Source organism: Ferrimonas marina, from assembly GCF_900129905.1.
GTDB lineage: Bacteria > Pseudomonadota > Gammaproteobacteria > Enterobacterales > Shewanellaceae > Ferrimonas > Ferrimonas marina.
The window spans coordinates 302,623-415,166 of the sequence record NZ_FQXG01000006.1; the positions used below are offsets into that span (position 1 = coordinate 302,623).

The 112,544-nt window shown below is 62.4% G+C and carries 106 protein-coding genes (1 of these 106 running past the window's edge); 68 read left to right on the forward strand and 38 right to left on the reverse strand.

All coding sequences use genetic code 11. The annotated features are described in order from the left end of the window. The 5 genes in view from BUC04_RS15945 to BUC04_RS15965 are tightly spaced (at most 10 nt apart) and all read right to left on the reverse strand, a layout consistent with a single transcriptional unit that may run on beyond the window. Positions 1 to 829 carry the 5' portion of a TatD family hydrolase gene (locus BUC04_RS15945; protein WP_067662580.1) on the reverse strand. The gene continues 71 nt to the left of window position 1, outside the view, so only the first 829 of its 900 coding nucleotides appear in the window; its start codon is at positions 827 to 829; its stop codon lies off the left edge, out of view. Next, positions 819 to 1,673, reverse strand: coding sequence for an EboA domain-containing protein (locus BUC04_RS15950; protein ID WP_067662583.1), 855 nt, complete (start codon positions 1,671 to 1,673; stop codon positions 819 to 821). The genes BUC04_RS15945 and BUC04_RS15950 overlap by 11 nt, the downstream gene beginning before the upstream one ends. A gap of 10 nt (positions 1,674 to 1,683) precedes the next feature. Then, positions 1,684 to 2,538, reverse strand: coding sequence for a UbiA family prenyltransferase (locus BUC04_RS15955; RefSeq protein WP_067662586.1), 855 nt, complete (start codon positions 2,536 to 2,538; stop codon positions 1,684 to 1,686). Continuing rightward, positions 2,535 to 3,713 carry a metabolite traffic protein EboE gene (eboE, locus tag BUC04_RS15960; RefSeq protein ID WP_067662589.1) on the reverse strand — a complete coding sequence of 393 codons (1,179 nt, stop codon included), beginning with the start codon at positions 3,711 to 3,713 and terminating at the stop codon, positions 2,535 to 2,537. Before eboE ends, BUC04_RS15955 begins: the two co-directional genes overlap by 4 nt. Before the next feature lie 6 nt (positions 3,714 to 3,719). Beyond that, positions 3,720 to 4,913, reverse strand: coding sequence for a 3-dehydroquinate synthase (locus BUC04_RS15965; protein WP_067662592.1), 1,194 nt, complete (start codon positions 4,911 to 4,913; stop codon positions 3,720 to 3,722). 228 nt (positions 4,914 to 5,141) lie between these two features. Between BUC04_RS15965 and BUC04_RS15970 the strand changes: the two genes are divergently transcribed. After that, a complete protein-coding gene (locus tag BUC04_RS15970; protein WP_067662595.1) occupies positions 5,142 to 5,819 on the forward strand; it encodes an SDR family oxidoreductase in 678 nt (225 codons plus the stop codon). Positions 5,820 to 5,822: 3 nt separating this feature from the next. Here the strand turns inward: BUC04_RS15970 and BUC04_RS15975 are convergent, their stop codons facing one another. The 6 genes from BUC04_RS15975 to BUC04_RS15995 form a co-directional block, all read right to left on the reverse strand. Then, positions 5,823 to 6,110, reverse strand: a complete 288-nt coding sequence (locus BUC04_RS15975) for a hypothetical protein (RefSeq protein WP_067662598.1) — start codon at positions 6,108 to 6,110, stop codon at positions 5,823 to 5,825. A gap of 80 nt (positions 6,111 to 6,190) precedes the next feature. Then, complete coding sequence (locus BUC04_RS15980; RefSeq protein WP_067662601.1) at positions 6,191 to 6,931, reverse strand: TerC family protein; 741 nt, start codon at positions 6,929 to 6,931, stop codon at positions 6,191 to 6,193. Positions 6,932 to 7,020: 89 nt separating this feature from the next. After that, complete coding sequence (locus BUC04_RS15985; RefSeq protein ID WP_067662604.1) at positions 7,021 to 7,416, reverse strand: hypothetical protein; 396 nt, start codon at positions 7,414 to 7,416, stop codon at positions 7,021 to 7,023. A 126-nt stretch (positions 7,417 to 7,542) separates the two neighbouring features. Next, a complete protein-coding gene (locus BUC04_RS24005; protein ID WP_156480027.1) occupies positions 7,543 to 7,701 on the reverse strand; it encodes a hypothetical protein in 159 nt (52 codons plus the stop codon). A 28-nt stretch (positions 7,702 to 7,729) separates the two neighbouring features. Further along, a complete protein-coding gene (locus BUC04_RS15990; protein WP_073325994.1) occupies positions 7,730 to 9,871 on the reverse strand; it encodes a peptidase domain-containing ABC transporter in 2,142 nt (713 codons plus the stop codon). Then, positions 9,871 to 10,908: a beta-barrel domain-containing protein gene (locus BUC04_RS15995; RefSeq protein WP_067662606.1), complete on the reverse strand. Its 1,038-nt coding sequence runs from the start codon at positions 10,906 to 10,908 to the stop codon at positions 9,871 to 9,873. Before BUC04_RS15995 ends, BUC04_RS15990 begins: the two co-directional genes overlap by 1 nt. 620 nt (positions 10,909 to 11,528) lie before the next feature. On the opposite strand from BUC04_RS15995, the gene BUC04_RS16000 reads away from it, so the two are divergent. After that, positions 11,529 to 12,485, forward strand: a complete 957-nt coding sequence (locus BUC04_RS16000) for a hypothetical protein (protein ID WP_067662609.1) — start codon at positions 11,529 to 11,531, stop codon at positions 12,483 to 12,485. Positions 12,486 to 12,538: 53 nt separating this feature from the next. Further along, positions 12,539 to 13,153 carry a 3'-5' exonuclease gene (locus tag BUC04_RS16005; protein ID WP_067662612.1) on the forward strand — a complete coding sequence of 205 codons (615 nt, stop codon included), beginning with the start codon at positions 12,539 to 12,541 and terminating at the stop codon, positions 13,151 to 13,153. Position 13,154: 1 nt separating this feature from the next. Here BUC04_RS16005 and BUC04_RS16010 read toward each other — a convergent pair whose 3' ends face one another. Continuing rightward, positions 13,155 to 13,412 carry a hypothetical protein gene (locus BUC04_RS16010; protein ID WP_200804696.1) on the reverse strand — a complete coding sequence of 86 codons (258 nt, stop codon included), beginning with the start codon at positions 13,410 to 13,412 and terminating at the stop codon, positions 13,155 to 13,157. Between the two features lie 164 nt (positions 13,413 to 13,576). Between BUC04_RS16010 and BUC04_RS16015 the strand changes: the two genes are divergently transcribed. Next, complete coding sequence (locus tag BUC04_RS16015; protein ID WP_067662615.1) at positions 13,577 to 14,383, forward strand: hypothetical protein; 807 nt, start codon at positions 13,577 to 13,579, stop codon at positions 14,381 to 14,383. On the opposite strand, the gene BUC04_RS16020 is transcribed toward BUC04_RS16015, so the two are convergent. Beyond that, on the reverse strand, positions 14,380 to 15,537 hold the full coding sequence (locus BUC04_RS16020) for an RDD family protein (protein WP_067662618.1): 1,158 nt from the start codon (positions 15,535 to 15,537) through the stop codon (positions 14,380 to 14,382). The genes BUC04_RS16015 and BUC04_RS16020 overlap by 4 nt on opposite strands. A 175-nt stretch (positions 15,538 to 15,712) precedes the next feature. Between BUC04_RS16020 and BUC04_RS16025 the strand changes: the two genes are divergently transcribed. The 5 genes from BUC04_RS16025 (at position 15,713) to BUC04_RS16045 (ending at position 21,504) form a co-directional block, all read left to right on the forward strand. Further along, positions 15,713 to 16,915 (forward strand): MFS transporter, encoded by a 1,203-nt coding sequence (locus BUC04_RS16025; protein ID WP_067662621.1) that lies wholly within the window; start codon positions 15,713 to 15,715, stop codon positions 16,913 to 16,915. 121 nt (positions 16,916 to 17,036) lie between these two features. Next, complete coding sequence (locus tag BUC04_RS16030; RefSeq protein WP_067662623.1) at positions 17,037 to 18,215, forward strand: PrnB family protein; 1,179 nt, start codon at positions 17,037 to 17,039, stop codon at positions 18,213 to 18,215. Next, positions 18,212 to 19,330, forward strand: a complete 1,119-nt coding sequence (locus tag BUC04_RS16035) for an aminotransferase class V-fold PLP-dependent enzyme (protein ID WP_067662626.1) — start codon at positions 18,212 to 18,214, stop codon at positions 19,328 to 19,330. The genes BUC04_RS16030 and BUC04_RS16035 overlap by 4 nt, the downstream gene beginning before the upstream one ends. A 122-nt stretch (positions 19,331 to 19,452) precedes the next feature. After that, positions 19,453 to 20,676 (forward strand): NADH:flavin oxidoreductase/NADH oxidase family protein, encoded by a 1,224-nt coding sequence (locus BUC04_RS16040; RefSeq protein ID WP_200804697.1) that lies wholly within the window; start codon positions 19,453 to 19,455, stop codon positions 20,674 to 20,676. Between the two features lie 9 nt (positions 20,677 to 20,685). After that, positions 20,686 to 21,504: a phosphotransferase family protein gene (locus tag BUC04_RS16045; RefSeq protein WP_067662632.1), complete on the forward strand. Its 819-nt coding sequence runs from the start codon at positions 20,686 to 20,688 to the stop codon at positions 21,502 to 21,504. 112 nt (positions 21,505 to 21,616) lie between these two features. On the opposite strand, the gene ompW is transcribed toward BUC04_RS16045, so the two are convergent. Continuing rightward, positions 21,617 to 22,240: an outer membrane protein OmpW gene (gene ompW / locus BUC04_RS16050; RefSeq protein WP_067662635.1), complete on the reverse strand. Its 624-nt coding sequence runs from the start codon at positions 22,238 to 22,240 to the stop codon at positions 21,617 to 21,619. Between the two features lie 232 nt (positions 22,241 to 22,472). Between ompW and BUC04_RS16055 the strand changes: the two genes are divergently transcribed. Further along, positions 22,473 to 23,402 carry an alpha/beta hydrolase gene (locus BUC04_RS16055; protein WP_234977439.1) on the forward strand — a complete coding sequence of 310 codons (930 nt, stop codon included), beginning with the start codon at positions 22,473 to 22,475 and terminating at the stop codon, positions 23,400 to 23,402. An 84-nt stretch (positions 23,403 to 23,486) separates the two neighbouring features. On the opposite strand, the gene BUC04_RS16060 is transcribed toward BUC04_RS16055, so the two are convergent. Beyond that, positions 23,487 to 24,662, reverse strand: coding sequence for a C45 family autoproteolytic acyltransferase/hydrolase (locus tag BUC04_RS16060; RefSeq protein WP_067662641.1), 1,176 nt, complete (start codon positions 24,660 to 24,662; stop codon positions 23,487 to 23,489). Positions 24,663 to 25,030: 368 nt separating this feature from the next. Here BUC04_RS16060 and BUC04_RS16065 point away from each other — a divergent pair, with 368 nt between their 5' ends. Continuing rightward, positions 25,031 to 25,582 carry a GNAT family N-acetyltransferase gene (locus BUC04_RS16065; RefSeq protein ID WP_067662644.1) on the forward strand — a complete coding sequence of 184 codons (552 nt, stop codon included), beginning with the start codon at positions 25,031 to 25,033 and terminating at the stop codon, positions 25,580 to 25,582. A 4-nt stretch (positions 25,583 to 25,586) separates the two neighbouring features. Here BUC04_RS16065 and BUC04_RS16070 read toward each other — a convergent pair whose 3' ends face one another. Both BUC04_RS16070 and BUC04_RS16075 read right to left on the reverse strand, forming a co-directional pair. Further along, positions 25,587 to 26,225 carry a trimeric intracellular cation channel family protein gene (locus BUC04_RS16070; protein WP_200804698.1) on the reverse strand — a complete coding sequence of 213 codons (639 nt, stop codon included), beginning with the start codon at positions 26,223 to 26,225 and terminating at the stop codon, positions 25,587 to 25,589. A 61-nt stretch (positions 26,226 to 26,286) separates the two neighbouring features. Beyond that, a complete protein-coding gene (locus BUC04_RS16075; RefSeq protein WP_200804699.1) occupies positions 26,287 to 27,744 on the reverse strand; it encodes an amidohydrolase in 1,458 nt (485 codons plus the stop codon). 258 nt (positions 27,745 to 28,002) lie between these two features. Between BUC04_RS16075 and BUC04_RS16080 the strand changes: the two genes are divergently transcribed. After that, a complete protein-coding gene (locus tag BUC04_RS16080; protein WP_067662647.1) occupies positions 28,003 to 28,581 on the forward strand; it encodes a hypothetical protein in 579 nt (192 codons plus the stop codon). 75 nt (positions 28,582 to 28,656) lie between these two features. On the opposite strand, the gene BUC04_RS16085 is transcribed toward BUC04_RS16080, so the two are convergent. From BUC04_RS16085 to uvrA, 3 genes are all read right to left on the reverse strand, one after another. Further along, the gene (locus BUC04_RS16085) at positions 28,657 to 29,538 is read right to left on the reverse strand and encodes a DUF481 domain-containing protein (protein WP_143165757.1); all 882 of its coding nucleotides are present in this window, start codon (positions 29,536 to 29,538) and stop codon (positions 28,657 to 28,659) included. 267 nt (positions 29,539 to 29,805) lie between these two features. After that, the gene (locus tag BUC04_RS16090; protein ID WP_067662653.1) at positions 29,806 to 30,783 is read right to left on the reverse strand and encodes a sulfotransferase family 2 domain-containing protein; all 978 of its coding nucleotides are present in this window, start codon (positions 30,781 to 30,783) and stop codon (positions 29,806 to 29,808) included. Between the two features lie 151 nt (positions 30,784 to 30,934). After that, complete coding sequence (gene uvrA / locus BUC04_RS16095) at positions 30,935 to 33,757, reverse strand: excinuclease ABC subunit UvrA (protein ID WP_067662656.1); 2,823 nt, start codon at positions 33,755 to 33,757, stop codon at positions 30,935 to 30,937. A 206-nt stretch (positions 33,758 to 33,963) separates the two neighbouring features. Here uvrA and BUC04_RS16100 point away from each other — a divergent pair, with 206 nt between their 5' ends. From BUC04_RS16100 to BUC04_RS16265, 34 genes are all read left to right on the forward strand, one after another. Continuing rightward, the gene (locus BUC04_RS16100) at positions 33,964 to 35,322 is read left to right on the forward strand and encodes an MFS transporter (RefSeq protein WP_067662659.1); all 1,359 of its coding nucleotides are present in this window, start codon (positions 33,964 to 33,966) and stop codon (positions 35,320 to 35,322) included. A 25-nt stretch (positions 35,323 to 35,347) separates the two neighbouring features. Then, positions 35,348 to 35,992: a LysM peptidoglycan-binding domain-containing protein gene (locus BUC04_RS16105; RefSeq protein WP_067662662.1), complete on the forward strand. Its 645-nt coding sequence runs from the start codon at positions 35,348 to 35,350 to the stop codon at positions 35,990 to 35,992. Between the two features lie 70 nt (positions 35,993 to 36,062). Then, positions 36,063 to 36,740 (forward strand): single-stranded DNA-binding protein, encoded by a 678-nt coding sequence (gene ssb, locus BUC04_RS16110; RefSeq protein ID WP_067662664.1) that lies wholly within the window; start codon positions 36,063 to 36,065, stop codon positions 36,738 to 36,740. Between the two features lie 184 nt (positions 36,741 to 36,924). Continuing rightward, entirely contained in the window at positions 36,925 to 38,820 is a 1,896-nt protein-coding gene (locus tag BUC04_RS16115; protein ID WP_067662668.1) for an EAL domain-containing protein, read from the forward strand. 134 nt (positions 38,821 to 38,954) lie between these two features. After that, a complete protein-coding gene (locus BUC04_RS23715; protein ID WP_143165758.1) occupies positions 38,955 to 39,785 on the forward strand; it encodes a type II secretion system protein GspL in 831 nt (276 codons plus the stop codon). After that, entirely contained in the window at positions 39,769 to 40,371 is a 603-nt protein-coding gene (locus BUC04_RS16125; RefSeq protein ID WP_067662673.1) for a PilN domain-containing protein, read from the forward strand. The genes BUC04_RS23715 and BUC04_RS16125 overlap by 17 nt, the downstream gene beginning before the upstream one ends. Beyond that, positions 40,371 to 41,048 (forward strand): hypothetical protein, encoded by a 678-nt coding sequence (locus tag BUC04_RS16130; protein ID WP_067662676.1) that lies wholly within the window; start codon positions 40,371 to 40,373, stop codon positions 41,046 to 41,048. The genes BUC04_RS16125 and BUC04_RS16130 overlap by 1 nt, the downstream gene beginning before the upstream one ends. Then, complete coding sequence (locus tag BUC04_RS16135) at positions 40,993 to 41,310, forward strand: hypothetical protein (RefSeq protein WP_083597056.1); 318 nt, start codon at positions 40,993 to 40,995, stop codon at positions 41,308 to 41,310. The genes BUC04_RS16130 and BUC04_RS16135 overlap by 56 nt, the downstream gene beginning before the upstream one ends. Then, positions 41,301 to 42,965, forward strand: coding sequence for a pilus (MSHA type) biogenesis protein MshL (gene mshL / locus BUC04_RS16140; protein ID WP_067662682.1), 1,665 nt, complete (start codon positions 41,301 to 41,303; stop codon positions 42,963 to 42,965). Before BUC04_RS16135 ends, mshL begins: the two co-directional genes overlap by 10 nt. Positions 42,966 to 42,968: 3 nt before the next feature. After that, positions 42,969 to 43,895, forward strand: a complete 927-nt coding sequence (locus tag BUC04_RS16145; protein WP_067662685.1) for an ExeA family protein — start codon at positions 42,969 to 42,971, stop codon at positions 43,893 to 43,895. Next, on the forward strand, positions 43,892 to 45,067 hold the full coding sequence (locus BUC04_RS16150; RefSeq protein WP_067662688.1) for a hypothetical protein: 1,176 nt from the start codon (positions 43,892 to 43,894) through the stop codon (positions 45,065 to 45,067). The genes BUC04_RS16145 and BUC04_RS16150 overlap by 4 nt, the downstream gene beginning before the upstream one ends. Next, positions 45,064 to 46,809 (forward strand): GspE/PulE family protein, encoded by a 1,746-nt coding sequence (locus tag BUC04_RS16155; RefSeq protein WP_067662691.1) that lies wholly within the window; start codon positions 45,064 to 45,066, stop codon positions 46,807 to 46,809. Before BUC04_RS16150 ends, BUC04_RS16155 begins: the two co-directional genes overlap by 4 nt. A 24-nt stretch (positions 46,810 to 46,833) precedes the next feature. After that, the gene (locus BUC04_RS16160) at positions 46,834 to 48,054 is read left to right on the forward strand and encodes a type II secretion system F family protein (protein WP_067662694.1); all 1,221 of its coding nucleotides are present in this window, start codon (positions 46,834 to 46,836) and stop codon (positions 48,052 to 48,054) included. Positions 48,055 to 48,056: 2 nt separating this feature from the next. Continuing rightward, entirely contained in the window at positions 48,057 to 48,461 is a 405-nt protein-coding gene (locus tag BUC04_RS16165) for a hypothetical protein (protein WP_067662697.1), read from the forward strand. A 101-nt stretch (positions 48,462 to 48,562) separates the two neighbouring features. Further along, positions 48,563 to 49,153: a prepilin-type N-terminal cleavage/methylation domain-containing protein gene (locus tag BUC04_RS16170; protein WP_280512990.1), complete on the forward strand. Its 591-nt coding sequence runs from the start codon at positions 48,563 to 48,565 to the stop codon at positions 49,151 to 49,153. 47 nt (positions 49,154 to 49,200) lie between these two features. Continuing rightward, entirely contained in the window at positions 49,201 to 49,707 is a 507-nt protein-coding gene (locus BUC04_RS16175; RefSeq protein WP_067662703.1) for a prepilin-type N-terminal cleavage/methylation domain-containing protein, read from the forward strand. 81 nt (positions 49,708 to 49,788) lie between these two features. After that, entirely contained in the window at positions 49,789 to 50,280 is a 492-nt protein-coding gene (locus BUC04_RS24245; RefSeq protein WP_067662706.1) for a prepilin-type N-terminal cleavage/methylation domain-containing protein, read from the forward strand. 47 nt (positions 50,281 to 50,327) lie between these two features. Beyond that, positions 50,328 to 50,741: a type II secretion system protein gene (locus tag BUC04_RS16185; RefSeq protein ID WP_067662709.1), complete on the forward strand. Its 414-nt coding sequence runs from the start codon at positions 50,328 to 50,330 to the stop codon at positions 50,739 to 50,741. Then, positions 50,731 to 51,243: a type IV pilus modification PilV family protein gene (locus BUC04_RS16190; RefSeq protein WP_159437701.1), complete on the forward strand. Its 513-nt coding sequence runs from the start codon at positions 50,731 to 50,733 to the stop codon at positions 51,241 to 51,243. Before BUC04_RS16185 ends, BUC04_RS16190 begins: the two co-directional genes overlap by 11 nt. After that, on the forward strand, positions 51,243 to 52,001 hold the full coding sequence (locus BUC04_RS16195) for a PilW family protein (protein WP_143165760.1): 759 nt from the start codon (positions 51,243 to 51,245) through the stop codon (positions 51,999 to 52,001). The genes BUC04_RS16190 and BUC04_RS16195 overlap by 1 nt, the downstream gene beginning before the upstream one ends. Beyond that, positions 51,985 to 52,455, forward strand: coding sequence for a PilX N-terminal domain-containing pilus assembly protein (locus BUC04_RS16200; protein WP_067662718.1), 471 nt, complete (start codon positions 51,985 to 51,987; stop codon positions 52,453 to 52,455). The genes BUC04_RS16195 and BUC04_RS16200 overlap by 17 nt, the downstream gene beginning before the upstream one ends. After that, positions 52,448 to 55,792 carry a DUF6701 domain-containing protein gene (locus BUC04_RS16205; RefSeq protein WP_143165762.1) on the forward strand — a complete coding sequence of 1,115 codons (3,345 nt, stop codon included), beginning with the start codon at positions 52,448 to 52,450 and terminating at the stop codon, positions 55,790 to 55,792. The genes BUC04_RS16200 and BUC04_RS16205 overlap by 8 nt, the downstream gene beginning before the upstream one ends. 172 nt (positions 55,793 to 55,964) lie before the next feature. After that, positions 55,965 to 57,008 (forward strand): rod shape-determining protein, encoded by a 1,044-nt coding sequence (locus BUC04_RS16210; RefSeq protein WP_067662723.1) that lies wholly within the window; start codon positions 55,965 to 55,967, stop codon positions 57,006 to 57,008. A gap of 8 nt (positions 57,009 to 57,016) precedes the next feature. Continuing rightward, a complete protein-coding gene (mreC, locus tag BUC04_RS16215; protein ID WP_067662725.1) occupies positions 57,017 to 57,835 on the forward strand; it encodes a rod shape-determining protein MreC in 819 nt (272 codons plus the stop codon). A gap of 1 nt (position 57,836) precedes the next feature. Beyond that, positions 57,837 to 58,322, forward strand: a complete 486-nt coding sequence (mreD, locus tag BUC04_RS16220) for a rod shape-determining protein MreD (RefSeq protein ID WP_143165763.1) — start codon at positions 57,837 to 57,839, stop codon at positions 58,320 to 58,322. Positions 58,323 to 58,326: 4 nt separating this feature from the next. Next, a complete protein-coding gene (locus BUC04_RS16225; RefSeq protein ID WP_067662731.1) occupies positions 58,327 to 58,911 on the forward strand; it encodes a Maf family protein in 585 nt (194 codons plus the stop codon). Then, complete coding sequence (rng, locus tag BUC04_RS16230) at positions 58,911 to 60,410, forward strand: ribonuclease G (protein WP_067662734.1); 1,500 nt, start codon at positions 58,911 to 58,913, stop codon at positions 60,408 to 60,410. The genes BUC04_RS16225 and rng overlap by 1 nt, the downstream gene beginning before the upstream one ends. Then, positions 60,407 to 64,411, forward strand: coding sequence for a YhdP family protein (locus BUC04_RS16235; RefSeq protein WP_067662737.1), 4,005 nt, complete (start codon positions 60,407 to 60,409; stop codon positions 64,409 to 64,411). The genes rng and BUC04_RS16235 overlap by 4 nt, the downstream gene beginning before the upstream one ends. Beyond that, positions 64,314 to 65,150, forward strand: a complete 837-nt coding sequence (locus tag BUC04_RS16240) for a carbon-nitrogen hydrolase family protein (RefSeq protein ID WP_067662740.1) — start codon at positions 64,314 to 64,316, stop codon at positions 65,148 to 65,150. Before BUC04_RS16235 ends, BUC04_RS16240 begins: the two co-directional genes overlap by 98 nt. Further along, positions 65,147 to 66,595, forward strand: a complete 1,449-nt coding sequence (gene tldD / locus BUC04_RS16245; RefSeq protein WP_067662743.1) for a metalloprotease TldD — start codon at positions 65,147 to 65,149, stop codon at positions 66,593 to 66,595. Before BUC04_RS16240 ends, tldD begins: the two co-directional genes overlap by 4 nt. 156 nt (positions 66,596 to 66,751) lie before the next feature. Then, entirely contained in the window at positions 66,752 to 68,083 is a 1,332-nt protein-coding gene (locus tag BUC04_RS16250) for a TolC family protein (RefSeq protein WP_073325998.1), read from the forward strand. Beyond that, positions 68,080 to 69,057 carry an HlyD family secretion protein gene (locus BUC04_RS16255; RefSeq protein WP_067662749.1) on the forward strand — a complete coding sequence of 326 codons (978 nt, stop codon included), beginning with the start codon at positions 68,080 to 68,082 and terminating at the stop codon, positions 69,055 to 69,057. Before BUC04_RS16250 ends, BUC04_RS16255 begins: the two co-directional genes overlap by 4 nt. 1 nt (position 69,058) lies before the next feature. After that, a complete protein-coding gene (locus BUC04_RS16260) occupies positions 69,059 to 70,090 on the forward strand; it encodes an ABC transporter permease (RefSeq protein ID WP_067662752.1) in 1,032 nt (343 codons plus the stop codon). Beyond that, positions 70,087 to 71,250: an ABC transporter permease gene (locus BUC04_RS16265; protein WP_067662755.1), complete on the forward strand. Its 1,164-nt coding sequence runs from the start codon at positions 70,087 to 70,089 to the stop codon at positions 71,248 to 71,250. Before BUC04_RS16260 ends, BUC04_RS16265 begins: the two co-directional genes overlap by 4 nt. On the opposite strand, the gene yjgA is transcribed toward BUC04_RS16265, so the two are convergent. Continuing rightward, the gene (gene yjgA, locus BUC04_RS16270) at positions 71,219 to 71,731 is read right to left on the reverse strand and encodes a ribosome biogenesis factor YjgA (RefSeq protein ID WP_067662758.1); all 513 of its coding nucleotides are present in this window, start codon (positions 71,729 to 71,731) and stop codon (positions 71,219 to 71,221) included. The two genes, BUC04_RS16265 and yjgA, sit on opposite strands and share 32 nt — an antisense overlap. A 114-nt stretch (positions 71,732 to 71,845) precedes the next feature. Between yjgA and pmbA the strand changes: the two genes are divergently transcribed. The 5 genes from pmbA to BUC04_RS16295 all read left to right on the forward strand — a co-directional run bounded on the left by pmbA (position 71,846) and on the right by BUC04_RS16295 (position 75,422). Next, positions 71,846 to 73,183: a metalloprotease PmbA gene (gene pmbA / locus BUC04_RS16275; protein WP_067662761.1), complete on the forward strand. Its 1,338-nt coding sequence runs from the start codon at positions 71,846 to 71,848 to the stop codon at positions 73,181 to 73,183. A 153-nt stretch (positions 73,184 to 73,336) separates the two neighbouring features. Beyond that, positions 73,337 to 73,807: a YehS family protein gene (locus BUC04_RS16280; protein WP_067662764.1), complete on the forward strand. Its 471-nt coding sequence runs from the start codon at positions 73,337 to 73,339 to the stop codon at positions 73,805 to 73,807. A gap of 61 nt (positions 73,808 to 73,868) precedes the next feature. After that, positions 73,869 to 74,537 carry a hypothetical protein gene (locus tag BUC04_RS16285; RefSeq protein ID WP_067662767.1) on the forward strand — a complete coding sequence of 223 codons (669 nt, stop codon included), beginning with the start codon at positions 73,869 to 73,871 and terminating at the stop codon, positions 74,535 to 74,537. Then, positions 74,537 to 75,016 (forward strand): DM13 domain-containing protein, encoded by a 480-nt coding sequence (locus tag BUC04_RS16290; RefSeq protein ID WP_067662769.1) that lies wholly within the window; start codon positions 74,537 to 74,539, stop codon positions 75,014 to 75,016. The genes BUC04_RS16285 and BUC04_RS16290 overlap by 1 nt, the downstream gene beginning before the upstream one ends. A gap of 49 nt (positions 75,017 to 75,065) precedes the next feature. Then, positions 75,066 to 75,422 carry a group I truncated hemoglobin gene (locus BUC04_RS16295; protein ID WP_067662772.1) on the forward strand — a complete coding sequence of 119 codons (357 nt, stop codon included), beginning with the start codon at positions 75,066 to 75,068 and terminating at the stop codon, positions 75,420 to 75,422. A 68-nt stretch (positions 75,423 to 75,490) separates the two neighbouring features. Here BUC04_RS16295 and BUC04_RS16300 read toward each other — a convergent pair whose 3' ends face one another. From BUC04_RS16300 to BUC04_RS23725, 11 genes are all read right to left on the reverse strand, one after another. Beyond that, positions 75,491 to 75,769 carry an HPr family phosphocarrier protein gene (locus tag BUC04_RS16300; RefSeq protein ID WP_067662775.1) on the reverse strand — a complete coding sequence of 93 codons (279 nt, stop codon included), beginning with the start codon at positions 75,767 to 75,769 and terminating at the stop codon, positions 75,491 to 75,493. Next, entirely contained in the window at positions 75,766 to 76,611 is an 846-nt protein-coding gene (gene rapZ / locus BUC04_RS16305) for an RNase adapter RapZ (RefSeq protein WP_067662778.1), read from the reverse strand. Before rapZ ends, BUC04_RS16300 begins: the two co-directional genes overlap by 4 nt. Beyond that, positions 76,608 to 77,054, reverse strand: coding sequence for a PTS IIA-like nitrogen regulatory protein PtsN (gene ptsN, locus BUC04_RS16310; protein WP_067662781.1), 447 nt, complete (start codon positions 77,052 to 77,054; stop codon positions 76,608 to 76,610). Before ptsN ends, rapZ begins: the two co-directional genes overlap by 4 nt. Continuing rightward, complete coding sequence (gene hpf / locus BUC04_RS16315; protein ID WP_067662784.1) at positions 77,054 to 77,341, reverse strand: ribosome hibernation promoting factor; 288 nt, start codon at positions 77,339 to 77,341, stop codon at positions 77,054 to 77,056. Before hpf ends, ptsN begins: the two co-directional genes overlap by 1 nt. A 24-nt stretch (positions 77,342 to 77,365) precedes the next feature. After that, complete coding sequence (locus BUC04_RS16320) at positions 77,366 to 78,829, reverse strand: RNA polymerase factor sigma-54 (RefSeq protein WP_067662789.1); 1,464 nt, start codon at positions 78,827 to 78,829, stop codon at positions 77,366 to 77,368. 61 nt (positions 78,830 to 78,890) lie between these two features. Continuing rightward, positions 78,891 to 79,622 (reverse strand): LPS export ABC transporter ATP-binding protein, encoded by a 732-nt coding sequence (gene lptB / locus BUC04_RS16325; protein WP_067662793.1) that lies wholly within the window; start codon positions 79,620 to 79,622, stop codon positions 78,891 to 78,893. After that, positions 79,619 to 80,176, reverse strand: a complete 558-nt coding sequence (gene lptA, locus BUC04_RS16330) for a lipopolysaccharide transport periplasmic protein LptA (protein WP_067662795.1) — start codon at positions 80,174 to 80,176, stop codon at positions 79,619 to 79,621. The genes lptB and lptA overlap by 4 nt, the downstream gene beginning before the upstream one ends. Next, entirely contained in the window at positions 80,163 to 80,714 is a 552-nt protein-coding gene (gene lptC, locus BUC04_RS16335; RefSeq protein ID WP_067662797.1) for an LPS export ABC transporter periplasmic protein LptC, read from the reverse strand. Before lptC ends, lptA begins: the two co-directional genes overlap by 14 nt. Beyond that, positions 80,711 to 81,265: a 3-deoxy-manno-octulosonate-8-phosphatase KdsC gene (gene kdsC / locus BUC04_RS16340; RefSeq protein ID WP_067662799.1), complete on the reverse strand. Its 555-nt coding sequence runs from the start codon at positions 81,263 to 81,265 to the stop codon at positions 80,711 to 80,713. The genes lptC and kdsC overlap by 4 nt, the downstream gene beginning before the upstream one ends. Next, positions 81,265 to 82,239: a KpsF/GutQ family sugar-phosphate isomerase gene (locus BUC04_RS23720; protein ID WP_067662802.1), complete on the reverse strand. Its 975-nt coding sequence runs from the start codon at positions 82,237 to 82,239 to the stop codon at positions 81,265 to 81,267. Before BUC04_RS23720 ends, kdsC begins: the two co-directional genes overlap by 1 nt. 15 nt (positions 82,240 to 82,254) lie before the next feature. Next, a complete protein-coding gene (locus tag BUC04_RS23725; RefSeq protein WP_067662805.1) occupies positions 82,255 to 83,217 on the reverse strand; it encodes a calcium/sodium antiporter in 963 nt (320 codons plus the stop codon). A 156-nt stretch (positions 83,218 to 83,373) separates the two neighbouring features. Between BUC04_RS23725 and BUC04_RS16350 the strand changes: the two genes are divergently transcribed. From BUC04_RS16350 to murA, 7 genes are read left to right on the forward strand one after another with little or no spacing between them, the layout of a single operon-like run. Next, a complete protein-coding gene (locus BUC04_RS16350) occupies positions 83,374 to 84,189 on the forward strand; it encodes an ATP-binding cassette domain-containing protein (protein WP_143165772.1) in 816 nt (271 codons plus the stop codon). Beyond that, entirely contained in the window at positions 84,186 to 84,968 is a 783-nt protein-coding gene (mlaE, locus tag BUC04_RS16355; RefSeq protein ID WP_143165764.1) for a lipid asymmetry maintenance ABC transporter permease subunit MlaE, read from the forward strand. Before BUC04_RS16350 ends, mlaE begins: the two co-directional genes overlap by 4 nt. Before the next feature lie 4 nt (positions 84,969 to 84,972). Next, positions 84,973 to 85,446 carry an outer membrane lipid asymmetry maintenance protein MlaD gene (mlaD, locus tag BUC04_RS16360; protein WP_067662808.1) on the forward strand — a complete coding sequence of 158 codons (474 nt, stop codon included), beginning with the start codon at positions 84,973 to 84,975 and terminating at the stop codon, positions 85,444 to 85,446. 12 nt (positions 85,447 to 85,458) lie between these two features. Further along, a complete protein-coding gene (locus BUC04_RS16365; RefSeq protein WP_073326001.1) occupies positions 85,459 to 86,094 on the forward strand; it encodes an MlaC/ttg2D family ABC transporter substrate-binding protein in 636 nt (211 codons plus the stop codon). Continuing rightward, positions 86,091 to 86,420 (forward strand): STAS domain-containing protein, encoded by a 330-nt coding sequence (locus BUC04_RS16370; RefSeq protein WP_067662814.1) that lies wholly within the window; start codon positions 86,091 to 86,093, stop codon positions 86,418 to 86,420. Before BUC04_RS16365 ends, BUC04_RS16370 begins: the two co-directional genes overlap by 4 nt. Further along, the gene (locus BUC04_RS16375) at positions 86,407 to 86,664 is read left to right on the forward strand and encodes a BolA family protein (RefSeq protein ID WP_067662817.1); all 258 of its coding nucleotides are present in this window, start codon (positions 86,407 to 86,409) and stop codon (positions 86,662 to 86,664) included. Before BUC04_RS16370 ends, BUC04_RS16375 begins: the two co-directional genes overlap by 14 nt. A 16-nt stretch (positions 86,665 to 86,680) precedes the next feature. Continuing rightward, positions 86,681 to 87,943 (forward strand): UDP-N-acetylglucosamine 1-carboxyvinyltransferase, encoded by a 1,263-nt coding sequence (gene murA, locus BUC04_RS16380; RefSeq protein WP_067662820.1) that lies wholly within the window; start codon positions 86,681 to 86,683, stop codon positions 87,941 to 87,943. Between the two features lie 78 nt (positions 87,944 to 88,021). On the opposite strand, the gene BUC04_RS16385 is transcribed toward murA, so the two are convergent. From BUC04_RS16385 to BUC04_RS16400, 4 genes are all read right to left on the reverse strand, one after another. After that, positions 88,022 to 88,702, reverse strand: a complete 681-nt coding sequence (locus tag BUC04_RS16385) for a ParA family protein (RefSeq protein WP_067662824.1) — start codon at positions 88,700 to 88,702, stop codon at positions 88,022 to 88,024. Positions 88,703 to 88,768: 66 nt separating this feature from the next. Next, complete coding sequence (gene degS / locus BUC04_RS16390) at positions 88,769 to 89,854, reverse strand: outer membrane-stress sensor serine endopeptidase DegS (protein ID WP_067662830.1); 1,086 nt, start codon at positions 89,852 to 89,854, stop codon at positions 88,769 to 88,771. 94 nt (positions 89,855 to 89,948) lie between these two features. After that, positions 89,949 to 91,313, reverse strand: a complete 1,365-nt coding sequence (locus tag BUC04_RS16395; protein WP_067662832.1) for a DegQ family serine endoprotease — start codon at positions 91,311 to 91,313, stop codon at positions 89,949 to 89,951. A gap of 90 nt (positions 91,314 to 91,403) precedes the next feature. Beyond that, positions 91,404 to 91,808, reverse strand: a complete 405-nt coding sequence (locus BUC04_RS16400; RefSeq protein ID WP_067662835.1) for a Z-ring associated ZapG family protein — start codon at positions 91,806 to 91,808, stop codon at positions 91,404 to 91,406. A gap of 205 nt (positions 91,809 to 92,013) precedes the next feature. Here BUC04_RS16400 and zapE point away from each other — a divergent pair, with 205 nt between their 5' ends. The 8 genes from zapE (at position 92,014) to BUC04_RS16440 (ending at position 98,110) form a co-directional block, all read left to right on the forward strand. Then, entirely contained in the window at positions 92,014 to 93,123 is a 1,110-nt protein-coding gene (gene zapE, locus BUC04_RS16405; protein WP_067662838.1) for a cell division protein ZapE, read from the forward strand. A 200-nt stretch (positions 93,124 to 93,323) separates the two neighbouring features. After that, the gene (rplM, locus tag BUC04_RS16410; RefSeq protein WP_067662841.1) at positions 93,324 to 93,752 is read left to right on the forward strand and encodes a 50S ribosomal protein L13; all 429 of its coding nucleotides are present in this window, start codon (positions 93,324 to 93,326) and stop codon (positions 93,750 to 93,752) included. Between the two features lie 13 nt (positions 93,753 to 93,765). Beyond that, positions 93,766 to 94,152, forward strand: a complete 387-nt coding sequence (gene rpsI / locus BUC04_RS16415; protein ID WP_067662844.1) for a 30S ribosomal protein S9 — start codon at positions 93,766 to 93,768, stop codon at positions 94,150 to 94,152. A gap of 294 nt (positions 94,153 to 94,446) precedes the next feature. Continuing rightward, complete coding sequence (petA, locus tag BUC04_RS16420) at positions 94,447 to 95,037, forward strand: ubiquinol-cytochrome c reductase iron-sulfur subunit (RefSeq protein WP_067662846.1); 591 nt, start codon at positions 94,447 to 94,449, stop codon at positions 95,035 to 95,037. A 2-nt stretch (positions 95,038 to 95,039) separates the two neighbouring features. After that, on the forward strand, positions 95,040 to 96,251 hold the full coding sequence (locus BUC04_RS16425; RefSeq protein ID WP_373277976.1) for a cytochrome b: 1,212 nt from the start codon (positions 95,040 to 95,042) through the stop codon (positions 96,249 to 96,251). After that, positions 96,251 to 96,946: a cytochrome c1 gene (locus BUC04_RS16430; RefSeq protein WP_067662850.1), complete on the forward strand. Its 696-nt coding sequence runs from the start codon at positions 96,251 to 96,253 to the stop codon at positions 96,944 to 96,946. Before BUC04_RS16425 ends, BUC04_RS16430 begins: the two co-directional genes overlap by 1 nt. A gap of 97 nt (positions 96,947 to 97,043) precedes the next feature. Then, positions 97,044 to 97,673 carry a stringent starvation protein SspA gene (sspA, locus tag BUC04_RS16435; protein WP_067662853.1) on the forward strand — a complete coding sequence of 210 codons (630 nt, stop codon included), beginning with the start codon at positions 97,044 to 97,046 and terminating at the stop codon, positions 97,671 to 97,673. After that, entirely contained in the window at positions 97,670 to 98,110 is a 441-nt protein-coding gene (locus BUC04_RS16440; RefSeq protein ID WP_067662856.1) for a ClpXP protease specificity-enhancing factor, read from the forward strand. The genes sspA and BUC04_RS16440 overlap by 4 nt, the downstream gene beginning before the upstream one ends. A gap of 165 nt (positions 98,111 to 98,275) precedes the next feature. Here the strand turns inward: BUC04_RS16440 and BUC04_RS16445 are convergent, their stop codons facing one another. After that, positions 98,276 to 103,930: a S8 family serine peptidase gene (locus BUC04_RS16445; RefSeq protein WP_082766759.1), complete on the reverse strand. Its 5,655-nt coding sequence runs from the start codon at positions 103,928 to 103,930 to the stop codon at positions 98,276 to 98,278. A 395-nt stretch (positions 103,931 to 104,325) separates the two neighbouring features. After that, the gene (locus BUC04_RS24210; RefSeq protein ID WP_067662863.1) at positions 104,326 to 109,887 is read right to left on the reverse strand and encodes a S8 family serine peptidase; all 5,562 of its coding nucleotides are present in this window, start codon (positions 109,885 to 109,887) and stop codon (positions 104,326 to 104,328) included. A 471-nt stretch (positions 109,888 to 110,358) separates the two neighbouring features. Here BUC04_RS24210 and BUC04_RS16455 point away from each other — a divergent pair, with 471 nt between their 5' ends. Together BUC04_RS16455 and grcA are read left to right on the forward strand one after the other, a co-directional pair. Next, on the forward strand, positions 110,359 to 111,309 hold the full coding sequence (locus BUC04_RS16455; protein ID WP_067662865.1) for a LysR family transcriptional regulator: 951 nt from the start codon (positions 110,359 to 110,361) through the stop codon (positions 111,307 to 111,309). Between the two features lie 127 nt (positions 111,310 to 111,436). Beyond that, complete coding sequence (gene grcA / locus BUC04_RS16460; RefSeq protein WP_067662867.1) at positions 111,437 to 111,862, forward strand: autonomous glycyl radical cofactor GrcA; 426 nt, start codon at positions 111,437 to 111,439, stop codon at positions 111,860 to 111,862. Positions 111,863 to 112,544: the final 682 nt, after the last annotated feature.

A 112,544-nucleotide genomic window follows, 5' to 3' on the forward strand; every position in this document is an offset into this window, starting at 1 on the left:
GGCGGCGCTGGTCGATGGCCGCCGGCTGCAGCCAGTCCGCCTCGTTAAACTCACCACTTTGGCCATAGGCGGCCAGCGCATTGGCGTAGGCGATGCGGTGGATGTCCGCCTCGGGGATGCCGCGCTGGCGCATCAGCTGGGCGGTCTTGGGCACCGCCAGGGGATCGGATACCCCCCAGTCGGCGCTGGAGTCGATGAAGATCCGCTCGCTGCCATAGCGCTGGGCGATGGCCACCATCCGCTCGCTGCCCATCTTGGTCTGGGGATACAGGGTAAAGGCGGTCCAGTAGCCACGCTCCAGCACCGCTTCCACCGTCAGTTCGTTGTTGTGGTCGATCACCACCCGCTGGGGATCCAGGCCATGTTCCTCGCACAGCGCCATGGTGCGCAGGGTGCCCTGCAGCTTGTCCCGATGCGGGGTGTGCACCATCACCAGCATCTGGTACTCCCGGGCCAGCTCCAGCTGGGCCCGCAGGTAGCGCTCCTCCAGCTCGGTGCCCTCGTCAAAGCCGATCTCGCCGATGGCCACCACTCCCTCCTTGGTCAGGAACAGCGGCAGCAGATCCATCACCGCCTCCGCCAGGGCGGGGTTGTTGGCCTCCTTGGAGTTGAGGCCGACGGTACAGCAGTGGTGGATACCAAACTGGGAGGCCCGAAACCGCTCCCAGCCGACCAGGGTGGCGAGGTAGTCCCGGTAGCTGTCCGCCGAGGTGCGTGGCTGACCCAGCCAGAACGCCGGCTCGATCACCGCCACTACCCCCGCTGCAGCCATCGCCTGGTAGTCGTCGGTGGTGCGGGCGTTCATGTGGATATGGGGGTCAATGTACATGGGCACACTCCTTGTGGTGCTGAAACAGGGGCTCCCAGCCACCGAACTGGGGGCGGGTGGTGGTGTTGGCCATCAGCGCGGCGGCGGTGGGGGCTGGGTTCAATGACAGGGCCAGGGCCGCGGCCTGTTGATGGGCCGGCTGGGGGTGGGCCAGGGCCTGGGCCAGCAGCTCGGCCAGGCCGGGCTGGTCCGGGTGGGGGGCGATGCCGCGCCAGATCTCCCAGGGCACCTCCCGTTGCGCCACCCAACGCTCACGCACGTAGCTGCCCAGCATGGCGGCCAGTTTCGGGTTATGGCGTCGGTCCAGCCCCAGGATCGGGTGCAGGGCGCATTGGTTGAATACCGCCTTCAACACCAGCTGGTTCCAGCCGGCCTCGTCAAAGTGATCGGCGGCAAAGGGGTTGTGATGGGCCACCGCCAGAAACACCGGGATCATGTTGCTGCGGGCCCCTTCCCGGGCCTGGGCCAGGTAGCGCTGGGGCTCTGCCAGCAGCGCCAGTGAACGGTACAGCAGCACCAGCTCCTGCTCGGTGCCGGTGGCAAACAGGGTGGCTAGCAGTGGGTCAAAGCGGTCGCTACCCAGTTGCTGCTGGGCGTTCAGCAGCAGCCACAGTTGGGCCTGGTGAACCGGGGTGCAGTCAAGCAGTGACGGGGGCAGTCCTTGTTGCGTTTGCAGCTCCCAGGTCAGCGCCGGTGTGGTCGGAAAGCGACGATGGCAGAGGGAGAACAGCTTATACAGCCCGGCAGGGTGTGCATTGAGCTGAGGCAGCTGCTGCTGCAGCCAACGAGTCGACTCCGGGGCCTGCCGTTGCAGCATCGCCTGCAGTTGGGTCGCCAGTCGCAAGGCATCCTCCTCAGGTGGCGGCGAAGCGCCGCTGCAGTTGTAGGGTGGTGAGAAAGGCCAGCAGGGCCAGTGCGCCGGCCATCACGTGACCGTGGGCCGCCAGCAGGGTGGCGTCCACCAGCGGAATGGCCGCCAGCAGGGCGCCGACACTGCTGGCCACCTGGCGGTGGGGGCCGGGCAACAGGGTGCGCAGCTGGCGGAACAGCCAGAAGCACAGCAGCAGTGCCACCGGGATCGCCATCGGTGCCTGGTCGATGCGGGTTAATACCAGCACCACCGGGGCGGCAAACAGCAGCAGGGGCCAGTAGCGATGCACCTGGTTGAGGTGCTCGGTTTGTGCCACGTAGGTGAGGCTGGCGATGTAACAGAGCATGGCGGTGCCCGCCCACAATACCGCCGGGGTAATACCGCCGACGAACAGGGCCGCCACCAGGTAGACCATCAGTCGGCAGCTGCCCATCAGCCAGGCGCTGTGACGAAACTGTTTGTGGGTCAGGTCGTAGGCCAGGATCACGCCGCTCAAACCGAGGGCGGCGATGGCAGCGGAGGGATCGCCGGGGCGCCCGAGCCAGAGCAGCACCGGCCCCAGGGTCAGCAGCGCCAGCCCGGTACGCCACACCTCCTGGGCACTGACCTGGCCGGAGGGGATCGGGCGCTCGGGCCGATGCAACAGATCCCAGCGGGCATCGCAGGCATCGTTGAGGAACATCCCGCCCAGGTAGAGGGCGGAAAGGGCGGTGGCCAGCAGCACAAACTCCATGGCGGTGGGGTCGCCGCCGGCCAGCATGACTCCCACCAGGGTGTTGGTCCAGACCGACGGCAGATTGGCGACACGTCCCAGTGTCAGTGCGGTGCTCCATCTCATCCTTGCAGCTGCTCCTTAGCCCAGCTCAGCTCCTGAAACAGGTGGGCTACCACCCCCTGGTCGCGGTACTGCTCGGGCAACAGGTCATAGGTATAGGTCTCCACCTCCAGGTGGGGGCACAGCGGGTCGAGCCGGTGATGACTGAGCAGTTGCGCCACGCTTTTCTGGGTGGTGCGAAAGGGGCCCATCTGGCTGAGAAAGATCGGCACATGGTAGTGGCTGCGCCATTGCGCCGGGCTGTCACCCAGTGCCGCCAGCGCCTGGTCCAGGTCAAGGTAGCTGCGGGTCTCGCCCTCGCTGCGGACCGTGGTCTGGTGCAGGTAGATGGGATCCGACAAGGCCGCCAGGGCTGCCTGGGCGCCGTCGGCATGGGGGTCGATGCTCAGGGCGGCGGTCAGCTGTACCTTGGCGATGGGGATCCCCATCCGCTGCAGCGCCAGGGCAGATTCCAGTGGGTCTTCAAACATCACCGCGCAGTGACAGCAGTCCAGGCAGACCCCCAGGTGCCGATGCAGTACCTGCTCCGCTTGGGTCATCGGGATCCCCAGGGTGCGGCACAGCGTCGGTAGCTGGCCACGCAGCTGCTGAAACAGCTTGAGCACATCGGCGGTGGTCTCCAGCACGCAGCTGGGTTCCGGCTCCAGTGCCAGCTGGACCCAGCGACCGGTATCCCGCTCCAGCTGGTACAGGGCGGCCACGGTGTGGATCAGGTTATCCAGCGCCGCACGATGCCGCGCCGCCGGGGCCAGGTCGGCGCGAAAGCCCAGCGGTACGGTGGAGATGCTGCCGTGGCCACCGGCGGGCATCAGTGCCGCCATGATCTCGGCCAGCTGCAGGGTGTAGGCCCGGCGGCGAAGCTCAGACCAATCCGGTCGATACACCCCTTGCTTGACCGGGGTGCCGTGGAAGGGGCCGTAAGGAAAGCCGTTAAGGGTGAACAGGTAGCACTGTTCCGCTTCCAGCCAGTTGCGGAAGCGTTCGAGCTGGCTCGGCTGACTGAGGCTGTCAGCGGCCAGGGCTCCCAGTCTCAATCCGAGCCCCAACGGGGCATCCGGGCTGATCCGCCGCTTCAGGGCGGGCAGGTGCTGACGCAGATGGGCGAAGTGCTGTTGCCACTGCTCGCCGGCGAACAGGTTGGTGCAGAAGGTCAGGTGGGTCTGGTTGGCCAGCTGCATAGTGTCTCAATCCAACCCTTGCAGCTGCTGTAGCGCCTGTCGCAGTGCGTCAAGATCCATCTCGTTGACCTCGACACCCTCGCCCAGGCGGGGCAGCAGGGTGACACAAAGCTGGCCGCCGAGGTGCTGGCGAAACGCCTCCAGCCCCGCCAGCAGGGCGGGTTGCCCCTGCTCGTCACACTGCCCCAGCACCGGGTCATTCAGGGTGAAACCGAGCCGCTGCAGCAGCTGGAGCAGGCGCTGGCAGGCGTCGCTCTCCAGCAGGCCAATGGTATGGGCATAGAGGGCATCCAGGGCCATGCCGATGGCCACTGCCTCGCCGTGGCGCAGTCGATGATTGGATTGCAGCTCCAGCTGGTGGGCACTCCAGTGGCCGTAGTCCAGTGGCCGGGCGCTGCCCAGTTCAAAGGGGTCGCCACCGTCGCGGATCTGGGCCAGGTGCAGTTCGGCGCAGCGCTGGATCAGGGTCTGCATCGCCGGGTGGTTGCGGTCGAGCAGTTCGCTGCTGTGCTGCTCAATCCAGTCGAAGAAATGGCTATCTCGAATGCAGGCCACCTTGACCGCTTCGGCCATGCCGGCGCGCCAATCCCGGGGGCTCAGGGTGCGCAGCAGATCGCAGTCGTTGATCACCGCAAAGGGGGGAGCGAAACAGCCCAGCAGGTTCTTCTGGCCAAAGGCGTTAACGCCGTTCTTAACGCCGATGCCGGCGTCGTTCTGGGCCAGCACGGTGCTGGGCAGGCGGACGATGCGCAGTCCCCGGTGGAAGGTGGCGGCGGCATAGCCGACGGTATCGAGTACCGCGCCGCCGCCGATGGCCAGCACCACGCTATGGCGGTCGGCCCCGGCCTGGTTCAGTTGCTGGTGCAGGTAGCCCACCATCGCCTCGGTTTTGCCGCTTTCGCCACCGGGCAGGGTTTGCGGCGGGGCCAGCCAGCGCAGGTGCTGACGGTGGGTGCCGACGTAATCCTGTAGCTGCGGCATCAGTTGTGGCTGATGCCGGGCCAGCTCTTCGTCGACGAAGGCGAGCACACCGTGTTGGCGCTGGGGTTCACGTCGACGGATGGCGTTGAGCAACACCGGGTTGCACACCGCCAGGGCATGGCGGGTAAAGCTGAGGCGATAGTCGAACTGGACCTGGATGCAATGATCCTGAGTCGCTGCGCTGCCTTGGGCGGCGGAGAGGATTCGGTGCTGTTCCATAGGCGGGTGACCCATCCCTAGCAATCGGTTCTGCGTGGTGGCCCGGGGCCACGTGTCCCTGAAGGATCTGGCCGGGCAACCCCGGCTGCCCTGCTCGTCAGGCAGATTGGCACCTAGCAAAGATAGTTGCTTTCCCGGGGCTTCGCCTGCTCCGGTCGTGGCTTTTCCCCGTGCTGTTGCTGTCGTAGCATGGCCACATCAACGGCAAACTAATGAAGAATGAGATTCATGAAGAACGTATTGATCACCGGGGCGACCCGGGGCCTGGGTCGCGCCCTGACCGTGCAGCTGTGTGAGCAGGGCTACCGGGTGTATGCCAGTGGCCGGGACGCCGAGGCGCTGGCCCAGCTGCAGCAGCAGACCGGTTGTCTGGGCAGTTGTGCTGACCTGGCGGATGCGGAGCAGGTGACGGCACTGTATCAACGGGCCAGCGACGCGCTGGGGGGGATCGAGGTGCTGATCAACAACGCCGGGATGAATACCCGCAAGGCGGCGGTGGTGGACACCGAGCTGGCGGAGTTCGAGTGGCAGTATGCGGTGAACCTGCGGGCACCCTACCTGTTGTGTCGGGCAGCGATGAGCGAGATGCAGCCACGAGGGGCGGGCCAAATCATCAATGTGATCAGCACCGTGGCCAAGCGCAGCAGCCCCACCATGGGGGTCTATACCACCATGAAGCAGGGGCTGGCGGGGCTCAATAACGTGCTGATGAAGGAGGCACAACCGCTGGGGATCAAGGTCACAGCGGTCTACCCGGGGGGGATGGATACCGAGTTTCGCGACCAGGCCCGGCCTCAGTACATCCGACCGGAGCAGGCGGCGCAAAAGATTGTGCAGCTGATACAGGACCCGCCGGAGCTGGTCACCCATGAGCTGCTGTTCCGCCCGCCGGCGGAGCTGGAATAGCCTCTAGCGGCCGACACCGGGGTTGATCACCTTCTCCCGCCGCGGGCCAGGACCGGGCTGGGTGTAACGGTGGGGCCGGCTGCCACGGAACAACAAGCCGATGCTGGCCAGCAGGAACAGGGTCAGTTGCACCACCAAAAGCACCAGAGCGATGGGCAGCAGCAGGACAAACAAACTCAGCAGCACCAGGCTGCCCATCACTGCTCGCAGCGGGCTCAGGGTGGCGCCAGGGGCGGGCTGCAGCGCTTGGCGGATGCGGCCCTGCCAAAGTTGAAAGCGGTAGGTGTTCATAGTCAGCCTCCGGTTCCGATAAGGATCCGTTCACGCTAGCACGGCGAGCTTGAACCCAAGCTGACTAAAATTCATCCAGCCTATTCCAGCGGCTTGCGCAGCTTGATCGGCTTTTGCCGCCGTTTGCGCAGGCGCAGGTTGAGCATCTCAACGCTGACTGAGAACGCCATGGCGAAGTAGATATACCCTTTGGGGATGTGCACGTCGAAGCCCTCGACGATCAGGGTCATGCCCACCAGCACCAGGAAGGAGAGCGCCAGGATCTTCACCGTGGGGTGGTTGTCGACGAACTCGCCGATCGCCTTGGCGGAGACCAGCATCACCAGCACTGCGATGATGATGGCGATCGCCATCACCGCCAGTTGATCCGCAAGGCCCACCGCGGTGATCACCGAGTCCAGCGAGAACACCACGTCCAGCAGCGCGATCTGCAGCAGCACCATACCGAAGCTGGCGGCGCTGCTGGTGCCGTGGCCCTGCTCCTCCCCCTCCAGGCTGTTGTGGATCTCCAGGGTGGCCTTGGCCAGCAGGAACAGGCCGCCGCCGATCAGGATCAGGTCGCGACCGGAGATCCCCATGCCAAACAGGCTGAACAGCGGCTCGGTCAGGCCCATCACCCAGGTGAGCGAGAACAGCAGCGCCAGTCGGGTCACCATCGCTAGCATCAGGCCGATGCGGCGGGCCAGATCCCGCTGATGCTCTGGTAGTCGGCTGACCAGGATGGAGATAAAGATGATGTTGTCGATCCCCAGAACGATCTCCAGGGAGGTCAGGGTCGCCAGCGCGATCCAGGCTTCCGGGCTGCTAATCCAGTCGAACACGGCCGACTCCTTTCCAGTAGGGCGTGCACTTATGCTAGCCGCCCCAGTGGCTTAGGAGCAATGTTCTTGAGCGAACCCGGGCCTTTGGGTCAGCTTAGGGCGGCCCGAGCCAGCAGCGCGCGGTTGATGCGGTGGATGGCGATGGTGTGGCTGGCCCGTTGCGGGTCCAGTTCACCTTCGCTGGGCAGGTAGAGCGCCGCCGGGCTGCGTGCCAGTGCTTGCTGCTCCTTGCACAAGGCCCGGTAGAAGCTGTTTTCACAGACAAAATGAACGGCACCCGGGTGCAGCTGGGCCTCCAGCCGTTCGATGCTGTCCAGTACGGTCTCGGTCAGGTCGTAGCCTTCGGCGCTGATCTCCAGGTAGCGCTGCTGACCCGCCTGGGCGGATTCGATCGACAACCCGGCTAAGGGTGCCAGCTCGGCGGGCAACTCGGTGCCCCGGGTGAGAAGCAGGGAGTAGTGAAAGGTCTGCTTTTGGGTGTTCACGGCGGCTCCGCTTATTTGTTGGTTTTCCTCACTATAACCAAGGTATTGCGGGCAGATCGTGAGCCAGATCCCCGGAACGGAACGCGGCGCCCAGTGGGCGCCGCTTTGGGCATCAGTACTTTGCGATCACTCCTTAATGATCACCTCTGGCGGGATGCCGTTGTAGGTGCCGATGGGGGGCATGGTCGGGCCATCGCCACCGTCGCTGCCGTCGCCATTGCCGCCCACGATCTGCAGCAGTTCCTCTTCACTCAGGGTGTCCAGTTCCGGTTGTTGCTGTTGCATGGTGTTGCTCCTTGGGTTGGGGATAGATTCAGGCAGGTTGCTGCCTGGCGACGCTAACCTCGGTTAGCTGGCCCTGCTCCAGTCGGACGATGCGGTCCGCCTGTTTGAGGGATTCCTGACGGTGGGCGATCAACACCCGGGTCATCGACAGCTGGCGGATCTGTTCGCTGATCCTTGCTTCATTGCCGCTGTCGAGGTGGCTGGTAGCCTCATCCATAAACAGGATGGTGGGCTGGCGATAGAGCGCGCGGGCCAGCAGCAGCCGCTGGCTCTGGCCGCCGGAGAACTGGTTACCCATCTCCCCCACCAGGCTGTGGTAGCCCATGGGTAGCCGGTCGATCTCATCATCTATGGCGGCCCGATGGGCGCACTGTTGCATCCGCACCAGGCTGGGTTCGGCATCAAAGAAGGTGATGTTGTCCGCCACTGAGCCGGCCAGCAGGGTGTCGTTCTGCATCACGGCGGCCACCCGCTGGCGGTAGTGACGCAGGCCCAGGGTGCTGATCTCCTGGCCATCCAGCAGCACCCGTCCCTGGCTGGGCTGAAGCAGGCCCAGCATCAGCTTCATCAGGGTGGTCTTGCCGCAGCCGGAGTCGCCGACGATGGCCAGGGACTGGCCGGCCTCGATGGTGAGGTTGACCCCTTTGAGGATCTCTGGCCCCTCCGGGTGGTAGCGAAAGTGAACCCCTTCCAGGGTCAGCTGGCCGCCGCCCTGGCGGCTCAGGCCAATGCCCTCACGGTGGGGCTCCGGCTTGGCCAGGGCGATGTCGGCGATCCGATCCAGGTGCAGTCGCAGCATGCGAAACTGCACCAGCTGCTCCACCAGACGGGTGAATCTGTGGGTCAACTGGGTCTTGTAGGCGATGAACGCCAGCACCATGCCGATGGTCAGCTGTCCCGCCATCACGGCGCCGGCAGCGAGGAAGATAACCAAGACATTTTCTAAGCTGAACAGCAGGTTATTTACCGATTCAATGCCGATCCTCAGCTTGCCAAAGCGGATATCGGCGTTGATCACCTCGGCGTAGCGGTTCTGCCACAGACCCTGGCGCTGCGGCTCGCTGCCGAACAGCTTGATCGCCTGCATCGCCCGCAGGTTCTCCAGGAACAGCGACTGCTCCTTGGCCTGGGCCTGGATCGACTCCTCGGTGACCCGGTGCAGCGGCGCGTAGAGGGCACAGCGCAGCAGGGCATAGCAGGCCATGGCCAGCAACACCACCGCGGTCAGGGCAGGGCTGTAGAGCATCATCATCGCCACCATGGCGATCGCCATCAGGCCATCCACCAGGGTTTCGATCAGGCCGCTGGTGAGCCGTTCGCGGATCTTGTTGAGGGAGCCGAAGCGGGAGACCAGGTCCCCCAGCTGGCGCCGCTCAAAGAAGCCCATGGGCAGGCGCAGCAGGTGGTGCAGCAGGTTCACCCCCAACTGCAGGTTGGTCATGCTCGCCAGCCGCAGGATCACCCAGCTGCGCAAGCCGTTGGTTAATTCGTTGACCAGCACCAGCAGGGCAAAGCCAATGGCCAATACCGTCAACAGTGGCCGATCGGCACTGACCAGCACCTCGTCCACCACCCACTGCAGGTAGTAGGGGGTGGCCAGGGCAAAGGACTGCAACAACAGCGACAGCCCCAACAGGGTCAACAGGGCGGTCTTGAAACCGGTCAGCCGACTCCACAGTTGATTCAGTGCCAGCCGGGCACCCTGCTTTTGTGGCACAAAGCCCTGGGTCGGGGTCAGCTCCAACGCCACCCCGCTGTAGAGCCGTTCAAACTCCTCCGGACTCAACACCCGCTTGCCCAAGGCCGGGTCGTGGATCACCCGCTGGTTGGCACGGACCTTGGTCAGCACCACGTAGTGGTTGGCCTCCCAGTGCAGGATGCAGGGCAGCTGCAGCTGTCCCACCCGCTCGGCGGGACAGCGCAGTGGCCGGGCCGCCAGGTCAAAGCGATCCCCCAGCTGCACCATCTGCAGCAGGTTGAGACCACCAAGGCCAGCCGCCCCCTGCTGGCGCAGGGCACTCATGGTCAGCCGATGGCCATGGTAGTTGGCCACCATGCCGATGCAGGCCAGGCCGCACTCGGCGATCTCCGCCTGCAGGATCAGGGGAACCCGGCGCAGGCCGGAGAATTCGAGCAGCTCCAAGGGTGAGCGAAGGGTTTCTCTGGTCATCAGCCGATCCTCCGCTGCAGGCCATACAAGGGCGCCAGCAACCAGGCCATCAGGCTGCGTTGCTCCAACTGGATGTCCGCTTCCAGCAGCATGCCTGGCTTGAGCGGGAAGGGCTCTCCGTCGGCGCTGATCTGCTGCTGACTCAACCGGGCCTTGAGCCGATAGACCGGCCCGGACAGGGTGAAGGGCAGGCTACCCTGGCCCGGGCTGAGCAACGCCTTGTCCACCTGCACCACCTCGGCCTCGACAAAGCCGAAGCGCTGGTAGGGGAAGGCATCGAAGCGCAGCAGGGCACGGTCGCCGGGACGGACGAAGCCGGCACTGTGGCTAGGCAGCAGCAGCTCGGCGATCAACTCCGCCCCATCGGGGATCAGCTGCATCACGCTGTGATCCGCATCCAGCTGCTGGCCGGTCAGGTAGGCGATGGCAGTGACCTGGCCGGCGGCGGGGGCACGGAGCACGTAGCGATAGTGGTGTTCCGCCTCCGCTTGCTGGCGTTTGAGCTCGGATAGGCGCTGCAACAGGGCATTACGGGCAAGCGCATGTTCGGTGGGCAGGGCTGAGCGCTGATTGAGATTACGGTGCACCTCCTCGATGGTCTTGGCGATCTCCACCTGGACATGCTCCTGCTCCTGGCGCAGCGCCAGGTGCTTGGCTTGCTCGGCCTGCAGCTCCAGCTGTGACAGGTGGCCACGCTGAAACAACCGCTCGAACTGGGCCAGCTGAGATTGGCTCAGCGCCAGCTTTTCCGTCATCAGCTCAGCCTGGCTATCGAGCGCCTGCTGACGGCGGATCAGGTCCTGCTGCTGGGCCTCGAGTCGTTGCTTGCGGTGATCAAACAGGGCTTGCTGCTGGTTGAGCTCCTGTTGGATCAGCGTCGCCTGGCTGGCCAACTCCGCCATCACCCGTTCACTCAGCTCTTGCCCGCCACTGGTGCCTCGACGCAGCACCACGGTGGCCAGGGGCTGACCCGCTGTCACCTGTTCGCCCTCCTCGACGTGTAACTGCTCCAGGATCCCGGTACGGGGCGGGAACACCCGTAATAAGCCCAGCTCCGGATTTAAATACCCTCGGACTGTGGCTTTTCTGGTGTAATTGGCTTGGGAAAGAAACAGGGCGGCAATAGTGATAATGAGAATGATGCATGCGCAGGAAATATATATTGGCACAGGCTGAGCCAGGCTGACCTCACCCAACAATCGATGTTCTCTTTTATTATTTTCTAGTGATTGTTCCGACATGGGGCTTCCTTTTTGTACGAGGTTAAGTGGAAGTGATTAGCCTAGGTTACCCCTGTAGGCTTCTGCCTGGCTGTTGCTTAAATGCTGGCTTAATGCTCTGATAGCAATTGGTTTGATGGGTCTGTTTGTTCCAACTGTTTTGAACCGGAATACGGTCTTTCTGCGTTTTATTAATCAGACTTTATGGTTTATCCCACTGGCTCGTGGCAGGGATGGAGTGGATAGTTGATATATACAATATACGCTTCTATCTGGTGCAATAAATAACTGCCCAAAGCGACTTGTTAATGCCTTGTAAAAGTTGACCGTTTGGTTTGACTTGAAATTCGGCTTTACTCCATGCTGGTGAATACAACAGATATATGCATGGAGTTGTCGGTGCCGACCTGGCACCGCGCAGTGGCAAGGAGAGGCCGATGAAACGATGGATCCTGAGCGGGTGTTTGCTGGTAGGGCTGTCCGCTTGTGGCGACAGCAGCAGTTCACTGGATAAAGTGCAGTTGCCCTCGGAGGGGCTGCAGGCCTGCTTTGAGCTCAAGCGTGAGCTCTTCAACTGGCAGACCCTGGCGGATGTGGAGGTGCTGGAGTGCAGCGGTAGCGATGTGGACAGCGCTGAAGGCCTGACCCAGTTGCCCCACCTGCGTTACCTCAACCTGAGCAAAACCGGCATCGAGGTGGCGGAGCCGGATCTGGCCACACTCTACTCCCTGGGGCTGACGGAGAACGCCTATTTGGGAAAGGTGGAGCTGGGCAAGGCTAAGGACCTGGGCAAGCTGGTGTTGGATCACAACTGGTTGCTGTCGGAGCTGGATCTCAGCGCCAACCCATCACTGAACGCACTCTATCTAACCGGCCAGGAGGTGATCAGCGAGCTGGATCTGAGCAACAATTTGGAGCTGCAGCTGCTCTCCATCACCGAGCACGGCCTGACAGAGCTGGATCTCAGCCCGTTGTATCGCTTATTTGGCATCACCATATTGAACGATGGCAAGCTGGAGCAGCTCACTCTGGGGACCCACCCTGACCTGGAAAATCTGACCGCCTGGAACAACCAGCTGACTGAGCTGATCTTCACTGCCCCTCAGCACATTCGAGAGCTGAACCTGAGGCAGAACCGGCTGACGACACTGGATACCGAGGCGCTGCCGGTGATCACCCGTCTCAACCTGTCTGATAATCCCCTACAGAGCCTGGATTTGAGCAGCAATACCCAGCTGGAGCAACTGATTGCCCGGGACACCGAGCTGACCGACATCCGCTTCGACAATAACAGCGCGTTGTGGCTGGTGGATCTGCGCGGTTCGCCACTGAGCGAGGAGACCCGGGCCTACCTCAGTAACCTGGATTGGATCGCGGAACTGAGATACGACTGAGGTCGACTCGTCACTGAGCCGGTACACTGGGGCCTTGCTGTAAGGAGTGCCCCATGTCTGCTGATACCCTCGTTGTTCTGGATTTTGAAACCACCGGCCTCTCCCCTAACCGGGGCGACCGCGCCATTGAGATTGGGGCGGTCAAGCTGGTGGAGGGCGAGGTGGTGGACCGATTCCAGCGCCTGATGAACCCGGGCTTTGCCGTCAGTCCCTTTATTGAGTCCTACTGCGGGATCAGCAATGCCATGCTGCGGGAGGCGCCGCCCTGCGAGACGGTGATGGCGGAGTTCGCCGACTTCATCGGCGATCATAACCTGGTGGCCCATAACGCCAGCTTTGATCGTCGCTTTCTCGACGCTGAGCTGGATCGCATCGGCCGCCACTACCCCGGCGAGTTTGCCTGTTCGCTGCTGCTGGCTCGGCGGATCTACCCGGAGGCACCGGATCATAAGCTGGGTACCCTGGTGGCCTACAAGGGGATCGCCAACGATGGGGTGTTTCACCGGGCGTTGGCAGACACCGAGGTGACTGCCGGACTATGGCAGGCGATGATGCATGATCTGCAGCAGCGTTGCGGATTCCAGCCCAGCTTTGCCCAGCTGCAAACCCTCTGCCGCAAGCCCAAGGGGGCGGTGGCGGATTACCTGGCCAAGCTGGCGCGCTGCTGAATCAGGGCTGCGAGGCCAGCGAGTCACCACAGTAGGCGTCGAACGCCCCCTCTTCATTGGTAAACCCTTCCCGCTCCGCCAGTTCCCACGGGCGCTCACACTGCTCGGTTTTTGCACACCATAGGTAGCCGGCAGAGGCGCGACAGCCATGCTCGTCGGCATCCGCTCCCACCGACTGGGGGCCGGTTTCCGTGCAGGCCAGCAGGGTCATCGTCAGGGCAGCGAGCAGGGGGATACGCAGTGGGGTCTTCATCGCCATGGGTGGGCTCCGTTCTCTCCGTGAGCCCAAACTGTAGTCGATGCCGGGCCGGGCGGTGTCAAGCTGGCGTCACGGTGGCATCGGGATGAGATCGCCGCTGGGCTTGGCAGCTCGCTCTGCCCGGGTATGATGCCGGCCATGCACTGATCGTCAGGGAGTGAACGATGCGATCCTACCTTTGGGCCATTGGCCTGCTAATGATGGGCAATGCCCAGGCCCAGACCGACCCCTTCTATGCCAATGCCCCGCTGCAGCGAACGGCCCCCACAGCCTTTGCTTTGCAGCCGGAATCCCGTGACTGGGTGCGCCGGCAGACGGCGATGACCCAGGCCCAGGGGGAAGCCCTGGTAGAAGCGGTGCAGGCGGATGCCGAGCTGTATCACGCTATTGCCCAGTGGACCGAACTGGACCCAGAGGCCCAGCATCGGGCACTGCGCCGGCTGTTTGTGCTGGAGTGCCAGGTGCTGGGGATCACCCCGCCAACCTTGCTGATCGACAACCACAGCTACCCGGGCAAGACCGTTTACTTTGATTTCTCCCAGCCGGGTCCTGGCACCGTCTACCTCAACCCGGACAAGCTGGCGTCGATGCCGTCCCATGCCTCACTGGCCTTTCTGTTGCACGAGACCCGCCACTCCTACCAGTGGCAGCTGGCCCAATCCGGTGAGGGCCAGCAGGCCTCCGGCTACGACGCCGCCTTTGCCGCCCAGCAGGGGCTGGAGGGGTTCTCCTTCAGTGATTTTTTGATGTTGCTTAATGAGTACGAGGCGTTCCAGTTTGGCAACTACGTGCTGGGCCGGTTGACCGACTGGCGCATAAGCCTGGCCAACATGGGCACCTACGCCAGTCAGTACGATGACCAGGGTCAGTTGAAGCTGGATCTGAGTCGCTGGCCCGACGGTGAGGACTGGCTTAGCCGCTATAACCGGCTGGCCCAGCCCCACTGGCAGGCGCGTCAGGCCGGCAACTAGACCTCACGGGGGCGGCGCAGGTTTTCCATCAGTGCCGCCCAGCGCCCCTTCTCCCCCTTGCGCCACTTTCGGGCGCGCAGCCGGGCCTGGGGACGTAGATCCTCCACCACCGTGGTGGAGATCTTGTCCTGGATCGCCTGACGGTTGGGATCCCAGTAGATCTGGGCAAAGCCCAGCAATCCCGTGGCGATACCGGCCCCGTAGCCGCCGTAGCGGCCAAAGGCGTCCCACAGCGACAGTGGCGTGCCATCCAGCTGGCGAACCCGGCAGCGGGTCAGCTTTTTGCCTACCGTCTGGCCGTCGAACCAGGCGACAAACACGGTGAAGTAAAACGCCGCCCAGCCAAAGCCCAGGCCCAGCTCCTTGAGGCTCTCCACCAAAAAGCCAAAGGCGCCCTTGCTGCGCTGCTGCTCCTGTTCCAGCTGTTCGCGCAAGCTCCGGTTTTGTCGCCGCTGTTTATCCAGTTTCTGCTGCAGTTCCTCCATCGCCTGCTCCGGCGTCTCTTCCGTTGCTGCTGCAATGTCCTGCTCCTCCCCGGGGGCGAGTCCCGCATCTGGGACCGCCTCTGACTCGATGGCCTGTTCGGCGACCGGGGCATCCAGTCCAGTGGTGGCTGGCGCGGTCAGGCTGCCCGCACTCAGTCGCAGTGCCTTCTCCAGCGATTGCCGAGCCTCGGCCTGCTCTGCCTCGGGGAAGCGGTCGGTGATTTCCCGGGCCAATTCACCGCGCTCGGCTTGGGTGAGCAGGTCCCCCTCGGCCAAGGTGGCCAGGTCCGGCAGATGCCGCTCCAGACAGTCTACGTCCTGGCACAGGCCGGCTTTGGTCAGGGTCCAGACATCACCGACGTGGCCCTCGGACACCTCCTTGGTCGCCCAGAGCGTCAGAATGGTGGGGATGATGGCCAGCGCCAGCAGCAGGTAGAGCAGGTAGCTGAGCCACTTGCCCGCCTTCCATTGGCGCTTACGCATGCGCCAGGTCAGCAGCACCAGCAGGATGAACAGCACCCCGCCGGAGGCGGCCAGGGTGGAGACCACCAGCAGATCGATGGCCATGGCGACGCCGCGGCGGGTGGGGGAGGCCAGTGGCCGGTTAAGCAGCCGCTGGTCCAGCTCGAAGGCGTCCGGGGTGATGATGTCGCGGGGATCCTGGGGCACGGGTCACTTCCTGTGAGCACTCGCTGATTCGATGAAACTTATCTTAACCCATTGTTTGTATGAGGTTTAACCGTTTATTGGCGGGTTTGTGAGCCAGCGGGTCTGTGAGCAGGCACTTTACCTCACCAAAGAGTTTGACTATAAATAAACAAAACACTTTATTTAATGGTTGCCCATGTCCCCCTACCGCAGCTTGACCGCCATCCTCTGCGTCACCCTGATCAGCGTCAGTGGCATCGCCCTGCCGTACCCCATCCTGGCCCCCCTGTTCATCGAGCTGGGCCACCCGGTCAGTGAGTTCGCCGGCCTGCCACCCAAGCTGTTGCTGGGGCTGGTACTGGCGATCTATCCGCTGGGGATCCTGCTGGGCAGCAACCGCATCGGTGCCTGGTCCGATCGGGTTGGCCGGCGCAAGGTGCTGCAGTGGACCATGGCAGGCTCGGCCCTGGGTTATGTGCTCTCTGCCTGGGCGATCCAACAGGGCAGCTTCCTGGGCTTTGCCCTCAGCCGACTGCTGACCGGGGTGTGTGAGGGCAACCTCAGCGTGGCCCGGGCCATTGCCGCGGATCTGCACCCCCACATTGACCGCACCCGGGCTTTCTCTTATCTCAACGCCACCGGCTATGCCGGCTACCTGGTGGGGCCGCTGCTGGGCGGCTTGATGCTGCCGCTGGGGGCCAGCATGGCGTTCTGGCTGGCGGCCCTGGCCTGCCTCGCCGCGCTGGTGCTGATTACGCTGTTGCTGCCGCAGGATCGCCCTACTGGACAGTTCCGGGGCCAGACCAGCCTGGGACTGCTTAAGGAGGCGCACCTGCGCCCCTTCTTTGTGCTCTATCTGCTGCTGATGCTGGGGCTCAACGGTTTCTACGAGTTCTACCCGGTGTGGTTGGTGGAGTTTCGCGGCTTTGACAGCCTCAACATCGCCTACACCACGGTGCTGCTGACCAGCTCGATGATCCTGATGGCCATCCTGGGGGTGATGTCGGTGAAGCGTTGGCTTGGGGTGGCCGGCACGGCGCTGGTGGGGATGGCAGGTTTTGCCCTGGCGTTGTTGCTGCTGCCTCTGAGCGGTGACCTCTATCTGCTGCCCTTTGTGCTGATGGGCTTTGGTATAGCCCTGTTCAATGCCACCCTGGCCACCTACCTGGCGCAGCACGGTGGCGAGCAGTACGGCCAGGGCCGGCTGATGGGGCTGATGACCACCACCTTCTGCCTGGGCAACGTGCTGATGGCGCTGATCGGCGGGGTGCTGATCCTGTTCGATACCCGCTGGGTATTGGCACTCTCGTCGCTGCTGGTGCTGCTGGCAGCGGGTCAGTTTGGCTACCACCACTTCCACCGGGACACCTGGGGGGCCCAGCGCAGCCTGGCAAGCTAACGCTACAAAGCCGTTGCCCTGCGTTGCCGCTGCGTCCGCTGGTGTGATCCGGGTCACGCCTTTCGGCGCTGAGTGGGCGTGTTAGGCTGCCTGAAGAGTGAAACCAGGCAAGGGGAGCCCGATGAGCCATCATGTCGCCGATTTTGACCACTGGATCCGCAACGATTTTATCCGTCTGAACGCTGAGCTGGAGGCGCTGTATTACGCCCAGCCGGACCGGGCGGAGGTCGAAGGCGTAGGGGGCGAGCTTAAGCGGGAGCTGGAGCAGCGTGGCCGCGGCTTCAGTGAGGCGCTGTTGGCGGAGGGCAATACCGATGAAGGCTTCGACGCCGCCTTCGATCTGCTGGGCAACGTCGGCCTCTACCTGGCCGCCTGCCGCCGTCATGGCCTGTCGGATCCGGACCGGGATCGCTGCTCACCCCAGGCCGAGGCGTCCGCCCTGGCGATGCACATCGCCGCCTCCATCGGTGTGGTACCCCGTTTCGCCACCGCCCATCTCTGTACCCATAACCGCGCCATCGACGGTCGCTACAAGTCCTTTACCGAGCTGCCCGATGAGCTGTGTTTCATCGACTACAACAGCAAGGGGATCCTGGCGTTCAAACGCGCCGCCGAGGCGCTGATGAAGACCCAGTCGCTGGGGATCTCCCATCCCATCACCGCGGATCTGCTGGCGGCGGCGGAGCAGGCGTTGTTGGAGGTGCAGGCCAGCAACCAGGAGCTGTTCCAGCGACTGGATCCGGCCCGCTTCTTCTACAGCGTGCGGCCCTACTACAAGCCCCACCATGTGGGCAGCCAGGTTTACCGCGGTGCCAATGCCGGCGATTTTGCCGGGATCAACGTCATCGATATGCTGTTGGGGTTGTGCCAGGGCAACGACCCGGCCTACGGTCGGATGCTGGTAGAGAAGTTCCTCTACATGATGCCGGACGACCAGCGCATCCTGCGGGACTGCATGCGTCGTCGCAGCCTGATGGACGACTTTCTGGCCGCCCGGGATCAGCACCGCAGCAGCTGGTACCAGACCAACCTGGCGGCGTTTCTGCGGCTGTGCGATCTGCACGGCGCCATCGCCGGCCAGCATCACGACCAGTTGGTGCACCAGTTTATCGTCCGGCCGTCTGAGCAGATGGCGGACAAACACATGGAGCAACTGACCGCCAGCGGACCCCAGCTGGCCCACCTGCTCAAGGCGCTGACCGACCTGCGCGACCGACGCTCGGCGGCGCCGCGGGAGGATATCCTGACCCGTCATCGCGAGGTGGCGCTGCTGCGTCAGCTGCTGGGGGCGTCGGCATGAACCTCCATCGCGACGATTTTCGGCTGGGGGCGGGCCCCTACCTGCTGAGCCACTCCATCGGCCGGCCGCTCAAGGACGCCGAAGCGGCGCTGAGTCAGAGCCTTTTTACCCCCTGGGGCGGACCGGGCAACGACACCTGGCCCCAGTGGCTGGCGCTGATTGATCAGTTTCGCGGCCAGCTGGGCCAGCTGTTCTCTGTGCCCGCCGAGGGCTTCTGTCCCCAGGGTAATGTCTCCAGCGGCCTGACCAAGCTGGCGATGGCGTTGCCGCGGCTACAGCGGGGCCAGAAGGTGCTGCTCAGTGAGCAGGACTTCCCCACCATCGGCTTTGTGCTGCGCCAGGCCCTGCCTGGCGGCGCCGATCAGCTGCGCTTTATCCCGGCCAGCCAGGATGTGACCGACGCCAACGTCTGGGCCGATGCGATGAGCCCGGATATTGGTTTGGTGTTTGTCAGCCACGCCTACTCCAACACCGGCCAGCAGGCGCCGGTGGCGGCGATCTGCGCCGAGGCGCGGCATCGGGGGATCCTGTCGCTGCTGGATCTGGCCCAGTCCGCCGGGGTGCTGCCATTGAGCCTGGCGCAGAGCGCGCCGGACTTTGCCCTGGGCTCCTGCGTCAAATGGCTGTGCGGCGGCGCTGGCGCCGGTTACCTGTGGGTGGCACCACAGCGGCTTAGCGAGTGTGCGCCCAAGGACGTGGGCTGGTTCTCCCACCAGGACCCGTTCGAGATGGACATCCACGATTTTCGCTACCATCCCGGCGCCAATCGTTTCTGGGGGGGCACCCCCTCGGTGGCGCCCTTTGCCATCGCCGCGCATAGCCTCAATTACCTTAATGGCGTCGGCGTCGAGGCGATCCGCGCCCACAACCTGGCGTTGCAGCAGGGGGTGATCGAGGCCCTGGGTGAGCGGATCGTCTCGCCCCACGGCGAGACTCAGCGCAGCGGTACCCTGGTTCTGCAGCTGGGCGAGCGCCAGCCGTTGCTGGTGCAGGCGCTGGCGGAGGCGGGCATCGAGGTGGACCAGCGCCCTACCGGCGTGCGCCTCTCGCCCCACCTCTACAACACTCCGGCGGAGATGGGCCAGTTGGTTAGCCTGGTGCAGTCGGTAAGCTGAGTCGTATGGCCTCGCCTGCTGGCCTATGGGTTTACCTTTGGGCTCGGGCGTCATAGGGTAGCTCTCTACGTCACGGTCGGTGGCCAACCGACCGAATGCACAACATCAGCAAGGAGCGCACCATGGGCCCATTGAGCCGCCCGCTGTCCCTGGCCAATGGCCACGGCATCAAGAACCGTCTGTTCAAATCCGCCATGAGTGAGCAGCTGGGCGATCGCCAGCACAACCCCACCCCAGAGCTGGCGCGGCTTTACCGCACCTGGGCCGAAGGGGGCATTGGCGTGTCGGTCACCGGCAACGTGATGGTGGATCGCACCGCCCTGGGCGAACCCAAGAACGTGGTGCTGGACCGGGACAGCGATCTCGGTGCCTTTCGTCGCTGGGCCCTGGCGGGCAAGGCTGCCGAGGGGCAGATCTGGATGCAGCTCAATCACCCGGGCAAGCAGATCCCGGCAATGTTGTGCAAAACCCCGCTGGCCCCCTCCGCTATTCCCCTGGGCCGAGGGCTGGAGAAATCCTTCAATCCTCCGGCGGCAATGACCGAGGCCCAGATCCAAAGCGCGATCCAGGCCTTTGCCACCGCCGCCGAGCTGGCCAAGCAAACCGGCTTTGATGGGGTGCAGATCCACGGCGCCCACGGCTACCTGGTCAGCCAGTTCCTCTCACCGCGCCACAACCAGCGCGACGACGACTGGGGTGGCAGTGCCGACAAGCGGATGCGCTTCGTACTGGCGGTGTTCCGCGCCATCCGCGAGCGGGTCGGTGCCGATTACCCGGTGGGGATCAAGCTTAACTCGGCGGATTTTATGAAGGACGGCTTCTCTGAGAACGAGTCGATGGCGGTGGTGGAGGCCCTGGCCGAGGCGGGGATCGATCTGATCGAGATCTCCGGCGGCACCTATGAATCCCCGGCGATGATGAGCGCCGGCAAGCGCGCCTCCACCTTGAAGCGTGAGGCTTACTTCCTCGACTACGCGGAGCAGGTGCGCCAGCGGGTCAAGGTGCCACTGGTGGTGACCGGTGGCTTCCGCTCCGCTGCCGGCATGTCCGAGGCACTGGAGAGTGGCGCGGTGGACATGGTGGGATTGGCACGGCCAATGTCACTGCTGCCGGATCTGCCCAAGCGGGTGATGGCGGAGCCGGATTTCGTGCTGACCATGGCCAACCCCAGCACCGGCTTCAAGGCGCTGGATAAGATGGGGATGCTGAGCATCACCTGGTACGAGTTTCAGCTGGAGCGGATGGGCCAGGGCAAGGCGCCTAAGCCAGGCTTGTCGGCCTGGGGGGCGCTGCTGGCCACCTTTGGCCGGTTGGGGGTCTACGCCTTTCGTCAGCGTCGGGCCTGAGCCTCCGTTATGGCGGCTTCGTCCCAAAAAGGGCGTGATGAGCTTGCCAACATGGGGCCGGCCTCGGTGTCGCGGGTTTCGTTTGCTGGTGGCCAGGCGATCCTTAAGCAGGGCGTCAGTGCCACCGAGATGGATTTCTACCGCGTCGTATTGCCGCAGTCGACCGCGCTTCAGGCGTTAGCGCCACGCCTGCTGGATGTACCTGATGAGCAAAGCCTGATCATCGAGTACCTGCCTACCCTGCTCGAGGCGGAGCAATGGCGCTCTCCGGCCCTGCTCGAGGGCTTGGCCGTGTTGCACAACAGCTCGCTGACACTGACAGACTGCCAACGCTACCCTCTGACCTGGTCAGAGCAGGCGACAGAAAGTGCCTTGGCTCGGCTGGACAAGGCTGTTCGGGTGCAAGCCGCCAGAGCGATCCAGCCCTTCTGGCAGCAGCGAGAGCGGATCTTTGCGCCGCTCTACCCGCTCTCCGGCGACAGCAACATCGGCAACTGGGGGCGGCGCGAGTCTGGGGACTGGGTGCTGTTTGACTGGGAGCGGTTCAGCCTGGGATCGCCGGCCATCGACCTAGCCCCGCTGCTACCGGGGATGTCGTCCCCTGAGCAGGCGACCGAGTTCGGCAGGGCCTATCTGGCGAAGAATCCCGCTTGCACAACCGCTCTGGCCCAGCTGACCTCGCAGATACTGGTCGCCAAGGCCTGGATCGCGGTAGAGGTGATTAATCTGCTGCATGAGCGAGACAATCCCCGCACATTGGAGTACATGGCCTGGTTTAACCGCGTGCTGCCCAGCTGGCTCGCAGAGAACAGCCGCAACCTGGACTGAAAGGCTGCTCCGTGAGGAAGAGTTGGTCTCGGGTAGGAACCTGTCACAAGTGCGACCGGTATAGGAGAGAAAAACGCCCCGCAGATGCGGGGCGTTGTGTTTTTAGCGCGGCTTAGAACTTGTAACCGAGGGAGACCATGTATACCCAGGGGTCGACATCGGTGCTGATGCTCACCGCATCCCCTGCCAGTTTGAAGTCCACGTCGGTACCGATGTCGATGTACCACACCGAGGCGTTCACCAGCCAGTTGCTGCCGAACTGGTAGTCCACCCCAACCTGGGCGGCCAAGCCTACCGAGGTGTCGACGGACAGGTCAGTCAGGGCACCATCGAGATCGTTAGTGAATTTCTCATCGAAGAAGATGGTGGTGTTGACCCCAGCGCCGACGTAGGGGCGCAGGTTGCCGTTGCCGAAGTAGTACTGGGCCATCAGGGTCGGCGGCAGGTGTTTGAGCTTGGCGATGTCGCCCAGGCCCGGCAGGCTGACGGTGTGGCTGAAGGGGGTGGCGGCCAGCAGCTCAACACCGAAGTGATCGCTCACCATGTAGGCAAAGTTCAGCCCCAGCTGGGTGTTGCTGTCGATACCAAACTCACCGATGTCGGCGACCACATCGGAGCTCTCATTGGGGGCGACGGTGGCGGCACCGAAACGGAAGATAAAATCACCGGCATCATGGGCCATGGCAGGGGCGGCGAGGGCGGACAGCACGGCGGCGGTCAAAAGGGCGGTTCTCATACTGTAACTCCTTGTTCTGGCCTTGCGGCCTTATTGAGATCCTCTGTGATGGCTTCACCCTAGCCGACACTAAGGCGTTGAAATCTGATCCGGATCAAACTGGATTTAACAAGATGGCAACATTAGGCCTTGTTGTGATCCTGATCACGCTAAGGTGATGGGGTACATACGTATTCAATTGCTGATGGCGGCGGGAGCTGGCTAGCTTAAGGCCTGCAAAAGGAGGGGGGCTATGAATAGAGAGCGGGGCTGGAAACTGGCTATGGCAACGCTGCTGTGGGGGCTGGGTTGCTCGGCGTGGGCCGCTTTACCCGAAGTCAGCAGTGGCAATTTGGTGCGGTTGGAGTCGTTCCCCTCAGCGCGGATCCCGGCCCGCCACGTGGATGTGTGGGTCCCGGCGGGATTTGCTGAGGAGCAGCGCTTCGAGGTGCTCTATATGCACGACGGCCAGATGCTGTTTGACGCCGATACCACCTGGAACGGCCAGGAGTGGCAAGTGGACGAGGTGGCGAGTGCGCTGATGGCCAGCGGTGCCGTGCGCCCCTTTATCGTGGTGGGAGTCCACAACGGCGATCGTCAGCGCCACAACGAGTATTTTCCCCAGGCACCGTTCGAGGCGCTGCCCGAGTCAGTCCAGGCGGAGTTTCTCCAGCTCGAGCGCCAGCCGGGATTGCCGCTGTTTGGCGGACCGGTGAACTCCGACGCCTACCTGGATTTCCTGCTGACTGAGCTGGTGCCGCAGATCGAGGCCCGCTTCCCGGTCAAGCCCGGGCCGGAAAATCGCTACCTAATGGGCTCCAGCATGGGCGGGCTGATCTCCTGGTATGCTCTACTCAGCCATCCAGAGGCCTTTGCCGGTGCCGCCGCGCTGTCGACCCATTGGCCCGGGATCATGACCGCGGACAACCCAGCGCCGGCCGCTTTTAGGGCCTACATCGCCCAGCGACTGCCTTTGCTGGCTGGTCAAAAGCTCTATTTTGATTACGGCGACCAGACCCTGGACGCGCTCTACCCGCCGCTGCAGGCCCAGGTCGACCCGCTATTTGCCGACTACCCCAAGGATTTGTGGATCAGTCGCTTCTTTTCCGGCGCTGCCCATACCGAGTCCGACTGGGCCGAGCGGCTGGATCAGCCACTGCGCTTCCTGTTTGGCACGCAGTAGCAGCAATGGATAAACAAAAACGCCGCACTCAGGCAGAGTGCGGCGTTTTCTTTGGCTAGCGGTGTTGCTTTTGGCTAGCGGCGCTTAGGCCATGTTGAACAGGGCCTTGAGGTCAATGGCTTGCCAGTCCTGGCCCAGGGCGGGCAGCTTGATCCACATATTCATGGCAGTCAGATCGGTCACCACCTGGTAGTTGGTCAGGTCCACGTCCTGATTCGTGGGCTTGGTCACGCCACCGTTCTCCATAAAGCTGCCGTCGGCGTTGTACAGCGGCAGGTCAAAGATCGCCCGCATCGCTTGGGCGTCGATCTCGCCGCTGCGCTCCTCATGGCGGGCGGACAGGTTGTCAAAGCGCTTGAGGGAGAAGCTCATGGTCTCGCGCTTGCCCAAACCCCAGTCCGGGTTGAGGAAGGTGTTGACGGTAATAAAGGAGTCCGCGTCCTTATCCGCCACACGCAGGCGGTTCTCCTGGATGGTGTTTTCGTAGGAGCAGGCCTTGCCCTGCTTGTCCGCCAGCATCCAGATGGCGGCTACGTCGGTGCGGGCCGCTTGGAAGCGGGCGCTCAGGGCCTCAATGTTGTCGCTCTCGGCGATGTAGTCGAATACCGAGTTGAGGAAGGAGGGCTTCTCGGCGGAGACGATGTTACCGCCCATGGAGGTACCGTCGTGCAGATCGGTGTAGACCCCCTTGTGGTTCAGACCAGTCACCAGCCACTGCCATCCCGGCCAGCTGACGTTGGCCACCTTGTTGGAGCCGTCGGTGGGGTTGTAGACGGTCAGGTAGATCGGGAACTCGAGGAAGTGCTCACTCCAGTCCATGTTGCGGCCCACCAGGGTGTGACCGTCGGCGGTGTTCTTGCCCCAGGTGGCGATGGAGGTACAACCGGAGAAGGAGTGCGCCTTGCCCTGGTAGATGGCCATGGCACCGCCCTGGTCCAGCACCAGCACGTTCTCTACCGGCCAGCCTATGGCATCCGCCACCCCCTGGAAGTACTGCTTGCGGCGCAGGGAGAGGGCATCGAAGATCCGACGGCCAAACAGCTGGGCGGACTCAGCCTCGGTGGTGAAGCCGTTATCAAACAGCGGCTTGATGGTCTTGTCCCACATCAGCACCATGTCCTCTTTGGCCAGGGTGCCGTACTGCTGGCCCATCTCGTACCAGCTGCCGGACAGCTGCAGGACGAACAGCATCTCGTCGCCGGTGGTGAATTTCTTGCCTTGCTCAAACTGCTTGTGCAGGGTCAGGTTGGTTGCGGTCATGATGGCCTCTTCTGGTCAGTAGTGAATTGCGATGGCGCTAATCTAACCGCGAAGCCATTTTCGCCTAACTCGTGTCGCGATGGGTTGATCAATCAAATTGAGGATCTTGATGGACTTGGTCGCGCCAAATTGTTGCTGGTGCAGGAATTTTCTCAGCCAGGGAGTTGGGGATGAGCGTTGAGAAAATCATCATATTTTATTTCTGTGCTGGGCCAATTGGGCACTGCAGGGCCGGAGAGCCGAAGGCAGCTATGAGGGAAACGGGAGGCACGGGGAGAGGCTAACGGAAAACGCCGCTCGCATTGACCTGTCTATAGCTTCATGGTTTAGGCTCTGCGCATTATCCAGTAGCGAAAAGAGAATCCAGTATGCAGTACGCAGCGTTGTCATCTGCCAATATCGACGCCATCCAGGCGCTGTTCACCCACACCTTCACCGACTCGGAAGGGGCACAAGAGGGGGCCGCCATCGGTCAGCTGGCGGCGGCTCTGGCCACGACCACGCCGGCCGAGGAGCTGCGGATCTTTGCCGCCCATGATGGTGACCAACTGGCGGCGTGCGTGCTGTTCACCCGGCTGCATTTTGCCGGCGCGGAGGGAGACAAAGGCCGTGAGGCCTGGCTGTTGTCGCCGATGGCGGTGGCCACGGCAATGCAGGGCAAGGGGATAGGGCAGGGCTTGATCCGTTACGGACTGGCGGCGCTGAAGGCGCAGGGGGCTGAGTTAGCAGTGACCTACGGCGATCCTAAGTTCTACGGCAAGCTGGGGTTCGAGGCGGTGACCATCGAGCAGGTCCCGGCGCCCCAACCGCTGAGCTTCCCCCACGGTTGGCTGGCACAAACGCTCGAAGGCGAGGCGATGCCGACACAAAAAGGGCCGGTACGATGCGCAGAGGCATTGAACCGGCCCGAGTTCTGGTAAAGGGCTATTTCATCTTCAGCACTGCCCATTGGGGCACAACCCAATGGCGCATTACGCTGAGGTAACGCAGCACCAGCACCAGGGCGATGGCCAGCAGGGCACCGAGCTGGGCGTGGTCCGGTGCCAGCGCCAGCACGGTGGCGTGCAGGGTGCAGCCCAGCGCCACCGGGACGATGTAGAGCTCCTTGCCCAGCAGCATGGAGGGACGCTGCAGCAGGGTGTCACGGATAACGCCACCGCCGGTGGCGGTGATGACCCCCAGGATCACCGGGCCCAGTGGCAGGCCAAAGCCCAGCTCCCAGGCTTTGGTGGTACCTAGCACGCCAAACAGGGCGATGGCGACGCTGTCTACCGCCTGGTACAGCAGGTTGATGCCGTGGCGATCCAGCAGTGAGTAAAAGCAGAAACCCAGCAGGGCACTGACCGCGGCGATCCACAGGTAGGAGGTATCCTCCGCCCAGAAGATCGGCACATCCAGCAGGGTGTCACGGATGGTGCCGCCACCCACCGCGGTGACGGTGGCCAGCACCAGGATGGTGAACAGATCCACCTGCCGGCCCCGGGCTGCCAATACGGCAGAAAGGGCAAAGGCTACGGTGCCCAGTACGGAAAACAGATCCGACAGGAAAGCCATGGAGATCATGGGGTGCTCCTATTGATTCAGGGTAACAGGCCCTACCGTCGAAGACGGTGGGGCCTGCCGCTTAGTGGTTGCAGCCATCCAGGTGCTCGAGGGCGCTGTGCAGGCAGCACTCGTAGTGAGCCAGCTGAGCATCGGAATCATCGGCGCGCGGGTTGGTGGCGGAGTCGTTCAGGCTGACGTATTCGCGGCCACCCTTCTTCTGCTCAAAGTCCGCTTTCACCTCGGCCAACAGGGCCGGATCGGTCATCAGCTCCAGGCCCTGGGCTGCCAGCACGTTGGCGGCGCGCAGGCCGGCCTTGCGGCCGATGCTCATGCCGTTACAGGCGGTGCAGCCCCACTGGTGCGGCGGGATGTGCTGCGGCCAGGCGGCGAACATCACCCCCATGGTGGGCACGTTCCAGCTGATGTCCCCCACGTCGGTGGAGCCGCCCACCTCGATACCGGTGGAGACCGGCATCACGCTGGTGGCCATACCGGATTCCGGCTTGCCCATCTCCCGCTGGATTGACTTGGCAAAGGCCTGCTCCTCTTCGGTCCAGTCGATGGGGAAGTAGCGCTGCATATGATCGGTGATGCGGGCGGCCAGCACGTCGTTGGGCAGGCAGTCGTAGATCCCACCCAGGTTGGTGACCTCGGTGCGGGTCTGGGTCGACAGCGCCGCGCCCTGGGCCATGTCTTCCAGCCAGGCCTTGTGCTCACGCACGTTGTCGGCGCTCTTACCGCGGTAGCGCACCAGTACCTTGGCGTAGTCCGGCACCACGTTCACCGCAGCGCCACCTTCGAGGATCTGGTAGTGCAGACGGCCGGTGGGCTCCAGCTGCTCGCGCATCATGTTGGCGGAGACCAGGAAGATCTCGGCGGCGTGCAGGGCGTTGCGGCCATCCCAGGGGGCGGTCCCGGCGTGGGCAGTGACGCCGTGCCACTCCACGATCAGATCGATGGAGGCGGTGGAGTGGAAGTTGATGGCGGAGTTCACCATCGCCGGGTGGTTGTGCAGGCACACATCCAGTTGCTCAAACACGCCGGTGGCGGCCATGTAGTTCTTGCCGTTCAGCGCCTCTTCCGCCGGGCAGCCAAACACCTTGATGGTGCCGGGGATGCCGTTTTTCTCCATGTGGTTCTTCAGGGCGATAGCGGCGCCAATGGAGCTGGAGCCGATCAGGTTATGACCGCAGCCGTGACCATTGGGGTTGCCGTTCTTAGCGGGCTGCTTGTGGGGGACGGTGTCGTTGCCCAGATCCGGCAGGGCATCGAACTCCACCAGGTAGCCCAGCACCGGGGCACCGCTGCCCCAGGTGGCGATCCAGGAGGTGGGCAGGCCGGCAACATCGCGCTGCTCGATGGTGAAGCCGTGCTGCTCCAGCACGGCGCTCTCCAGGGCGGAGCTTTTGAACTCGTCGTAGCTCAGTTCGGCAAAGTCCCAAACGTTGGAAGCCATGTCCCAGATGACGTCGGACAGGGCGTTTACTTCTTGGTCGATGGCGTTGAAGTCGGTCATGGTGAATACCTCGGTTGGCATGGTTAAGGTGAACTCGCACCGGTGGCTCAACTCCTCACCAGCGCTTGACGACCGGCATCATAGGGGGTGTTTTTCGACATGCGAACTCATCAAGCGATGGTTTGATCCATCATATGAAGAGGTCTTAAGTCCAGCTGGTGGCTCTATTACCCTGATAAATCGGAAATGTCGTGCCATCACCCGTTTGCTCCGAACGGAGTGTGGTAGCCTCACGACGACCAATCTATGGGCATTAATGAGCAGAGGAAGTGGGCGGGTATGAGCAGTAGACCGCTGATGGTGTTGTTGTGTGGGGCGTTGCTGCTGGGTTGTGGCAGCGAAGATGAACATAAGTTCGAGGCGGGACGGATCGCCCACTACTTTGACCTGGATTTTTATTCGGTGCTGGCGCTGTGCCACGACGCCCCCTGCAAGCTGGAGGTGGAGTACCTCAGCGGTGACGTGGTGGCCCACTTTCGCTACGTCGACGAGTCCGCCATCCAGGGTCATCTGCACCTGAAGGACCACCAGGAAGCGGGGCGCATCGGGCTGTACGAATCGGTGCTGACCGAGCTGGCCTGCGCCCCCGAGGCGGTGGAGCTGCTGGCGATGGCAAGCGGTGAGATCCTGCCTCTGCAACTGGACAAGGACAACGGACTAGCCCTGTCCGAGCCCTATTGGGACGCCATCAGCGCCGAACAACTGGGTCATTACGACGCGGTGCAGATCCACTATCTCAAGGACACAGAAGCCTGTCAGGCCGAATCGCCCCAGTACCGGGACGATCTCAATGGCGGGGTCCGGGCGGATCTGATCACCCTGCTCAGTGGTGGCCTGGCCGAGCCGGAGCCCTATTAACCGGTCGGCTATTCGGTAACAACGGCGTCCCTCGGGACGCCGTTTTTGCTGGGAGTCCAGGTATCGCCTGCCCTATCAAAAGCGATAGGCCAGCTTGGCCATCGGCCCATAGAAACGGTGGGTCACGTTCAGGTCGGTGTGCTCTGGCTGGTAATCGACCCCCACCTGAAAGTAGCTGTACGCCGCGGTGACACTGAGGGCATCGGTGATCTGGTAGCGTGCGGCGATCTCCGCCTCCCCCATCCAACCGGAGATCTCTCCCGCGCTCAGGTAGAAGGCTTGGAGATGGCTTCTGATCTGCCACTTCTTGCCCAGCTGGTACTCCATCTGCAATCCCAGGCTTGGCAGCGGCGCAGTGACGCTGTTGGCCACCTCCAGCTCCAGTTCGCTGTCGGAGCTGGGTTGCCCAGTAGGGGCGGCGGTCATCTCCAGGTCACCACGGAAACCCAGCTTCAGATGGGTGATGTGGAGGCCGGTGAGCAGATCGGCGGCGATCTTGTCCGATTGATAGAAGCGGTAGCCATAGCCGAATCGAACGATGTCGATGTTCAGCTCGGTGGCCAGGTAGGAGCCGGCGTCCACCTGGTAGCGCTGGTTGTCCCAGGTGAACTGGAACGGGTCCATCACGCTGTGGTTTTCGCCAGAGCGGTGCAGGCGGCGCCAGTCCAGGTAGATCATGTGGCGAGGCTGGAATCGATACTCCAGATCCAGGTAGGCCAGGGTCTGGTCGTGGGGCAGGTTCAGCTCGGATTCGAAGTTGAGCAGGCGGTTCTGCTCAAAGATGGGGTCGTACACTGTCAGATCGGTGCTGCTCAGCGCCCAGAAAGCGCCCAGTTCGATCTCGAAGCTCTGTGCCTGGGCCCGCATCGTGCACAGGGACAGGAGGACGGCAAGCCACCAAGGTAAGTGCCAAAGCGTGGTGCTGGGGCGAGAAGCTGGCGGCAAGCGGTTGGTCATGGTGGTCCCCATCTGAGTCTGTCATGTTGGTGGCATGACTCGCCCACGAAGGGCGATGGGGCGGCATCCTAGCGGGGAACACTCGGCGGGCTAACTCGGTTTTGATGGGTGGGATCCGTCACTTATCCATGGTTAACGCAATGACTGCGTGGGGGAGGACAAAAACGGCGCCCCTGGGGGCGCCGTTGTGGTTTCCATTTGCCGCGTTACTTCAGCATCGGCTTAAGGAAACGGGCGGTTTGGGACGCCTTGCACTGAGTCAAGGAACTAATCGAGCCCTCTTAGAACTGAGTTGATACGTTTAGTTTGTAAGAGCTTTTTCTTAATAAACTCGCCGCTGGGCCGAGCTTGATGAGCAAGTTGAAAGTAGTATTCCGCTTGGGCTAGATTTCCTGTCGACTCCATCAATAAACCAACATCTCGATAGATGTCGGCTGACTGGCTCTTATCCTTAGCTACGAACTTAAAGGCTGGCTTTGTTGACTGGTGCCTTTTCAACTCTGCACGCAGTATTGGCCTGCGAAAAAGCTTGAACAAAAGAAACATCAATTGATAAGCCCAAGAGACACGTTGCTTTTGATGGATGGAAGCTGGGATATCATCGATGTTGACTGATTCTGTATAGCCGAACTCAGAGAAATCTTTCTTATATAATTTCTTTAACTTATTCTTTTGTTCGCTGGTTAACTCTTCAACTGACTTATTTGATTGAGTTCTTTGCCCGCCTGCTTCGTAGTTAATCCCATGAGCCGAGAGATATTGGATGACTTCATCCATTTTCTCTAATCTGCCTATAAATGTTGGCTTGATAAATCTTGAGTGTAGATTGAGTACTTGAGGACGAACATGGGGATCCTCTCCTATCCATGTCGACTTACTCAGCAAAATATCCAGGTACTCGTCAAAAGATATCTTTTTGCTTGGGTCGAGCCTATGGCGCTTACAAAAAGCCAACCAGACATTATCGTCTTTGTTAGGCCCTATCTTATTATTAAAGCAGGAAAGCGCACGGGTGTATGGGTGGCGTGTTAAACCAAACAACTCAATATCTGAGTTCGTTGGGTAATCAAAGTAAATTCGTTTGTGCACCTCTTTCCCAGACTTGAATCCAAGCATGGATTCTTTAATCGAGGTGCAGGCGACCTTGGGGTTAGATAAGAAGCCCAGATGGCTACTTATGTCAACGAGGATATTGCGCATCTCTAATTTGTCAATCTCGTCAATGGGTGCAAGGACTGTGCGCATTCTATGTCACTGAGTTCTGGCAGCCAAGTTGAACCGTGGTGGAAGGTTAATATCAAAGCAATATCGTATGTAACTTATTACAAAATATGGTATTTAGAATCCACCCGTCGGTGGATTCTAAATACCAGCCCTACCAGAAGCTCAGCTCGCTTCAGCTCAGCATCGGCTTAAGGAAGCGGGCGGTGTGGGACTCGGCGCACTCGGCCACCTGCTCCGGGGTACCGGTGGTGAGGATGGTGCCGCCACCAGCGCCGCCCTCGGGGCCAAGATCGACGATCCAGTCGGCGGTCTTGATCACGTCCAGGTTGTGCTCGATCACCACCACGGTGTTGCCGTGGTCGCGCAGTCGGTGCAGCACGTCCAGCAGCATCTGGATGTCTTGGAAGTGCAGGCCGGTGGTGGGCTCATCCAGGATATACAGGGTCTTGCCGGTATCACGCTTTGACAGCTCACGGGCCAGTTTGACCCGCTGGGCCTCACCGCCAGACAGGGTGGTGGCAGCCTGACCCAGGCGGATGTAGGAGAGGCCCACGTCCATCAGGGTCTGCAGCTTGCGGGCGATGGCCGGTACCGGATCGAAGAACTCGCGGGCTTCCTCCACGGTCATCTCCAGCACCTCGTGGATGCTCTTGCCCTTGTACTGCACCTCCAGGGTCTCGCGGTTGTAGCGCTTGCCCTTGCACTGGTCACAGGGAACGTAGACGTCCGGCAAGAAGTGCATCTCCACCTTGATCACCCCGTCGCCCTGACAGGCCTCACAGCGGCCGCCCTTAACGTTGAAGGAGAAGCGACCGGGCTTGTAGCCGCGGGCACGGGACTCCTGGGTATTGGAGAACAGCTCACGGATGGGGGTGAAGATCCCGGTGTAGGTGGCCGGGTTGGAGCGCGGGGTGCGGCCGATGGGGGACTGGTCGATGTCCACCACCTTGTCGCAGCGATCCATCCCCTTCACCTTCTTATAGGGAGCCGGCTCATCCACGGTGGCCCCATTGAGCTCGCGGTGGGCGATCTTGTAGAAGGTGTCGTTGATCAGGGTGGATTTTCCGGAGCCGGAGACCCCGGTGACGCAGGTCATCAGCCCCACCGGGATGCTCAGATCGACGTTCTTCAGGTTGTTGCCGCTGGCACCAAACAGGGTGATCTCGTTGCCCTTCTCAAACGGGGTACGCTCGCTGGGCACGGCGATACTCTTCTTGCCTGACAGGTACTGGCCGGTTAAGGAGTGCTCACTTTCCAGGATCTCCTGGTAGCTGCCGTCGGCCACCACTTCGCCACCGTGTACCCCGGCACCGGGGCCGATGTCGATGATGTGATCGGCGGCGCGGATGGCGTCTTCGTCGTGCTCCACCACCAACACGGTGTTGCCCAGGTCACGCAGGTGGATCAGGGTCTGCAGCAGCCGCTCGTTGTCGCGCTGATGCAGGCCGATGGAGGGCTCATCCAGCACGTACATCACCCCCACCAGGCCGGCACCGATCTGGCTGGCCAGGCGGATCCGCTGGGCTTCACCGCCGGACAGGGTGTCGGCGGAGCGGGACAGGTTGAGGTAGTTGAGGCCGACGTTGACCAAAAAGCCCAGCCGGTCGTGGATCTCCTTGAGGATCTTCTCGGCGATCTTGGCCTTCTGACCCTCGAACTGCACCTCGCTGAACCATTTCAAGGCGTCGCCGATGGACCACTCGGTCAGCTGCGGCAGGGTGGTTTCGCCGACGAACACGTTGCGGGCCTCTTCCCGCAGGCGGGAGCCGTTACAGCTGCGGCAACTGGTGGTGGAGATGTACTTGGCCAGCTCCTCCCGTACCGAGTTGGACTCGGTCTCCTTGTAGCGGCGCTGCAGGTTGTTGAGGATCCCCTCGAACGGGTGGCGACGCACCACGGTATCGCCGCGGTCATTAACGTACTTGAAGTTGATGGTCTGGCGGCCGGAGCCGTCCAGCACGATCTTCTTCACCGACTTGGGCAGGTCCTGCCAGGGGGTCTCGATGTCGAAGTCGTAGTGCTCCGCCAGCGACTTGAGCATCTGGTAGTAGTAGAAGTTGCGCCGGTCCCAGCCACGGATGCAGCCCCCCGCCAGGGAGAGCTCCGGGTTGGTCACCACCCGCTCCTCGTCGAAGAACTGCTGGATCCCCAGGCCATCACAGGTGGGGCAGGCCCCCGCCGGGTTGTTGAAGGAGAAGATCCGCGGCTCCAGCTCGCTCATGGAGTAGCCACAGATGGGGCAGGCGAAGTTGGCGGAGAACACCAGCGGCTCAGCATCGCCTTCCATCGGCGCCACGTTGGCGATGCCGCCAGACAGCTCCAGCGCGGTCTCGAATGACTCGGCCAGGCGCTGTTTCATGTCCGGGCGCACCTTGAAGCGGTCAACCACCACCTCGATGGTGTGTTTGACGTGCAGATCCAGGGTCGGCGGATCCGACAGGTCGCACACCTCACCGTCGATACGGGCGCGGATGTAGCCCTGGGCCGCCAGGCTCTCCAGCAGCTTGATGTGCTCACCCTTGCGGCCCTGGATCACCGGCGCCAGCAGCATCTGCTTGGAGCCCTCTTCCAGCTCCAGCACCTTGTCCACCATCTGGCTGACGGTCTGGGCCGCCAGTGGTGCACCGTGGGTGGGGCAGCGGGGCTCGCCCACCCGGGCATAGAGCAGACGCAGGTAGTCGTAGATCTCGGTGATGGTGCCCACGGTGGAGCGTGGGTTGTGGGAGGTGGACTTCTGCTCGATGGAGATCGCTGGCGACAGCCCCTCGATGTGGTCCACGTCCGGTTTCTCCATCAGCGACAGGAACTGGCGGGCGTAGGCGGAGAGGGATTCGACGTAGCGTCGCTGTCCCTCGGCGTAGAGGGTGTCGAACGCCAGCGAGGACTTGCCGGAGCCGGACAAGCCGGTGATCACGATCAGCTTGTCCCGGGGGATGGTGAGGTTGACGTTCTTCAGGTTGTGGGTGCGGGCACCACGAACTTCTATTTTGTCCATCGGTAAGGCAGTTAGGAAGCAAAGTGTTACCAGTATCGCATAACTCCACAACCAGCGGCACTGTCGCCAATCTTTGGTTGTCTATCGAGCCAATCGCTTTTAGCCTCGATCCCCTTGGCATCAGTGACCAATGCATTACATAACCGCAACCTTTGGTACACTGGCGCCCGTTGTGCCGGATTCGATGGATTGTTTAGGAGAGACGAGTGAGTCAAGGGCTTAACCCGATAGAGAAACGCGCGGCCTTCAGCCTGGCAGGCGTGTATGGCCTGCGCATGTTTGGCCTGTTTCTGATCATGCCGGTGCTGGCCACCTACGGTCAGGACCTGGAAGGGTTTTCGCCCCTGTGGGTGGGGATTGCCATCGGTGCCTACGGTTTGACCCAGGCACTGTTGCAGATCCCGGCGGGGATGGCCTCCGACCGCTTTGGTCGCAAGCAGGTGATCACCCTGGGGCTGATCCTGTTCGCCCTGGGCTCGGTGGTGGCCGCGGTGGCCGACTCCATCTACATGGTGGCGGTGGGTCGAGCGCTGCAGGGCGGCGGCGCTGTGGCCTCGGCGGTGCTGGCGCTGGCCTCGGATCTGACCCGGGATGAGCAGCGACCCAAGGTGATGGCGGTGATCGGCTCCTTTATCGGCGTGGCCTTTACCCTGGCCCTGGTGGCTGGCCCCATCCTGGCGCAAAGCCTGGGCCTGTCCGGCCTGTTTGCCCTCACCGCGCTGCTCTCCATTGCCGCGCTGGTGGTGGTGCACACCCTGGTGCCCAACGCAGTGCAGAAGGCTCCCAGCGGCGACCTGGTGGCGGTACCCCAGCGCCTGGCGGCGCTGCTGAAGGACCCGCAACTGCGTCGCCTCGACTTCAGCATCATGCTGCTGCACCTGCTCATTACCGCGCTGTTTGTCGCCCTGCCGCTGGCCCTGCTGGACGCCGGTCTGGCGGCGGATCGCCACTGGACCCTGTACCTGCCGGCGATGCTGCTGGCCTTTGTCAGCATGATCCCCATCATCCTCTACGGGGTGAAGCGCAACACCAGCCGCGGCCCCTTCCTGTTCGCCGTCGCACTGATGGGCCTGGCCTGCCTGGTGCTGGCCCTGGGCATCGGCTCGGTCTGGTGGCTCACCGTCGGCGTGGTGCTGTTCTTTACTGGCCTCAACTACCTGGAGGCGGCCCTGCCCAGCCTGATCTCCCGCTTCAGTCCGCCGGGAGACAAGGGCTCCGCCATGGGGATCTACTCCACCGCCCAGTTCGGTGGTGCCTTCTTAGGTGGTGTCTTGGGGGGCGCGCTGTTCCAGGCCTTCGGTGCCAGCACCGTGTTCTGGCTCGGTTTTGTCGCCATCCTGTTCTGGTTTGGCTACATGTGGCAGATGCAAAACCCACGAAAAACCCGTAGTTTGACCTTAGAGGCGCCGAACGCGGACGCAGCCCAGGCCAATCGCCTGGCCAGCTCGCTCAGCGCCCTACCCGGGGTGGTGGAGGTGATCCTCATCCCTGAACAGAAGGCGGCGTACCTCAAGGTGGAAGACAGTTTCGATCTGGAACAGGCGAGGTCCCTGCTGACAACCTGATCGTTTTTGCCCAGGGAGGGGGACGATGAGAGCGTGGGCGCTGTGCCTGGCGCTGCTGTGCGGCAGTGCCCAGGCAGTATCGATAGAGCAGTTTCAGGTTGACCGGCTGAGCCGGGATGCGCAGGGCCAGACCCAGATCTGGTTAACCACTGAGGTCAGCCAAAACACCGCTCGACGGCTGCGCTATTTCCTGGTGCAGGATGGCCAGCTGGAGTCCCTCAGTGGTGAGGTGACCGGACCCGGTCAGCTGGTGCTGCACAGCGCGGCCCAGGCCAAACCCGGGGCCGAGCTGTGGATCAGCGCTCAGCTGAACCGAGAGCCGGATGCGGTGGGGCGACTGCCGCTGCCAGCGCCACTGGCGTCGATAGCGCCACTGGCACAAACCGACCTGCTGTCTGCACCTACGCCCATTCAGTCTGAGCCAACCCCGGATTGCAACCTGTTGCCGGAGGAGACCCTATGGCGGGCCTCTGAGCGGCTGGCACCGCAGTTCCATCTGGGGCGGTTTGGCATGATTTGGGCCCTGTACGAGGCCAACCCGGCCCGCTTTACCGGCTCGGTGCACCGCCTTAAAGGACGAACCCTGCGTTGTCCCGGACCGGTACTGCAGGCCCGTTGGCAAGATGAGTCACAGGCTCAGCAAGAGTTCGAGGCTGTGGCGACAAGATAAGTGATCCCATCCCGCCGCCTATGGTAGGCTTGGCGGATCAAAATTTGCGTTATTTGCGTTGGAGAAAACGATGGCCGGTGGCATCAACAAAGTGATCCTGGTTGGCAACCTGGGGCAAGACCCGGAAGTGCGTTACATGCCGAACGGCAACGCCGTAGCCAACATTACCGTAGCAACCTCTGAATCCTGGAAAGACCAGCAGGGTCAGCGTCAGGAGCGGACCGAGTGGCACCGCGTGGTGCTGTTCCGTCGCCTGGGTGAGATCGCCGGCGAGTACCTGAAGAAGGGCTCCAAGGTCTACATCGAAGGCAAGCTGCAGACCCGTAAGTGGCAGGATCAGAACGGTCAGGACAAGTACACCACCGAGATCGTTGCCAACGAGATGCAGATGCTGGACTCCCGCGGCAGCGGCCAGGGTGGCGGCAACTTCGGTGGCGGCCAGCAGGGCGGCGGCAACTTCGGTGGCGGCCAGCAGGGCGGCGGCAACTTTGGTGGCGGCCAGCAGGGCGGCGGTAACTTCGGTGGCGGCCAGCAGGGCGGCAACTTCGGTGGCGGCCAGCAGGGCGGCAGCAACTTCGGTGGCGGTCAGCAGCAGGGCGGCAGCTTCGGTGGCGGTCAGCAGCAAAGCGGCCAGCAGGCCTCTCGTCCGGCCCCGGCGGCCAAGCCGGCCCAAGGTCAGCAGAACCAGCAGAACCAGAACTTCACTCCGGACCTGGACGAGGGCTGGGACGACGATATCCCGTTCTGAGCCTTGCCTCAGACCGGATAACAGTCGCTGACCAACCCCACCCTTGCGGTGGGGTTTTTGTGTCTGGGCAGAAAAGCGACTGGATGGCATCATAGCCCCATGCCAGTGAAGGCAGCGTTCAGTCCAGGCGGGCTAAGATCCGCCTTAAGCAAGAGCACCCCCCGCGCGCAGTAGGAAGGCCGCCATGAAACGAAATCGAGAACAGAGCCAAAGGTTGATCCAGTTTTGGATCCTGTCGCTGCTGTTCGTCACCCTGAGCATGCTGCTCAGTGCCTGGACCACCAGCTACTCCCACACCAATCACAACCGAGAGACGACGGTCAATGCCGTAGTGCAGTTGATGGAGGATCAGTACGCCCGGGGGCTTAGCCTGGATGATATGCGCCCCTGGCTGCCCGACCTGCTCAACGGCATCAAGGCCAAGCAGATGATCCTCTACCGGGGTGAGAGCGTCGAGTTCCAGTGGCAGCCCAAGGGGGTCTACGAGGTGGCCACCATGCACTACCGGCGCGACCTCAATAACGGCCTGAAGATGAACCTGGTACTGACCCGCACCCCCTTGGTGCCGGCGTTCAGCTCCCAGGAGTGGTTGCTGGTGGCCATCGGCTTGGTGGCGGCGTTGGGGATGGTCTGGTTTGGCCGCGGCTGGCTCGAGCGGGAGATGTCCGGCATCGAGTTACTGGCGTTGCGGGCCTCCCGCATCAATGGTGGCGACGTCGAGGCGGCGGGGGAGCTGGTTAAGGGCGAACGACCGCTGTCGGTCAGTCGGGCCCTGCGCAAGCTGCATCGCAACTGGCAGCAGGAGCGTGAGGCCAAGCTGGAGCTGGATCGCCAGATCCGTACCCGGGCCTTCATCGATCATGAAACCGAGCTGGGCAACCGGATGTTCTTCGAGCGGCGGCTCGCCGCCCTGGCTCCCAACCACCGCTTCCGCAACCAGGGGGTGCTGTGCCTGCTGCAGTTTGCCGGCCTGGAGGAGGTGGAACCGGCACGCCGCCTGCCGGTACTCAAGGCGTTTATCGAGCATTGCCAACCTATATTGCAGGAGCACCCGGATGCGGTCTTTGCCCGGTTGAACTGGCTGCAGTTGGCGCTGGTGATCCCCATGCTGCCACTGAAAGAGGCCGATCAGCTGGCGGTGAAGCTGCACCGTATCGGCGCCCGCCTGCCGCTGCCGGAGGGGGCGGTCAAATCGGAGCTGCTTAACATCGGCCTGGCCTACTTCTCCCGCGAGGAGCCGCTGGAGCAGGCCCAGGAGGAGGCGGAGCAAGCGCTGCGTGCGGCCCAGCTGCAGGGGGAGAGCAGTTGGTTTATGTACGACAAGGGCGCGGTGGATCGGGAGCTGGCCCAGGGCTCGGTGCGCTGGCGCAGCCTGATTGAGAACGCCCTGACCCAGAAGCGCTTTGTCACCCTGTTCCAGCCGGTGCTGGATGAGAACGGCGCGGTGCTGTGCCGGGAGATGTTCAGTCGTATCCGTGACGGTCAGGGCAAGATCCTGCGGGCCTCGCTCTATCGCCCCATGGCCCGGCGCTGTGGGCTGATCCCCCGGGTAGACCGCGAGCTGCTGGCACTGGCACTGCAACAGATGCAGGCCCATGGCTGGCAGCAACCCCTGGTGGTCAACCTGGCCTGCGAGTCGGTATTGCACCCTCGCTTCGCCAAGTCCTTCATCATGCTGCTGGCCAACTACCACATTCGCCGCACCCAGCTGGTAATCGAGGTGAACGAGCGGGAGCTGGTGCAAAACGCCGAGCGGATGATCCCGGTGCTTAAGGAACTGAAGCGCACCGGTATCCAGCTCTCCATCGACGGCGTGGGCTACACCGTGGAGGGCACCCACTACATCGAGCGGTTACCGGTGGAGTGGATTAAATTGCACCCCAGCCTGGTGCACCAGGTGGAGCATCGACCGGAGAGCCAGCTGGTGATCACCAGCCTGACCCAGGCGTTGTCCAACCGAGGGCTGACCATCCTGGCGGAGGGGGTAGAAAGCGCCGAAGAGGGGCGTTGTTTGCTGCAGTTGGGGGTGGATGGCGTTCAAGGCCGACACTATGGTGAGGCGGCGCCCACAACAGAATAAAATGCTGGTGTTCGGCGTCAAGAATTCGCCATAATGGCGCCTCAATAACAATAGGCAAATTTCCGGTTGTACCCGGAGCGGCCAGGATAGGCCGATGAGGGATTAACGTGTTTGGATTAACAAGGAAAGTTGAGGTGCGCCGGATAATTGGCGCCTGCCTGATGGGTGATCAGCAACTTTGGCTGAGTGATGGCCAGCAGGATGCCCAGATCGACCCCACTAACGCCGAAGCCTGGCAGCAACTGCTGCAGACCTTTGGCCCCTCGCGCGTACACCTGGTCCTCACCGGCAACCAATACCAACTGCTCAGCATCGAGCGCCCCCCGGTGGAGGCCGATGAGCTGACCCAGGCGCTGCCTTTCCTGGTCAAAGACCTGACCAGTATCGCTCCGGAACATCTGCAGCTCGATCATTTCCAGCTGGCGGTCCAACCCGCTGACAGCAACACCCTGCAGGTCGTCGCGGCGGATCGCCGTCGCCTGGTGAGCATGGTTGAGCCCGCCTTCCAGGCCGGTTTCCAGCTGGACTTCATTACCATCGAAGAGCTGGCACTGCTGGATCTGCTGCCCAGCCACAGCCGACCTCACCTGATGCTCTGGCACCTGCCCGGCCAACCCCTCAAGCTCTCCCTCGCCCTCGATGGCCAGCTGCTGCTCAGCCGCAACATCCGCGGCTTCAACCAGCTGGATCTGCTCAGTGAAGAGGAGCTGCGCCAGGGGCTGTTTGATGCCTTGCTGCTGGAGCTGCAACGGTCACTGGATTACCTCGAACGTCAACTGCGTCAGCAGCCTGTCGCCGGCCTGACCCTGGTATTGCCATTGCGTCAGCAGCAGTGCCTGGCGGAGCGGCTGGGTCAAGAGCTGGGGCTGCCGGTCCAGGCGCTGGTGGACGCCGATCGCGGGCCTTACCAGGTACTGGCCCATGCCGCCGCCATGGCGAGGGGGAACGATGAAAACACGGATTAACCTGTTCTCGCCGGAGATGCGGCCGGCTCAGCCCCGGCTGACCCTGGCCCGCGGCCTGTTCGGCTGCGCCGCGGCACTGGCACTGCTAGTGGGGCTGGGACAGTGGCAGAGCCTCAACAACCAACGACTGCAGCAGCAGCTGGATCTGGCCTATGAGCAGCAAAGCGAGCTGGGGGACGAGTTGGCCCGGCTCAGTACCGAGCTGGCCAGTCATCGTCCGGATGAACAGCTGCTCACCGCCGTCGCCCAGGCCAAGGCACGCATTGATGGCCTGGCCCGGTTGTCGCAACTGCTGGACCAGGATGAGCTGCTGATCCAGCCCGGCTTCTCCAACCTGATGCGGGATCTCTCCAACAGCGCCGACCGCCAGGTCTGGCTGCAGCAGTTTGATGTGGCCCAGGCTCAGCTTCGCCTGGCCGGTCAGGCCCAGCGCGCCGCCGCCGTACCGGCCTGGATCGACCGCCTGGGGCAGCAGCCCTCGTTGGCCGGCCGTGCCCTCAGCCGGCTGGCCATTGATGGTGATGGTGACGGCCCGGTGCGGTTCGAGGCCAGTCACGGTCTCAGCGATAACAAGGAGGCCCGTTGATGAAGTGGTGGCAGAAGGTCGATGGCGCCTTTACGGCGCTGAGCCAACGTGAACGGGTGATGCTGATGGGCGCGCTGCTGGTGGCGGTGGTGCTGGCCAGCATGAGCTTCTGGGTGGAGCCGATGCAGGCACAACACCGCAGCCTGACCGCCCGCCTGGCCCAGGCCGAGCAGGACAACCTGGCCCTGAGCCAGGAGATCACCCTGGTGGAACACAAGCTGGAGCAGGACCCGAATGGCCCGCTGCAGCAGGAGCTGAGCCAACTCAATCGTCGCCTGGAGCGACAGCAGCAGGCGCTGGAGCAGGAGCTGGTGGATCTGATCCTGCCGGAGCAGATGGCCGGCTCTTTGGCGATGCTGCTGGGCCGGGCCGAAGGGGTCCAACTGGTGCATCTGAATATCCTGCCCAGCCAGCAACTGGTGCCGGAGGGCGGGCTCTACCGCCACGGCGTCCAGCTGGAGCTGGCAGGCAGTTATTTCGATCTGATGGGGGCGCTGGAGCGGATGGAGCAGCTGGAGCAGCGCTTCTACTGGCGTCAATTGAGTTACCGAGTCACCGACTACCCCGAGGCCCGACTGCAGCTGCAGCTGGACACCCTGGGAACCGAAGAGGAGCCGATCCGTGTTGGCCACGATCATACTACTGCTGCTGCTGGCACTGCCGGCCAGCGCCGCTGACGGCATCGATCCCACTGAGCCGCCAAGCTGGCTGCCCAGTGCGCCGGTGACCAGCAGCGCCAACCAGGTGCTGGAATCGATCCTGATCTCCGGCCAGCAACGACTGGCGGTGATCGGCGGAGAAACCTATCGCGAAGGCGACCGCTGGGGCGAACGGCGGATCCGAACCATCTACCGCGACCGTGTGGTATTGAGTGACGGCCAGACCCTGCGTCTGTTCCCGTCATTGAGTGAATTGAGCCAGGAGGGCAAATGGGAGTAAGGGTTAAGCACTGGGGTTGGTGGCTGGGTTTGTTGCTGCCGCTCTATGGCTGTCAGAATTTGCCCAAGGACCGCGTTGAGCCACAGAGCAGCAAGGCGGCCCTGGCCGAGGCGATCGCCGCCAGTGAGTCACCGGCGCTGCCGCCGCCGCTGCCCAGCTCGGTGCAGCAGCAGATGTTCAACAGTGCGCCGTTGCCCAGCAGCGTCAGCCAGGGGCCGCTCATCGACGTGGCCGCCAACGGCGTCGACGCCAAGCTGTTCTTCGCCAGCCTGGTCAACGACAGCGACTACAACGTGGCGGTGCACCCGGGCGTGCAGGGCAGCATCTCGCTGGACCTGCGCCGGGTTACCCTGGAGCAGGTGCTGGACACGGTACGGGACATCTATGGCTACGACATCCGCCGCCAGGGCCAGGTGTTGCAGATCTATCCGGCGGGCATGCGCAGCCAGACCTTCCCGGTCAACTACCTGCTGATGCAGCGCAACGGCCTGAGCATGACCTCGGTCAACTCCGGCCGTCTCAGTGATGAGCGCGATAACAACAGCAACTCCAGCTACAACGGCTTTGGCGGCGATCAGTCCAACCAGGGCAGCGGCAGCCTGTCGCGCAATAACAATGGCCGCAACAGCAACGGCACCTTTATCGAGACCCGCACCGAGACCGACTTCTGGGCACAGCTGGAAGAGATGCTGTCCGGCATGGTCGGCAGTGGTGAGGGCCGCTCGGTGCTGGCCCTGCCACAAGCCGGCCTGGTGACGGTCAAGGCCTACCCGGATGAATTGCGTGAGGTGGGCGCCTTCCTCGAACGGGCCCAGGCCAACCTGTCCCGTCAGGTGGTGTTGGAGGCGCGGATCCTGGAAGTGAAGCTGGATGACGCCTATCAGCAGGGCATCGAGTGGGACGGGGTGATCGGCACCCTGGGCTCCGGTGGCAGCGTGACCGTTGGTGGCAGTACCAGTGGCGGCAACTTCGGCAATGCCATCACCGAGGCGATCGGCGGCATCACCGGGCTGACCTTCACCGGCACCGATTTCACCACCATGGTGACCCTGCTGGATACCCAGGGCGACGTGGACACCCTGTCCAGCCCCCGGGTGACCGCGGTCAACAACCAGAAGGCGGTGATCAAGGTGGGTACTGACGAGTACTTCGTTACTGACGTCAGCACCACCACGGTGGCCTCCACCACCCCGGTCACCAGCCCGGACGTGGAGCTGACCCCCTTCTTCTCCGGCATTGCGTTGGATGTCACCCCGCAGATCGGCGAGAACGGCGACGTGCTGCTGCACGTGCACCCCTCGGTAACCGACATCACCGAGCAGAACAAGGTGATCACCGCGCTGGATACCGAGCTGTCCCTGCCCTTGGCACAGAGTGAGATCCGCGAGTCTGACACCTTGATCCGCGCCCGCAGCGGCGACGTGGTGGTGATCGGCGGCCTGATGAAGACCCTGACCGAGCAGGTGGAATCCCGCGTGCCGGTACTGGGCCACATCCCCTGGGTGGGCGAGCTGTTCACCAACCGCGCCAGCCGCAACAGCAAGACCGAACTGGTGATCCTGCTGCGCCCGGTGGTGGTCGAGCCGGACACCTGGCAACAGCAGTTGCAGCGCAGCGCCAACACCCTCGACGGCTGGTACCCGGAGGGCCGCTAAGCCATGTACCTGTACCACTTCGGGCTTAACCGGTTGCCCTTTGCCCTGACCCCCAACACGCAGTTCTACTGCGAGTTGCCGCCGCACCAGGAGGCGTTGCAGGTACTGCACACCGCCCTGGCGGCGGGGGAGGGCTTTATCAAGGTGACCGGCGAGGTGGGTACAGGCAAAACCCTGCTATGCCGCAAGCTGATCAATGATCTCAGCGATCGCTTCCAGATCGCCTATCTGCCCAACCCCTACCTGACCCCGGATGAGATGCGCCGTCATGTCGCCTCGGAGCTGGGGCTGGATGCCGAGGGCGACCAGGGCCAGTTGACCGCCCGCATCAGCGAGAAGCTGCTGCAGTGCGCCATGAATAATACCCCGGTGGTGTTGGTGCTGGATGAGGCCCAGGCCCTGCCGGACGACACCCTGGAGGCGCTGCGGTTGTTCACCAACCTGGAGACCGAGACCTTCAAGCTGTTGCAGGTGGTGATGTTTGGTCAGCCTGAGCTGGACCAGCGTCTGGCCCAGTCCCACCTGCGCCAGCTGCGTCAACGCATCACCTTTGCCTACAACCTGCGTGGCCTTAGTGAGGACGAGGTGGATGCCTACCTCAACCACCGTGCCGGTGTCGCCGGTTTCCAGGGCCAGCCGCTGTTCAGCGAGACCGTGGTGCGGCTGCTGTGGCGAGCCAGCGGTGGTATCCCCCGCCTGCTCAATGTGTTGGCTCATAAGAGCTTGATCCTGGCCTACGCCGATGGCTGTCAGCAGCTCGGCACTGGCCAGATCCGCCGCGCGGTGGAGGACACCGAAGCGGCCAACCCACTGCGGTTCTGGGATGGGATCCTGTTTGCCCGGGTCGCCCAGCTGACCCTGGCCGGTGGTGTGCTGGGACTGTTGGTGTTGGGCATGGCACTGCGGCTGAACCTGGGGGCCAGCGCATGAGCGTGATCAACGAGGCGCTGAAGAAGCTGGAACTGTCCGGTCAGCGCGGCGGCATTCCCGCCCGCATCCCGATGTCACCCAAGCAGGCTGAGCCGCCCCGCCGGCGTTGGCGTTGGCCCTTGGCCCTGTTGGTATTGGCGCTGCTGCTGTGGCTATGGTGGCCCTGGCTGAGCGCCTCCCTCGACCAAACTTCGCCGCCGGCCGCACCGATGCCAGCCCAACTGAGCTTGTCGGCAGCTGAGAGTGAGCCGGTTCGCGAGGTGGCCCCCGAGGTGGTGGTGGCGGCGCTGGAGGCGGCGGTCATCGCCCCTGAGCCTGCCGAGCCCATGGCCCCGGCTCAGGGCAGACAGACCACAGAGCCTGCAACAGAAACCGCATTGAGCCTGGCCAACCAGCCTGAGACGCTGGCGGACCCGGTCGAGGCCACTTTGGCGGAGCCCATTTTGGCGAAGCCCAGTTTGGTGGAGCCGATCCCGGAGCCCACTCCAGAGCCGGCATTAGAGCTGGCGCAGCTGAGCGTTTCGCCCTCGCTGCCGGCAGAGAATACCGTCATGACCGAGCCTGAACTGGCCCACACCGAGCCGCAGGTTGCACCAGCGCCGGTGGTGCGCCCCTCGGCCATGAGTGATGCAGAGCGAGCCCAAAGATTGTGGCAGCAGGCCCAGGGCAGTGCGCGGGCAGAGCAGCTGCTGGCCCAGGCACTGGCGTTGGATCCGGCTTTGCACGGTGCCCGCCACCAGTGGTTGGCGCTGCAGCCGCAGCAACGTCTGCTGGCCGAGGTGCAGCAAGCCGCTGAGCACTACCCTGGCCATGGCGGCTACCAGGTGGTCCTGGCCCAGGCGCTGAGCCAGGAGGCCCAGCCTGAGGCCGCTCGGGCGGTACTCAGTGCTATCCCGACCCACACCCTGGATATCCAGTGGCGCAGCCAGCGGGCCCAGCTGGCCCAGCAGCTGGATCTGCACAGCCTGGCCAGCGCCGATTGGCGTGCCCTGCTGACGGAACACCCCAATCAGCCCCACTGGTGGCTGGGACTGGCTTACAGCCTGGAGTTTGAGCGGGCCTACGCCGAAGCGGCGGAGGCCTATGGTCGTGCCCTGGCGCTGCCGGGCCTCAGCCCGGAAGCGCAACAATACGCCCGTCAGCGGCGCCAGCAGATAGGAGAGCGGGGATGAAACGCCAACTGAAGAAACGCTTGGGAGACCTGCTGGTTGAGCAGGGGGTGATCAGCGGCGAACAGCTGGCCCAGGCCCTGGCCTCGCAGAAGCAGGACGGTCGCAAGCTGGGTAAGACCCTGGTGGCCAATGGCGCCCTCAGTGAGGAGCAGCTGCTGACCTTCGTGGCCCAGCAGATGGCGATCCCCTTCCTCGACATCAGTCGTCGCCGCATCGCCCCTGAGCTGGTGCAGTTGCTGCCTGAGGTGCACGCCCGTCGTCACCGTGCTCTGCTGGTGGAGGCGGATCAGGATCGGGTGTTGCTGGCGATGAGCGACCCCGCTGATCTGGCCGCGCTGGACACCCTGGAGACCTTGCTAGCCCCCCGTCGGGTGGAGCTGGCGGTGGCCACCGAGGGCCAGCTGCTCGATGCCTTTGACAACCTCTACCGCAAGACCGAGAAGATCGCCTCCATTGCCGGCGAGCTGGAGCAGGAGTACGGCGATCAGCCGGAGTTCTCCCTGGCCGGTGCCCTGGGGGACGCCGACGAAAGCGACGCCACCGTGGTGCGGCTGCTGCAGTCGATCTTTGAGGAGGCACTGCAGCTGCGGGCCTCCGATATCCACATCGAGCCCGGCGACAAGGTGCTGCGGATCCGCTACCGGGTGGACGGTCAGTTGATGGAGAGCACCCTGAGCGAGTACCGGGTCAGCAACGCGCTGGTGCTGCGGATCAAGCTGATGGCCGGGCTGGATATCTCTGAGAAGCGTTTGCCCCAGGATGGCCGCTTCCAGTTTGGCGTGCAGAGCCACGAGGTGGATGTGCGAGTCTCGACCCTGCCAACCCAGCACGGTGAGTCGGTGGTGATGCGTCTGCTCGACCAATCCCTGGGCCTGTTGGCACTGGAACAGACCGGCATGCCGGATCCGCTGGTGGCCAAGCTGCGCCACCAGGCGTCGCGTCCCCACGGCATGATCCTGGTGACCGGCCCCACAGGCTCCGGTAAAACCACTACCCTGTATGCCCTGCTCAGCGAGCTGAACCAGCCCAACCGCAAGATCATCACGGTGGAAGACCCGGTGGAATACCGGCTGGAGCGGATCAGCCAGGTTCAGGTCAACAGCAAGATTGAGCTGGATTTTGCCCGGGTGCTGCGCACCGCCCTGCGTCAGGATCCGGACGTGATCATGGTGGGGGAGATGCGCGACCAGGAGACGGTGGAGATCGGCCTGCGCGGCGCCTTGACCGGTCACCTGGTGCTGTCGACCCTGCACACCAACGACGCGGTCAGCTCGACCTTGCGTTTGATCGACATGGGGGCGGCACCCTACTTGGTCGCCTCGGCGCTGCGGGCGATCCTGGCCCAGCGCCTGGTGCGGCGGGTGTGCCGCCACTGCGAAACCGAACATCGGCCCGACGTGGCGGAGCAGGCCTGGCTGCACCACGTGGGGGGAGCGGAGCTAGCCAACGCTCGCTTCCGTCGTGGCAGCGGCTGCCAGCGCTGTAACCAGACCGGTTACCGTGGCCGCATCGGCGTGTTTGAACTGCTGGAGCTGGATGAGCCCATGGTGGACGCCCTGCGCAGCGAGGATCCCCAGGCCTTTGCCCAGGCGGTGAAGGCCAGCGGCCAGTTCCGTCCGCTGGCGATGGCGGCGCTGGATTATGCCCGTGAGGGGATCACCACAGTGGCGGAGGCGATGCGCCTGGCCGAGGACATCAGCCTCAATGACGAGGGGTTGTTGCGCGGGAGCGACGCCGGATGAGCCTAGGGATGGGGGAGCGCTGAGATGATCCAGTATCAATACCGCGGTCGCGACAGCCGGGGTCAGCTGGTGACTGGCGAGCTGGAGGCGAACAACGCCACCAGCGCGGCGGACCAGTTGATGCGCCGGGCCATCGTGGTGCTGGAGCTGACCCCCCGTAAGGCGGGACAGCAGCACTCCTGGCTCAATCAACTGAAGCGGCGGGTACCCCTGCCGGTACTGATGCTGTTTACCCGTCAGATGCAGTCGCTGACCCGCTCCGGTGTGCCGCTGCTGCAGGCCCTAAATGGCCTGGCGGAGAGCCAGCACCACCCGATGATGCGCGACACCCTGGTGGAACTGAAAGAGCAGCTGGTGGCCGGTCGCACCCTGTCGGCGGCGATGAATGACCACCCCCGGGTGTTCAGTGACATGTACGTGGCGATGATCCACGTCGGTGAGAACACCGGTAAGCTGGATGAGTCGTTCGAGCGGCTCTACCGTCACCTGGAGCGGGAGCAGGATACCCGCCGTCAGATCGCCTCGGCCACCCGTTACCCCATCCTGGTGGTGGCGGTGATCACCCTGGCCCTGCTGGTGCTGAACCTGCTGGTGATCCCCAAGTTTGCCGACATGTTCAGCAAGTTCAATGCGGATCTGCCCTGGCCGACCCAGGTGCTGATCAGCACCTCCAACTTCTTCGTCAACTACTGGTACCTGATGCTGCTGGCGCTGCTGGCCGCGGTGCTGGGCTGGGTCTGGTACACCCACACCGAGGCGGGCGGGATCCGCTGGGATCGCTGGAAGCTCAAGTTGCCGCTGGTGGGCACCCTGCTGCAGCGCGCCTCCTTAAGCCGCTTTGGCCGCAGCCTGGGGATGATGCTGCGTGGCGGGGTACCGGTTAACCAGGCACTGCAGTTGGTGGCGGCGGCGGTGGACAACCGCTTTATGCACGGTCGCATCGTTGCGATGCGCCGGGCCATTGAGGGCGGCGACAACCTGCACCGCTCCGCCCGCCAATCGGAGCTCTTTACCCCGCTGGTGCTGCAGATGCTGGCGGTGGGGGAGGAGACCGGTCGGACCGACGAGCTGCTGGACGACCTGGCGGAGTTTTACGACCGCGAGGTGGAGTTTGAGCTGAAGTCGCTGACCGCCAAGATCGAACCCATCCTGCTGGTGGTCGTGGCGGGCATGGTGCTGGTGCTGGCCCTGGGGATCTACCTGCCGATGTGGGACATGTTCTCCGCCATCCAGGGCGGGCGTTAACCGTGCGCCGGCCCTGGCTGATGCTGGCGTTGACCCTGCTGCTGGTGGTCGTGTGGTTGGGCCGGGGCTGGTTTTTGCCCCAGTCGCCGCCGGTGCCGCCGGAGCTGGTGCAGCAGCGTTTGCTGGACTCGCTTAACGAGGCTCGGGGCCAGTGGCTGATGCAGGGCCGCAGCGAGCGGATCCAGTGGCAGGGGCCGGATAGCCAGGCGGGGGTGTTGAAGATGAACCGCCAGGGCTGGCCCGAGCCGCAGTCGGATTGTGCCGGGCTGTGGGGCAGGCTGATGGGGCAGCCGGGGCTGGCGCTGATCCAGGCCAGCGAAGGCTCGCCCTCGGTATGTCGATTTGATTTAACCGGCGATGGGGTACTGACCTATTACCCTGCCACTGGCAGCTTGATTTTAGGTTGAAAAATAACCGGTCGCTCTTTCACTGACTAGTTCAATACACCAGTTTGTGCGAGGGTGACCACAGCGGCTCCGCTAGGGGTGCAACGTTTTTTTGCGAGGGAATTATGCGTCATCAAAAGGGCTTTACCTTTGTCGAGCTGGTCATCGTGGTGGTGATCCTCGGCCTGCTGGCCGCGGCGGCCTTGCCGCGATTTATCAATATCACCGATGAGGCCGAGCGTGCCGCGTCGGAAGGGGTTGGCGGCGGCTTTGCCTCTGCCGTCGGGGTGACCCGTGCCCAGTGGGAGGTGGACAACCGCCCGGCGGACGAGGTGCTGCTGTCCGGCGTGCCGGTGGCGGTGAACGCCTTTGGTTACCCCTCCGGTGGCGGTGCCCCGGATGGCATGAGCGAAGCGCAATGCGCCACCGCCTTCAGCGATATCCTGCAAAGTGCACCGCCGACGGCGCTGCAGGGTGAAGACGCCAGCACCGCACGCTACTACGTCACGGTACGCAGTGGCGGCGGCAACGCCACCACCCCGGCCGGGGATGAGATCACCGGCCTGAGCCGCTGTGTCTACCACGCCATCACCTCGCTGGAACTGAACGCCAACACCGGTGTGCCCAGCCCGGCGACCCCGAACCCGGACAGCGTGGGCACCGGCTTTATCTACAACAGCGGCACCGGCCAGGTGATCAGCTTTACCAACTAAGGATTCGGCCCCAGGGCCATTTTGGGATTGTTATAGGAGTCAATACGATGAAACAGCAACGCGGTTTTACCCTGATTGAGCTGGTGGTGGTGATCGTGATCCTCGGGATCCTCGCCGTTTACGCCGCACCGAAATTTATCAACCTGCAGACCGATGCCCGCGCCGCCACCCTGGACGGCATGTCCGGCGCGCTGAAGGGCGCCAACTCCCTGGTCTACTCCAAGGCGGCGATCGCTGGTGTTGAGGGCACGGATTGTTCCGACGCCACCTCCGCTTGTACTATCGCCATCGATAACGCGACGACTCCGACCACCGTGGTGCCGGTGTTTGGTTACGTTCAGGGCGCGGTGGCCGATGTGACCGCCATCCTCGACATCGACACCACCAACGAGTGGGGTGTGGCGGTTCCGGATGCCGCGGTTTCCTCCGCCGATATCATTATTTATCCTCAGCAGATCGCGCCGACCACCTCTGCCAAGTGCTTCCTGGAGTACACTCAGCCCTCCGCGGCGGGTGATCTCCCGGTGTATGACGTGGTATCAACCAACTGCTGATCGGCGTTAACCTTGGGCGCTCTGAGTTTGAGCGCCCCTTTGCTTTACCTATTTAGGGTTGTTCCAGTTCAGGAAGAGACAATGAAAAAACAACAAGGCGGCTTTACCCTGATTGAGCTGGTGGTGGTGATCGTGATCCTGGGGATCCTGTCGGTCTACGCCGCACCGAAGTTCATCAACATCCAGAGCGATGCCCGCATCGCCACCCTGCGCGGTGCGGAAGGGGCGATCAAGGGTGCCAATGCGCTGGTCTACTCCAAGGCTGCCATCGGTGGTGTGGAAGGGGCGGCGGATGACACCGTAACCATCGACGGCGTCGACACCAAGATCGCCTACGGCTATGTGCAGGAGGATTACGCCTCCATCGCCAACATCCTGGATGCCGACATTGAGCAGCTCACCGCCACCACCGATGTGGCCGCTGCCGAGTGGGGGATCTACGTCGATACCACTGCCAGCAACCTCAAGGTGGTGCCCAAGGGCTTCTCTGCGGGCCAGGCGTGCCATCTGATCTACGTCGAGGCCACCAATACCACGCGCCCGGATTACAGCATCCTGGCCACGGACTGCTAAGTAACCCCACGTAACGAGGGGGAGCATCGCCTCCCCCACAAAGCCCTATGCAGTGTTCTCGTGGCTTTACCCTGATCGAGCTGGTGGTGGTGATCATCCTGGTCAGCATCCTATCGGTGTTTGCCCTGCCGCGTTTGCTGGGGGCTTCGTCGTACCAGACCGAAGTGACCCGGGATGCGCTGATCGCGGATCTGCGGGTGATGCAGCAGCATCGCCTGGCGGGGCAAGGCTGCCAGTTAATCGCTGGCAGCGACGCCTATCGGCTCGATGGCGACTGCGAGGGAGGTCGCTCCCTCTCCGGCCTTAGCCTGTTCCTTGGCAGCAGTGAATCCTTCACCCTCACCATGGACGCCATGGGTCGACCCACCGGCGATTGCGATAATGGCTGTGCCCTGCAGTTGGTGGGGCAAAGCAATCTGTCCATCTGTTTGGAGTCGGAGGGCTATGTCCATGGCTGCTAAACCGGGAACTGTGCGCCGACTGGCCGGGTTTACCCTGGTGGAGATGGTGGTGGGCATGGTGGTGCTGGCCATCGCCCTGGTGCTGATCGCTACCTTGTTGTTCCCCCTGGGGGAGCGTGCAGCGCTGAGCGTGCACCGGGCTAAATCGGCCCAGCTCGGTCAGGCGGTGCTGGCGCAGATGGCTGGCCGCCGGGTCGACCGGGACACCCCCGCCGGGGGCGGACGGATCGCCAGCCTCAGTTGCTGCGATCAGGACAGCAGTGTTTGTGCCCAGAGCGGGACAGCGCCCGCTGACTGGACCTGGCTGGATCAATTCCACGGCTACCAGGGAACCCCTCAAGCCCTGTTGGGTAACGACCACTACCAGCAGTTTACCCTGGCGATCCAGGTTCAATGCCTCAGCGACAGTGCCTGGCCCGACGGGGTCAAGGCGGTGGACCTGTCGGTTACCGCACCGGATGGCGAGGTGTTCCTGTTCACCCAGCTGCGGGGTAATTACTGATGCGTCGATATGGCCCCCTTCGTCGGCGCATGCTCGGACTGACCCTGGTGGAGATGGTGGTGACCCTGGTGGTGATGTCGGTGCTGGCCATTGGCGTCACCGGCTTCCTCACCTACGGCACCCGCATCTACGTGGAGGGCCACACCTGGCAGCAGCACCTCAGCAGTATCCGCTTTGCCAGCCAACGGCTGTCCCGGGAGCTGCAGCATGCCCTGCCGGGTACTGTCGAGATCAGCGGTGGCTGTATCGCGTTTCGCCCGGTGGTGGCCGCTAATCGCTATCTGGGACTCAATCAGGACGAGCTGCGCGGCTACCCGCCCCAGTGCTGGGCCGGCAGTGATTGCACCGACTGCGGCGGTTGTACCGATCTGACCCTGGCACTGCTGGAGGGCTACCGGCCTCACCTAGCGCAGCTGGATCAGCTGGATGTCTCCGCCGGGGAAGCCACCCTGGCTTTCTCCCCCAGCTTGCCGCCGCTGAGCCAAACCGAAGGGCAGCGCTACTTCCTGCTGGACGAGGCGGTGACCTGGTGCCAGGTGGGCGAGTCCCTTGAGCGCAACGGCGTGCTGATGGGTGAGGGATTGATCAACGACTTGGCGGTCTGCAATGCCGAGGGCGCCGACTCCAGCCAGTGCCCGTTCGTGATGACCGCGCCGGGACAGACCCAGAATGCTTTGGTTCGCACCCAGTGGTGGGTGACCGATGGCGACGTATCTCAGCGCTTCAGCCAGGAGGTGCAGCTTGTTCACGTACCCTAAGGCCACCGCGCCAGGCCGTTCCCTCAAGCGACAACAGGGCGCGACCCTGATCGTCGCCGTGTTCGTGCTGACGGTGATGACCCTGCTGGCCACCGTGCTGATCTCTGCCTTGACCCAGGAAAGCCGCAGCGTCGGCTTGGAAACCAACGGCACCCGGGCCTGGGCGGCGGCGCAAAGCGGCATCGATTGGGGGCTGGCCCAGGTGCTCAATCGCGGCAGCACCGATGCCGTTCAAGCCTGTGAGGGCAGCGGCGGTGTAGCAGGCAGCACCCTGACCCCTGGCACTGGCCTGGTGGACAGCAATGGCTTCTATAACTGCGAAGTCCAATTGACCTGTCAGCACCAGGACGGCCTGGACGGGGTCGAAAATCAATTCATTATGACCGCTGTAGCCCGTTGTGGTGCCGACGCCATTGCCGCCCAGCGACAGATCGAGGTGCTGGCCTATGACTAGGCTGATGGCCGTACTGCTGGCCGGCGTGTTTCTGGCCTTACCGAGCCAAGCCCAGGCGCAGCCTGCCTGTGCCGATCTTTTTACCGATCCCTACCGGGGCTATCAGGGCAGCCTGGATACGCCGGTGGGTAATGCCAAGCTGCAGATCAAAAATGGCAACAGCCGGACCTTGTATGCCAATCAATCCCCCTATTACTACGACGAAATCCTGATTGATGACGACAGCAAGCTGTTGATCGATGGCCAACCGGGTCAGACCGTGACCATCTTTGCTAACAAGATCACCATGGGTGAGGCAGCCAAGGCCAATGAGGGGGGAGATAGCAGTGCCTTACTATTGGTGATCCACGAAAAGGGTGACATCAAGGAAGACGCCGAGATCTATGGCTTCGTTTGGTTCGATGATGAGGCGGTCCTGAAAGAGGGCGCCAAGATCCACGGTGGTCTAGGTGGGGGTGGCAAGCTCGATGTGGAGGAGGATTTCCAATACCACTTCGAGGAGGATAAATGGAAGGAGGGTGACTTCTCCCTGCTGTGCGACGGCAGTGAAACGGAGCCACCGCCACCGCTGGGCCATCTGGAGCAGTGCGTTGAGCGCTACCCTGGCCCGATCAGTGGCATGACCACCGGGGTGAAGCTCAAGGGCGATGACGAGCCCGCCTTTGTTTACGGCACCCACAATTTCTGGCTCAACATGGGCGGTGATGTCAGCTGGGACAAGGCTGACCACTGGGTATGTGACGGCAAGGAGTGCTCAGCAGAGGGACCGCTGGCATTGGATGCGGAGATGCCGGCCTTTATCGACACCGACAGCAACACCAAGCTGGAGGTAAAAAGTGGCGAGGTTGTTGTGCTCACCGCCGCCGACGGGGTCGAATACAAAGAGATCACCATCAAGAGTGGCGGTAGCCTGACCTTTGCCGCAGATCAGCGCTACCTGATCACCACGCTGGAGATGGAGAAAGCCAGCCACCTGGTGATGCCTGCCGGCAACTATTACGTCAACGACTTTACGACCAAGGCGGGAAAGGACGAAAGCGAGGAGGCGGTGATCGAGGTTACCGGCACCATCACCGTGGTGGTGGAGGATAAGTTCGAGCTGGGGGAGTACGGTCGCTTTAACACACCCACGCGAGGCGAGGCCGGCCCCTCTGAGCTGGTGGAGTTTTGGGGCTTTGACCATTTGCACATCAATGCCGGTAGCGTGTTTTCCGGTTACCTCTACTCCAGTACCGAAGATGGTCACCTGCGGGTGAAGAAGGACGCCACCCTGTACGGTGCCGCCACCATTTACAAGGAACTGGAGCTGGAGGGGAATGCGGTAGTGGATGGCAGTCAGCGTTGCCAGAGCCGGATCCCGGAGCCCACCGTCTACAGAGTGCAACACCGCGGCCAGGCAGTGCAATGTGAAGGGGGGATGGTGACCCTACAGGCCTGTGCCGACCTTGGTTGCACCAAGTTGATGACCACCCCCACAACGGTGGCTTTGAATCCTTCACAGGGTTGGGATGTGGACGATGCCAGCGCCTTTACCTTTACCGGTGAGGCCACAATACGCTTGCGCAGCAACAATCTGTCAGAGCGGATCCAACTGGGTACAGATCTGGCACAGAGTTGCCTGGTCAATGGCCTGCCATCGACTGACTGTGAGATGACCTTTGTTGAGAGTGGCCTGGTACTGGAGTCGCTGGTACCCCAGGGGTGCAGCACCGAAACCCTGCAAGTGCGGGCGATACAAAGCGCGGATGACCCACAGGTATGTGTCGGCGCTCTGACAGGCTCCCAGCCTCTGACCTTCCAGCTGTCAGCCGTGGCACCATCGAGCCCCGTCGGCAGCCCCAGCTTTACCCTGGCTGGGAGCAGCCTGCCCTTTGATCAGAGCATGGACTTGACCCTGGATTTTGATGACCAGGGCGTCGCAACGCCGGAGTTTCGCTACGACGATGTCGGACTGCTGCAACTGACCGCACAACACGTGGCCGAGGATGGCCTAGAGCTGTATGGCAGCGCCAGTTTGGTGATGGCACCCTCCCGTTTTGTCTTGACCAGCGAAGACCCGGCCGGGGTCTGTGCTGCCGGCGACAGCAGCTGCACTGCGTTTCGTCGTGCCGGTGAGGCCTTCTCCTTGCAGGTGCAGGCCCAATGCGGTGGCGATGTCGATGGTGTTGGCTCCTCGCCCGCCAACAACTTTGAGCACAGCGGCATTAAGGTACAGCCGGAGCTGGTCGCCCCCAGTGACGGTCGCAATGGTGTGGCCAGCGTCGATACCGTGCCGATCAGTCTGGGCAGTCAGGGGGTTGGTCGGGTAACGATGTCGATCAGCGAGGTCGGCGTGTTCAAATGGGCGCTGGATGGCGCGGTGGATTACCACGGTCGTGCCATCAGCCAGCAACGCAATGACGCACTGGGGCGCTTTATTCCCAGCTACCTGGAAGCGGTACCCAATAGCCCGAGTCTATCGGCCTTTTGCGCAAGCTGGGATGAAGCCAGCCAGCCCTACGACTTTACCTACCTGGAACAGCCACTGGGCTTTGCCGTTTACCCAGAGCTGGTGTTACGTGGCCGCAACCGGGCTGGAACTCAGACCTACAACTATGTCGGCGAGTTCTGGCGAGTGGCAGACCAGCAGCCGCTGTTTAGCTACCACGAGGCCAGGGTGGGCGCGGCCAATGCGCAAGCGTTCGAGTTTAAGCGCTACGAGAACGAGCGGCGCCTGGATTGGGAGAATGGCGAGGTGCGCTTCAGCTCTGTCGACCTTCACGCTCGCTTTGCTGCTCAGTTGTCATTGTCGCTGAGTGCCGACGACGTTACCGATCTCGATGACGTCTGTGTTCAGGCGAATGCCGACGGCGGCTGCCTGGGTGTCGACTTTACCGGCATTGGTGGCACTGAGCTGGTCAGTGGCCGGATGATGCTCGGCAACGTGTTTGGCAGCGAGAGCCAAACCCTGGACCTGCCAGTCTACGCCCAGGCCTATGATGGTCGCTACTTTGTCACCCACCGGGCCGATCAGTGCACCACCATCGACCCGGATCAGCTGGAGCTGGCCAACGATGAGATCAGCCCCAGTCCGGGACAAGCGATGACCGACGGACGGGCCACCGTGGTGCTGAGTGGAACGGGGCAGGCGTTGGAAACCGAGGTGGAGTACCTGCTGGGCTATCCTCACTGGCTGCAGTGGTTTTGGATGCGGCAACCTGATCAGGACGACGTAAACCGGCAATGTCAGCTACCAAGTGGCGAGGGAATGCGCTGCAACCCCAAATCCTTGGCCACTTTTGGTCGCTTTCGGGGTCATGACAAGGTGATTTATCGCCGGGAGATACCGCCACTCTGATCGGCGCTTATCCGAGCTGAGTTTGAATTCGCTACCGCAACGAGATCCGCGGCGCGTTTTTTGGCCATCGCCCTCAAAGCCTTTGCAGATGCGGCTTGTCGTTACATGGGGGCGTTGGTAAAGTGTGCTCAATTTCCCCTCTCCCTTCAGTTCTACTTTACGGGTCTGGTACATGCTAAAAAAAATACGTGGTCTGTTTTCTAACGACCTCTCTATCGACTTGGGTACTGCTAACACCCTGATTTATGTAAAAGAGCAGGGGATCGTACTGAATGAGCCCTCCGTGGTGGCGATCCGTCAGGAGCGCGCATCCGGACCGAAGAGTGTGGCCGCAGTGGGCCACGAGGCCAAGCAGATGCTGGGCCGTACCCCGGGCAACATCACCGCTATCCGTCCGATGAAGGACGGGGTGATCGCCGATTTTTACGTCACCGAAAAGATGTTGCAGAGCTTCATCAAGCAGGTGCACAACAGCGGCCTGTTCCGCCCCAGCCCCCGTGTGCTGGTGTGCGTGCCCTGCGGTTCTACCCAGGTTGAGCGTCGTGCCATCAAGGAATCCGCCGCCGGTGCAGGTGCCCGCGAGGTTTACCTGATCGATGAGCCGATGGCCGCCGCCATCGGTGCCGGCCTGCCGGTGTCCGAAGCAACCGGTTCCATGGTGGTCGATATCGGTGGTGGTACCACCGAGGTGGCGATCATCTCCCTGAACGGTGTGGTTTACTCCTCCTCCGTTCGCGTCGGTGGTGACAAGTTTGACGATGCCATCGTCAACTACGTCCGTCGTAACTACGGCAGCCTGATTGGCGAGGCCACCGCCGAGCGCATCAAGCACGAGATTGGCTCCGCCTATCCGGGCGACGAGGTGCGTGAGATGGAAGTCCGCGGCCGCAACCTGGCCGAGGGCGTGCCGCGCAGCTTTACCCTCAACTCCAACGAGATCCTGGAGGCCCTGCAGGAGCCGCTGTCCGGTATCGTTTCTGCCGTGATGACCGCCCTGGAGCAATCTCCGCCGGAACTGGCGTCTGACATCTCCGAGCGTGGCATGGTGCTGACCGGTGGCGGTGCGCTGCTGAAGGATCTGGACCGTCTGCTGCAAGAAGAGACCGGCATCCCGGTGGTCGTGGCCGACGATCCGCTGACCTGCGTTGCCCGCGGTGGCGGTAAGGCGCTGGAGATGATCGACATGCACGGCGGTGACATCTTCTCCGACGAGTAAGGCGCTTAATGAAGCCTTTTTTCCTTCGGGGACTCTCGCCTCAGTACCGCCTCGCCATGGCGGTACTCTTTTCCCTCGGGCTGATTGTGTTCAACAATCAGCTCACGCCGGTGCGCTCCGCTCTGGCCACCCTGGTCAGTCCGATCCAGTACCTCGCCGCCATGCCCAGCATGGTGATCGATGCCCTCTCCAATAACCTTGCCACCCGCAGCATGCTGCTGGAGCAGAACCGCCAGATGCAGCAGGAGCAGCTGTTGATCAGTGAGCGCCTGCAGCGGATGGAGCATCTGGAGCAGGAAAATCAGCGCTTGCGTACCCTGCTGGACTCCCCCGCCAGCGCCGATTCCCGGCGCATGGTGGCGGAGGTGCTGGCGGTGGATCAGGACCCGTTCAAGCACCTGGTGCTGATCGACAAGGGCGCCCTGCATGGCGTTTACCCCGGGCAGCCGGTGCTGGACAACAACGGGGTGGTAGGCCAAGTGGTGGAGGTCAGTCAGACCAACGCCCGGGTGCTGCTGATCTCGGACTTGACCCACGCTATCCCGGTGCGGGTGGCGAGCAGCGACGTGCGGGCGGTGGCCCACGGCAGTGGCCACACCGACGAGCTGGAGCTGCCCCACGTGGCGATGAACACCGATCTGCAGGTGGGCGATCTGCTCAACACCTCCGGATTAGGCGGGCGCTTCCCTGAAGGCTATCCGGTGGCCCGGATCACCGACGTCCAGCGCACCGAAGGGCAGACCTTTGCCCTGGTGACGGCGGAACCCACCGCCAACCTGGATCGAATCCGCTACCTGCTGTTGCTGTGGCCCGGGGAGGACGTATAGCGTGGAAAGTCATTCTGGCCGAGGCATTATCTGGTCGTCGCTGCTGATAGCGACCCTGTTGCAGGTGATGCCCCTGCCGCAACTGCTGCAAGGCTGGCGCCCGGACTGGGTGCTGCTGGTGATGGTCTACTGGGTGTTGACCATGCCGCACCGGTTCAACATCCTCTCCGCCTGTGTGGTGGGGGTGCTGCTGGACATCCTGGTGGGCAGCACATTGGGGGTGCGAGGCCTGGCCTTCTCCATCGTCGCCTACCTGGTGGCGCTGCAGTACCAGAAGCTGCGCCATTTCGCCCTTATCCAACAGATGTTGATCGTCGGCTCGCTGTCGGTGCTGCTGCATCTGGTGGTATTCTGGGCCGAATACCTCAGTAACCCCGGCGTCAGCATCGACTGGGCCTACCTGCAACCGGCCTTAATCTCGCCATTGCTCTGGCCCTGGGTGTTCTGGCTGCTGGGCCGCATTCGTCGCGGTTCCAAGATCCGGTAACCCTATGCACGCACTCTGCCTCGCTTCCAGCTCGCCACGCCGCCAGGCCCTGTTGGCGCAGCTGGGCTACCAGTTTGAGCTGGTGATCCCTGATATCGATGAAACCCCTCGAGCCGGTGAAACACCGGCTCAATTGGTGGTGCGGCTGGCCCAGGAGAAGGCCAGCACCGGGTTGGCCATGCGCCAGAAGCAGGGCCACCAGGGCAACCTGGTGCTGGGCTCTGACACCATCGTGGTGCAAGATGGACGGGTACTGGGTAAGCCGGCCAACCGGGATGAGGCATTGGCGACGCTGCGCGCCCTCTCCGGTCGCGAACACCAGGTGATGACCGCGGTGGCACTAGCGGCAGAGGATGGCTGCGAGCATCGCTTGATCACCACCCAGGTGCAGTTTTGTGCTCTCACCGAGGCACAGATGGCCGCTTATTGGGACAGTGGTGAGCCAGCGGACAAGGCGGGCAGCTATGGTATCCAGGGACTGGGCGGCAATTTTGTCCGCGCCATCCAAGGCAGCTACTCCGCCGTGGTGGGCTTGCCCCTGGTGGAGACCCGAGAACTGATTGAACAGATGCAGGCAAAACAGGCATAATGGGCATACAACAACAAGCCAATGGGGTCAGTGCTGAGCTGCTGATCAACTCCTCCCCTACCGAGACCCGCGTGGCCCTGGTGGAGCACGGCATGCTGCAGGAGGTGCAGATCGAGCGCAGCAAGCGGCTGGGGATCGTTGGCAATATCTATCGCGGCAAGATCACCCGGGTACTGCCGGGGATGCAGGCCGCCTTTGTCGACATCGGCCAGGAGCGCGCCGCGTTTCTGCACGCCTCCGACATCGTGCCCCACACCGAGTGTGTGGACGACGCCGAAGCCAAGAATTTTCGCAGTGAGGATATCGCCTCACTGGTACGCCAGGGCCAGGACATCATGGTCCAGGTGGTCAAGGATCCCCTCGGCACCAAGGGGGCCCGGCTGACTACCGACATCACCCTACCTTCCCGCTACCTGGTGTTCATGCCCGGCAGCGCCCATGTTGGGGTTTCCCAACGGGTGGAGGATCCCGCTGAGCGGGATCGCCTCAAGGACATCGTTGGCCAGTTCGTCGACAGCGACGGCGGCTACATCATCCGCACCGCGGCGGAGAACGCCAGCGAGATCGAGCTGGCCCATGACGCCGCCTTCCTGCGTCGAGTCTGGCGCAAGGTCAGTGAGCGTCGCCGCCGTCCCGGCAAGGCAGTGCAGCTTTTGTACGAGGAGCCGTCGCTGCCGCTGCGCATCGTGCGCGACATGGCCACCCGCACCCTGGACCGGGTACAGACCGACTCGCAGATGGTGTTCGACCAGCTGCGGGAGTTCTCCTCTGAGTTCATGCCCGAGGTCTCCACGGCGCTGGAGCTGTACCGCGGCAAGGCCCCCATCTTCGACCTGTTTGACGTAGAGAACGAGATCCAGCGGGCGCTGCAGCGCAAGGTGGAGCTTAAGTCCGGCGGCTACCTGATCATCGACCAGACCGAGGCGATGACCACCATCGACATCAACACCGGCGCCTTTGTCGGCCATCGCAACCTGGAAGAGACCATCTTTAACACCAACCAGGAGGCGACCCAGGCGATCGCCCGCCAGCTGCGGCTGCGCAACCTGGGCGGGATCATCATCATCGACTTCATCGATATGATCTCCGAGGAGCATAAGCAGCGGGTGCTGCAGTCGCTGGAGCAGGCGCTGTCCCACGATCGGGTTAAGACCAGCATCAGCGGCCTGTCTCAGCTGGGACTGGTGGAGATGACCCGCAAGCGCACCCGGGAGAGCCTGGAGCATGTGTTGTGTGGCGAGTGCCCCGCCTGTCGCGGCACCGGCCAGCTGAAGACCCCGGAAACCGTCTGTTACGAGCTCTATCGGGAGATCATCCGGGTCGACCGGGCTTACGATGTGGACGAGTTCGTCGCCTACGTTGCCCCCTCAGTCCAGGCGATGCTGGAGGGCGATGAGGCCCACAGCCTGGCGGAGCTGGAGGTGTTCCTGGGTAAACGGGTCAAGATCAAGCCGGAGCCGCTCTACAGCCAAGATAAGTTCGACGTGGTGATGATGTGACCCTGCTGCGTTTCGGAAAACGGGTCTGCTGGGGCTGTTGGTACAGTCTAGCGGGCCTGTTGGTGCTCTGTGCCCTGCTGATCAGCCTGGCACGCTCACTGCTGCCGCAGCTGGATGGCGCCCGGGATCACCTGGTGGTCTGGCTGCAGGAGCAGACCGGGATCCAGTTCGAGGTGGCCCAATTGGGTGCCGGCTGGCACGGTGGCGGCCCGCGGCTGCAGCTGAAGCAGCTGGCGCTGCCGCCAGAGCAGGACTTGCCGGTGTCCTTCACCATCCAACGGATGGAACTGCACCTGGATTTCTGGAACAGCGTGTTCAGCCTGACTCCCCAGTTCAACGAGGTCTCTTTCTACGGCGTCACCCTGGATCTCAGCCTGGGCCAGGGCAGTGCTGGCGGTACCAACACCGCTGCGTTGGAGCAGCTCAGGGAGGTCCTGCTGCAACAGCTGGGCCGACTCAATATCGAGGACGTGACCGTCCAGGTGGCGGTCAAAGACCACCAGTTTGCCCCCATCCATCTGACCGAACTGAACTGGCGTAACCGCGGCCATCGCCATCTTGGTGAGGGGCTGATCTCCCTGGATCAGGGCAATGAGGCGCTGATGCTGGCGCTGGAGCTGAACAGCCAGGACAACGGTGAGTTGCAGGGCCGGGCCTACCTGCAGGGGCAGCGCCTGCCCCTGGGCCAGTGGCTGTCCCGCCGACTGGAGCACAACCCTTACGACTACAGCGGTGAGCTGGACCTGGAGGCCTGGCTGAGCCTCGACGGCGATGGTATCCACCTGGCGCAGATCCAGCTCGACAACAGTAACTTCAGTTGGCAGCTCGATGGCGAGCAGCGGATGGCGGTCCAGACCGGCCGGTTCCAGTGGCGTCCCATGGCCGAGGGCGGAGAGCTGCGCAGCCACGGTCTGCAGCTCACCAGCAACGGCCAAGCCTGGCCTGAGAGCCAGCTGGCGCTGCGCCATGGCAATGGTGAGTTGGACCTCTACCTCAGTGAACTGCCGCTGTGGGGGCTGCAGCCGCTGTTGGGCCTGGTGCCGGGGATCGGGGCTGAGCCGCTCAAGGCGCTCACCGCCACGGAGGCCCGCGGCACCCTGGGCCCGCTCAAGCTGCAGCACCGGGACGACCAGTGGCGCTGGCAGTTGCCCTTCGACCAGCTGGGCTGGGACGCCGCCGCCGGTATCCCCGGCGTTGATGCCCTCAGTGGCAGCCTGACCGGCCAGGATGACTGGCTCCGCCTAACGCTGCCAACACAAGCACTGAGCCTGGACTGGCCAGGACAGTTTGAGCAGCCGCTGGCGCTCAATGAACTGGGCCTGACCGCCGAGTGGCTGGGCCATGGTGATGGGCGTCAGCTGAGGATCCCCAGCCTGACCCTGGCGACCCCGGAGTTGACCGCACAGCTGCAGTCGGCTTTGGCCTTTAGCGAGGATGCCGCGCCGCAACTGCAGCTGTACGGCAACCTGGCTATCCAGGATGCCGGTCAGGTGGCCAAGCTCTACCCCCGCAAAGCGATGGGGGAGTCCCTGGCGGATTACCTGGATAAGGCGCTGCAGGCCGGTGAGACCAACAACGCCCAGCTGCTTTGGCATGGCCCGCTGGATCAGTACCCCTATGCCCAGCAGCAGGGGCGCTTCCAGGCCGGTTTCGAGATGACCGGGGTGCACTTCGACTTCCTCGATGAGTGGCCGGCGGTGACCGACGGCCGGCTGCTGGCCCTGTTTGAAAACGATCGCATGGATCTTCGAGTGCGCGAGGCCAAGCTGGCCGATGTGCTGATCGAGGATATCTTTATCGGTATTCCCCATCTCAATCACAGCGCCGCGCTGGAGATCCAGGGCAGCCTGATGGCGGATGAGGACAAGGCCCGTAGCGTGCTGACCGGCACCTTCCTCGAATCCTCGGTGCTGGGCACCCTGGACTCGCTCAAGCTGATGGAGCCGGTGCCGCTGGCGCTGGACATGACCTTCTACCTCGGTCGCAAGGTCACCCATCAACCGGACTCGGTCAAGGGCCGTCTGGTGCTGTGGGAGACCCCGCTCTACATCGCGCCGCTGGATCTGGAGCTGGAGCAGGTGCGCGGTGAGCTGCGCTTCCACAACGCCAAGATCGAAGCGCGCAACGTCCAGACCCGGATCTACAACCAGCCTACCGAGCTGAATCTCCACGCCGACAGGGAAGAGACGGGCTACGGCATCAACATTGACCTCAGCAGCCGCTGGCAGACCTATCGCTTGCCGCCGCTGCTGCAAACCCCGCTGGACCCCTTCCTCAGCGGGGGCGCGCCTCTGGACGCCAAGGTGGCACTGAACCTGGGGGACAACGGCTTTCACTACCGCTTGGAGGTCAACAGTGAGTTGACCGGACTGGAGATCGATCTGCCGGCGCCGCTGGGTAAGGCGCTGGAGCAGCCGCGCCCGACTCAGCTGGCGCTCAGTGGCGATACCGAGGGGGCCGAGGTGTTCTTCCACCTGGGGGACAGCCTGCGCTTTGTCGGCGACATGAGCTACGCCAGTGGCGCCGGCTTTGATCGCTATCACCTGGCGCTGGACCGGGCGGAGCCCACCTTGCCTGAGTACAACACCGGCTTGATCTCGCTGCGCAGTGAGCGCATCGAGATGGACGATTACCAGCCGCTGATAAGCGCCTTTGCCGAGGCCCCACCGCGTCCTGCCCGGGACAAGCGCCCGCTGTACCCCGCCATCGACAAGATCCAGGTAGACAGCGAGGATCTGCGGGTGCTGGGCCAGTCTCTCGGCGCCGGCCGCCTGGTGGCCAGCCCTAACCGGGATGGCTGGGGGCTGCGTATCGATGCCGAGCGGGTCGCCGGCCAGGCCCTGGTGGGGCAGGGCATGGACCAGCTTGGGGTCCAGTTCAATGCGGACTACCTGGTGCTGACTCGGTCAGAACAGAGCGAGCAGACGGAATCGCGAAGCATCGCACCGGCGCTTTGGCTCGACCGGGTGCCGGCACTGGATGTGCACATCGCCAAACTGCGGCTGGACCAGCAGCTGCTGGGCGAGGCTCGCTTTATGGGCTTTCGTGAAGGGCCGCTGTACCGGGTGCAGTCGTTTGAGCTGAGCCAGGACGAACACCGCCTGGCGGGCAGCGGGGTGTGGCAACCGGATGGCGAGCTGACCCAGACCCGGTTCGAGGGGCAACTGACCAGCCCGGACATCGGCGATCTGGCTGAGCACCTGACCCTGGGGCCGGGCATTGAGGATGCCGAACTGGCGGTGGATTACCAGCTCAGTTGGGAAGGTGCTCCCTGGGAGCTCAGCGCCGATCGCCTGGACGGGGCCCTGAGCTACCAGCTCAGCAACGGCCAGCTGTCCAGCGTGTCTGATCGCGGCGCCCGCCTGCTTTCCTTGTTCAGCCTGGAGTCGCTGGTGCGCAAGATCTCGCTGGATTTCTCCGACGTGTTCGCCAGCGGCATGCACTTCAGCGACTTTAGCGGCAACGTGCAGTTCGACGACGGCGTGCTCAGCACCGAAGACAGCGTGATGGACGCCACCGCCGGTACCCTGCGGGTGGCGGGTTGGACTGATCTGAACGACCGCAGCCTCGAATACGAGATTGCCTTCTCCCCGGCGCTGGCCTCCAGCGTCCCGGCGGTGGTCTACCTGAGCACCGGTGCCTGGACCGTGGGTCTGGGCGCCTTTGCCGTTACCAAGCTGCTGGAGCCGGTGATCGAGGTGGTGACCCAGTTGCGTTACCATCTTACCGGGACTCTGGATCAGCCCGAACTGGTGGAGGTCAGCCGGACCAGCCGCGAGGTGCGCATCCCCGAAGAGGCGCAAACCGAGCTGGGCCAGGAGGCGGCCGAGGCCCAGGCCGAGCAGCTGCAGGAAGCACTGATCGAGGCGATCGAAGAGCAGAGCATGGACAAGGAGGCGGCCGATGCAGGTGCACCTGCTGCAGATGAACAGCCAACCGGCATCAGCGCAAAACCTGGCGCTGATCCAACAACAACTGGAGAGGCTCCCCCAGGGCCCTAACCCCAGCCTGGTGGTGCTGCCCGAAGCCTGCCTCGGCTTCGGCGGTGACCGCCCCTGGTCTGAGGGGGCGGAGATCGCGGGGCAGGGGCCGTTGCAATCGGCACTGTCAGCCCTGGCCCGGCAACACCATTGCTACCTGGTGGCAGGCACCCTGCCGCTGCTGGCGGCGGATGGCCGTGCCTACGCCAGTACCCTGGTGTGGAACCATCGCGGTGAGCCGGTGGGCCGCTATGACAAGATCCACCTGTTCGATGCCGAGGTGAAGGATGGCAGCCAGTACCGGGAGAGTCGCCATACCCATCCTGGCCGTCAGCCCGTGGTGATCCCCACCCCCTGGGGGCGACTTGGCTTGGCGGTGTGCTACGATGTCCGCTTTCCCAGGCTGTTCGAGGCCCTGTCCGCCGCCGGAGCCGAGCTGATTGCCCTGCCCAGTGCCTTTACCCATAGAACGGGTCAGGCCCATTGGGAGGTGCTGGTTCGCGCCCGAGCCATCGAGAGCCAGTGCTACCTGCTGGCGGCCAACCAGTGGGGCCAACACCAGGACGGTCGTCAGACCTGGGGACAAAGCATGGTGGTTGACCCCTGGGGGCAGATCCTGGACCAACGACCAGAGGGCACAGGCTGGGTTTCCGCCGAACTCTCTCGCCAATACATTACGCAGGTGCGGGCCGAGATCCCCGCGCTGCAACATCGCCGCCCACTGGGGCCGGCCAACGCGATTAAGACAGAGGACGCATGAGCTTCGATACCGTTACCGCATCACTGCTGGCCCCGGCGCAGCTGGATCCCCAGGCCCTGGAGCGGGCCCTGTCCGAGCTGCACCATCACCGCCTGGACTACGCCGACATCTACCTGCAGTCCAGCCGCCATGAGACCTGGGTGCTGGAGGACGGCATTGTCAAAGAGGGCAGCTTTAACATCGAGCAGGGTCTGGGTGTTCGCGCCGTGCATGGCGAGAAGACCGGCTTTGCCTACGCCGACGAGATCAGCGCCCTGGCGTTGAAGCAGTCCGCGGAGGCGGCCCGAGGCATTGCCGCTGTCGGTGGTGATGGCCGGGTAAAGGCGCTGTCCCGCACCCAGGCCCCCAGTCGCTACCAGCCGGTGGATCCCATCAATGCCATGGCGGCGGACGCCAAGATCGGCCTGCTCAAGCAGATGGATGCCTACACCCGTGAGCTGGATCCCCGGGTGACCCAGGTGATTGCCAGCCTCAGCGGCGTCTACGAACAGGTGCTGGTAGCCGCTTCCGACGGCACCCTGGCGGCGGACATTCGCCCACTGGTGCGCCTCAACTGCTCGGTGATCATGACCGAGGGCGAGCGCCGGGAGCGCGGGTCTGCCGGGATGGGCGGGCGCTATGGCTACGACTGCCTGCTGGAGCTGGACAGCGAGGGCAAGCTCAAGGCCTTTGAGTTGTGCCGCGAGGCGGTGCGCCAGGGCCAGGTCAACCTCGAAGCGGAAGAGGCCCCGGCTGGCGAGATGCCGGTGGTGCTGGGCGCGGGTTGGCCCGGCGTGCTGCTGCACGAAGCGGTAGGCCACGGTCTGGAGGGAGACTTCAACCGCAAGGGTTCCAGCCTGTTCTCCGGTCGCATCGGCGAGAAGGTGGCCTCAGAGCACTGCACCATCGTTGACGATGGCACCCTGTCGGATCGACGTGGCAGCCTCAGCGTCGACGATGAGGGCACCCCGGGCCAGTACAATGTGCTGATCGAAAATGGCATCCTCAAGGGCTACATGCAGGACAAGCTGAACGCCCGACTGATGGGCGTGGCCCCCACCGGTAACGGCCGGCGTGAATCCTACGCCCACCTGCCGATGCCGCGGATGACCAACACCTACATGCTGGCCGGCCAGCACAGCCCGGAGGAGATCATCGCCTCGGTGGATAAGGGGATCTACGCTCCCAACTTCGGCGGTGGCCAGGTGGACATCACCTCCGGTAAATTCGTGTTCTCCGCCTCCGAGGCCTACCTGATCGAGAACGGCAAGCTGACCAAACCCATCAAGGGCGCCACCCTGATCGGCAATGGCCCGGAGGCGATGAAGACCGTCTCCATGGTGGGCAACGATCTGGCGTTGGACAAAGGCGTAGGCGTCTGCGGCAAGGAGGGGCAGAGCGTCCCGGTGGGGGTGGGTCAGCCCAGCCTCAAGCTGGACCGCCTGACCGTCGGCGGCACCCAGTAGCGTGCAGCGCAGTAACATCAGCGGACCCAAGGGGTCCGCTTTTTTGTGCCTGCTTTTTAACCGGTTGAGGGCGTATCATTAGGCTAAGGTTCAGAAAAGGAATGATAACCTGATAGAGTTTTTACTCTATTTTGGGGCCATTAAAAGGAAAAGGTTATGAGACGAGCGTGGTTGCTGTTGGCCCTGTTCAGCACCGGGTTGGCGGCAGAGCCGGTGTCACTGGCGCAAGCCTGGCAAACCCTGGACAGCCAGGGCTCATTGCTACTGGCGGAGCGCCAGGCCAGTGAGCGGGCGCTGGCGGCCCGGGAGGCGGCCAATGCCGCGGCCCACCCCAACCTGTCACTGGGCTCCAGTTACATCTACCAGGAGAAGCCCTGGTCACTGGATGCCGCCAGCCTGGCACCGGATCTGATCCCCCCCGGGCTGTTGCCGCCCATCGACATCACCGAGCGGGCGATCTACCGCACCTCGCTGACCGGCAGCTGGCCCATCTACGCCGGCGGTCGGATCCAGGCGGCGCAGCAGGTCAAGCAGGCGGAGTACGAGGCCCAGTTGCAGCAGCTGGAGATCCGCCGCCGTGAGCAGTTCAACCTGCTGGTGGAGCGCTACTACGGCGTGTTGCTGGCACAGCGAAACGCCGATCTGCGGGGTCAGCAGGTGACCGCCCGCGAGACCCACTATCGTCACGCCCAGTTGCTGGCGGAGCAGGGCCAGATCGCCGAGGTGGAGCGATTGAACGCCCAGGTGGCGCTGGATAGGGCCCGGGTGGCGGCACGTGCCGCCGACAACCAGGCCAGCATCGCTGCCAAGGGGCTGGACAGCCTGCTGCAGCAAAACGCGTTGGAGCCGGTGCCCTATCGCGCCGCCGCTTTGGAGGTGCCGCCGCTGTCGCCGTTGCGGGAGCAGATGCTGGCGGGCCATCCGGCACTGGCCTTGTTCGATGCCAAGCAACGTCAGGCGCAGCAAAGTGCCAAGGGTGAGAAGGGCCGCTACCTGCCCACCATGGGACTGTTCGGTAGCTACACCCTGGCGGAGGACGACAGCCTGCTGTCGGAGATCGAGCCGGAGTGGTTTGTCGGGGTGCGGGTCACCGTCCCCATCTTTACCAACGACGGCCGCAGTGGCCGGCTCAAGGCGGCACGTAGCGCTGAGCTGGAGGCCCGTCACCGCCGTAACCAGGCACAGCAGGACCTATTGCTGTTGCTGGAGGCTCAGCACCAGGCACTGGAGCAGGCGGCGTTCGAGTACCAGACCTACGACAGCACCATCGCCCTGGCGGAGGAGAACCGGCGCCTGCGCCAGGTGGCCTTTCAGCAGGGCCTGGCCACCTCGGTGGAGCTGGTGGATGCGGATCAGAGCCTGGTGGCAGCCCAGTTGGGACAGGCCCAGGCGCAGTACCAATACCTGCGGGCCCTGGCCCAGGTGATGACCCTGGGGGGGGAGATGGAGCGGATGTTTGCGTGGTTGAAGCGGGAGTCAGCACAATGAAGAACCTCAAAGGGGTGTTGGCCCTGGTCGCCGTGGTGGTGCTGATAAGCACCAGCTTTTACGCCATGCAGCGGGCCTTTCAGCCACAGCCGCAATGGCTACAGGGACAGATCGAGGCCCGGCAGTACCAGATCTCCTCCAAGGTGGCGGGGCGGCTGGAGCAGCTGCACGTGCGCCGGGGTGATCAGGTCAGCGCCGGTGAGCTGCTTTACCGTATCGACAGTCCGGAGCTGGAGGCCCGCTTCAACCAGGCCCAGGCCGGGGTTAGCGCCGCCGACGCGATGCGGGAGGAGGCAGACGCCGGTGCCCGCAAGCAGCAGATCCAGGCGGCCTATGACGACTGGCAGCGGGCCCAGGCGGCGCAAGACCTGGCCGAAGCCACCTACGAGCGGATCCAGGCGTTGTTTGATGAGGGGGTGATGTCCCGGCAAAAGCGCGACGAGGCCTATGCCCAGTTCCAGGCGGCCCAGCATCAGAGCAGCGCCGCCAATGCCCTCTACGAGATGGCCCAGGAGGGGGCGCGCAGCGAGACCCGACAGGCCGCCCAGGGCCAGGCGGATGCGGCCAAGGCGCAGCTGGCGGAGGTGAAGGCGGTGCTGGAGGATATGCAGATCCGCGCCCCCCGCAGCGGCGAGATCAGCCAGGTGCTGCTGCACCAGGGCGAGCTGGTGCCCCAGGGCTTCCCGGTGATGACCCTGATTGATATGGAGGACGCCTGGGCCCTGTTCCAGGTGCGGGAGGATCGGCTGGCGGGGCTGGAGGAGGGCAAGACCCTGTCGCTCTACCTGCCGGCACTGGATCAGAGCCACGACTTCACCGTTGCCTACCGGGCGGTGCAGGGCGAGTTTGCCACCTGGCGGGCTACTGAGAGCGGCAAGGATTACGATCTGCGCACCTTCGAGGTGGAACTGCGCCCCACTGCACCCATCGCCGGACTGCGGGCCGGCATGACGGTGTTGTTCGAGGCACCCTGAGTTGGCCTGGCTACGACGGGACCCCTGGCAAGCCTTTATCCTGCTGTTGGCAGCCCCGCTGACGGTGGCGCTGCTGTACAGCATCTTCTCGGTGCGGACCCCCACGGCACTGCCGGTGGCCTGGCTGGACGAGGATCATAGCGTGCTGTCCCGTCAGCTCGGTCGCCAGCTGGAGGCCAGCCCCGCCATCCGGCTGCAGGGCGTGGCCGACAACAACGAGGCCAAGGCCGCGCTGGCTCAGGGCCAGGTGTATGCGGTGGTGCGGATCCCACCGGGCTTTACCGCGGCGGTGCAACGGCAGCAACCCACCCAGCTGGATGTGCGCTACAACGGCCAGTACCTGCTGCTGGCCCGCCGGCTGGCCACCCCACTGCAACAGGCGATGGGCAGTGCGCTGCAGCAGCAGGGCGGTCTCGCACTGGCGGCGGCCGGGGTCCCCGCGGTGGCGGTGGCGGCCCAGATTAGCCCGGTGCAGTTGCAGCTGACGGCGCTGAATAACCGGGCGATGGATTACGCGGACTTTTTGATCCCGGCCCTGGCCCTGGCGGTGTGGCAGGTGGTGCTGCTGTTTGCGGTGCTGAACCTGTGTCAGCGCCCGCCCTGGCCGGCTAAACGCGCCTTGGTTGGCGTGCTGGCGTGGCTCTGGTTAATGGGCGGACTGGGCCTCTGGGCCATGCGCGACCTGTTGCTGCTGCCGGAGGGGGCACCGCTGTGGCCGTTGTGGCTGGGACTGCTGCCGCTGATGGTGCCCATCGCCACCCTGGCGCTGCTGCTGGTGCGCAGTGGCCGGGAAGCGGTGCAGCTGGTCAGCACCGGCGCGGCGTTTCTCACCCCGGCGATGACCTACATGGGGGTAACCATGCCCACCGCCGACATGCCGGTGGCCGCCCAGTGGTGGGCGGGGCTGATCCCCAGCAGCCACTACCTGCCGCTGTTGCAAAGCTTTCGCGGGGTAGGGGAGGCGGACTGGCTCAGTCTGTGGCCCTTGCTGCTGCCAATGCCATTGATGCTGTGGCTCTGGAGTAAGTTATGACGGTGTCCTGGCGTGCGCTGTGGCGCGAGCAGGCCCAGGCTCTGCTCAAGGACACCCCGGTACTGCTGACTTTTGTGGCCGGCTTGCTGCTGTACGTGGTGCTCTATCCGCTGCCTTACCTGCACCAGGTGGCCACCGAGCAGCCGGTGATCCTGCTGGATCATGACCAAAGTGACGCCAGTCGGCGCCTGGTGCGGGCACTGCAGGCGACGCCGGGGATCCGCATCGACGCCACCGCCACCGAGCTGCCCCAGGCACTGCGCCAGGTGCGCGCCGGCGAGCGCAAGGGCTTGGTGTTGATCCCCGCCGACTTTGGCTGGGATCTGCGTCGTGGCGGCAGCGCCACCGTGGTGGTGGCCGCCGATGGTAACTACTTCCTGGCCTACGGCGCCATCGCCGAGAGCGTGGTGCGTGCAGGCATGGTACTGGGGGGCGAGGTTCGTCTGGCTCGCCAGGTGCTGCTGGGGGATGGGCAGGCCCTGCTCAAGGCCGAGCGCGGTGGCGTGGGGCTCAACCTGGTGCCCGCCAGTAACCTCAAGATGGGCTACCTGGATTACGTGTTGCCCGGGCTGTTTGTATTGATCCTGCATCAGCTGATGCTGATCTGTGTCGGGATCAGCACGGTGCGGCAACGACGCACGCCCGGGCTGTGGCAGCAGGCCAGGCTGTGGCAGCTGCTGACGGTGCAGGCCAGTTTGATGATCCCCCCCTTTGTGCTGGCGGGATGCTGGTACCTTGGGCCGGCGCTGCGGGGCTATGGCGTAACCTTGTTAGGGAGTGCCGGAGAGACCGCGCTGCTGCTGCTGCCCTTCTTCCTGGCCACCTTTGCCCTAGGGACGGTACTGGGTCACCTGTTTCTGCACCGCGACAGCCTCAGCCAGGCGTTGGTGCTCAGCTCCATGCCGCTGCTGTTCAGTGCCGGCTTTGTCTGGCCGGTGGAGTCACTGCCCCTGGCCTGGACCGCGCTATGGGGCCTGGTGCCCTCGCAGCCGATGATCCAGGGCATGTTGCAGCTTAACCAGATGGGCGCGCCGATGGCGGCGCTGCAGCCGTTGTGGGGAATTTTGTGGGCCCTGGTGTTGGGCTGGGGTGGGTTGGCCGCGCTGCTGTGGCAGCGCAGCCTGAGGCTCAATCGGCCAGTTGGGCGCGAAGCAGCTTGAACAGCTCGCGGCTGGACTTGGGCGGCTTCTGCTGCGACTGCTCCTTCTTGGCAGCGCGGATCAGCTGACGCAGGCGCTGCATCTCGTCCGCCAGGGCGGGGTGCTCGGCCAGTACCGCCTGCAGGGTGTCGTTGTCGCCCTGCACCAGCTGATCACGCAGCTGCTCCAGCTTGTGGAACTTGGCATTGGCGGCACTGTGACTGTTACGCAGCACATTCAGCGCCGCTTCAATCGGCTCAGGATCCCGGCTGCGCATCAGCTTGCCGATAAACTGCACCTGGCGGCGGTAGGCCTCGTTCTTGTTGCGGATCCGATGGGCCAGCGCCAGGGCATCGTGCAGATCCTCGTCCAGCGGGATCTTGGCCAGCTCTGTCGGATTCAGCTTGAGCAGCTCCAGTCCCAGGGTCTGCAACGCTTCGGCTTCCCGCTTCAGCTGCGTTTTACTGATGAAATCGTCATCAAAGTCGTCATGTTCGGCCATCGCGGCTCTCCGGCGTGCAAAAACCCTCATTTTACCAATCTTGCAAGGCGCTGCCACCGGCGGGCGTGCTTTGTTATCCTAACGACTCATGCATTATGGGAGCACAACGGTCAGATGAGTGAGCGATTAGAGCAGCAGCGTGGCGAGCTGGAACAGGCGGTCAGCCGCGCCCTGGAGGAAGCCGCCCGGTTAGGGCTGGACAGCGCCGAGGTGGCGATCCAGAAGCAGCAGGGCCTCTCAGTGGCCACCCGCAATGGTGAGGTGGAGACGGTGGAGTTCAACAAGGACGGTGCCATGGGGATCTCCGTCTACCGCGACGGTGCCAAGGGTAACGCCTCCACCTCGGATCTGTCGCCCCAGGCGATCGCCGCCACGGTGCAGGCGGCCGCCACCATCGCCAGCCAGACCACCGCCGATCCCCACAACGGCCTGGCGGAGCCGGCACTGATGGCCTCCGAGCTGCCGGAGCTGGATCTCTACCATCCTGAGTCGATCGATCCCCAGCAAGGGGTCGAACTGGCGGCCCGGGCCGAACGGGCGGCACTGGCGGTAGACAAACGCATCGTTAACTCCGACGGTGGCAGCTTCAATAGCCACGAGAGCCTCAAGGTCTATGGCAACAGCCATGGCTTTATCGGCAGCTACGCCTCCTCCCGCCATAGCCTGTCGGCGGTGGTAATCGGCCAGGATGAGCACGGCATGGAGCGCGACTACGACTACGGCGTGGCCCGTCGCTTTGCTGATCTGCCCAGCCCGGAAGCGATCGGTGAGAAGGCCGGTCGTGATACCGCCGCTCGCCTGGGCGCGCGCAAGATCGACACCTGCACCGTGCCGGTACTGTTCAACGCCACCCAGTCGGTGGGATTGATCGGCCACCTGATCGGCGCCATCAGTGGTGCCAGCCTGTACCGCAATGCCAGCTTCCTCAAGGATCATCTGGGTCAGGCGATCTTCCCGGAGTGGCTGACCCTGGAGGAGCGCCCGCACCTCAAGGGTGGCTTGGCTTCCGCGCCTTTCGACGGCGAGGGTGTCGCTACCCAGGATCGCACCCTGGTGGAGAACGGGGTGCTGCAAAGCTACCTGCTGACCGCCTACTCCGCCCGCCGCCTGGGCATGGCCAACACCGGCCACGCCGGCGGCATCTACAACTGGCAGCTGGCGCGCAACGGTGGCGATCTTGCTGCCATGCTGAAGCAACTCGACACCGGTTTGTTCGTCACCGAGCTGATGGGCCAGGGGGTCAATGGCGTCACCGGCGATTACTCCCGCGGCGCGGCGGGCTTCTGGGTTGAGAAGGGCGAGATCCAGTTCCCGGTGCATGAGATCACCATCGCCGGCAACCTCAAGTCGATGTACCGCAACATGGTGGCGATGGGCTCCGACGTGGATCCCCGCCACTCGCTGGCAGCGGGCCCTATCCTGCTGGAATCGATGAAGGTGGCAGGTAACTGAGTTACCCCGCTCTCAGCAGCCCGGCATCGGCAGATGCCGGGCTTTTTTGTGCCTTGAGCTGAGGCTTAAGCCCGGTTGTTGGGCAACAATCTGGTGGATATCCACGATGCCAAGTACACTTGCCGCCTCGCTACTGTTCAAAGGCCCTGCTCCATGCTCAACAACGATCTGCTGCGCCAACTGCGCTATGCCCTCAAGATGAACAACCCCGACGTGATCGAGGTGTTCACCCTGATGAACTACCCCATCAGCAAGGAGGAGCTGGATCCTTTGCTGAAGAAGGAGGAGGAAGCGGGTTTTATCCCCTGTCGGGATCGGACCCTGGCGGCCTTTCTTGATGGCCTGATCATCAAGCACCGCGGCGTGCAGGAGGGGCGGGAGCCTCAGCTGCTGCCGGCCAAGTCACGCCTGAGCAACAACGACATCCTGCGCAAGCTGCGCATCGCCCTGACCCTGAAGGACGAGGACATCATTGCCATCCTGGCACTGTCCAACTTCCGCATCTCCAAATCCGAGCTGTCGGCGCTGTTCCGCAAGCCGGACCATCGCAACTACCAGCCCTGTGGCGATCAGCTGCTGCGTAACTTTGTCCGCGGCCTGGGTATCCGCAACCGGGCGGACTGAGTGACCATCGGGTAAAGCTGCGGGGCCATGGCTATGCTTGCTCTAACCGAGGGAGGCTGCCATGGCATCACTGTCGCCCGTTGGACTGGGCTATCTCACCGCGCTGCTGCCGCTGGCGACCACCCATCTCTGCTATGGCCTGAGTCGCTGGCAGGGCCATGTTCCCCCCTGTAACCCCTACTGGCGCGATTGTGTCAGCATCAGTGCCACCGGTCGCGAAGGGGTGGCCTACTTCCTGTTCAAGGGGGGGATCCTCCCCACCTGCGTGCTGCTGGCCCTGTTCTGGGCCCTGAGCCTGGCCTGGGTACGGCAGCTGGGCGAACCCCGTCGTGCTGCCTGGTTGGGTGTTGCCCTGCTGGGCTCGCTGGCATTGGCCGCGTATGCCCTAGCACTGGGCCACAACACCGGTTACCTGCCGGTCATTCGCCGGGTCGGGGTGGCCCTGTTTATCTTTTGCACCTTTTCCTTGCAGGTGATCATTGCCGATGCGCTCTATCGTCTGCCAAGCTGGCACAAGATGGGTCTACGCCTGTTGTGGTTCAGCGTGCTTATCCTGGCGATCGCCCTGTCGACGCTGGCACTGGATCTCTGGCTTGGGCTCGGTTATCAACGATTGGAGAACGCCTTTGAGTGGTGGCTGTTCCTGCTGCTGAACCTGCATCTGCTGACCATGGCGGACTGCTGGCGGCGGGGCGGGCTGCAACTTGGGGTAAGGATCAAGGAGGAGTGATGAATCGATTGGTACTGCTGTTCAGCCACCTGGCCGCGCTGCTGCTGGGGGTGGCTTTGGGGATCTACTTCCTGCCGATCTGGACCGCCGAGGCGCCTCCGCCGGCCACACAACTCAGTGAGCTGGCCCAGCAGGCCCAATATCAAGGTGAATTCAGCCGCGAGCGCCAGGACAGTGATGCCCTGCATTGGGGCGAAGGGGTATTGTCGATCCGCGATGGGGTGGTGGGATTCCAGGGCCAGTTGGCACCGGGACCGGCCTATCGTCTGTACCTGTCGCCCAACTTCATCGAGACCGAATCTGCCTTTCTGGCCCAGCGCGAACAGATGGTGGCCGTTGGAGAGATCCGCTCCTTCGAGGGCTTTATGCTGACCCTGCCCGATGGGGTGGACCCTGCCGCTTACACCACGGCAGTGATCTGGTGCGAGGCCTTCGACCAGTTCATCAGCTCCGCTTCATACCAGTCCGGTCCGGGTTAGTCGATTTGGTCTATGCTCCGGGGTTGCGCAAGCCAACGGAGAGACAACCATGACATCCCTATATGAGCGCCTGGGAGGCAGCGACGGGATCACCCGTATCGCCTCGGACTTGGTGGATATCCATCTGAATAACCCCAGAATCTCATCCCGCTACGTGGATTCTGACGTGGCTGCCCTGAAACACGGTGCCGCCACCTTCTTCATTGCCGGCACCGGTGGACCGGCGGTGTACGGCGGTAAGGACATGCGCACCACCCACCGTGGCATGAACATCGACGCGGAGGAGTTTATGGCGGTGCTGGACGATGCCCTGCAGGCCTTGCAGAAGAACGAGGTCGGCCAGCGCGAGCAGGAGGAGGTGCTGTTCGTGCTCTACAGCATGCGTGGCGAGATCATGCGGTTGTAGGCTTGCTAGGAGCTAGGAGCTAGGAGCTAGGAGCTAGGAGCTAGGAGCTAGGTGCTGGGGGCGTCGGGCTATTCGGCTTCGTCGAAGCGGGCGGCAAACAGGTTGCACACCGCCTCCATGGCGTCGTCGGCATCGGGGCCCTGGCACCGCACCGTCACGGTTTTGCCCTGGCTGCCCTGCAGCAGCAGGATCCCCAGCACGCTGTCGGCTTCGGCCTGTTGCTCACCCTGGCTCAGGCAGATCTGGGCATCAAAGCCGGCGGCCAATTGCACCAATCGGGTTGCAGCCCGGGCGTGCAGCCCGAGCTTGTTGATCACCTCAACGTCCCGCTCGATCCACTCACTCATTCGCTCAGTTCGCGGTGTCTAACCTGAACACTGTCCCGGTGGGCACGGAAGCGTTGCGCCAGGGCATCGGCAACGTAAACGCTGCGGTGCTTGCCACCGGTGCAGCCGATGGCCACCGTCAGGTAGGCGCGGTTGTTGCGCTCCAGCATCGGTAGCCAGTTGAGCAGGAAGCGCTCGGTGTGGTCGATAAAGCGTGCCACGCTGCCGTGCTGCTGGAAGAACTGGGCCACCGGCTTATCCAACCCGGTCAGGGGGCGAAGCTCCGCTTCCCAGTGAGGGTTGGGCAGGAAGCGCACGTCAAACAGGTAATCGGCCTGTTTAGGCATGCCGTGCTTGAAGCCGAAGGACTCAAACACCAGCATCATCTCGCTCTCAACCTGGCCAAGCAGGCGGGTTCGTAACTCGTCCGCCAGTTGGTAGACCGAGAGATTATCGGTGAGGATGTGGTGGTCGCACTCCTGCGCCAGCGGAGCCAGCAATCGGCGCTCCTGGGCGATGGCATCCGCCAGGGACAGTCCATCGCGGGACAGGGGGTGCATCCTTCGGGTCTCGCTGTAGCGCTTGAGCAGGTGCTCATCGCCAGCGTCCAGGAAGAACACCTGCAGATCGATGTCGGGATCCAGCCGCTTCTTCAGCCGGGGGATGTCGAGCTGCTCCAACGGCAGGTTACGGATATCCAGGCTGACGGCGATGTCGCTGCGCTGGCTGACTTTGCTGCGCAGCAGTTGCGGCAGCAGTTCCAGCGGCAGGTTATCGACGCAGTAATAGCCCAGGTCTTCCATGACCCGCAGGGCGACGGTCTTACCCGCCCCGGAGCGACCAGATAGGATGATCAGCTTCACTCGGTTACCAATTCGTAGAGGAGGTGGTTGTCGTCCGCCTTGCGCAGGGCTCGGCAAAGATCCTTCTGACTCAGTTTACGAGCAACCTCGGCCAAGGTCGAGAGATGCTCCTGGCACTCGTTTTCCGGCACAAACAAGCCAAACAGCAGGTCAACCGGTTGATGATCAATGGCATCAAAAGGGATGGGTTCATCGCACTTGAGCATCACCGCCACCGGCTTGGTGATGCGGCTGAGCCGGCCATGGGGCAGGGCGATGCCCTTGCCGATGCCGGTACTGCCCATCTTCTCCCGCGCCATCAGGCTTTCAAACAGCTCGTGACGGGGAAGGTCAGGGCACTGTTCCGATGCCAGCTCGCTGATCATCTCCAGTGCCCGCTTTTTGCTCAGGCCGGGCGCAACACAGCGGGTGCGCTCCGGCGTTAACAGTTGCTCTATCTCCATCAGTGCCTGGATATTTTCTCTTTATGCTTAATCACTTGCCGGTCGAGCTTATCAACCAGCCCATCGATGGCGGCGTACATGTTCTCGTGCTCGTGGGTGGCGAACACCTCCCCCCCATTCAGGTGCAGCTTGGCTTCGGCGATCTGCTGCAGCTTCTGCACGTTCAGGATCACGTGAACGTTGTTGATGTGGTCGAAGTGGCGTTCCAATCGCTCAAACTTTTCATGCACATAGTCTCGCAAGGCTTCGGTAATATCGATGTGGTGCCCGGTAAGATTGATCTGCATAAGATGACCTCCGTTGCGCGCCGATTACAGCATTTTGCGCTGGTTCGAGGGGGGAATGGAGAGCGCCTCCCGGTACTTGGCGATGGTCCGCCGCGCCACCTGGATGCCCTGCTCCGCGAGAAGCTGTGCCATTTTGCTGTCGCTGAGAGGCTTCTTCGGGCTCTCAGCCGCCACCAGTTTCTTAATCAGCGCACGAATGGCGGTGGAGGAACACTCACCACCGGTATCTGTGCTGACGTGACTGGAGAAGAAATACTTTAGCTCGAAAATGCCTCGAGGGGTATGGATGTATTTTTGCGTGGTCACCCGACTGATGGTGGACTCGTGCATCTCCACCGCCTCCGCCACGTCGTTGAGCACCATCGGCTTCATGGCTTCGTCGCCATACTCGAGAAAGCCCTGCTGAAACTGGACGATGCAGTTGGATACCTTCATCAGGGTTTCGTTGCGGCTCTCCAGGCTCTTGATGAACCATTTGGCCTCCTGCAGGTGGCCGCGAATGAACTGGCTGTCACCGCTGTTGCGGTTGCCGCGGGAGAGGGCCGCGTATTGTTCGTTGATGCGGATCTTGGGGACGGCGTCCGGGTTGAGTTCGACCACCCAGCGGCCCTGCTTCTTGCTGACCGAGACATCTGGGATGACGTACTGACTGCTGCTGGCGGCGATGCTGCTACCGGGCCGGGGATTGAGTGATTGGATCAGTTCCATGGCGGTCCTTAACTCATCTTCACTGAGTTTAGTGCGCCGCAGCAGGGTGCGAAAGTCGCGATTTGCCAACAGATCCATATGATCCTGCAACAGGTTGCAGGCCTCCTGGCGGAACGGGGTCTGCGCCGGCAGCTGGGCCAGCTGCAGTTGCAGGCACTCGGCCAGGTCGCGGGCGCCACAGCCGATGGGATCGAACTGCTGTACCCGCTTAAGTACCGCGATCACCTCATCCAGCTCCAGCTCCGCCACCCCCTGAGCCTCCAGCACCTCCTCGGCGCTGATGGTGAGATAGCCGTGCTCGTCGATGGCGTCGATGATGGCGGTGGCGATGGCCCGATCGGTGTCGGTCATCGGCGTCAGCTCCATCTGCCACATCAGGTGGGTGTGCAGGTCATCGTGGGTTTCACCCTGGTAGAGCAGGTCGTCATCGTCACGCATCGGTCCGGCCGGGGTGGCCGGAGCCGCGCTGTAGACGTCGTCCCAGGTACTGTCCAACGGCAGGTCGTCGGACATATCGGTCTGGCTCAGGGCCTCCGGGGTCTCCATGGCGGCCTGTTCCACCACCTCGTCGCCGGCGTTGCCATCCGCCTCGGCACCGTTGCTCTCGCCCTCGGCCTGACCCAACTCTTCGGCACTTTCCAGCAGCGGGTTGGACTCCAGCGCTTCCTGAACCTCCTGTTGCAGGTCCAGCGTCGACAGCTGCAGCAGGCGAATGGCCTGTTGCAACTGCGGCGTCATCGTCAGCTGTTGACCCAACTTGAGCTGGAGTGATGTCTTCATGGTTGGCCCAATCCTTTTATCGTTCTGACTCGAGCACTGTCACAGTGGGCGGAGTGTGGCGCTAGAGCTTGAATTGATCACCCAGGTATACCGAGCGAACCAACTTATTATTGAGCACATCGTCTGGCGCCCCTTGGGCGATCATCTCGCCGTGGCTGACGATGTAGGCGTATTCGCAAACGTCCAGAGTTTCCCTCACATTGTGGTCGGTGATCAAGACGCCCAGCCCCCGCTGTTTCAGGTGCTGAATGATCTTCTTGATGTCGATAACCGAAATCGGGTCAACGCCGGCAAAGGGCTCATCCAGCAAAATAAATTGCGGGTCCGCCGCCAGTGCCCGGGCGATCTCCACCCGGCGGCGCTCCCCCCCGGACAGGCTCATGCCGAGGCTATCGCGGATGTGGGTGATGTTGAACTCCTGCAGCAGTTGCTCCAGCTTCTCCTGGCGCTCACCCTTGCTCAGGTCCTTACGGGTTTGCAGAACCGCCATCAGGTTGTCGTGCACCGACAGCTTGCGGAAGATGGAGGACTCCTGGGGCAGGTAGCCGATCCCCTTACGCGCCCGTGAGTGCATCGGCAGCAGGGTGATGTCCTCCTGATCGATGCTGATCCGGCCCTTATCGTTCTGCACCAGCCCCACCACCATGTAGAAGGTGGTGGTCTTACCGGCCCCGTTGGGGCCCAGCAACCCGACGATCTGGCCGGTCTTCACCTCCAGGCCGACGCTTTTCACCACCTGGCGGCCGTTGTAGCTCTTGGCCAGCTGCTCCGCTTTCAGCAGGGATCCACTCATGGTTGAGGCTGCTCCTCTTGCTCGGAGCCGGATTCCGGCTGCTCATCACCTTCTTTGCCGGCATTGTCCGGCAGATCGGCGGGCATGAAGATGGTGGTGATCTGCTGTTGTTCGCTGCCCTCAGCGGAGAGACGCTGCAGCGCCGCGTTGTAAACGATGCGCTCAGCGCGGACCACACTGTCTTCCTGGCTTAGCTCGGCGTCGCCGGTCATCACCAGCTCCTGGGTGTTGATGTCGTAGCGGATCTCATTGGCCTGGGCCTTGGCCATCAGACCATTCTCCATCATCTGCTGGTAGGTGGCCGGGGACCCGGTGGCCACCATCACCTGCTGACGTTTGTCCTCGGTCGAGACCAACACCAGCTTGTCCGCTTCGATCCGCAGGCTGCCCTGGACGATCAGCACGTTATCGATGTACTCCAGGGTCCGGCTGTTGTAATCCCCCTGGGTGTGATCGGCGGTGACCTTAACCGGCTGCAGGAAGTCTGCCTCGGTGGCCTGGGCCAGCGGCATCAATAGCAGACTGGCGGCGATGAGAAGCTTATTGCACTTCATAGGTTGCATTGACCTTGCGTTGTAATTTCATTTGGTTGCTATTGAGATCTGCCCATAGACCCTCGGCGCTGAGGGTGAAGGTGTTGCCCTCGGCCTCGATGATGGCATCGGAGGTCATCACCATGGTTTGCAGATCGACCGACAGGGCGGTGGTGCTGAGTCGGCTCAACGGCTCATCCGGCTCGATGGCGGTGACCAGCACCTGCTCGGTGAGCTCCAGGTAGCGGTTTTCGGTCAGCACCCCGGCGCTGGCCTCAACCTTCCAGGCGCCGTCGCCATTCTCCGGATGGATCAGGGTGACCGGACGCTCAAACTCGGTCAGCTGCTGCTCCTCGAAGTGCTGCATGCTGTCGGCGGCGATCTCACCGGTCAGCCGGCCCCGTTCGTCGAAGGAGCGGATCTTCAGTGCCCGGGCGACGAAGTCCGGATCTGAGGCACTGTCGTAGGCCGGGGCGTTGTCTTCCAGCTGCACCGAGCGCCAGTAAAGGCCCCCGGCCATGGCCAGCATCAACAGTCCGGCCAGCAACTCACGCTTCATACTGACATGCCCTTGGCGTCCGCCAGCTTGCCTTGCGCCTGCAGCAGCAGGTCACACAACTCCCGCACGGCGCCGAAGCCACCGGGCAGACTGGTGCGGAAATGGGTGTGGGGCAGCAGCGCCGGATGGGCGTCGTGCACCGCTACCGACAGACCCACCTGCTGCATCACCGGCAGGTCAACCAGGTCGTCGCCGATGTAGGCACACTGCTCATCGGTCAGCCCCAGGTCCTGCTTCAGTTGGGTATAGGCGGAGAGTTTGTCCTCACAGCCCTGGATGATGTGACTGACCCCCAGGGCGGTCATGCGGCGCTGGACGATCTGGGACTGGCGCCCGGTGATCACCGCCACCTGGACCCCGGCATGCTGTACCGCCTTGACGCCGAAGCCATCGCGGGTGTGAAACGCCTTCAGCTCCTCGCCGTCGTTACCCAGGTAGATGCGGCCATCGGAGAACACCCCGTCCACATCGCAGACCAGCAGTTTGATCCCCGATGCCCGGTCGATTACATCTTTGGCCACCGGGCCATAGAGGGTGACTATGGGTTCCATCAGATCACTCCCGCTTTGAGCATGTCCATCATATTGAGCGCACCCTCGGGTTTGCCTTCGTCATCCAGGATCAACAAGCCGTTGATCTTGCGTTGCTCCATCAGTTTAAGTGCTTCTGCCGCCAAAAGGTGGCCGGACACCGTCACCGGGTTCTTGGTCATCACCTGACCGATGGGGGTATCGTGGATCGCCACTCGCGCATCCAGAACCCGGCGCAGGTCGCCATCGGTGAACAGCCCGGTCAGCCGGCCATCGGCATCGGTGACTGCGGTCATCCCCAGCCCCTTGGCAGAGATCTCCAGCAGGGCTTCGGATACGGTGACATCTTGATTCACCCGGGGCAAGCGCTCACCGCTGTGCATGAGATCCGCCACCCGTAGCAGCAGCTTGCGCCCCAGGGCACCGCCGGGGTGGGACAGGGCAAAATCGTCGGCGGTAAAGCCCCGGGCCTGCAGCAGTGCCACCGCCAGGGCATCGCCCATTACCAGGGTGGCGGTGGTGGAGGAGGTGGGGGCCAGACCCAGCGGGCAGGCTTCCTCTTCCACCTTGATGGAGAGATGGTGCTGGGCCAGCTTGGCCATGCTGGAGTTGGCGTTGCCGGTCATGGCGATGATCGGCAGGCCGAGTCGCTTGATCACCGGGATCAGGGTCATGATCTCGCTGGCCTCACCGGAGTTGGAGATGGCGATGACCACATCTTTGGCCCCCAGCATGCCCAGGTCACCGTGACTGGCTTCACCGGGATGGACAAAAAAGGCCGGGGTGCCCGTGCTGGCCAGGGTGGCAGCGATCTTGTTGCCGATGTGGCCGCTTTTCCCCATCCCCATCACGATTACCTTACCCTGGCAGGCCAACAGGGTTTCGCAGGCGGCAATAAAGGCGCCGTCGATCTGCTGTTTGAGGTTTTGGATCGCGCCGACCTCAATGTCGATGACCCGTTTTGCCCAGGTTTGCCACTGTGTTGCTGTGGACATCGTTTCTCCCAAGGTTCAGCCGGTCAGATTGAACAGGCTGATTTGATAAGCAATAAAACAGAGCACCAGCAGCGCGCCCTCGGGGCGGCCGAAGCTGCGATTGCGTTTGAGCAAGAGTACCAGCAGGGGAACCAGGCTGGTAGCCAGCATAATGTAGAAATCCCGGCCCGCAGCGGCGGCATCAATGGCACCGGGGGCAATGAGGGTTGGAATTGCCAAAACGGCCAGGATATTGAACAGGTTGGAGCCTACCACATTGCCGATGACCAGGTCGTCCTCGCCCTTGAGCAAGCCGGCGATGCAGGCGGCCAGCTCCGGCAAACTGGTGCCCACCGCAATGATGGTCAGGCCTATCACCAGGTCGGACAGGCCAAAGTGACGAGCGATCACCACCGCGTGCTCCACCATCATGTCGGCGGCGAACGGCAGCACCACCATTCCCACGGTCAGCCACAGCAGGGCTTTGGCCATGGGGATATCGGTGGGCACCTCGTCTTCCACCTCGGCCATCAGCAGGTCCTTTTCCCGGGCACGCAGGGCGGACAACACCAGGTAGCCCATCACCCCGACAAAGGCCGCCCCCAGGATAATCCCGTCCCAGCGGCTCAACTCCAGGTCGTGCATCAGGTAGCCGGCCAGGATGGTGGCGGCCAGCATCAGCGGCATCTCTTTGACCAGGGTGGATGAACTGACCAACAGTGGGCGCAGCAGCGCGCTGGCCCCCAGGATCAGGGTGATGTTGGCGATGTTGGAACCGATGACGTTGCCGACGGCGGTGTCCAGCTTGCCCTCCAGGGCAGCGCTGGCAGCGACCATGGCTTCCGGGGCCGATGAGCCCATGGAGACGATGGTCAAGCCGATGATCAAGGGCGGCAAGCCCAGGTTGCGTGCCACAGCAGCGGCACCGAAGACGAAGCGATCCGCGCTCCAAACCAGCAGGCCCAGGCCCAGGAGCAGCAGTAGCAGGTTCAGGATCATGCCAGGATACGGAGGGGTCGTGGACTGGACGCGCATTGTCGCTTGAACCGAGGTAAAAGAAAAGAGCAGCGGATTGTTAACTGCTTGTGCGGCGCGTAAAATGGACCCCTTGCTTGCCGGTGAAAAGGAGTTTCTGGGCGGCACAGTCCCCCAATGATGGCCATGCAAAATCAATCGCTTGACTCGGCCCTGGTGGAGGTCTCCGGAATGACCTTCCGCCGTGGCAGTCGGACCATTTTTCAGGATCTGACCCTCACCATCCCCCGCGGCCGCGTGACCGCCATCATGGGGCCCAGTGGCATCGGCAAAACCACCTTGCTGAAGCTGATTGGCGCGCAGCTGACCCCGGATGCCGGTTCGGTGCGCTTCGATGGCCATGATCTTCACCGCCTCTCCCGCAGCGATCTCTATCGCCAGCGCCGCCGTATGAGCATGCTGTTTCAATCCGGTGCGCTGTTTACCGACATGTCGGTGTTCGACAACGTGGCCTTTCCCCTGCGCGAGCACACCCAACTGAATGAAGACCTGATCCGCCGCATCGTGCTGATGAAGCTGGAGGCGGTGGGGCTGCGCGGCGCCGCTGAGCTGATGCCGTCGGAGCTGTCCGGCGGGATGCAGCGCCGAGCGGCGCTGGCCCGGGCCATCGCCCTGGAGCCGGAGCTGGTGATGTACGACGAGCCCTTTGCCGGTCAGGACCCGATCTCCATGGGGGTGTTGGTCAAGCTGATCCGCGACCTGGGCGATGCGTTGTCGCTGACCTCGGTGGTGGTCTCCCATGACGTGGACGAGGTGATGAGCATCGCCGACCAGGTCTATGTGATTGCCGGGGGCAAGGTGGTAGGCGCGGGCACACCGGAGCAGATCCGTGCTATCGACACGCCGGAGTTGCGCCAGTTTCTGCAAGGGGCGCCGGACGGCCCGGTGCGCTTCCATCATCCCAGCGAGGCTTACCTTAAGGAGTTGCTGCAGTGAACGGCTTGGAGAGTATTGCCCGCCTGGGACGGGGTGGCCTGGCCTGGGTGACCGGGCTTGGGCGCGCGCTGCTGATGTTAATGGGGGCGTTGTTGGCGCGCCCGCAGCCGGGCAAGATGACCCCGTTGCTGATCAAGCAGCTGTACCAGATCGGGGTGTTGTCGGTGGTGATCATCCTGGTATCCGGCCTCTTTATCGGCATGGTGCTGGGGTTGCAGGGCTACATCATCCTGGTGGATTTTGGCACCGAGGAGAGCCTGGGCCCGATGGTGGCCCTGTCGCTGCTGCGGGAGCTGGGGCCGGTGGTGACCGCGCTGCTGTTCGCCGGGCGAGCGGGGTCGGCGGTCACCGCCGAGATTGGCCTGATGAAAACCACCGAGCAGCTGGCCTCGATGGAGATGATGGCGGTGGATCCGCTGCGTCGGGTGGTGGCGCCGCGTTTCTGGGCCGGGGTGATCGCCATGCCGCTGCTCACCGTGATCTTTGTGGCGGTGGGGATCTGGGGTGGCCACCTGGTGGGGGTGGATTGGAAGGGGATCGACAGTGGCGCCTTCTGGTCGATCCTCAACGCCTCAGTGGAGTGGCGACAGGATATTGTGAACTGTTTGATTAAGAGCCTGGTGTTTGCCTTCGTGGTGATCTGGATTGCGCTGTTCAAGGGCTACGATGCCCTGCCCACCGCGGAAGGGATCAGCCGGGCGACCACCGAGACCGTGGTCCATGCCTCGCTGGCGGTGTTGGCGCTGGATTTTGTTTTGACTGCACTGATGTTTGGGTAAAAGGATGAATTCAAAGAAAACCGAATTGGCGGTTGGCGCCTTTCTGCTGGCTGGCCTGGTGGCGTTTCTGGTGCTGGTGTTCAAGGTGGCCAACATCGATCCCCGCGCCCACAACAACACCTACCAACTGGAAGCCCACTTCGACAACATCGGCAGTCTCAAGGTGCGTTCACCGGTGAAGGTGGGTGGCGTGGTGGTAGGTCGGGTCACCCGGATTGGCTTGGACCCGATGCAGCTGACCCCGGTGGTCACCCTGGCCATCGATGTTCGCTATGACCAGTTCCCGGACACCAGCAGCCTGTCGATCCTGACCTCCGGTCTGTTGGGTGAGCAGTACGTGGGACTGACCCCGGGCTTCTATGACGAGGAGGAGGGCGCCTTCTTGGCGGACGGTGACCGGGTTGAGGATACCCGTAGCGCCATGGTGCTGGAGGAGCTGATAGGTCAGTTCCTCTATAGTGTGGGACAGGGTGAATAAGGAGCAGTACCGATGAGAGCGATGTTGGCAGCGGCGTTGGCCGTGATGATGTGGGCTGCACCCGCTTGGGCTGAACACGACAGCAGCGACCCTTACAAACTGGTGCAGCAGGTTGCAGAAGCCACCTTCCAGCGCTTTGAGCAGGACAAGGAGGCCATCTCGGCAGATCCTGACCACCTCAAGCTGATCGTGGAAGAGGAGATGATGCCCTACGTCGACCACCGCTATGCGGCGCTCAAGGTGGTCGGTCCCCAGGCGCGTCAGATCGACAGGGCTGAGCTGCAAAGGTTCACGGACGTCTTCAGGCAGTATATGATTGCCACCTTTGCTCAGGCATTCACCGAATATACTAACCAAACCGTTGAGTTTCAGCCGGGCCAGGCACCGGCGGATCGACGTATCGTGACCGTTGGCGTCACGATTGTGGATCCCAGCCGCCCGGCGATTTCAGTCCAGTTCAAAGCGCGCCGCAATAACAAGACGGGCCAATGGAAGGCGATCGACCTGATTGCCGAGGGCGTCAGTCTGCTGGCCACCAAGGAAGCAGAGATCGGCGGCCTGATCCGCCGTCAGGGGATCCGCTCAGTCAGCGATATGCTGGCGGAGCAGAGCGCCAAGCCGCTGACCCCGGCCAAGCGCGCCTCATGAGCGGTTTAGAGCATCGCCTTGAGGGCGATAGCCTTTGGCTCAATGGTGTACTTAACGAAGCGGTGGTGATGTCGCTGTGGTCCCAGTTGGACTCATGGCAGCAGGTCACCACCCTGGAACTCGGTGCCTTGAAGCAGATTGACAGTGCTGGGCTTGCGCTGTTGCTGGAGCTGGAGAGCCGGGCCCGTGTCCGGCAGCAACCGCTGCAGTGGCTCAGCGTGCCGGCCGCCATGCAACGATTGATGGGGCTGTATGACCTTCAACTGGCCGAGGGCCGCTTGGGGGCACACACCGAGATCGAGGAACAGAACGATGGAACTGAATGAGATTGAACAGCGCTTGCAGGATGCCATGGCCTTGGCCGAGGTTCATGTGAGCGCCGAGGGCACCCACTACAAGATCGTGGTGGTGGGGGAAGGCTTTGAGGGCCAGTCCAAGGTCAAGCGTCAGCAGGCGGTGTATGCCCCGCTGATGGACAAGATCACCGATGGAACACTGCACGCCTTGACCATCAAGGCATTCACGCCAGCGGAGTGGCAACGCGAAAAAATCTTCAACATGCCAAGCTGATACTGGCGGAGAATAAGTGGATAAATTGCAAGTTCGGGCCGCAGGCCCCCTCGCTGGCGAGGTCACCATCTCCGGTGCCAAGAACGCCGCGTTGCCGATCCTGATGTCGGCGGTATTGGCTCAGGACACCATGACCCTGGGTAACGTTCCGCAACTGCGGGATGTGGCCACCACCATTGCGCTGCTGCGTCAATTGGGCGCCGAGGTCAGTGACCTGGAAAACGGCACCCTGACCATCAACCCAGCCACCATCAGCCACTGTGTGGCGGAGTACGATCTGGTTAAGACCATGCGCGCCTCCATCATGCTGCTGGGGCCGCTGGTGGCCAAATACGGCCACGCCGACGTGTCTCTGCCCGGTGGCTGTGCCATTGGCGCCCGCCCGGTCAACCTGCACATCCAGGGCCTAGAGGCCATGGGCGCCGAGGTGACCGTGGAAGAGGGCTATGTGAAGGCCCGCGTTGATGGCCGCCTCAAGGGCGCCACCATCCTGATGGACGTGGTGTCGGTTACCGGCACTGAGAACCTGATGGCGGCCGCCACCCTGGCGGACGGGGTAACCTTCATCGAGAACGCCGCCCGCGAACCGGAGGTGGTCGATCTGGCCTCCTGCCTGAACGCCATGGGCGCCAAGATCTCTGGTGCCGGCACCGACGTGATCCGCATCGAAGGGGTAGAGAAGCTCAATGGCATCCGCTACCAGGTGATGCCGGACCGCATTGAAACCGGCACCTACCTGGTGGCCGCCGCCGCGACCCGAGGCCAGGTGGTGTGCCGCAATGCCGCCCCGGAAACCCTGGAGCCGGTGCTGCTGAAGCTGGAAGAGGCCGGTGCCAAGGTGGAACGGGGTGACGATTGGATCAGCCTGGACATGGAGGGCCGCCGTGCCAAGCCGGTCTCCATCAAGACCGCGCCTCACCCGGCGTTCCCCACCGACATGCAGGCGCAGTTCTGCACCCTCAATGCGCTGGCGGAAGGCCACTCCAAGGTGACCGAAACCATCTTTGAGAACCGCTTTATGCACGTGCCGGAACTGCAGCGCATGGGCGCAGTGATGGACCTGGATGGTCATACCTGCCTGATCGACGGCCGTGAGACCCTGCAGGGGGCCCAGGTGATGGCGACCGATCTGCGCGCCTCCGCCTGTCTGGTGATCGCCGGCCTAGTGGCCAGCGGCACCACGGTGGTGGATCGCATCTATCACCTGGACCGCGGCTACGAGCAGATTGAGCACAAGCTGGCGGGCCTGGGTGCCGACGTTAGCCGACTCAAGGCCTAAAGCGGTTCCGGTTAGGTCCCAATACCAAAAACGCCCGTCAGTGACGGGCGTTTTTTTGTGGCCTGCTTGAGCCCTGGCTTAGAGCTCCAGCCAGGCCAATAGCCGTTGCCAGGCTTGCGGGTCCAGCTCGTTGTGCCCATTTTGTACCACCGCATCGCGGTACTGCTGCCGCTCTGGCAGGCTGGCCAGCAAGGGGATCTTCAGCGGGGTCAGGAAGCGCTCCAGCAGTTCGGTCTGGTTGTCGCTCTGCAGTCGGTTAGCCAGTACGCCGATGGCCGGCTCGCGCCGGCGGAACTGGGGGTGGAACAGCAGGTCTGGCAGAAAGCGGCCCAGCGCTTTGACGTCCAGCGGGTTGGCCTGGCAGGGCAGCAGGATACGGTCGGCGTAGCCCAGCAGGCGGCTGAGCAGGGCAGGATCCAGGTTGGCGGGGGAGTCCATCAGGATGCAGCCGGCATCTGCGGGGACCCGCAGCCGCATCGACTCCAGCCGGGCCCGGCGTGGGTCATCATCCACCGCGTAGAGATCGGGCTGCTCCTGGGCCCACTGCAGGCTGCTGCCCTGGGGATCGAAGTCCACCAGGGCAGGGCGGTGACCCTGCTGGTTGAGCAGGGTCAGCAACTGGGTGGTGATGGTGGATTTGCCCACGCCGCCCTTGTTGTTGAGGATCAGGATCCGCGGGCCAAGGTAGGCGCTTAAGCTGACCAGGCTGCGAGGGGCAGCCTGGATCGGAGGGGAAGTGAGGGAAGCAGCACTCAACATGGGGATTCCAGCCAGGGGGTTTACCCCTTTAAAGCGACCGTCGACCCAGTGCAATAAAGCCCCGCGTTAGCGCGGCGCCTCGGCCGCCATTGGCGGCTTCTCATCGATGGTGACCGGCACGCTGAAGCGACGGCCCTGACGGATCAGGGTGATGTTGACCTCGTGACCCGGCGGGGTCTCGGCGATGCTGTCCATCAGCATGTCGGTACTGACGATGGCTTCGCCATTGAAGGCCACCAGCACATCGTTGGGGCGCAGTCCGGCCCGGTCCGCCGGCCCACCTGGTTCCACCTCGCCCACGGCCACCCCCATCACCTCGGTCAGCCGAAGCAGGCGGGCAATGGTGGGATTAACCGGGCTGCCAGACAGGCCAAGATGGCCACGGATCACCCGGCCGTCGCGGATCAGCTTGCCCATGATCTTGTAGGCCAGCTCAATGGGGATGGCGAAGTTCAAGCCGACGCCGGCGTCGCCGAGCCATTGGTAGTTGGCGGTATTGATCCCCACCAGTACCCCGTCGGCATCCACCAGGGCACCGCCGGAGTTGCCCTGGTTAATGGCGGCGTCGGTCTGGATAAAATCCTGGTAGGAGGAGCTCAGACCGTTGCGGCCGGTGGCGCTGATGATCCCCTGGGTGATGGTCTGGCCCAGGTTATAGGGGTTGCCGATGGCCAGCACCATGTCACCCACCTTGGGCTGACGCTTCAGATCCAGGGGGATCACCGGCAGATCGGACTCGGCGATCTGCAGCACCGCCAGATCGGTGTAGGGATCGGAGCCGATCATCTCGGCATTGGCCAGGCGGCCGTCCTGCAGGGCGACGAAGATCTGATCGGCGGAGCTCACCACGTGGTAGTTGGTGAGGATGTAGCCGTCACCGTGCATGATGATGCCGCTGCCCAGTCCCTGGGGCAGTAGCTGAGAGAAGTTGCCCCGGGTCTGACGATGCGAGTAGATGTTGACCACTGCCGGTGCGGCACGACGCACCGCGCTGGAGAAGCTGGCGCGCTCGACCTGACTGATGCTGCGATCCAGCCGCGGCAAACGTTCGCGCAGGCTGGGATTGAGCACCACGATAATGATGGCCAGGGCCAGTCCGGCCAGGACCGGTTTCAAGATATAGCGTATTAAAGGTAACGCTTTCACAGTGATAGCCTCTTCATAGTGGCTTGATCCTACCCCTCAGGCTGAATCACGACAACCAAAAAGGCGGCCCGCAGGCCGCCTGTATAGGGATGGAACAGGCTCAGCGCAGGATCACCATCAGGGTGCTGCCATCGCGCATGACCGAAGCGGCGAAGGGGCCTTCGTAATCATCGAGCAGCTCACGCAGCTCACCCAGGTCACTGATCGGGGTGCGGCCCCGGTTCATCAGGCTGACCCCGGTAATGACGTCACCCACCTGCAGGCCGTTGCCCGCTGCGGGTGACCGATCGGCCAGCTCGGATACGGAGACACCGCTGACATCGCCCTCCTTGAAGCTGGACAGCTTGGCGCCTTCCAGCGCCGGGTGGATAACGCTGGCCTGGACGCTCTCGCCCGGGGCTTCGTTGAGGGTCACCTCGACGTTCTCCTCCTCACCGTCGCGGATCAGCCCCAGGCTGACGGTGGCACCGGCCCCCATGGTGGCGACCTTGGCGCGCAGCTCCTGGAAGGTTTTGATCTTCTTACCGTTCAACCGAATGATGATGTCACCCGCTTGCAAGCCCGCAGCCGCCGCAGCGGAGTCCGGCAGGACCTGGCTGACGTAGGCACCGTGCTTGGTGTCCAGGCCGAACAGCTGGGCGGTCTCGTTGTTGAGCTCGCCGCCGAGGATCCCCAACACGCCACGGCGCACCTCGCCAAATTCCAGGATCTGACTGGTCAGGTTCTGCACCATGTTGATGGGAATAGCGAAGCCGATGCCCACGTTGCCGCCACTGGGGGCAATGATGGCGGTGTTGATGCCGATCAGTTCACCGTTGAGATTGACCAGGGCACCGCCGGAGTTGCCGCTGTTGATGGCGGCGTCGGTCTGGATGAAGCTTTGGTAGCCGTCGCCATCCAGGCCTCGGGCCAGGGCGGAGACAATGCCGGAGGTGACGGTCTGGCCCAGGCCGAAGGGGTTGCCGATGGCCACGGTAAAGTCGCCCACCTTGAGCTTGTCCGAGTCGGACATCTTAACGGCGGTCAGCTCGTCGGCTTCCACCTGCAGTACCGCCACGTCGGTATCCGGATCGGAGCCGATCAGCTTGGCCTCAAACTCACGGCCATCACTGAGGTTGATGACGATCTTGTCGGCGTTGTCGATCACATGGTGGTTGGTAATGACGTAGCCCTTGTCAGCGTCGACGATAACACCGGAGCCCAGGCCGCGGAACGGCCGAGACCGCTCCTGACCATGGGGATTGGGGCCAAAGAAGAAGCGAAACGGCTCGGGGATGGATTGGCGGGCAGTCTGGGTGCCCTCGACGGACACGGAGACCACCGCCGGAGAGACCCGTTCAATCATCGGGGCCAGGCTGGGTAGCGCCTGACCCTCCACCGCATTGGGCAGTGCCGCTTGGGCGGGTAGGGCAGTCAAACCCGCTACCAGCAGGGCAGCGGAAAGTAAGGTTGTTGTTTTTTTCATCAGTGATCAATCTCCTGCAACCACATCACGGAAAATACCTAACTTGCGACCATGCTCTCGACGGGAAGTTCCACCCGACTTGTTGAGGGCTTAGCCGTTGGCGGCCTTGGGGCTCTCGCTGATGATGCCATGGGACCCTTTGACGTAGTCCTTCGGCGGCAGGCTTTCGACGCTGTCGCCGTCGCCCTTGTCCTCCAGCTTCGGCTGGTTGGCCGGCAGTGGGGTGAGCTGACCGTCGCCCAGCATGCCTTTGGCGGAGTCGTTCCAGAAGCGATTGGCCTTGTCCAGGCTGCTGCTCAGCTGAGACATCAGCTCGCGAGACTGTTCGAAGTAGTCGGCCACTTCCTGGCGCTGCTGGTCCAGCTCAAATTTGGCCTGGGTCAGCTCCCGTTGCAGGGCCCGGTTGTCTTCGCCATTGCCCTTGAAGCGCCAATGGATCAGGTAACCGATGCCGATGCCGATAAACAGAAAGATCAAGCTGGGTGCCCAGGTCATAAATACTCCTTTCGAGGCCGGATAAAAACGATGCCCACAGTGGTAACGTGTTGCGCTGACCTTTGGGTCAACAGCTTAGGCGCAGAGCGCCGAAACCGGTTGGTAATTGGTCAGTTTGGCTCTTGCACTACCAATATACCTCGCCATTTTGGGACATGGTACACTTGCCGCCCGGTTGTACTAAGGATTGTCCAAGGAACAGAGGATGGCGACCCCACTTGAACGGTATCAGCAGGATCTGGCTCGGCCGGATTTCCTCCCCGACCCCGCCCAACGGCGCGCGGTGGAGTGCCTGCAGCGGGTCTATGATGCGATTCTGGCCAGGGAGCGCTGGCAGCCGAGCCTGGGCCAGAAGCTGCGCGGCTGGTTGGGGGCCGATGTGGGCGAGCCCGAGGTGCGCGGGGTCTATTTCTGGGGTGGCGTCGGTCGCGGCAAAACCTACCTGGTGGACACCTTTTACGAATGTCTGCCGATCGAGCGTAAGCTGCGGGTGCATTTTCACCGCTTTATGCACCGGGTCCACAAGGCGCTGGAGGCGCACAAGGGTCAGGCGGATCCGCTGCCCAGGATCGCCGCTGAACTGGCCCAGGAAGCCCAGGTGATCTGCTTCGACGAGTTCTTTGTCTCCGACATTACCGATGCCATGCTGCTGGGCGGGCTGTTTGAGCAGCTGTTCCAGCACGGCGTGGTGTTGGTAGCCACCTCCAACATCCCGCCGGATGAGCTGTACCGTAATGGTCTGCAGCGGGCCCGCTTCCTGCCCGCCATTGCCCTGATTAAGCAGCACTGCGATGTGGTCAACGTGGACCATGGCATCGATTATCGACTGCGTACCCTGGAGCAGGCGGAGATCTACCACCACCCGCTGGATGCCGCCGCCGAGGCCAACCTGCATCGCTACTTTGAGCAGCTGGCGCCGGAGCCGGGCCACCGCGGCGGTGAGATCGAGGTGCTGGGCCGGGCCATCCCTATCGAGCGCGAAGCGGACGGGGTACTGCTGATCGACTTCCCGGCCCTGTGTGACGGCCCCCGCAGCCAGAGCGACTATATGGAGCTGGCTCGGCTGTACCACACCGTGCTGCTGCAGGGCGTAGATGTGATGGGCTCCGGGCACAGTGGCGATGACGTGGCCCGCCGCTTCATCGCCATGGTGGATGAGTTCTACGAGCGAGGCGTGAAGCTCATTATCTCCGCCACGGTGCCGATGGATCAGCTCTACGATAGCGGCCTGGTGGCGTTTGAGTTTCGCCGCTGCCTAAGCCGCCTGACCGAGATGCAGAGCCACGATTACCTGGCTCGTCCCCACCTGCCCTGAACGGCAAGATTTCCGAAAAAAGCAGGTGATTTTTGCGCCGCCCTGCTTTATAATTCGCGCCCTGCCTACGTTACAGCGGTCGTTTAACGACCAAAACCAGCGTCTTATCCTATTCGAAGGGATAGGTGGGAGACCGAACAAGGTTGCCCGGCCATATTGGCGGGGCGCAAATGTAACAGCTCAATTAGGTTTTTATCCAAATGAAAACTTTTACTGCTAAGCCTGAGTCCGTTCAACGCGACTGGTTTATCATCGATGCCGAGGGTAAAACCCTGGGTCGTCTGGCTACTGAAGTAGCGCGTCGCCTGCGCGGTAAGCACAAGCCGGAGTACACTCCGCACGTGGATACCGGCGACTACATCGTGATCGTGAACGCTGAAAAAGTGACCGTGACCGGTAACAAGGCGCAAAACAAGATGTACTACCGTCACTCCGGTTACCCGGGTGGCATCAAGGAGATCAACTTCGCTGATCTGCAGGAGCGCAAGCCCGAAATGATCATCGAAAAAGCGGTTAAGGGCATGCTGCCGAAAGGCCCTCTGGGTCGTGCCATGTTCCGTAAGCTGAAAGTGTACGCTGGTGCCGAGCACAAGCACGCTGCACAGCAGCCTCAGGTTCTGGACATCTAAGGGGATATAGGCAATGACTCAATACTACGGTACTGGCCGCCGCAAAACCTCCACTGCTCGTGTCTTCATCAAGCAGGGTACTGGCGAAATCATCATCAACAAGCGCTCCATCGAGCAATTCTTCGGCCGTGAAACTGCCCGCATGGTAGTTCGTCAGCCGCTCGAGCTGGTTGAGATGCTGGACAAGCTGGACATCTACGTTACCGTTTCTGGCGGCGGCATCACCGGTCAATCCGGCGCCATCCGTCACGGTATCACCCGTGCCCTGATGCAGTTTGACGAGTCTCTGCGCCCGACTCTGCGCGAAGCTGGTTTCGTTACCCGCGACGCCCGTGAAGTTGAGCGTAAGAAAGTTGGTCTGCGCAAAGCACGTCGTCGTCCGCAGTTCTCCAAGCGTTAATTCGCTGGAACTTCGGTTCGATACAGAAAACCCGGCCTTATGGTCGGGTTTTTTATTTTCAGCGCTGTTACGACACATCCGTGCGTTTGAGCGCCGTTTTCCTCATTTATCCTCCTATCCCCACAATGATTTCGTGTGATTCAGTTCAATTGCGCACAGCAAACTATGAACTGCGTCGTGTTTTTCTATATAATGGGCCCGCCTCAGCTCTTTGCCCTTGTGAAAACATCGGTTTGGGCACAAAAACAAGATTGAAGGCACGAAAAAAGCACAACCCCTATGGGAGATAAGTGGATGAGCAATGCGCCTGTCGATACCGGACGTCGCAGATTTCTAACCCTAACTACGGCTGTCGTAGGCGGGGTTGGCGCGGTCGCTACTGCGGTTCCCTTCATCAAGTCATGGAACCCCAGCGCCAAGGCGAAAGCCGCCGGTGCACCAGTAGAAGTCAACATTGGAAAGATTGAACCGGGTCAGATGCTACGCGTTGAGTGGCGTGGCAAGCCGGTTTGGGTAGTACGCCGTACCAAGGCCGTACTGGATGAGATGGCCAAGCTGGACAGTCAGCTGCGGGATCCGAACTCGGATGAGCCGCAGCAACCGGACTATGCCAAGAACCCTGGTCGCTCAATCAAGGAAGAGTATTTCATTGCGGTGGGCCTCTGTACTCACCTGGGCTGCTCGCCCACTTACCTTCCGGATGCATTCGAGCAGCAGGTACAGGGGGTCAGCTCTGGCTTCTTCTGCCCCTGTCATGGCTCCAAGTTCGATATGGCCGGCCGCGTGTTTGCGGGCGTTCCGGCACCGCTGAACCTGATGGTGCCGCCACACAGCTATGTGGACGATTCCACCGTATTGATCGGTGTTGATGAGGGAGCGGCGTAATCATGCAAAAAATCATTGATTGGATCGACGAACGGATCCCGATGACCGCCACGTACAACAAGCACGTGGGTCAATATCCGGCTCCGAAGAACTTTAACTTCTGGTACTTCTTTGGCTCATTGGCGATGCTGGTGCTGGTCAATCAGATCCTCACCGGGATCTGGCTGACCATGAACTACGTGCCGAGCGCCGAAGGGGCCTTTGCCTCCATCGAATACATCATGAGGGATGTGGAGTACGGCTGGTTGCTGCGTTATATGCACTCCACCGGCGCCTCCGCCTTCTTTGTGGTGATCTACCTGCACATGTTCCGCGGCCTGATCTACGGCTCTTACCAGAAGCCCCGTGAGCTGCTGTGGATCTTCGGCATGCTGATTTTCCTGGTGCTGATGGCAGAAGCCTTTATGGGCTACCTGCTGCCCTGGGGACAGATGTCCTACTGGGGTGCCCAGGTAATCATCTCGCTGTTCGGTGCCATCCCCTTCATCGGTGATGACCTGACCCTGTGGATCCGTGGTGACTACGTGGTCTCCGGTGCCACCCTGAACCGCTTCTTTGCCCTGCACGTGATTGCCCTGCCGCTGGTGCTGGTGGTGCTGGTGTTCCTGCACATCATCGCGCTGCACGAGGTGGGTTCTAACAACCCCGATGGCATCGAGGTGAAGAAGAACAAGGGCCCGGACGGCTGGCCGGTGGATGCGATCCCGTTCCACCCCTACTACACCGTCAAGGATATCGTCGGCGTCGCTGGCTTCCTGATCCTGTTCTGCTACGTGCTGTTCTTTATGCCGGAAGGTGGCGGCTACTTCCTGGAGGCGCCGAACTTCGAGGCGGCCAACCCGCTGAAGACGCCGGAACACATCGCCCCGGTATGGTACTTCACCCCGTTCTACGCCATCTTGCGGGCGGTCCCCGACAAGCTGCTGGGTGTCGTTGGCATGGGGGCGGCCATCGTGGTGCTGTTCTTCCTGCCCTGGCTGGATCGCTGCAAGGTGAAGTCCATCCGCTACCGCAGCATGGTGCACAAGGCCAACATCGCCCAGTTCGTGGTCTGCTTTATCGCCCTGGGTATCCTGGGTGCGCTGCCGGCCGGTCCGGTTGAGACCCTGCTGGCGCGGATCTTCTCCTTGGGTTACTTCGGCTTCTTCGTCTTCCTGTTTGTCTACAGCAAGAACGAGAAGTGCAAACCGGTTCCGGAAAGGGTGACAGGCTAATGAAAAAGATCTTTGTAACATTGCTTGCCTGCCTGCCGGCGCTGACCTTTGCCGCAGGCGGCCATAACCCCCACGTGGTCAAGGCCGACATCGATCTGCATGACCAAGCCTCGCTGCAGCGCGGTGCCACCGCGTTCATCGAGAACTGCCTGGGTTGCCACAGCACCCAGTACCAGCGCTACGAGCGCGTGGCCAATGACGTCGGCTTCAGCATCGATGAGATCAATGAGCTGATCTACACCGATGCCAAGGTGGGCGATCTGATGTTCAGCGCCATGCCGCAGGAGCAGGCCGCCAAGTGGTTCGGTGCCGCGCCGCCGGATCTGACCATGGTAGCCCGGGTACGGGGTTCCGATTGGGTGTACTCCTACCTGACCACCTTCTACCAGGATCAGAGCCGTCCGTTCGGCGTGAATAACCTGGTGTTCCCCTCTGTCGGTATGCCCCACGTGCTGGAGCGTCTGCAAGGGGTGCCGGTACTGCAGGAAGATGGCAGCATCGTCGCCAGCGGTGGCAGTCTGAGTGCTGAGGAGTACGACCAGTTCGCCTTGGATCTCACCAACTTCCTGACCTACTCCGCGGAGCCGATCCGGCTCGAGCGGGAGCGTCTGGGCAAGTGGGTACTGGGCTTCCTGGCCATCTTCTTTGTCCTGGCCTACCTGCTGAAGCGGGAATACTGGCGAGATGTACACTAATCGCCAATAACAGGTTACAATCTGTCTCTTGTGCAAATGTGGGGGCCTAGCGCCCCCCTTTGCGGTTTCTGCTATCTGAACTTTTCGGAGGGTATCGATGGCTGTCGCTGCCAATAAACGCTCTGTCATGGCCCTGTATTCCGGTGCCAGCGATCTCTATAGCCACCAGGTGCGCATCGTCCTGGCGGAGAAGGGTGTAGGGGTGGAGGTCCTGCAGGTGGACCCGAACCAACTGCCCCAGGATTTGGTTGAACTGAATCCCTACAACAGCGTTCCGACCCTGGTCGATCGCGAACTGGTGCTGTACAACGCGCGCATCATCATGGAGTACCTGGATGAGCGCTTCCCGCACCCGCCGCTGATGCCGGTTTACCCGGTTTCCCGCGGTCAGAGCCGTCTGATGATGCACCGCATCGAGCACGACTGGTATACCCTGGCAGACCGCATTGAGAAGGGCGAAGGCGTTGCCGCCGCGCGCAAAGAGCTGACCGAGAGCATCCTGGCTCTGGGCCCGATCTTTGCCGAGACCCCCTACTTCATGAGCGAAGAGTTCACCCTGGTTGACTGCTACCTGGCGCCGCTGTTCTGGCGTCTGCCGATGCTGGGCATCGAGCTGACCGGCCGTGGCAGTGCCGAGGTGAAGGCCTACATGACCCGCCTGTTCGAGCGTGAGTCCTTCAAGGCCTCCCTGACCGAAGTGGAACGCGAGCTGCGCATCGGCGTATGAGCCAAGAGGTTAGCCCCACTCGACCCTACCTGTTGCGCGCATTCTACGATTGGATGCTGGACAACGACCTGACCCCGCACCTGGTGGTGAACGCCGAGGTACCCGGTGTACAGGTTCCGCGTCAGTTTATCCAGGACGGTCAGATTGTGCTGAACATTGCCCCCCACGCGGTGGGCAACCTGCAACTGGGTAACGATTTTGTCCTGTTCAATGCGCGCTTCGGCGGTAAGCCGCACGCGTTGAACGTACCGATGGAAGCGGTGGAAGCGATCTACGCCCGGGAGAACGGTGCTGGCACCGTGTTCCCGCCGGAGCCGGCCTACGAGGACAGCTCCGAAGAGCCGGAGGAAACGGTGGAAGAGGCGCCCGAAGCGTCCGAGCCCGCCACCCCGCCGACTCGCCCCAGTGGTCGTCCGACCCTGAAGGTGATCAAATAAGGTCGAAGGGATTCGATAACAAAAGGCGCCTACGTGGCGCCTTTTTTGTGTCTTGCTGCCGGGCAGAACAAAGCGGAACCTGGTGTTAGCAAGGCAAAAGAAAAGCCGCCCGAGGGCGGCTTTATTGCACCGGGTAGGGTGCTTAGCGATTACTACTCTGTTGGCTTAGCGGCGTCGACGCAGGCCGGCCAGGGCCAGCAGCATCAACAGGGCGTAGCCCAGGGAACCCCCGCTGGCGCCTTGCTCAGCCGCTTCCGGCGTCGCAGTGGTGTTGGAGGAACCAGTGCCACTGTTGCTGGCGTTGCTGCTATTGCCTTGATCCGACTCCGGCGCCGGGCTGTTGCCCTCCTCCTCCGCGGGGGCAGTGGTGTCGCCATTGCCCTGCTCAGCATCCGGCACCTGCTGGTCCTGCTCATCCACATCGTCCGCTTCCACCACGGTGACCACCGCCTGCTTAATGCTGGTGGTCTTGCCGTCGCTCACCCGAACCTCGATTACCACCTCGCCAGCGGAGAGGCCCAGCAGGGTTACCTGGCTGGTGTTGGCCCCCTGCAGGGTGGCAAAGCCACTGACCACTTCCCAGAAGTAGGTCATGGCATCACCATCTGGGTCCACGGTACCGGCAGCGCTGATGGAGATGGTGCTGCCTTCTGCCACGGTGACGGACTCCGGTGCGATCTCGACCTGAGGTGCGCCGTTGACCATCACGGTCACCACCTTGCTGACCGAGCCGGTGGCGTTGGTCACGGTGACGGTGAACTCGTGATAGCCGTAGCCCAGATCGGTCACGGTCGGAGTGGCGCTCATGGCACCGGACATATGGCCGCTGGGTCCGGTGGTGTGTTCCCACTCAAAGCTCAGCTCACCCCCCTCCGGGTCGACCGAGCCACTGGCATCCAGCATCAGGGTCTCGCCGGCGTTCATGGCGATGTAGCTGTTGGCCAGCGATACCTCTGGCAGGCTAGGGATGTTGTTGACCGTCAGCATAAAGCTGGTGCTGGCACGATCGGTGGGGTAGGCCATGTCGTAGACCGTCACCGTTACCTCGGTGGTGCCATGCCAGTTCAGATCCGGAGTCAGGCTGAACTGCGCGCCGGACTCGTTGCCTTCCAGCTCGACAGTAACGTGCTCACCACTGATCTCGATGGCGTTAGCGGTGCCCTTGAGATCGTTGTACATCACACTCAGGCCTTCGACCGGGGTGTTCTCGTCGGTTACCTGGTCGGCGATGTCGGCAACGGTGATGTTGCTGGGCACATCCAGGTTGTGCTCAACGGTCACCAGCTCCGAATCGTCGTACTGGCTCTCAACGGTGATGACACCCAGCTGACCGGTGGCTTCGGCGGAAACCCGGGCCTGGAACTTCAGGTCGACCCCGGTTTGCTCCGGTCCACGGTAATCAGCACAGACCACGGTGCCGTTGCTGATCTTCTGATCCACATCTTCAAAGGCGAAGCCATCGTTGAGGTAGCCGAAGGTCGGGCCGAAGGCACCCCGCTCACCCCAGTAACCGTGCAGGCCGACAGAGCCCAGGTGGTTGTTGAAGGTGTTGATGGCGTCGTAGGCGAAGATCATCTCGTAGTCACCGGGCTCAAAGTTGATCTCGGTAGAGATGATGGTCTGGATGTTGAAGAACGCGTCAGAGTCCGGATTGGTGTTGCCACCGAAGAAGCTCATGTTCTCCTGGCCACCTTCCCACTGGAACAGGTAGTGCTTGTCGGTCACGACCGCGTACACGGCATGCAGCGGACGGAAGGTATCCCAGTCGGTGGTGCGGCTGGGCATGGAGACGTCACCCCGCCAAAGCGGTGCCACCATGGTGTCCGGGAAGGTCTGGAAGATATCGGTGAACGGAATGTTCTGGTTCCAGAAGTCCATCATCCAGTCGAACTGCACATAACCGAACGGCGAGATCGCCAGCACATCCTGGGCAAACTCTTCCGGATTGGCGTACAGCGGCACATGCGGCAGGCCGTTCTCCGCCATCGGGATCCACAGCATCTGATTGGGCAGCCCTTCCAGGCCAGACATCGGCTGGAAGCCCTGGGCGAACAGGTCAAAGAAGGCCGGATCGCTGCCGTAAGGAACGCGACACATGGGATCGTCGTGGTTGGTGGTGTAGCTGTAGTGACGGCCCATCTGCGCAGAGGAGGGCTGCACGGCATCCAGGGTCAATACGTTGCCACTGATGGAAACATCCTCGGCGTCGATGCCCACACTGCCCACGGTCAGGCTTCCCGGCACCAGGTCCAGGGTGTCCGGCAGCTGGGTGACCAGGCTGAAGCCGCGTTCGGCTCCAAGCAGGTTGGGTTCGAGACGTACGTGGAAGTCGACGATGTCGCCGGCCTTGGCGGCAGTCTGGGACGCAGTAATGCTAGTGTCGCTGCCCATGTGCTCCAGCTTCAGGGCGAAGCTGCCGAGGTTATCGTCGTTGTAGACATCGCTGCCCAGGCTGACCACACCATAGTAGGTGTCGTTGTCCTGTGCGCCAGGCAGGTTGTAGTTCAGGCGCAGTTGGTAGGGATCCATGCCGTTGTTGCTGGCCGGACCGGATACCTCGAGGTTGTCACCGTTGTCACCGGTGACCACGGCGATGTTAAGCACGACGCTGTCCTCGCCGTTCTTGGGATCCTCGTAGTCGTACTTCCAGTTACCCACGACCGCCCAGTAGGTGCCGGGCATCGGGTCATTGACGGCACAGAAATCACCGGCGTCGGTCCAGGAGTAGCAGATCGCCTCATCCCACCACTGAATGTCACCGTCGTTGTTGACGTCCATCCCCATGTCGATGCCGGAGTAGGCCACCTTGTCGACATGCTGAACCTCAACCACGATGCGCTCGGAGCCCTCAGGCACATCAAAGAAGATCACCTTGGAGCCGGGATCCGCCATCACCTCGGCCATGGTGTTGTGGCCTTCGTTGATGCGGGTATCCGCACGGGACAGCATCAGGTCATGGCGGTCTGCCTTGACCAGGCCGTTAACCCGGTAGTTGAAGCTCTGGATCTCATCGGTATAGACCATGGGGGTCAGGGTGTGGCCGCTTTCACGGTGAATAACGCCGCTGACCTCACGGGGCAGGGTATCACCGCTGTAGCGCACGCCAACCGGCAGGTGCTGGGTCGGCAGGCTGTGGTGCAGCGGATCCAGGTTAACCCGACCCAGCAGTTGCAGGCTGGAGGAGTCGTTACCCAGGGCCTCCACATCCAGCACCTTGGCGGTCACCATGATGGCCTGGCTTTCCCCGGCCATCAGGCTGAACTGCTGGGGGCTGACCTGAATATCCAGCATCGGCGCACCGGGGATCTCCAGCGCCTCAGCCGAGACGTCCCAAGTACCGCTGGTGGTGGCAGTGAAGGTCCGCATGAAGGTACAGGTACCCGCACACTGGTCGTTGTACAGGTAGGGCAGGTTCAAGGTGGTGACGCTACCACCGTTGCGCGGGTTGGCCGCACGGTAGTTGTCACCGGTTTCGTCCAGCACCAGACCCACGGCGGTGGCGCGGGCCACGTTGATCACCCCGGCGCCGGCATCGGCGTAGCCGGCAGCAACCGGATCATAGGGGTAGCCATCGCGAGATCGGGTGACACCATCCAATGAGGCGGTGGTCATCAAGGCCGACTGGATCTGGGCCGGGGTCCAGTCAGGGTGTGCCTGCTGCAGCAGCAGCATGGCCCCGGCTACGTGAGGGGCCGCCATGGAGGTACCGCTGATGGCGGCAAAGTCGGTCGGCAAGGGAGCCCGGGTAAAGGGCATGTCATCGGCGTAGGCCGCGTAGACATTGACCCCAGGCGCAGCCACGTTGGGGGACATCACATCCGGGTTCTCCAGGTTCGGGCCCCGGGAGGAGAAATCCGCCACGTAGTTGGCTTGGCCCATCTCGGTGTAGACATTGGATTCTGAGATTGTGATGGTGTGGCCAGTCCCCTCCTTGAGCCAGTCATCCAGACCGAAGTAGCCGTTGCTGTTGTCGCCGAAGTAGTCCCCGTAGCTGATGTGGATACCGGGGATGGCAAAGGCATCGTTGTTGATGCTCTCAGTGGAGTTGGCGTTGCGCAGGATCAGGCCGCCGGCGCCGCCGGCGGCGATGTTTACCGCCTTGGTGACCCGGGCAATGTCGCCACGCTTACAGATGACGATGGGGGCGATGTCTCCTGGCCAGGGGTTACCTTCCGGATCCAGGGCGAAGAAGTCCGCCGGGAAGGCGTCATTACACTTCTCGTATTCGCTGCCGTAGGCCTTGGCATCCACCAGCGGGCCGGTGTAGCTGCCAGTGATACCGCCGCCGCTGATGTCGGACATCGGCTCGTCACCACCGGTGGCAGCGGTCAGGGATTTGTCCACCTTGATTTCACGACCGTGGGTGGTGGCAGCCACCGAGGTCAGCCAGGGCGAAAGGTGATCGATGGCACCACGTGCCTCATTCGAGTAAGCCGGTGAGTAGGAGTTGCCCGCCGAAGCAGACACAGAGATCCCCGCCTCGCGGGCACGCAGGAAGGCCATCTCCACCGGGTGCTCCCAGGGGAAACCGCCAAAGGTGGTGCCGATGGAGTAGTTGATGGCATCAACGCCATCGGCAATGGCGTCCTCGATGCCCGACAACAGGGCGGAGCCGGGGCAGCCACGGTAGCCGTCGCCGTAGCTGGCATCGCTGGCCCAACAGACCTGGTAGGCGATGATGTTGGCCCGCGGCGCAACCCCGGAGACCATGGGGAACACCAGTCCGGTGGGCACCCCATCGGATTGTTCGGCAAATTCCGGAGCCAGGTAGTCCACGTCGTAGAGGACGTTGCCCGCAGCAGTGGAGGCGGTATGGGAGCCGTGGCCCTGATAGTCCTCACCATTGGCGGGACGCTTGGGCGGCACAACCTGCCAGGGCTGAGCGTCCTGGAAGATGGGATCGGAGTAGCTGTCGGTGATCACCTCATAGGAGCGGATCCCGATCAGCTTGTCGTTACACATGCTGCGGAACTCGGCCGCTTCACAATCGCCGAGGAACACACCGCTGCCCAGCGGGTTGGTGTGCTGGTAGCCATCCCCGGCCACCTCGGCAAAGGAGGGGTGATCGGAGTTGATGCCGGTATCCAATACCCCGATCACCATCCCTTCGCCACGGTACTGGGCGTCACCGACGGTGCCGTCCCACAGTTGGTTGGCACCGATGTGCTCCGGGCCCACGTCTGTGTTGAGCTCGTACACCTCTTCGCGATGCACGGCACGGACGCCAGGCAGGGTGGCGATGCGTGCAGCCTCATCCTGGCTCATGGTCACGGCCATGCCGTTGAAGGCCAGGGTATAGCGTCCTTTGACGCTGGACGGCATCCGACTGGAGCTGATCTGCGACAGCACCGCATCCTGCTTGTCGCTCAGGTACTGGCGGTAGCTCTGCACCGCTTGGGTTTGCACCTGCAGCTTGTTGGCGCCGTGAGCGTTGAGGGCAAACGGGGTGGATTGGTGCTGGGGTGCGGTGGCCTGCAGGCCAGCGATACCACCACGGTAGCTGGCGGCAGGCGCGTCGGACAGCTCGACGATGTAGGTGTGCTGGCCGGTCAGGCCCTGCTCATAACGGAAAGGGATCTTGTCCTCTCCGGTCAGAGCGATACCACGGTGCACATTGGTGCCGTTGCTGTTGCGCGGCGCATTGACCTGGGCGCCGGAGCGGTGCCGGCCTTCACGCAGATCGCTATTAAGTTTGATTATGGAATCGGTGATTTCGATGCTTCGAAACTCGGTTCCGCCTTGCGCCTGTCCCGAGGCGCTGGCACTGCCAGCAGCGTATAGCGCGGCGAGTGTCATTAACGTGAGTTGTTTAATCTTCACTTGCATACCCCTGCTGCCCTTTATGGCAGCGTCCTTGGTCGAAAAAAGTGAAAGACCCACAGAGAACTGACAAAAAACTCGCCGACATCAGGGCTTTATCCCTCAAATCATGGTTTGAGTTAGTTTGACTCTTACGTAGCCATCCCATTTGTTCCAATGCATTGTTGGTTGCAATAAAATGTTCAAAAAACATACATCAAGGCGGCACTGCGTCTCAGGGCTGTTTTCTCGGATATGAGTTTTTTGTCGGACTGTATGCTTTTTGAACAATCTGAAGGGGAGAACCGTTGCTGGTTTTGTATGCAAACTGATTGGTGGGGTTGCTGGAGTGGGGCTGACCTCGCCTACCGACACAAAAAAAGCCGCCCGAAGGCGGCTTAAAGGGTTGAGAAGACTTAGCTGCGTCGACGCAGACCGGTCAAGGCCAGCAGCATCAGCACCAGGTAGCCCAGGGAGCCACCGCTGGCACCTTGTTCAGCTGCTTCCGGAGCTGCATTGGCATTGGAGGAGCCATTGCCGCTGTTGCTGGAACCGCTGTTGTCGGTGTCATTGCTGTTGTCGGTGTCCTGCTCCGGGGAGGAGGTGTCGCCTTCCTCTTCGCCCTCAACAGGAGCCGCCGGGGACTGAGCGTTGCTGCCATCGGAGCCCTCGTCAGATTCCGGCTCCGCTTCACCAGGCTCAACCACGGTGATGATCGCCTGCTTGGTGCTCACGGTCATGCCATCACTAACGCGAACCTCCAGCACGACCTCACCCGCGGACAGACCTTTCAGAGTCACCATGCTGGTGTTGGCGTTCTGCAGGGTGGCAAAGCCACTGACGACCTCCCAGTAGAAGCTCAGAGCATCACCGTCAGGGTCGGTCGTACCAGCAGCGCTGATGGTGATGGTGCTGCCTTCGGCTACGGTGATGGACTCCGGTGCGATGTCGACCTGCGGAGCGCCGTTCACCATCACGGTGACCACCTCGCTGACCGAGTGGGTCGCGTTGCTGACCGTCACAGTGAACTCATGGTAGCCAATGCCCAGGTCGGTGATGACCGGGGTAGCACCCATAGCACCGGACATGTGACCACTGGGCCCAGTGGTGTGCTCCCACTCAAAGCTCAGCTCACCACCATCCGGGTCAACCGACTGGCTGGCATCCAGCATCAGGGTTTCGCCGGCATTGATGGCGTAGCTGGTGCCGCTAAGTTGAATGACCGGCTCACTGTCCACGGCGTTGACTGTCAGCATAAAGCGGGTGCTGGCCTGGTCACTGGGGTTGGCCAGGTCGTAGACGGTGGCGGTCACCTCGGTCATGCCGTTCCAGTTTGCCTCAGGGGTCAGGCTGAAGCTCATGCCATCCACTTCCACCATTACGTTGTCGGCGGATACCATCAGTCCCACAGCCCGGTTATCGCTATGGAGGTAATCCACGGCCAGGTGCGCGATAGCGTCGTTCTCATCGATGGTCTGGTCGGCAATGCCGTACACCACGATGTTGCTGTTGACGTCGATGACCTGAACCTCGGTGACGGTGTTACCACCATCGGCTTCCGCGGTCAGTACCACAGGCAGTGAGCTGGAAGCCGCTTCCGGGGTAACCAGTGCGGCAAAGCGCATCACTGCACGGGTGCTTTCCGGCCCCTGGTAGTTGGCACACACCAGCAGGTTACTGCCCAGTTTTTCAGGCTGATTTACTGCGTAGTCGTCGTAGTGATAGCCATTGACCGGGTAGTAGAAGCCGCGCACGCCCTGGTAGCCCTTCAGGCCCACGGTGTGCTCACCCAATTCACTGTCCATCTCACCGTAGGCGAAGAACAGCTCATACACGCCAGGCGTAAAGTCGATGACGCTGGAGGCCAGGGTCATGAAGTCGAAGTAGGTCGACTTATCGACTTCCATCCCCAGCATGCCCGCTTCGGCGTTGTACATCCGCTTCCACTGCGCGGCGAAGTAGGCGCCCTGGTTCAACGAGGCGGCATAGACACCGTACTCATAGGGAGTAAAGGTGGCGAAGTCCATGCCAGACTCATTGAGGGAGACCGCATTGGCGCGCCAGAAAGGAGCCACCACCAGGTCGCGGACGCCATCGTTGGCCAGGGTATATCCCGGCAGCGAGAACTGCGCGTGAGCATCGAAGCGCAACATGCCATCACCCTGAACGGTGAGGATGTTGGTGGTGTCCTTGGCCTCTACACCGTACAGCGGGATGTGCGGGAAGTAGTTGTCGTAGCCTACGAAGTCCGGGATCTCATACATCTGATCCCACTCGTTGCTGAAGGCCGGCAACTGCGGCACACCGATACCGGGCAGGTCGACAAACTCCGGATGGTCGCTAAACGGCAGGCGACACTGAGGGTCATCCAGGTTGGTGCTGTACTCGTAGGTGCGAGGCACGTCCTTGGTGGAAGGCTGGGTACCTTGCAGGGTGACGGTGCTGCCCGCAACACTCAGGCGCGGATTGGCAAACTCGTTACCACGTACGCTCTCTTCGATCAGGCTCAGACCGGCCGGCAGCTCCACGCTCAGGTGGATATCCCGCTGGTCGCCCAACAGGTTGGCTTGCTGAATCACCTCGAACTCAACGATATCACCAACGCGTGCACCTTCGTGGCTGGCGCTGAACTGCACGTCGGCTTCGCTACGCTGCAGGCGAACCGGCAGCTTACCGATGTCGCTGGGGTTGGTAGCGTCGGTACCCAGTTCGACCAAAGCGTGCAGGATCTCGCCTTCGCCAATGCCATTGATATCCCAGTTCAGCTCCAACTGCTGCGGCGCGATACCGTCGCTGTCGGTGGCAGAGACAGACAGGCGATCGGTAACCACGTCATCAATAATGGTGACGTTGGTGACGATACGGTGGGCTTCATCGTAAGGGTCCCACCAACCAATGCTGCCCTTGATGTTGCTGACCATGTACCAGTAGACGCCGGGCTCCGGGTCGTTGATGGCACAGTAGTCGGCAAGACGCCAGTCAGAGACACAGATCGCTTCCTCTTCCCAGTGGATCTTGCCGTCACCATTAACGTCTCGGCCGAGGTCAATTCGGCTACCGAAGCGGGCCAGATCATCTTCTTCGGCAATCTCGACCACCAAGCGCTTGGTGCCGGTAGGAACGGTAAACATGCGGTAGCCGATCTGCGACTCGGCGCTGGGCAGTGCCGCAACGATCTCCTGGGGGAATACGGTGTTCATCTGCAACGCGTATTCTTTTTGCTCCCCGGTCGCCATGCCATAGACCTGGGCTTCCAGGCTTGGGGTCGGCGGCAGAACCACTTCAGCGGTCAGCAGGCTGCCTTCATCACGGCCCACATCCGCCTGAACAATGGTCGGCAAGGCGGCACGATCGTAGGCAGCGATCACCGGCAGGGTTTGCACCGGCTTGCTGGAGTCGCTCGGGGTCAACTTCAGTTTGCTGAAGAAGGTCAAGCCGTCGGTGTTACCCGGACCCAGTGGCGAATCAGACTGATAGTCCACATCGGGCAGGGTGGCGGTGACCATTACCCGCTGGCTCTCACCGGCCTCCAGGCTGAAATAGGCCGGTGTGAACTCCAGTGACATCAGAGACGCACCGGTGTAATCCACCTCCTCGGAGGACACGGTCCAGCTGCCGCTTTCAGTGGCGGTAAAGGTTCTGAACCAGGAGCAGCTGCCCTGGCACTCGCGATCGACCAGGTACGGGGTGTTCAGGTGACGAACATCGCCGCCGCTGTGTGGGTTAGCAGCACGGTAGTTGTCAACCGATTCATCCTGGACCAGGGTAGCCATGGCGGCGCGGTCCACGTTGATCACCCCGGCACCGGCATCATCGAAGCTGACCGGTGCGGTATTGCCATACTCATCGCCCTGAACGGCGACCTTGCTGGCGGTGGTGGTCAAAGCGGATTGGATCTCCGCCGGGGTCCAGGTGGGATGGGCATTTTTCAGCAAGGCCATGGCACCGGCCACATGCGGGGATGCCATGGAGGTACCACTGATCATGGCCCAATTCATGCCAAACCCGTCCATGGTGAAGATCCGGTCATTGGCGTATGCCGCAAACACATCCACACCCGGGGCTGCTAGGGTCGGCGCCATCACATTAGGGGTGGTGGTGCTGGGCCCCCGAGAGGAGAAGGTGGCCAACTGGTCCGCCGGACGGGTGGTGGTGAACAGTGAGCCATCGGTGATGGTGGCACGGTGATCGGTACCGCTGGCAAGCCAGTCGATGATCTTGCCGCCATCGTAGTTGCCGATGTGGGCAGAGGGCAGGGAGTAGAAATCTTCCACCTTCTGTACCAGGGAGTCGCCGTACAGATAGTCAGATTGCGTGTTATACAGGATCATGGCGCCGGCGCCACCAGCCTTCACATTGTCCGCTTTGAACACGCGGGGCTGGTCACTGCGGCCACACACCACGATGGGTGCTTCAGCCAGTGGCGTGCCGTCCGGCAACTGGCTGAAGGTGTCCATGGCAAACTCAGTGTCACAATTGCCATCACCATAATCGGCGGCCGAGACCACGGGGCCGGTGTAGGCACCGGTCAGGCCGGCGGCGCTCATGCCGTAGCTTGAAGGATTGCTATCACCCCCCTCGAAGCCTTCGACCCGCTTATCGCCGGAATCCAGGATACGACTGTGGGTGGTGGCGGCCACGGAGGTCAGCCAGGGTGATACGTGGTCCATCCAGTAGTAGCCAGCATTACCGGCGGAGGCGGCCACGGAGATCCCCGCCTCGCGAGCAGCCAGGAAGGCCAGTTCGGTGGGGGAGGCCCAGGGGGAACGCTCAGCGCCGCCCACGGAGAAGTTGATGACATCCACCCCGTCGCGAATGGCGTCTTCAACCGCCATCAGGGTCGCTTCTTCAGGGCAACCGGCGTAGGGGTCACCCTGGCCACCGGCCCAACACACCTGGTAGGAGATGATGTTGGCATGCGGCGCCACACCGGACACACGCGGGAACACCAGATCGGTATCACGACCGGTGATCGCATCGCCGTATCCCGGCTCGCTCATCTGATAGGGCACGTCGTAGAGAATGTTACCGGCCACGGTCGAGGCGGTGTGGGAGCCATGGCCGTTGTAATCTTCACCGTTGGCCGGACGCGCGCGCTCCCAGTCGGCCCACCAACCAAGGTCACGGAAGACCGGGTCGCCGTAGGTGTCGGTAATGATGGGGTAGGAGCGGACGCCGATCAGCTTGTCGTTACACAGGTGAGCGTGGGCTTCTTGCTCACAGTCACCCAGGTAGTTGCCACTGCCCAGCGGGTTAACAATGGCGACACCATCATCCCCCATGGCAGTAAAGGAGGGGTGATCGGAGTTGATCCCGGTGTCGAGGATACCGACCACGATCCCTGCCCCGGTAAACTGACCATTGTCGGTGGCGCTGCCATCCCAGATATGATCAGCACCGATGTGTTCCGGGCCAACGTCGGTTTGCAACTGCAGTACGGTGGAGCGGGTGACCGCTCTGACGCCAGAGAGCTTGGCAACCTGTGCGGCCTGTTGCTGGGTCAGCTCCATGCTCATGCCATTGAAGGCAAACTTGAAGGAGTTCTTGATCGGCTGGTGCGCACGCAGCTTACCGGTGATGGTGCTGTGGATGCTCGCTTGGCGCTGGTCCAGGTACTGCAGGTACTCCAGGCTGGCGCTGCTGTTCAGATTCAGCTTAGGGGTCAGGCCAAACAGGGAAGGCTGACTGGTCGCTGCGGTGGCATTGAGCCCGGCGACGCCCCCTTGATAGGTGGCCAGCGGCGCGTCATCCAGTTGGATGATGTAGGTGTGTTCACCCTGTAGGCCACTTTCGTATTGGAAAGGCACCTTGCCGGCACGACCAATGTGCTGGTTCGGCGCACTGGTGATCCCTTCACGATTGAGCAGCTGCTGCTGATGGGCCTTCATCTCGGCGTATTGCTCCGCCGTCATATCAAAGGCGTCAACGGAGATAGTCTGGCTCCCCGGCTGACCGGACTCGTCCAGTTGGAAATTCATTGAAGTTATAGAACTGAGCCCAAGGATGCCTTGGGGCCCAGTTCCACCTTGCGCCTGTCCTGACGCACTGGCACTGCCGGCAGCATAGAGTGCGGCGAGTGTCATGAGAGTGAGTTGCTTTATCTTCACTTGCATACCCTTACTGCCTTTTATGGCAGTGTCCTTGGTCCAAAAAAGTGAAAAACCCACGGAGAACTTCGCAATCATCACCGACTACAGGGCGTTATCCCTCAAATCGTGGTTTGAGTTACTTTCGACTGTTACGTAGCGAGGGCTGTAATTCAAATGCATTCTTCGTGTAACAAAAATGCACAAATCCTATAATGCCGATGAGTCCCCTGTGCAAAGTGTTATTTAAAGGTTGCAACTTTTTTCGGTTTTGTATTAATTGAATGTATGGATAAGGGAAATAAATAAGCCAACAGGTATGTATCCCAGGATGGGACATGCCGCATAGAGAAGGGACGAACTATGCGAACCAGTACCATGGAGATCCGACACCTCCGGCATTTTCTGATGCTTTGTCGAAAAGGCAGCTTTAGCGCAGCGGCCGAAGCTCTGCATCTGAGCCAGCCCAGCCTCAGTCGCAGCATTCAGCGAATGGAGGAGCTGCTGGACGCCAAGCTGCTCGATCGCCAACGCAGTGGCGTGGCATTAACCCCCTACGGCGAGTCAGTGTTGCGCCACGGTGAGCGGATCCTGCGGGACGTGCGTCAGCTCAGCATGGAGTTGGAGCTGATGCAGTCCGGCGACTGGAGTGATATCGCCCTGGGGGCCAGCCCCATTCCTGCCCAGACGCTGATCGGGCCGATCGTCGGCGAGCTGACTCGACAGCACCCCACCCTCAACCTGGATCTGCGCGTCGATGGCTGGCGCCAGAACCTGGCTCTGCTGGAAGCGGGGGAGCTCAACTACTTCGTCGATGAAGTGGAGGCCACCGGCCTGGTCAAGCAGGACAGCCTGGAGGTGGTGCCCCTGGCACCGATCCCTGCGGTGATCTGCTGCAATCCGCAACACCCGCTGCTGGCCCGGCCCAATCTGACCATGGCGGATCTGTTGCAATACCCCCTGGCGCTGCCGCGTAACCTGCCCAACGATTTCTTAGAGGAGCACATCCCTGGTCTGGCATTGGGGCCGATGATGGCCGGACGGCGGGTGATCCGCTTCGATCAGTTCCTCACCATCAAGCCGGCGCTGTTTGACAGCCATACCCTGGCGTTGACGCCGTTGGCCAGTGTTCATGAGGAGCTGACTCAGGGACAGCTGCGTATTCTGCAGGTGGCGGACCTGGATGAGATCCCGGCCCGTTACGGCGTGGTGTCTCTGAAGGACCGGACCCAGCCGCCGTCAGCGCAGAGTCTGGTGCAGGCCATCGTGCGGGAAGCGGACAACATCGCCAGTGCAGCGACCCGCTTTATCTGAGTTTTTCGCATTAGCCTCAATCATGTGGGGGTGAGAAAGGATCGCTCGCGCCCGCGCGGGGCGGCTGTTAGGGTGTGTGACATAAATCACGCGCCCACCGCGCTTTGTGGCATAAAAGAGGTAGCACATGATCCAAGGTATCCAAATCACCCAGTCCGACAACGCCAACCTGCTCAACAGCATCTGGTTGATCGATGAAGAGCAACAGCAGGCGCGCTGCCTGGCCGCCAAGGCACAGTACGAAGCCGATCAGATCGTTGCCCTGGCAGAGCTGGGTGAATACGAAGCCCGTGACCTCAACATTCAGGCGCCGCCGGTGCGTGAAGGTGGCCAGCACCTGAACGTTAACGTGCTCAAGCGTGAGACCCTGGTAAAGGTGATGGAAGCCCGCGAGCGCATCGAAAAGGGTGAGGCCAGCAACGACGACTACAATGTCATGTCTGACAATGCCCAGTTGACCATTCGTGTTTCCGGCTACGCTGTCCGCTTCAACTCTCTGACCCTGGAGCAGCAGAAAGACGTGATCACCCGGACCTTCACTCAGTCCCTGTAATTCTGGCGCGCCGAGCCCTCAGGTCGGCGGCCACCAAGGATGGCGGGTTCGAGTTAGCGTTTGAACACCTCCGTAAGAGAGCCACCTATATAGGTGGCTCTCTTTCGTTTCAGGCGCAAAAGCCAAATGAGTGCGCAAAAAAGCACCAGGGAGGGTGGTTTCTGTGGATAACGCTGGGGGTAAGCCGGTATTTGCTGGGGCTTTGTGCAAATGACGAAAAAGCCGGGAAAAAGGGGTTGCGCGACGAAATCCGCTCCCTATAATGCGCTTCCTGTCGACGGGGCACAGCGAGCAACTCAATGAGATGCGAAGCCAGCGCCACCAAGGGTTACACACCCAATTGGTTAAAATGTCGACGGTCGAAAAGAAGTTTGCAAAAACGCCTTGACGACCACGAGGGATTCACTAGAATACGCCTCCTGCCTTGAGCGAAGCGGCTAAGCCGAACAGCGAAGGCAATGCTCTTTAACAATATGTCAGACAATCTGTGTGGGCACTCACGCAGGATTGAGAAATCATCATTTTCTCGATGCTACTGAGTGACTGCACAACATGCAGAGTAATTTGGTCTTCGGACTAAATTATCAATTCAGTATTCATTGAGTACGTCTTGCTCTTCGGAGTAGGACGCTAAATCAAAATCTTTAATTGAAGAGTTTGATCATGGCTCAGATTGAACGCT

Excerpts from the sequence above, each read along its gene's own strand:
- BUC04_RS16175 (WP_067662703.1), top strand. The coding sequence starts at position 49,201 with ATGAAACAGCAACGCGGTTTTACCCTGATTGAGCTGGTGGTGGTGATC.
- BUC04_RS16190 (WP_159437701.1), top strand. The coding sequence starts at position 50,731 with ATGGCTGCTAAACCGGGAACTGTGCGCCGACTGGCCGGGTTTACCCTG.
- BUC04_RS16090 (WP_067662653.1), bottom strand. The coding sequence starts at position 30,783 with ATGCGCACAGTCCTTGCACCCATTGACGAGATTGACAAATTAGAGATG.
- BUC04_RS16055 (WP_234977439.1), top strand. The coding sequence starts at position 22,473 with ATGAATAGAGAGCGGGGCTGGAAACTGGCTATGGCAACGCTGCTGTGG.
- pmbA (WP_067662761.1), top strand. The coding sequence starts at position 71,846 with ATGAGTGAGCGATTAGAGCAGCAGCGTGGCGAGCTGGAACAGGCGGTC.
- mlaD (WP_067662808.1), top strand. The coding sequence starts at position 84,973 with ATGAATTCAAAGAAAACCGAATTGGCGGTTGGCGCCTTTCTGCTGGCT.
- rng (WP_067662734.1), top strand. The coding sequence starts at position 58,911 with ATGGGCATACAACAACAAGCCAATGGGGTCAGTGCTGAGCTGCTGATC.
- zapE (WP_067662838.1), top strand. The coding sequence starts at position 92,014 with ATGGCGACCCCACTTGAACGGTATCAGCAGGATCTGGCTCGGCCGGAT.
- BUC04_RS16440 (WP_067662856.1), top strand. The coding sequence starts at position 97,670 with ATGAGCCAAGAGGTTAGCCCCACTCGACCCTACCTGTTGCGCGCATTC.
- BUC04_RS15970 (WP_067662595.1), top strand. The coding sequence starts at position 5,142 with ATGAAGAACGTATTGATCACCGGGGCGACCCGGGGCCTGGGTCGCGCC.
- BUC04_RS16365 (WP_073326001.1), top strand. The coding sequence starts at position 85,459 with ATGAGAGCGATGTTGGCAGCGGCGTTGGCCGTGATGATGTGGGCTGCA.
- kdsC (WP_067662799.1), bottom strand. The coding sequence starts at position 81,265 with ATGGAACCCATAGTCACCCTCTATGGCCCGGTGGCCAAAGATGTAATC.
- BUC04_RS16105 (WP_067662662.1), top strand. The coding sequence starts at position 35,348 with ATGAGAGCGTGGGCGCTGTGCCTGGCGCTGCTGTGCGGCAGTGCCCAG.
- BUC04_RS16225 (WP_067662731.1), top strand. The coding sequence starts at position 58,327 with ATGCACGCACTCTGCCTCGCTTCCAGCTCGCCACGCCGCCAGGCCCTG.
- BUC04_RS16265 (WP_067662755.1), top strand. The coding sequence starts at position 70,087 with ATGACGGTGTCCTGGCGTGCGCTGTGGCGCGAGCAGGCCCAGGCTCTG.
- BUC04_RS16375 (WP_067662817.1), top strand. The coding sequence starts at position 86,407 with ATGGAACTGAATGAGATTGAACAGCGCTTGCAGGATGCCATGGCCTTG.
- BUC04_RS16250 (WP_073325998.1), top strand. The coding sequence starts at position 66,752 with ATGAGACGAGCGTGGTTGCTGTTGGCCCTGTTCAGCACCGGGTTGGCG.
- BUC04_RS16040 (WP_200804697.1), top strand. The coding sequence starts at position 19,453 with ATGGGCCCATTGAGCCGCCCGCTGTCCCTGGCCAATGGCCACGGCATC.
- BUC04_RS16350 (WP_143165772.1), top strand. The coding sequence starts at position 83,374 with ATGGCCATGCAAAATCAATCGCTTGACTCGGCCCTGGTGGAGGTCTCC.
- BUC04_RS16080 (WP_067662647.1), top strand. The coding sequence starts at position 28,003 with ATGAGCAGTAGACCGCTGATGGTGTTGTTGTGTGGGGCGTTGCTGCTG.
- BUC04_RS16320 (WP_067662789.1), bottom strand. The coding sequence starts at position 78,829 with ATGAAGACATCACTCCAGCTCAAGTTGGGTCAACAGCTGACGATGACG.
- rplM (WP_067662841.1), top strand. The coding sequence starts at position 93,324 with ATGAAAACTTTTACTGCTAAGCCTGAGTCCGTTCAACGCGACTGGTTT.
- BUC04_RS16150 (WP_067662688.1), top strand. The coding sequence starts at position 43,892 with ATGAGCGTGATCAACGAGGCGCTGAAGAAGCTGGAACTGTCCGGTCAG.
- BUC04_RS16430 (WP_067662850.1), top strand. The coding sequence starts at position 96,251 with ATGAAAAAGATCTTTGTAACATTGCTTGCCTGCCTGCCGGCGCTGACC.
- BUC04_RS16000 (WP_067662609.1), top strand. The coding sequence starts at position 11,529 with ATGAAACGATGGATCCTGAGCGGGTGTTTGCTGGTAGGGCTGTCCGCT.
- petA (WP_067662846.1), top strand. The coding sequence starts at position 94,447 with ATGAGCAATGCGCCTGTCGATACCGGACGTCGCAGATTTCTAACCCTA.
- BUC04_RS16065 (WP_067662644.1), top strand. The coding sequence starts at position 25,031 with ATGCAGTACGCAGCGTTGTCATCTGCCAATATCGACGCCATCCAGGCG.
- mreC (WP_067662725.1), top strand. The coding sequence starts at position 57,017 with ATGAAGCCTTTTTTCCTTCGGGGACTCTCGCCTCAGTACCGCCTCGCC.
- BUC04_RS15955 (WP_067662586.1), bottom strand. The coding sequence starts at position 2,538 with ATGAGATGGAGCACCGCACTGACACTGGGACGTGTCGCCAATCTGCCG.
- BUC04_RS16280 (WP_067662764.1), top strand. The coding sequence starts at position 73,337 with ATGCTCAACAACGATCTGCTGCGCCAACTGCGCTATGCCCTCAAGATG.
- rpsI (WP_067662844.1), top strand. The coding sequence starts at position 93,766 with ATGACTCAATACTACGGTACTGGCCGCCGCAAAACCTCCACTGCTCGT.
- BUC04_RS16370 (WP_067662814.1), top strand. The coding sequence starts at position 86,091 with ATGAGCGGTTTAGAGCATCGCCTTGAGGGCGATAGCCTTTGGCTCAAT.
- yjgA (WP_067662758.1), bottom strand. The coding sequence starts at position 71,731 with ATGGCCGAACATGACGACTTTGATGACGATTTCATCAGTAAAACGCAG.
- BUC04_RS16085 (WP_143165757.1), bottom strand. The coding sequence starts at position 29,538 with ATGACCAACCGCTTGCCGCCAGCTTCTCGCCCCAGCACCACGCTTTGG.
- BUC04_RS16025 (WP_067662621.1), top strand. The coding sequence starts at position 15,713 with ATGTCCCCCTACCGCAGCTTGACCGCCATCCTCTGCGTCACCCTGATC.
- sspA (WP_067662853.1), top strand. The coding sequence starts at position 97,044 with ATGGCTGTCGCTGCCAATAAACGCTCTGTCATGGCCCTGTATTCCGGT.
- BUC04_RS15965 (WP_067662592.1), bottom strand. The coding sequence starts at position 4,913 with ATGGAACAGCACCGAATCCTCTCCGCCGCCCAAGGCAGCGCAGCGACT.
- eboE (WP_067662589.1), bottom strand. The coding sequence starts at position 3,713 with ATGCAGCTGGCCAACCAGACCCACCTGACCTTCTGCACCAACCTGTTC.
- BUC04_RS16145 (WP_067662685.1), top strand. The coding sequence starts at position 42,969 with ATGTACCTGTACCACTTCGGGCTTAACCGGTTGCCCTTTGCCCTGACC.
- lptA (WP_067662795.1), bottom strand. The coding sequence starts at position 80,176 with ATGAAGTGCAATAAGCTTCTCATCGCCGCCAGTCTGCTATTGATGCCG.
- ompW (WP_067662635.1), bottom strand. The coding sequence starts at position 22,240 with ATGAGAACCGCCCTTTTGACCGCCGCCGTGCTGTCCGCCCTCGCCGCC.
- BUC04_RS16185 (WP_067662709.1), top strand. The coding sequence starts at position 50,328 with ATGCAGTGTTCTCGTGGCTTTACCCTGATCGAGCTGGTGGTGGTGATC.
- BUC04_RS16385 (WP_067662824.1), bottom strand. The coding sequence starts at position 88,702 with ATGTTGAGTGCTGCTTCCCTCACTTCCCCTCCGATCCAGGCTGCCCCT.
- lptC (WP_067662797.1), bottom strand. The coding sequence starts at position 80,714 with ATGAAGCGTGAGTTGCTGGCCGGACTGTTGATGCTGGCCATGGCCGGG.
- BUC04_RS24245 (WP_067662706.1), top strand. The coding sequence starts at position 49,789 with ATGAAAAAACAACAAGGCGGCTTTACCCTGATTGAGCTGGTGGTGGTG.
- BUC04_RS16195 (WP_143165760.1), top strand. The coding sequence starts at position 51,243 with ATGCGTCGATATGGCCCCCTTCGTCGGCGCATGCTCGGACTGACCCTG.
- ssb (WP_067662664.1), top strand. The coding sequence starts at position 36,063 with ATGGCCGGTGGCATCAACAAAGTGATCCTGGTTGGCAACCTGGGGCAA.
- uvrA (WP_067662656.1), bottom strand. The coding sequence starts at position 33,757 with ATGGACAAAATAGAAGTTCGTGGTGCCCGCACCCACAACCTGAAGAAC.
- BUC04_RS16285 (WP_067662767.1), top strand. The coding sequence starts at position 73,869 with ATGGCATCACTGTCGCCCGTTGGACTGGGCTATCTCACCGCGCTGCTG.
- BUC04_RS16255 (WP_067662749.1), top strand. The coding sequence starts at position 68,080 with ATGAAGAACCTCAAAGGGGTGTTGGCCCTGGTCGCCGTGGTGGTGCTG.
- BUC04_RS16210 (WP_067662723.1), top strand. The coding sequence starts at position 55,965 with ATGCTAAAAAAAATACGTGGTCTGTTTTCTAACGACCTCTCTATCGAC.
- BUC04_RS16300 (WP_067662775.1), bottom strand. The coding sequence starts at position 75,769 with ATGAGTGAGTGGATCGAGCGGGACGTTGAGGTGATCAACAAGCTCGGG.
- BUC04_RS16125 (WP_067662673.1), top strand. The coding sequence starts at position 39,769 with ATGAAAACACGGATTAACCTGTTCTCGCCGGAGATGCGGCCGGCTCAG.
- BUC04_RS16070 (WP_200804698.1), bottom strand. The coding sequence starts at position 26,225 with ATGATCTCCATGGCTTTCCTGTCGGATCTGTTTTCCGTACTGGGCACC.
- BUC04_RS16425 (WP_373277976.1), top strand. The coding sequence starts at position 95,040 with ATGCAAAAAATCATTGATTGGATCGACGAACGGATCCCGATGACCGCC.
- BUC04_RS16155 (WP_067662691.1), top strand. The coding sequence starts at position 45,064 with ATGAAACGCCAACTGAAGAAACGCTTGGGAGACCTGCTGGTTGAGCAG.
- BUC04_RS16400 (WP_067662835.1), bottom strand. The coding sequence starts at position 91,808 with ATGACCTGGGCACCCAGCTTGATCTTTCTGTTTATCGGCATCGGCATC.
- BUC04_RS16015 (WP_067662615.1), top strand. The coding sequence starts at position 13,577 with ATGCGATCCTACCTTTGGGCCATTGGCCTGCTAATGATGGGCAATGCC.
- BUC04_RS16240 (WP_067662740.1), top strand. The coding sequence starts at position 64,314 with ATGCAGGTGCACCTGCTGCAGATGAACAGCCAACCGGCATCAGCGCAA.
- BUC04_RS16455 (WP_067662865.1), top strand. The coding sequence starts at position 110,359 with ATGCGAACCAGTACCATGGAGATCCGACACCTCCGGCATTTTCTGATG.
- BUC04_RS16205 (WP_143165762.1), top strand. The coding sequence starts at position 52,448 with ATGACTAGGCTGATGGCCGTACTGCTGGCCGGCGTGTTTCTGGCCTTA.
- BUC04_RS16290 (WP_067662769.1), top strand. The coding sequence starts at position 74,537 with ATGAATCGATTGGTACTGCTGTTCAGCCACCTGGCCGCGCTGCTGCTG.
- BUC04_RS16115 (WP_067662668.1), top strand. The coding sequence starts at position 36,925 with ATGAAACGAAATCGAGAACAGAGCCAAAGGTTGATCCAGTTTTGGATC.
- BUC04_RS16045 (WP_067662632.1), top strand. The coding sequence starts at position 20,686 with ATGGCGGCTTCGTCCCAAAAAGGGCGTGATGAGCTTGCCAACATGGGG.
- BUC04_RS23725 (WP_067662805.1), bottom strand. The coding sequence starts at position 83,217 with ATGATCCTGAACCTGCTACTGCTGCTCCTGGGCCTGGGCCTGCTGGTT.
- hpf (WP_067662784.1), bottom strand. The coding sequence starts at position 77,341 with ATGCAGATCAATCTTACCGGGCACCACATCGATATTACCGAAGCCTTG.
- tldD (WP_067662743.1), top strand. The coding sequence starts at position 65,147 with ATGAGCTTCGATACCGTTACCGCATCACTGCTGGCCCCGGCGCAGCTG.
- BUC04_RS16130 (WP_067662676.1), top strand. The coding sequence starts at position 40,371 with ATGAAGTGGTGGCAGAAGGTCGATGGCGCCTTTACGGCGCTGAGCCAA.
- grcA (WP_067662867.1), top strand. The coding sequence starts at position 111,437 with ATGATCCAAGGTATCCAAATCACCCAGTCCGACAACGCCAACCTGCTC.
- BUC04_RS16060 (WP_067662641.1), bottom strand. The coding sequence starts at position 24,662 with ATGACCGCAACCAACCTGACCCTGCACAAGCAGTTTGAGCAAGGCAAG.
- BUC04_RS16075 (WP_200804699.1), bottom strand. The coding sequence starts at position 27,744 with ATGCCAACCGAGGTATTCACCATGACCGACTTCAACGCCATCGACCAA.
- BUC04_RS16010 (WP_200804696.1), bottom strand. The coding sequence starts at position 13,412 with ATGGCGATGAAGACCCCACTGCGTATCCCCCTGCTCGCTGCCCTGACG.
- BUC04_RS16395 (WP_067662832.1), bottom strand. The coding sequence starts at position 91,313 with ATGAAAAAAACAACAACCTTACTTTCCGCTGCCCTGCTGGTAGCGGGT.
- BUC04_RS15975 (WP_067662598.1), bottom strand. The coding sequence starts at position 6,110 with ATGAACACCTACCGCTTTCAACTTTGGCAGGGCCGCATCCGCCAAGCG.
- BUC04_RS16160 (WP_067662694.1), top strand. The coding sequence starts at position 46,834 with ATGATCCAGTATCAATACCGCGGTCGCGACAGCCGGGGTCAGCTGGTG.
- BUC04_RS16030 (WP_067662623.1), top strand. The coding sequence starts at position 17,037 with ATGAGCCATCATGTCGCCGATTTTGACCACTGGATCCGCAACGATTTT.
- BUC04_RS24210 (WP_067662863.1), bottom strand. The coding sequence starts at position 109,887 with ATGAATTTCCAACTGGACGAGTCCGGTCAGCCGGGGAGCCAGACTATC.
- lptB (WP_067662793.1), bottom strand. The coding sequence starts at position 79,622 with ATGAGTGGATCCCTGCTGAAAGCGGAGCAGCTGGCCAAGAGCTACAAC.
- BUC04_RS16035 (WP_067662626.1), top strand. The coding sequence starts at position 18,212 with ATGAACCTCCATCGCGACGATTTTCGGCTGGGGGCGGGCCCCTACCTG.
- mshL (WP_067662682.1), top strand. The coding sequence starts at position 41,301 with ATGGGAGTAAGGGTTAAGCACTGGGGTTGGTGGCTGGGTTTGTTGCTG.
- BUC04_RS16295 (WP_067662772.1), top strand. The coding sequence starts at position 75,066 with ATGACATCCCTATATGAGCGCCTGGGAGGCAGCGACGGGATCACCCGT.
- BUC04_RS23720 (WP_067662802.1), bottom strand. The coding sequence starts at position 82,239 with ATGTCCACAGCAACACAGTGGCAAACCTGGGCAAAACGGGTCATCGAC.
- ptsN (WP_067662781.1), bottom strand. The coding sequence starts at position 77,054 with ATGGAGATAGAGCAACTGTTAACGCCGGAGCGCACCCGCTGTGTTGCG.
- BUC04_RS16005 (WP_067662612.1), top strand. The coding sequence starts at position 12,539 with ATGTCTGCTGATACCCTCGTTGTTCTGGATTTTGAAACCACCGGCCTC.
- BUC04_RS15990 (WP_073325994.1), bottom strand. The coding sequence starts at position 9,871 with ATGACCAGAGAAACCCTTCGCTCACCCTTGGAGCTGCTCGAATTCTCC.
- BUC04_RS24005 (WP_156480027.1), bottom strand. The coding sequence starts at position 7,701 with ATGCAACAGCAACAACCGGAACTGGACACCCTGAGTGAAGAGGAACTG.